This window comes from Streptomyces virginiae (genome assembly GCF_040638905.1).
Taxonomy (GTDB): domain Bacteria; phylum Actinomycetota; class Actinomycetes; order Streptomycetales; family Streptomycetaceae; genus Streptomyces; species Streptomyces virginiae_B.
The window spans coordinates 1-107,924 of sequence record NZ_JBEZYV010000025.1 but is presented as its reverse complement, the minus strand read 5'-3'; the positions used below and the strand labels follow the sequence as shown (position 1 = coordinate 107,924).

At 71.8% G+C, this 107,924-nt stretch carries 104 protein-coding genes and 6 pseudogenes; 46 read left to right on the top strand and 64 right to left on the bottom strand.

All coding sequences use genetic code 11. The features are described 5' to 3' along the window. Both AB0F82_RS28010 and AB0F82_RS28005 read left to right on the top strand, forming a co-directional pair. A pseudogene (locus AB0F82_RS28010) lies at positions 1-107 on the top strand (ABC transporter permease); the annotation flags it as partial. A 341-nt stretch (positions 108-448) separates the two neighbouring features. Further along, positions 449-1,306, top strand: coding sequence for a glutathione S-transferase C-terminal domain-containing protein (locus AB0F82_RS28005; RefSeq protein ID WP_362632309.1), 858 nt, complete (start codon positions 449-451; stop codon positions 1,304-1,306). Positions 1,307-1,734: 428 nt separating this feature from the next. On the opposite strand, the gene AB0F82_RS28000 is transcribed toward AB0F82_RS28005, so the two are convergent. The 3 genes and pseudogenes from AB0F82_RS28000 to AB0F82_RS27990 all read right to left on the bottom strand — a co-directional run bounded on the left by AB0F82_RS28000 (position 1,735) and on the right by AB0F82_RS27990 (position 3,036). Continuing rightward, positions 1,735-1,968 carry a hypothetical protein gene (locus tag AB0F82_RS28000; RefSeq protein WP_362632315.1) on the bottom strand — a complete coding sequence of 78 codons (234 nt, stop codon included), beginning with the start codon at positions 1,966-1,968 and terminating at the stop codon, positions 1,735-1,737. 61 nt (positions 1,969-2,029) lie between these two features. Further along, a pseudogene (locus AB0F82_RS27995) lies at positions 2,030-2,719 on the bottom strand (aryl-sulfate sulfotransferase); the annotation flags it as partial. Next, complete coding sequence (locus tag AB0F82_RS27990) at positions 2,602-3,036, bottom strand: VOC family protein (protein ID WP_362632307.1); 435 nt, start codon at positions 3,034-3,036, stop codon at positions 2,602-2,604. The gene AB0F82_RS27990 and the pseudogene AB0F82_RS27995, both read right to left, overlap by 118 nt. Before the next feature lie 114 nt (positions 3,037-3,150). Here AB0F82_RS27990 and AB0F82_RS27985 point away from each other — a divergent pair, with 114 nt between their 5' ends. Together AB0F82_RS27985 and AB0F82_RS27980 are read left to right on the top strand one after the other, a co-directional pair. Next, positions 3,151-3,630: a DUF2809 domain-containing protein gene (locus tag AB0F82_RS27985; RefSeq protein ID WP_362632305.1), complete on the top strand. Its 480-nt coding sequence runs from the start codon at positions 3,151-3,153 to the stop codon at positions 3,628-3,630. Between the two features lie 53 nt (positions 3,631-3,683). Further along, complete coding sequence (locus AB0F82_RS27980; protein ID WP_362632303.1) at positions 3,684-4,496, top strand: polysaccharide deacetylase family protein; 813 nt, start codon at positions 3,684-3,686, stop codon at positions 4,494-4,496. Positions 4,497-4,574: 78 nt separating this feature from the next. On the opposite strand, the pseudogene AB0F82_RS27975 reads toward AB0F82_RS27980, so the two are convergent. Further along, positions 4,575-4,952, bottom strand: a pseudogene (locus tag AB0F82_RS27975) (maleylpyruvate isomerase N-terminal domain-containing protein); the annotation flags it as partial. Positions 4,953-5,053: 101 nt separating this feature from the next. Continuing rightward, complete coding sequence (locus AB0F82_RS27970; protein WP_362632301.1) at positions 5,054-5,638, bottom strand: TetR/AcrR family transcriptional regulator; 585 nt, start codon at positions 5,636-5,638, stop codon at positions 5,054-5,056. 72 nt (positions 5,639-5,710) lie between these two features. On the opposite strand from AB0F82_RS27970, the gene AB0F82_RS27965 reads away from it, so the two are divergent. After that, a complete protein-coding gene (locus AB0F82_RS27965; RefSeq protein WP_362632299.1) occupies positions 5,711-7,660 on the top strand; it encodes an ABC transporter ATP-binding protein in 1,950 nt (649 codons plus the stop codon). On the opposite strand, the gene AB0F82_RS27960 is transcribed toward AB0F82_RS27965, so the two are convergent. The 5 genes from AB0F82_RS27960 to AB0F82_RS27940 all read right to left on the bottom strand — a co-directional run bounded on the left by AB0F82_RS27960 (position 7,562) and on the right by AB0F82_RS27940 (position 13,443). Further along, entirely contained in the window at positions 7,562-9,073 is a 1,512-nt protein-coding gene (locus tag AB0F82_RS27960) for a SpoIIE family protein phosphatase (RefSeq protein ID WP_362632297.1), read from the bottom strand. The genes AB0F82_RS27965 and AB0F82_RS27960 overlap by 99 nt on opposite strands. Positions 9,074-9,472: 399 nt before the next feature. Next, the gene (locus AB0F82_RS27955; protein WP_362632295.1) at positions 9,473-10,705 is read right to left on the bottom strand and encodes an FAD-dependent oxidoreductase; all 1,233 of its coding nucleotides are present in this window, start codon (positions 10,703-10,705) and stop codon (positions 9,473-9,475) included. A 44-nt stretch (positions 10,706-10,749) separates the two neighbouring features. Further along, complete coding sequence (locus tag AB0F82_RS27950; protein ID WP_362632293.1) at positions 10,750-10,959, bottom strand: hypothetical protein; 210 nt, start codon at positions 10,957-10,959, stop codon at positions 10,750-10,752. Positions 10,960-11,295: 336 nt separating this feature from the next. Continuing rightward, positions 11,296-12,525: a cytochrome P450 family protein gene (locus AB0F82_RS27945; RefSeq protein ID WP_362632291.1), complete on the bottom strand. Its 1,230-nt coding sequence runs from the start codon at positions 12,523-12,525 to the stop codon at positions 11,296-11,298. Between the two features lie 15 nt (positions 12,526-12,540). After that, entirely contained in the window at positions 12,541-13,443 is a 903-nt protein-coding gene (locus tag AB0F82_RS27940; protein ID WP_362632289.1) for a LysR family transcriptional regulator, read from the bottom strand. A 79-nt stretch (positions 13,444-13,522) separates the two neighbouring features. On the opposite strand from AB0F82_RS27940, the gene AB0F82_RS27935 reads away from it, so the two are divergent. Next, positions 13,523-14,326, top strand: a complete 804-nt coding sequence (locus tag AB0F82_RS27935; protein ID WP_362632287.1) for an SCO6745 family protein — start codon at positions 13,523-13,525, stop codon at positions 14,324-14,326. 361 nt (positions 14,327-14,687) lie between these two features. On the opposite strand, the gene AB0F82_RS27925 is transcribed toward AB0F82_RS27935, so the two are convergent. Continuing rightward, the gene (locus AB0F82_RS27925) at positions 14,688-15,221 is read right to left on the bottom strand and encodes a DUF7822 domain-containing protein (protein ID WP_362632285.1); all 534 of its coding nucleotides are present in this window, start codon (positions 15,219-15,221) and stop codon (positions 14,688-14,690) included. A 472-nt stretch (positions 15,222-15,693) separates the two neighbouring features. Between AB0F82_RS27925 and AB0F82_RS27920 the strand changes: the two genes are divergently transcribed. Continuing rightward, positions 15,694-15,978, top strand: a complete 285-nt coding sequence (locus AB0F82_RS27920; RefSeq protein ID WP_362632283.1) for a hypothetical protein — start codon at positions 15,694-15,696, stop codon at positions 15,976-15,978. Between the two features lie 52 nt (positions 15,979-16,030). Here the strand turns inward: AB0F82_RS27920 and AB0F82_RS27915 are convergent, their stop codons facing one another. The 4 genes from AB0F82_RS27915 to AB0F82_RS27900 all read right to left on the bottom strand — a co-directional run bounded on the left by AB0F82_RS27915 (position 16,031) and on the right by AB0F82_RS27900 (position 19,499). After that, positions 16,031-16,288 carry a hypothetical protein gene (locus AB0F82_RS27915; protein WP_362632281.1) on the bottom strand — a complete coding sequence of 86 codons (258 nt, stop codon included), beginning with the start codon at positions 16,286-16,288 and terminating at the stop codon, positions 16,031-16,033. Positions 16,289-16,779: 491 nt separating this feature from the next. Next, positions 16,780-17,292 carry an EF-hand domain-containing protein gene (locus AB0F82_RS27910; protein WP_362632280.1) on the bottom strand — a complete coding sequence of 171 codons (513 nt, stop codon included), beginning with the start codon at positions 17,290-17,292 and terminating at the stop codon, positions 16,780-16,782. A gap of 171 nt (positions 17,293-17,463) precedes the next feature. Continuing rightward, positions 17,464-18,753, bottom strand: coding sequence for a YhgE/Pip domain-containing protein (locus AB0F82_RS27905; protein ID WP_362632278.1), 1,290 nt, complete (start codon positions 18,751-18,753; stop codon positions 17,464-17,466). 605 nt (positions 18,754-19,358) lie between these two features. Next, entirely contained in the window at positions 19,359-19,499 is a 141-nt protein-coding gene (locus tag AB0F82_RS27900; RefSeq protein ID WP_362632276.1) for a hypothetical protein, read from the bottom strand. Positions 19,500-19,693: 194 nt separating this feature from the next. Between AB0F82_RS27900 and AB0F82_RS27895 the strand changes: the two genes are divergently transcribed. Continuing rightward, positions 19,694-20,239 carry a GNAT family N-acetyltransferase gene (locus tag AB0F82_RS27895; RefSeq protein WP_362632275.1) on the top strand — a complete coding sequence of 182 codons (546 nt, stop codon included), beginning with the start codon at positions 19,694-19,696 and terminating at the stop codon, positions 20,237-20,239. A 249-nt stretch (positions 20,240-20,488) separates the two neighbouring features. Here the strand turns inward: AB0F82_RS27895 and AB0F82_RS27890 are convergent, their stop codons facing one another. Then, positions 20,489-21,028 (bottom strand): hypothetical protein, encoded by a 540-nt coding sequence (locus tag AB0F82_RS27890; RefSeq protein ID WP_362632274.1) that lies wholly within the window; start codon positions 21,026-21,028, stop codon positions 20,489-20,491. A gap of 254 nt (positions 21,029-21,282) precedes the next feature. Between AB0F82_RS27890 and AB0F82_RS27885 the strand changes: the two genes are divergently transcribed. Beyond that, complete coding sequence (locus tag AB0F82_RS27885) at positions 21,283-23,355, top strand: SpoIIE family protein phosphatase (protein WP_362632273.1); 2,073 nt, start codon at positions 21,283-21,285, stop codon at positions 23,353-23,355. Positions 23,356-23,538: 183 nt separating this feature from the next. Here AB0F82_RS27885 and AB0F82_RS27880 read toward each other — a convergent pair whose 3' ends face one another. From AB0F82_RS27880 to AB0F82_RS27840, 9 genes and pseudogenes are all read right to left on the bottom strand, one after another. Then, a complete protein-coding gene (locus AB0F82_RS27880; protein WP_362632271.1) occupies positions 23,539-24,294 on the bottom strand; it encodes a sortase domain-containing protein in 756 nt (251 codons plus the stop codon). Positions 24,295-24,431: 137 nt separating this feature from the next. Continuing rightward, positions 24,432-24,630 (bottom strand): annotated as a pseudogene (locus AB0F82_RS27875) (ABC transporter ATP-binding protein); the annotation flags it as partial. A 66-nt stretch (positions 24,631-24,696) separates the two neighbouring features. Then, positions 24,697-26,214 carry a glycerol kinase GlpK gene (gene glpK, locus AB0F82_RS27870; protein WP_362632269.1) on the bottom strand — a complete coding sequence of 506 codons (1,518 nt, stop codon included), beginning with the start codon at positions 26,212-26,214 and terminating at the stop codon, positions 24,697-24,699. 132 nt (positions 26,215-26,346) lie between these two features. Then, positions 26,347-27,195: an MIP/aquaporin family protein gene (locus AB0F82_RS27865; protein WP_362632267.1), complete on the bottom strand. Its 849-nt coding sequence runs from the start codon at positions 27,193-27,195 to the stop codon at positions 26,347-26,349. A 326-nt stretch (positions 27,196-27,521) separates the two neighbouring features. After that, the gene (locus AB0F82_RS27860) at positions 27,522-27,755 is read right to left on the bottom strand and encodes a DUF6479 family protein (RefSeq protein WP_362632265.1); all 234 of its coding nucleotides are present in this window, start codon (positions 27,753-27,755) and stop codon (positions 27,522-27,524) included. 49 nt (positions 27,756-27,804) lie between these two features. Next, positions 27,805-28,173 carry a DUF3618 domain-containing protein gene (locus AB0F82_RS27855; RefSeq protein ID WP_362632263.1) on the bottom strand — a complete coding sequence of 123 codons (369 nt, stop codon included), beginning with the start codon at positions 28,171-28,173 and terminating at the stop codon, positions 27,805-27,807. Next, positions 28,170-28,583: a phage holin family protein gene (locus tag AB0F82_RS27850; protein WP_362632261.1), complete on the bottom strand. Its 414-nt coding sequence runs from the start codon at positions 28,581-28,583 to the stop codon at positions 28,170-28,172. Before AB0F82_RS27850 ends, AB0F82_RS27855 begins: the two co-directional genes overlap by 4 nt. An 84-nt stretch (positions 28,584-28,667) precedes the next feature. Beyond that, complete coding sequence (locus AB0F82_RS27845; RefSeq protein ID WP_362632259.1) at positions 28,668-29,735, bottom strand: YihY/virulence factor BrkB family protein; 1,068 nt, start codon at positions 29,733-29,735, stop codon at positions 28,668-28,670. 84 nt (positions 29,736-29,819) lie between these two features. After that, positions 29,820-30,818 (bottom strand): magnesium and cobalt transport protein CorA, encoded by a 999-nt coding sequence (locus tag AB0F82_RS27840; protein ID WP_362632257.1) that lies wholly within the window; start codon positions 30,816-30,818, stop codon positions 29,820-29,822. 135 nt (positions 30,819-30,953) lie between these two features. Between AB0F82_RS27840 and AB0F82_RS27835 the strand changes: the two genes are divergently transcribed. The 3 genes from AB0F82_RS27835 to AB0F82_RS27820 all read left to right on the top strand — a co-directional run bounded on the left by AB0F82_RS27835 (position 30,954) and on the right by AB0F82_RS27820 (position 35,026). Further along, positions 30,954-31,577 carry a flavodoxin family protein gene (locus tag AB0F82_RS27835; protein ID WP_362632255.1) on the top strand — a complete coding sequence of 208 codons (624 nt, stop codon included), beginning with the start codon at positions 30,954-30,956 and terminating at the stop codon, positions 31,575-31,577. 50 nt (positions 31,578-31,627) lie between these two features. Beyond that, positions 31,628-33,889 (top strand): catalase, encoded by a 2,262-nt coding sequence (locus AB0F82_RS27830; RefSeq protein ID WP_362632253.1) that lies wholly within the window; start codon positions 31,628-31,630, stop codon positions 33,887-33,889. A 771-nt stretch (positions 33,890-34,660) separates the two neighbouring features. Further along, a complete protein-coding gene (locus AB0F82_RS27820; protein WP_362632251.1) occupies positions 34,661-35,026 on the top strand; it encodes a PRC-barrel domain containing protein in 366 nt (121 codons plus the stop codon). A gap of 43 nt (positions 35,027-35,069) precedes the next feature. On the opposite strand, the gene AB0F82_RS27815 is transcribed toward AB0F82_RS27820, so the two are convergent. Beyond that, positions 35,070-35,504: a CBS domain-containing protein gene (locus AB0F82_RS27815; RefSeq protein ID WP_362632249.1), complete on the bottom strand. Its 435-nt coding sequence runs from the start codon at positions 35,502-35,504 to the stop codon at positions 35,070-35,072. A 158-nt stretch (positions 35,505-35,662) separates the two neighbouring features. Here AB0F82_RS27815 and AB0F82_RS27810 point away from each other — a divergent pair, with 158 nt between their 5' ends. Further along, on the top strand, positions 35,663-36,913 hold the full coding sequence (locus AB0F82_RS27810; protein ID WP_362632247.1) for a cytochrome P450: 1,251 nt from the start codon (positions 35,663-35,665) through the stop codon (positions 36,911-36,913). A 313-nt stretch (positions 36,914-37,226) separates the two neighbouring features. Then, the gene (locus AB0F82_RS27805; RefSeq protein WP_362632245.1) at positions 37,227-37,613 is read left to right on the top strand and encodes a VOC family protein; all 387 of its coding nucleotides are present in this window, start codon (positions 37,227-37,229) and stop codon (positions 37,611-37,613) included. A 64-nt stretch (positions 37,614-37,677) separates the two neighbouring features. On the opposite strand, the gene AB0F82_RS27800 is transcribed toward AB0F82_RS27805, so the two are convergent. Then, the gene (locus AB0F82_RS27800; RefSeq protein ID WP_362632243.1) at positions 37,678-37,863 is read right to left on the bottom strand and encodes a DUF6381 family protein; all 186 of its coding nucleotides are present in this window, start codon (positions 37,861-37,863) and stop codon (positions 37,678-37,680) included. A 175-nt stretch (positions 37,864-38,038) separates the two neighbouring features. Here AB0F82_RS27800 and ppk2 point away from each other — a divergent pair, with 175 nt between their 5' ends. Both ppk2 and AB0F82_RS27790 read left to right on the top strand, forming a co-directional pair. Continuing rightward, positions 38,039-39,007, top strand: coding sequence for a polyphosphate kinase 2 (gene ppk2 / locus AB0F82_RS27795; RefSeq protein ID WP_362632241.1), 969 nt, complete (start codon positions 38,039-38,041; stop codon positions 39,005-39,007). Positions 39,008-39,140: 133 nt separating this feature from the next. Further along, positions 39,141-39,560 (top strand): hypothetical protein, encoded by a 420-nt coding sequence (locus tag AB0F82_RS27790; protein ID WP_362632239.1) that lies wholly within the window; start codon positions 39,141-39,143, stop codon positions 39,558-39,560. On the opposite strand, the gene AB0F82_RS27785 is transcribed toward AB0F82_RS27790, so the two are convergent. Next, positions 39,521-40,498 carry a helix-turn-helix transcriptional regulator gene (locus AB0F82_RS27785; protein ID WP_362632237.1) on the bottom strand — a complete coding sequence of 326 codons (978 nt, stop codon included), beginning with the start codon at positions 40,496-40,498 and terminating at the stop codon, positions 39,521-39,523. The genes AB0F82_RS27790 and AB0F82_RS27785 overlap by 40 nt on opposite strands. Before the next feature lie 244 nt (positions 40,499-40,742). Next, a complete protein-coding gene (locus AB0F82_RS27780; protein WP_362632235.1) occupies positions 40,743-41,192 on the bottom strand; it encodes an SRPBCC family protein in 450 nt (149 codons plus the stop codon). A 207-nt stretch (positions 41,193-41,399) separates the two neighbouring features. Here AB0F82_RS27780 and AB0F82_RS27775 point away from each other — a divergent pair, with 207 nt between their 5' ends. Beyond that, positions 41,400-42,008: a GNAT family N-acetyltransferase gene (locus AB0F82_RS27775; protein ID WP_362632233.1), complete on the top strand. Its 609-nt coding sequence runs from the start codon at positions 41,400-41,402 to the stop codon at positions 42,006-42,008. A gap of 472 nt (positions 42,009-42,480) precedes the next feature. Here the strand turns inward: AB0F82_RS27775 and AB0F82_RS27770 are convergent, their stop codons facing one another. Further along, the gene (locus tag AB0F82_RS27770) at positions 42,481-43,047 is read right to left on the bottom strand and encodes a hypothetical protein (protein WP_362632231.1); all 567 of its coding nucleotides are present in this window, start codon (positions 43,045-43,047) and stop codon (positions 42,481-42,483) included. Positions 43,048-43,730: 683 nt separating this feature from the next. On the opposite strand from AB0F82_RS27770, the gene AB0F82_RS27765 reads away from it, so the two are divergent. Next, complete coding sequence (locus AB0F82_RS27765) at positions 43,731-44,294, top strand: ribosome-inactivating family protein (RefSeq protein WP_362632229.1); 564 nt, start codon at positions 43,731-43,733, stop codon at positions 44,292-44,294. A gap of 164 nt (positions 44,295-44,458) precedes the next feature. On the opposite strand, the gene AB0F82_RS27760 is transcribed toward AB0F82_RS27765, so the two are convergent. From AB0F82_RS27760 to AB0F82_RS27740, 4 genes are all read right to left on the bottom strand, one after another. Next, positions 44,459-45,313 (bottom strand): hypothetical protein, encoded by an 855-nt coding sequence (locus AB0F82_RS27760; protein WP_362632227.1) that lies wholly within the window; start codon positions 45,311-45,313, stop codon positions 44,459-44,461. A gap of 902 nt (positions 45,314-46,215) precedes the next feature. Then, positions 46,216-46,440, bottom strand: coding sequence for a DUF6480 family protein (locus tag AB0F82_RS27750; protein WP_362632225.1), 225 nt, complete (start codon positions 46,438-46,440; stop codon positions 46,216-46,218). A gap of 117 nt (positions 46,441-46,557) precedes the next feature. Next, positions 46,558-46,788, bottom strand: coding sequence for a DUF5133 domain-containing protein (locus tag AB0F82_RS27745; RefSeq protein WP_362632224.1), 231 nt, complete (start codon positions 46,786-46,788; stop codon positions 46,558-46,560). A gap of 97 nt (positions 46,789-46,885) precedes the next feature. Next, a complete protein-coding gene (locus AB0F82_RS27740; protein ID WP_362632222.1) occupies positions 46,886-47,164 on the bottom strand; it encodes a hypothetical protein in 279 nt (92 codons plus the stop codon). Positions 47,165-47,267: 103 nt separating this feature from the next. Between AB0F82_RS27740 and AB0F82_RS27735 the strand changes: the two genes are divergently transcribed. Next, positions 47,268-47,411: a hypothetical protein gene (locus AB0F82_RS27735; protein WP_362632220.1), complete on the top strand. Its 144-nt coding sequence runs from the start codon at positions 47,268-47,270 to the stop codon at positions 47,409-47,411. Positions 47,412-47,991: 580 nt separating this feature from the next. Here AB0F82_RS27735 and AB0F82_RS27730 read toward each other — a convergent pair. After that, complete coding sequence (locus AB0F82_RS27730) at positions 47,992-48,201, bottom strand: hypothetical protein (protein ID WP_362632218.1); 210 nt, start codon at positions 48,199-48,201, stop codon at positions 47,992-47,994. 97 nt (positions 48,202-48,298) lie between these two features. Beyond that, the gene (locus tag AB0F82_RS27725; protein ID WP_362632216.1) at positions 48,299-49,414 is read right to left on the bottom strand and encodes a glutamate--cysteine ligase; all 1,116 of its coding nucleotides are present in this window, start codon (positions 49,412-49,414) and stop codon (positions 48,299-48,301) included. A gap of 166 nt (positions 49,415-49,580) precedes the next feature. Here AB0F82_RS27725 and AB0F82_RS27720 point away from each other — a divergent pair, with 166 nt between their 5' ends. The 3 genes from AB0F82_RS27720 (at position 49,581) to AB0F82_RS27710 (ending at position 53,505) form a co-directional block, all read left to right on the top strand. After that, positions 49,581-49,763: a hypothetical protein gene (locus tag AB0F82_RS27720; RefSeq protein WP_030660954.1), complete on the top strand. Its 183-nt coding sequence runs from the start codon at positions 49,581-49,583 to the stop codon at positions 49,761-49,763. Positions 49,764-50,660: 897 nt separating this feature from the next. Then, complete coding sequence (locus AB0F82_RS27715) at positions 50,661-51,140, top strand: hypothetical protein (RefSeq protein WP_362632214.1); 480 nt, start codon at positions 50,661-50,663, stop codon at positions 51,138-51,140. 85 nt (positions 51,141-51,225) lie between these two features. Continuing rightward, a complete protein-coding gene (locus AB0F82_RS27710) occupies positions 51,226-53,505 on the top strand; it encodes a catalase (protein ID WP_362632213.1) in 2,280 nt (759 codons plus the stop codon). 680 nt (positions 53,506-54,185) lie between these two features. Here AB0F82_RS27710 and AB0F82_RS27705 read toward each other — a convergent pair. The 4 genes from AB0F82_RS27705 to AB0F82_RS27690 all read right to left on the bottom strand — a co-directional run bounded on the left by AB0F82_RS27705 (position 54,186) and on the right by AB0F82_RS27690 (position 60,336). Next, positions 54,186-56,324: a S9 family peptidase gene (locus AB0F82_RS27705; RefSeq protein WP_436842169.1), complete on the bottom strand. Its 2,139-nt coding sequence runs from the start codon at positions 56,322-56,324 to the stop codon at positions 54,186-54,188. 111 nt (positions 56,325-56,435) lie between these two features. Continuing rightward, on the bottom strand, positions 56,436-58,217 hold the full coding sequence (locus AB0F82_RS27700; protein ID WP_362632211.1) for an N-acetylglutaminylglutamine amidotransferase: 1,782 nt from the start codon (positions 58,215-58,217) through the stop codon (positions 56,436-56,438). Positions 58,218-58,389: 172 nt separating this feature from the next. Beyond that, positions 58,390-59,436, bottom strand: a complete 1,047-nt coding sequence (locus AB0F82_RS27695) for a M20/M25/M40 family metallo-hydrolase (protein ID WP_362632209.1) — start codon at positions 59,434-59,436, stop codon at positions 58,390-58,392. Positions 59,437-59,793: 357 nt separating this feature from the next. Beyond that, entirely contained in the window at positions 59,794-60,336 is a 543-nt protein-coding gene (locus tag AB0F82_RS27690; RefSeq protein ID WP_362632207.1) for a cysteine hydrolase family protein, read from the bottom strand. 234 nt (positions 60,337-60,570) lie between these two features. On the opposite strand from AB0F82_RS27690, the gene AB0F82_RS27685 reads away from it, so the two are divergent. Further along, positions 60,571-60,759: a hypothetical protein gene (locus tag AB0F82_RS27685; protein ID WP_362632205.1), complete on the top strand. Its 189-nt coding sequence runs from the start codon at positions 60,571-60,573 to the stop codon at positions 60,757-60,759. Positions 60,760-60,794: 35 nt separating this feature from the next. Here the strand turns inward: AB0F82_RS27685 and AB0F82_RS27680 are convergent, their stop codons facing one another. Both AB0F82_RS27680 and ctaD read right to left on the bottom strand, forming a co-directional pair. Next, positions 60,795-61,133 carry a hypothetical protein gene (locus tag AB0F82_RS27680; protein ID WP_362632203.1) on the bottom strand — a complete coding sequence of 113 codons (339 nt, stop codon included), beginning with the start codon at positions 61,131-61,133 and terminating at the stop codon, positions 60,795-60,797. Between the two features lie 13 nt (positions 61,134-61,146). Continuing rightward, positions 61,147-62,886 (bottom strand): aa3-type cytochrome oxidase subunit I, encoded by a 1,740-nt coding sequence (ctaD, locus tag AB0F82_RS27675; RefSeq protein WP_362632201.1) that lies wholly within the window; start codon positions 62,884-62,886, stop codon positions 61,147-61,149. Positions 62,887-63,138: 252 nt separating this feature from the next. Here ctaD and AB0F82_RS27670 point away from each other — a divergent pair, with 252 nt between their 5' ends. After that, positions 63,139-63,573 carry an SPW repeat domain-containing protein gene (locus tag AB0F82_RS27670; RefSeq protein ID WP_362632199.1) on the top strand — a complete coding sequence of 145 codons (435 nt, stop codon included), beginning with the start codon at positions 63,139-63,141 and terminating at the stop codon, positions 63,571-63,573. Between the two features lie 12 nt (positions 63,574-63,585). Here the strand turns inward: AB0F82_RS27670 and AB0F82_RS27665 are convergent, their stop codons facing one another. Next, positions 63,586-63,990 (bottom strand): hypothetical protein, encoded by a 405-nt coding sequence (locus AB0F82_RS27665; protein ID WP_362632197.1) that lies wholly within the window; start codon positions 63,988-63,990, stop codon positions 63,586-63,588. A gap of 214 nt (positions 63,991-64,204) precedes the next feature. On the opposite strand from AB0F82_RS27665, the gene AB0F82_RS27660 reads away from it, so the two are divergent. The 3 genes from AB0F82_RS27660 to AB0F82_RS27650 all read left to right on the top strand — a co-directional run bounded on the left by AB0F82_RS27660 (position 64,205) and on the right by AB0F82_RS27650 (position 66,612). Further along, complete coding sequence (locus AB0F82_RS27660; protein ID WP_362632195.1) at positions 64,205-64,636, top strand: NfeD family protein; 432 nt, start codon at positions 64,205-64,207, stop codon at positions 64,634-64,636. 2 nt (positions 64,637-64,638) lie between these two features. Then, positions 64,639-65,658, top strand: coding sequence for an SPFH domain-containing protein (locus tag AB0F82_RS27655; protein ID WP_436842168.1), 1,020 nt, complete (start codon positions 64,639-64,641; stop codon positions 65,656-65,658). 480 nt (positions 65,659-66,138) lie between these two features. After that, on the top strand, positions 66,139-66,612 hold the full coding sequence (locus tag AB0F82_RS27650) for a DUF1360 domain-containing protein (protein ID WP_362632192.1): 474 nt from the start codon (positions 66,139-66,141) through the stop codon (positions 66,610-66,612). A 259-nt stretch (positions 66,613-66,871) separates the two neighbouring features. Here AB0F82_RS27650 and AB0F82_RS27645 read toward each other — a convergent pair whose 3' ends face one another. From AB0F82_RS27645 to AB0F82_RS27630, 4 genes are all read right to left on the bottom strand, one after another. Continuing rightward, positions 66,872-67,540 carry a DUF3618 domain-containing protein gene (locus AB0F82_RS27645; RefSeq protein ID WP_362632190.1) on the bottom strand — a complete coding sequence of 223 codons (669 nt, stop codon included), beginning with the start codon at positions 67,538-67,540 and terminating at the stop codon, positions 66,872-66,874. Further along, positions 67,516-67,968, bottom strand: a complete 453-nt coding sequence (locus tag AB0F82_RS27640; protein ID WP_362632188.1) for a phage holin family protein — start codon at positions 67,966-67,968, stop codon at positions 67,516-67,518. Before AB0F82_RS27640 ends, AB0F82_RS27645 begins: the two co-directional genes overlap by 25 nt. Position 67,969: 1 nt before the next feature. Next, positions 67,970-68,656 (bottom strand): hypothetical protein, encoded by a 687-nt coding sequence (locus AB0F82_RS27635; RefSeq protein WP_362632186.1) that lies wholly within the window; start codon positions 68,654-68,656, stop codon positions 67,970-67,972. Between the two features lie 103 nt (positions 68,657-68,759). After that, a complete protein-coding gene (locus AB0F82_RS27630; RefSeq protein ID WP_362632184.1) occupies positions 68,760-68,882 on the bottom strand; it encodes a hypothetical protein in 123 nt (40 codons plus the stop codon). 417 nt (positions 68,883-69,299) lie between these two features. Between AB0F82_RS27630 and AB0F82_RS27625 the strand changes: the two genes are divergently transcribed. Together AB0F82_RS27625 and dhaK are read left to right on the top strand one after the other, a co-directional pair. After that, the gene (locus tag AB0F82_RS27625; RefSeq protein ID WP_362632182.1) at positions 69,300-69,548 is read left to right on the top strand and encodes a type II toxin-antitoxin system RelE family toxin; all 249 of its coding nucleotides are present in this window, start codon (positions 69,300-69,302) and stop codon (positions 69,546-69,548) included. A 637-nt stretch (positions 69,549-70,185) separates the two neighbouring features. Next, a complete protein-coding gene (gene dhaK, locus AB0F82_RS27620; RefSeq protein ID WP_362632180.1) occupies positions 70,186-71,190 on the top strand; it encodes a dihydroxyacetone kinase subunit DhaK in 1,005 nt (334 codons plus the stop codon). A 22-nt stretch (positions 71,191-71,212) separates the two neighbouring features. Here the strand turns inward: dhaK and AB0F82_RS27615 are convergent, their stop codons facing one another. The 4 genes from AB0F82_RS27615 to AB0F82_RS27600 all read right to left on the bottom strand — a co-directional run bounded on the left by AB0F82_RS27615 (position 71,213) and on the right by AB0F82_RS27600 (position 75,491). Beyond that, on the bottom strand, positions 71,213-71,785 hold the full coding sequence (locus tag AB0F82_RS27615) for a DUF2231 domain-containing protein (protein WP_362632178.1): 573 nt from the start codon (positions 71,783-71,785) through the stop codon (positions 71,213-71,215). An 87-nt stretch (positions 71,786-71,872) separates the two neighbouring features. Then, a complete protein-coding gene (locus AB0F82_RS27610; RefSeq protein ID WP_362632176.1) occupies positions 71,873-74,218 on the bottom strand; it encodes an ABC transporter permease in 2,346 nt (781 codons plus the stop codon). A 2-nt stretch (positions 74,219-74,220) separates the two neighbouring features. Next, positions 74,221-74,988, bottom strand: coding sequence for an ABC transporter ATP-binding protein (locus AB0F82_RS27605; RefSeq protein WP_362632174.1), 768 nt, complete (start codon positions 74,986-74,988; stop codon positions 74,221-74,223). After that, on the bottom strand, positions 74,985-75,491 hold the full coding sequence (locus tag AB0F82_RS27600) for a PadR family transcriptional regulator (protein ID WP_030660918.1): 507 nt from the start codon (positions 75,489-75,491) through the stop codon (positions 74,985-74,987). Before AB0F82_RS27600 ends, AB0F82_RS27605 begins: the two co-directional genes overlap by 4 nt. A 168-nt stretch (positions 75,492-75,659) precedes the next feature. Between AB0F82_RS27600 and AB0F82_RS27595 the strand changes: the two genes are divergently transcribed. From AB0F82_RS27595 to AB0F82_RS27575, 5 genes are all read left to right on the top strand, one after another. Further along, positions 75,660-76,934 carry an ABC transporter substrate-binding protein gene (locus tag AB0F82_RS27595; protein WP_362632172.1) on the top strand — a complete coding sequence of 425 codons (1,275 nt, stop codon included), beginning with the start codon at positions 75,660-75,662 and terminating at the stop codon, positions 76,932-76,934. Positions 76,935-77,181: 247 nt separating this feature from the next. Next, a complete protein-coding gene (locus AB0F82_RS27590) occupies positions 77,182-78,897 on the top strand; it encodes a glycoside hydrolase family 13 protein (protein ID WP_362632171.1) in 1,716 nt (571 codons plus the stop codon). Positions 78,898-78,941: 44 nt separating this feature from the next. Further along, positions 78,942-80,273 carry an ABC transporter substrate-binding protein gene (locus AB0F82_RS27585; RefSeq protein WP_362632169.1) on the top strand — a complete coding sequence of 444 codons (1,332 nt, stop codon included), beginning with the start codon at positions 78,942-78,944 and terminating at the stop codon, positions 80,271-80,273. A gap of 10 nt (positions 80,274-80,283) precedes the next feature. Then, entirely contained in the window at positions 80,284-81,627 is a 1,344-nt protein-coding gene (locus AB0F82_RS27580) for an ABC transporter permease (protein WP_362632167.1), read from the top strand. Continuing rightward, entirely contained in the window at positions 81,624-82,589 is a 966-nt protein-coding gene (locus AB0F82_RS27575; protein ID WP_362632165.1) for a carbohydrate ABC transporter permease, read from the top strand. Before AB0F82_RS27580 ends, AB0F82_RS27575 begins: the two co-directional genes overlap by 4 nt. 78 nt (positions 82,590-82,667) lie before the next feature. Here the strand turns inward: AB0F82_RS27575 and AB0F82_RS27570 are convergent, their stop codons facing one another. Then, positions 82,668-84,083, bottom strand: a complete 1,416-nt coding sequence (locus AB0F82_RS27570) for an amidase (RefSeq protein WP_362632163.1) — start codon at positions 84,081-84,083, stop codon at positions 82,668-82,670. A gap of 261 nt (positions 84,084-84,344) precedes the next feature. Here AB0F82_RS27570 and AB0F82_RS27565 point away from each other — a divergent pair, with 261 nt between their 5' ends. Together AB0F82_RS27565 and AB0F82_RS27560 are read left to right on the top strand one after the other, a co-directional pair. Then, positions 84,345-84,968, top strand: a complete 624-nt coding sequence (locus AB0F82_RS27565) for a histidine phosphatase family protein (RefSeq protein WP_362632161.1) — start codon at positions 84,345-84,347, stop codon at positions 84,966-84,968. Positions 84,969-85,275: 307 nt separating this feature from the next. Then, positions 85,276-85,701 (top strand): subtilase-type protease inhibitor, encoded by a 426-nt coding sequence (locus AB0F82_RS27560; protein ID WP_362632160.1) that lies wholly within the window; start codon positions 85,276-85,278, stop codon positions 85,699-85,701. A 219-nt stretch (positions 85,702-85,920) separates the two neighbouring features. Here AB0F82_RS27560 and AB0F82_RS27555 read toward each other — a convergent pair whose 3' ends face one another. From AB0F82_RS27555 to AB0F82_RS27535, 5 genes and pseudogenes are all read right to left on the bottom strand, one after another. Further along, positions 85,921-86,658 (bottom strand): SAM-dependent methyltransferase, encoded by a 738-nt coding sequence (locus AB0F82_RS27555; protein ID WP_362632311.1) that lies wholly within the window; start codon positions 86,656-86,658, stop codon positions 85,921-85,923. Positions 86,659-86,730: 72 nt separating this feature from the next. Beyond that, positions 86,731-87,921: pseudogene (locus tag AB0F82_RS27550) on the bottom strand (glycosyltransferase); the annotation flags it as partial. A gap of 56 nt (positions 87,922-87,977) precedes the next feature. After that, positions 87,978-88,979 (bottom strand): GNAT family N-acetyltransferase, encoded by a 1,002-nt coding sequence (locus AB0F82_RS27545; RefSeq protein WP_362632158.1) that lies wholly within the window; start codon positions 88,977-88,979, stop codon positions 87,978-87,980. Between the two features lie 67 nt (positions 88,980-89,046). Beyond that, a complete protein-coding gene (locus AB0F82_RS27540; RefSeq protein ID WP_362632156.1) occupies positions 89,047-89,688 on the bottom strand; it encodes a hemerythrin domain-containing protein in 642 nt (213 codons plus the stop codon). A 123-nt stretch (positions 89,689-89,811) separates the two neighbouring features. Continuing rightward, the gene (locus AB0F82_RS27535; protein WP_362632154.1) at positions 89,812-90,705 is read right to left on the bottom strand and encodes a LysR family transcriptional regulator; all 894 of its coding nucleotides are present in this window, start codon (positions 90,703-90,705) and stop codon (positions 89,812-89,814) included. 145 nt (positions 90,706-90,850) lie between these two features. Here AB0F82_RS27535 and AB0F82_RS27530 point away from each other — a divergent pair, with 145 nt between their 5' ends. After that, positions 90,851-92,065 carry a glycosyltransferase gene (locus AB0F82_RS27530; RefSeq protein WP_362632153.1) on the top strand — a complete coding sequence of 405 codons (1,215 nt, stop codon included), beginning with the start codon at positions 90,851-90,853 and terminating at the stop codon, positions 92,063-92,065. Positions 92,066-92,187: 122 nt separating this feature from the next. Here AB0F82_RS27530 and AB0F82_RS27525 read toward each other — a convergent pair whose 3' ends face one another. From AB0F82_RS27525 to AB0F82_RS27510, 4 genes are all read right to left on the bottom strand, one after another. Continuing rightward, a complete protein-coding gene (locus tag AB0F82_RS27525) occupies positions 92,188-92,784 on the bottom strand; it encodes a hypothetical protein (protein WP_362632152.1) in 597 nt (198 codons plus the stop codon). Further along, complete coding sequence (locus AB0F82_RS27520; protein WP_362632151.1) at positions 92,781-94,589, bottom strand: alpha/beta hydrolase; 1,809 nt, start codon at positions 94,587-94,589, stop codon at positions 92,781-92,783. Before AB0F82_RS27520 ends, AB0F82_RS27525 begins: the two co-directional genes overlap by 4 nt. After that, positions 94,586-95,026 carry a hypothetical protein gene (locus AB0F82_RS27515; protein ID WP_362632150.1) on the bottom strand — a complete coding sequence of 147 codons (441 nt, stop codon included), beginning with the start codon at positions 95,024-95,026 and terminating at the stop codon, positions 94,586-94,588. The genes AB0F82_RS27520 and AB0F82_RS27515 overlap by 4 nt, the downstream gene beginning before the upstream one ends. Before the next feature lie 186 nt (positions 95,027-95,212). Next, on the bottom strand, positions 95,213-95,485 hold the full coding sequence (locus AB0F82_RS27510) for an SH3 domain-containing protein (RefSeq protein ID WP_362632148.1): 273 nt from the start codon (positions 95,483-95,485) through the stop codon (positions 95,213-95,215). Between the two features lie 409 nt (positions 95,486-95,894). Here AB0F82_RS27510 and AB0F82_RS27505 point away from each other — a divergent pair, with 409 nt between their 5' ends. After that, positions 95,895-97,598, top strand: coding sequence for a M4 family metallopeptidase (locus AB0F82_RS27505; protein WP_362632146.1), 1,704 nt, complete (start codon positions 95,895-95,897; stop codon positions 97,596-97,598). A gap of 16 nt (positions 97,599-97,614) precedes the next feature. Further along, complete coding sequence (locus AB0F82_RS27500; RefSeq protein ID WP_362632144.1) at positions 97,615-99,573, top strand: M28 family metallopeptidase; 1,959 nt, start codon at positions 97,615-97,617, stop codon at positions 99,571-99,573. A gap of 27 nt (positions 99,574-99,600) precedes the next feature. On the opposite strand, the gene AB0F82_RS27495 is transcribed toward AB0F82_RS27500, so the two are convergent. Together AB0F82_RS27495 and AB0F82_RS27490 are read right to left on the bottom strand one after the other, a co-directional pair. After that, positions 99,601-100,131, bottom strand: a complete 531-nt coding sequence (locus AB0F82_RS27495) for a hypothetical protein (protein WP_362632142.1) — start codon at positions 100,129-100,131, stop codon at positions 99,601-99,603. Between the two features lie 74 nt (positions 100,132-100,205). Then, positions 100,206-100,493: a hypothetical protein gene (locus AB0F82_RS27490; RefSeq protein ID WP_362632141.1), complete on the bottom strand. Its 288-nt coding sequence runs from the start codon at positions 100,491-100,493 to the stop codon at positions 100,206-100,208. A 428-nt stretch (positions 100,494-100,921) separates the two neighbouring features. Here AB0F82_RS27490 and AB0F82_RS27485 point away from each other — a divergent pair, with 428 nt between their 5' ends. After that, complete coding sequence (locus tag AB0F82_RS27485; protein ID WP_362632139.1) at positions 100,922-101,434, top strand: NUDIX hydrolase; 513 nt, start codon at positions 100,922-100,924, stop codon at positions 101,432-101,434. Positions 101,435-101,842: 408 nt separating this feature from the next. Here the strand turns inward: AB0F82_RS27485 and AB0F82_RS27480 are convergent, their stop codons facing one another. Next, positions 101,843-102,046: a hypothetical protein gene (locus AB0F82_RS27480; protein WP_362632137.1), complete on the bottom strand. Its 204-nt coding sequence runs from the start codon at positions 102,044-102,046 to the stop codon at positions 101,843-101,845. 327 nt (positions 102,047-102,373) lie between these two features. Here AB0F82_RS27480 and AB0F82_RS27475 point away from each other — a divergent pair, with 327 nt between their 5' ends. The 6 genes and pseudogenes from AB0F82_RS27475 (at position 102,374) to AB0F82_RS27450 (ending at position 107,787) form a co-directional block, all read left to right on the top strand. Further along, the gene (locus tag AB0F82_RS27475; RefSeq protein ID WP_362632135.1) at positions 102,374-103,183 is read left to right on the top strand and encodes an SGNH/GDSL hydrolase family protein; all 810 of its coding nucleotides are present in this window, start codon (positions 102,374-102,376) and stop codon (positions 103,181-103,183) included. A 110-nt stretch (positions 103,184-103,293) separates the two neighbouring features. After that, a complete protein-coding gene (locus tag AB0F82_RS27470) occupies positions 103,294-103,869 on the top strand; it encodes a hypothetical protein (protein WP_362632134.1) in 576 nt (191 codons plus the stop codon). Positions 103,870-104,512: 643 nt separating this feature from the next. Beyond that, entirely contained in the window at positions 104,513-105,142 is a 630-nt protein-coding gene (locus AB0F82_RS27465; RefSeq protein ID WP_362632132.1) for a flavodoxin family protein, read from the top strand. Positions 105,143-105,177: 35 nt separating this feature from the next. Then, positions 105,178-106,071: an SDR family oxidoreductase gene (locus AB0F82_RS27460; protein WP_362632131.1), complete on the top strand. Its 894-nt coding sequence runs from the start codon at positions 105,178-105,180 to the stop codon at positions 106,069-106,071. Further along, positions 106,068-107,069, top strand: coding sequence for a PHP domain-containing protein (locus AB0F82_RS27455; protein ID WP_362632129.1), 1,002 nt, complete (start codon positions 106,068-106,070; stop codon positions 107,067-107,069). The genes AB0F82_RS27460 and AB0F82_RS27455 overlap by 4 nt, the downstream gene beginning before the upstream one ends. 158 nt (positions 107,070-107,227) lie before the next feature. Then, positions 107,228-107,787: pseudogene (locus AB0F82_RS27450) on the top strand (hemerythrin domain-containing protein). The last annotated feature ends 137 nt before the right edge of the window (positions 107,788-107,924 follow it).

The following is a 107,924-nucleotide window of genomic DNA, read 5'->3' as shown; positions in this document are numbered from 1 at the left end:
TCGCCATCATCCTGATCCTCGTCGTCGGCATCGCCATCGACCTGCTCATCTTCAGCCCCCTCGAACGCCACGTACTGCGCAGCCGCGGCCTGCTGCTCAACAGCTGAACGACCGCCCAGTTCGCCGCCTACGTCGACACCACCGGCCGTGTCACGGAGGCCGAGGAGTTCGGCTCCTCCTTCGTCTTCGGCGGCTTCCTTTCCGACGAGGTCCGGAACCCGCCTGCCCAGCGAGGCCGAAAGCCTCCCCAACGTCGTCGGCACGGCGGCTCATCCCTAGCCCGACAGCTCCACCGGCAACATCGACTTCCGCGGGGCCGCGGGCGGCGCCACGCCCTCTTGACAGCGTCCGGACGCGAATCGACACTCCAATCGGCGAATCCTAGTGAACTGGTAGGAAATTACGGTCGCCCGCGCCAAGGCGGCACCGCGCAAACCCAGGGAGACGCATGTCCGCCACGTACCCGAAAGCCGTGCCGTCGCCGTCCTTCCAGAGCAGGATCGGCCGCGACGCGCGCAGCGGCTTCCCGGCCGTTCCGCACCGCTACCGCCTCCACCTGACACCGTCCTGTCCGAGCTGTCTGCGGATCGCCGTCACGCACAGCCTGCTGGGCCTGCAGGACGTCCTCCCGATGACATCGCTGCCCGCCGTCCCGGACGCGTCCGACGGCGGGTACGCGTCGTTGCGTCCGCTGTACGAGGCCAGTTCGCACCTGTACCCGGGACCTGCGCTGGCACCGGTCCTCAGCGACGGCTGGACCGGACGGATCGTCAGCACGCACGCCCCGGACATCGTCCAGGACCTCACCCGGCGGTTCGGGGTCTCCGGACCGTGCCTGTACCCGGGAGGCGCCGAGGCGCGCATCGAGGAGGTCGGCCGGCTCTGCGAGCACGGCATCAACACGGCGGCGCAACGAGCCGGCCGGTCCGGTGCCGACGCGGCGGAGCGGGACGTCGCGCTCACCACCCTGCTGCGCGGGCTGGGCGCCCTGGAGCGGCAGCTGGCCGCCGCCGACTACCTGCTGGGCAATCAGCTCAGCGCCGCGGACGTGGAGTTGTGGGTGACGCTGGTGCAGCTGGACACGGTGCACCGCTGGCACCTGGACGCGGCGGCGGTGTACCGCATCACCGACCACCCCCGTCTGTGGTCGTACGCGCGGCGACTGGCGGCTCGTCCCGCCTTCGGGTCGCATCTCGACCTGGACGGCATCGCCCGCAGGCACCACGCGCACTGCCGGGGCAGGGAGGCGGCCGGTGCGGCCGTACGGATCGTGGACTGGGCGCAGTACGCACCGGCCCGGTCGTGAAGGCGACGACCGGGATCCCCTCCGGTGCGGCGGAGAGCGGGGCGAGGCCGATGGCGGCCGCGGAGCCGGCGAGGAAGTGGCGGCGGATGGGCATGAGGTGGGCTTCTCGGGAGGTGTCTTGTCGATCAGGCCGGATCAGGGAGCGGGGTCCGGCGTCATGGGGGCGGCCTCCCCAGGCCGCAGGGCCGGGGGAAGGATTGCAAGGCGGACGAGGGAGGCGACGCGGAACGTCGTCGAGCGAGGACCACGCGGCGAGGCGCTGTACCGGCGCCGCGAGCCCGGCCCGACCGGGCAAGAGGCAAGATACCGCCGAGTTCGTGTACGGAGTCCGATCACGCGGGGGCACCGGCCCGGCGGCCGTGCACACGATATGCACCGTGTGTGACGGCCCTCGTCCGTGATGTCGGCGGAGGATGCCCGCGCGGGTGTCAGGCCGTCGTACCCAGCCAGGGGATCTGGTCGGCGGAGTAGCGGTGTGCGCGGAAGACGGAGTTCTGGGCGCCGGCCGAGGACTCCAGGCCCACGCCGTCGCCGAACGACCGGAACTGCGGGACCACGAACTCCCACACCACGTGCCCGTCGGGGGTGACCTCGAAGAGCCGGCCGAAGGAGCCCTCGGCGATGAAGGTGTTGCCGCCCGGCAGGCGTTGGGCGCTGGACATGTACGGGGCTGTATAAGTTCTGCGGCGGGTTGTCCTGGTAGGACCACACCTCCTTGCCGGTGCGCGGATCCAGCTCCAGCACCCGCGAGTAGGGCACGGAGGTGGTGTCGCGGTAGGTGCCGTTGTCGAAGACGAGGATGTTGCCGCTCGCCAGCTCGTGCGGATGGTGCTGCTGTGCCAGGACGTCGGGGCCGATGTGCCACAGCACGGACCCGTCGGCGCGGTCGACGGCCACGGCGGAGGACGCGCTGCGGAAGCCCAGGACGATGGAACCGTCGGCGGTTTCGTTGACGGTGTTGGCCATGGGCCAGTGCTCCCGGGCGAAGTGCGGGTTGAGCGGGAAGTCTTCGGGGTCGAGGTGCTCGATGGCGGCCCAGCGCCACACCTCCCGCCCGTCCCAAGTCAGTTCGTACACGATGTCGCCGTAGATCACGCCGCCCGGGGCCTCCGAGCCGGGGATGCCGACCCGGATGCGGGCGGCATCGGCGGGGGCGAGGGGTTCGACCACTGTGATGACGAGGCAGGGGCCTCGGGCTGCGGCAGGCCGAGCCGGCTGTGGAGGAGCGTGGCACTGGTCGGCACGCCGTGGCACTGCCGACTCCGGTCCGCAGCAGCACGGTTGGCGGGCGCTTCTCAGTCGAGGCAGAACTCGTTGCCCTCGACGTCCTGCATCACGAGGCACGACTCGTTGTGCTCGTCCGCGGTGAGCAGCCGCACGCGTACCGCGCCGAGTGCGACCAGTCGTGCGCATTCGGCCTCGAGGGCGGCCACACGCTCCTCGCCCACGAGCCCGGTCGCGACGCGCACGTCGATGTGCAGGCGGTTCTTGACGGTCTTGCCCTCGGGAACGCGCTGGAAGAACAGCCGCGGGCCCACACCGGTGGGGTCGACGCACGCGAACGCCGAGCCCTGGCGCTCGGGCGGCAGGGCTCGGTCGAAGTCGTCCCAGCCGGCGAACCCCTCCGGTGGCGGCGGTACGACGTATCCCAGTACCTCGCACCAGAAGCGGGCGACGCGCTCGGGCTGTGCGCAGTCGAAGGTGACCTGGAACTTCTTGATCGACGACATCGGGCCATCGTAGGGACGGCCCGGGCCGGTTGTCGGAGAATTTCCCGGTGACTCCCATATGGCGAAGCGGCGGCGGCTCCGCCCCGCGACCCGGCCGCCGTACGGATCCGTCCGGTGGCGGCCGCGGCCGCCGTGGTGACGGTCGGGCGCGGCGCTCGGGCTGCGGGCCGTGGCGGCGGGCGCCGTGGCCACGTACGGCGGGGACGCGCTCGCGCCGTCCTGCCGCCGGCCCTCGTGGTGCTGGTCGCGCCGCGGTGGACGCACCTGCGGGCTGCCGGGACGGCGCCGGCCGTCAGCTGGGCCGTCGAGCTGTTCCGGCTCAGCTCCGTGCCGGCGGAGCTGTCCTGGGACAGCGTGGCCGCCCGCCTGGTGCTCGGTTCCACCTTCAACGCACCGGACCCGTTCCGGTCCGCGGTCGGCGCGGCGGCCGGCGGACTCCCGCACATCGCGATGAGCCGGCGGCGCCGGACCCCCGTGGTCGGTGACACTCCTCACACGTGTCGGGGCACGATGCGCCGCCGGGCCCGTATCGGCGGGGTACGGGCCGCCGGACCGGCCGATCGACCGACGGGGCATCCCGGACATATGACCTAGCCTGGATCGGAAATGGGAGATCGGGGGGCCGAGCGCAAAGGAAGAGCGCCTTCATGGGCATCACCAGCATCTCCGCCCGCCGCCTGCGGCGGACGGGATCCGCCGCCACGGCGGCCGTCCTGGGCATCCTGGCCGTGTCCGGTACCCCGGCCCTCGCCGCCACGGACGGCTCGGCGGACAAGGCTGCGGAAACGAAGCCCTCGGGTTCCGCCGCGTCGGCCGGAAACCCGGGAGCCGCCCGGAGCGCCTCGGGCATCCCGCTGGGGATCTCCCGGCTGGCGCAGGGCCCGGGCCGGGACGTCGCGATCACCATCGACGACGGGCCGGACCCCCGCTGGACGCCCCAAGTCCTCCAGGTGCTGCGGAAGAACCACGTCAAGGCCACCTTCTGCATGATCGGGACCAAGGCACAGAAGCACCCGGAGCTCGTGCGCGCGGTCGCCGCCGACGGTCACCGCCTGTGCAACCACTCCGTCGACCACGACGTGACCATGGACCACAAGCCCGTCGCCTTCCAGAAGCAGCAGATCCTCGAGGGCAAGGCCATGATCGAGAAAGCCGCGCCCGGGGTGCCGGTCGGCTACTACCGCGCACCGGGCGGCGCCTTCACCCCCGACAGCCGGGCGATAGCGGCGGCGAGCGGGATGCGGCCGCTGGGCTGGAGCGTGGACCCCAAGGACTGGAGCCGCCCCGGTCTGCCGGCGATCATCTCGGCCGTCGAGGAGAAGCTTCCCCAGCAGCCGACCGTCCTCTTCCACGACGGGGGCGGCGACCGCAGCGAGACCGTCGCGGCCCTCAAGGAGTACCTGCCCTGGCTGACCTCGCAGGGTTACCGCTTCACCTTCCCCGTGCGCACCGCCCCGTAGCGGTCTCACAACGGCGGACGCAGGCCGCCCGTGCGGTGCGCGCCGACGGGTCCCGCGCCTCCTCCGGGCGTGGTCGGGTCAGCCCAGGGCGAGCGGGAACCTCACCGCGGCGTCGCGCAGTTCGGCCCGCTGGCGCGTCGGTGGGCGCGCAGCGGCCGGTGCCGATCAGGAGTGGGTCCCGGTCGGTGAACGACGCGGGGAACGCCGCCCCGGCGATCCGCTCCAGCAGGGCGCGGGAGCGGGCCAGTCCCTCCTCGGGCGGCCGGGTCCGCGCGTCCGGGAGGTGGCGATCAGGTCGAGGTGGTGGAGCGTCCACTCCAGGACGTAGGCGCCGAGGTGGTCGCCCGCGGTGAGGACCTCGTCGCGGGTGCCCACGCGGGCCTGCGGATCGGCGAGTTCGCTGACGCCCTCGGCACCGCCGTACGCAACGCCGTCCAGCAACGGTTGAAGAGGTCCACGCGGGCACCGTAGTGCGGCCCGCAACGGCGGACAAGCGCGGCGACCCGGTCGGACGGGACCGCCATCACGGGCCGGACACGGCCCCGGTGATCACTTGATCAGGAGGCCGCCGTGGCCTTGCGCAAGGTGTGGAGGCACGAGGAGATCGCGGTGTGGCGCGGCGTGCCGTAGTCCCGGGCCTGCATCCAGGCCGCGTACAGCAGGGACCACAGCACGTTCTGCAGCCACTCGGCGTCCGCCTCGGCGTCGACCGTGCCCTCTGCCTGGCCGCGTTCGATGAGGCGGACCAGGACCCGGTCGGAGTCGGTCTCCTCCTCGAAGCCCGCCCAGCTCAGGAACTGCGGCACGTCGAAGAGCAGCATCAGCCGGTCCCCGAGCTCGAAGTACTCCAGGCAGAGCCGCTCCAGCGCCTTCGGGGCCGGGCCCTCGTCCACCCGTGCGCGTACGGTCGCCTCCTGCAGCCGCTCCCGTACGTCCGCCCCGATCGCCGCCACCAGGTCGGAGCGTTCGGCGAAGTAGCGGTGGACGGTCGTACGTCCGACACCGGCGGCCTCGGCGACGTCCGCGAGCGATGCCGCGTGGTTGGCCGACAGGACGGTGACGGCGGCGTCGAGGATCGCGCGCCGCGTACGGGCGCGGGTGGCCGTCTCGGTGGCCGCCGTCGCGATGCGGTCTTGCTCCATGGGCGTACGGTAGCGCGCCGCCCGCATGAAACTCACTTGACCGCATTGGAACATGCATGTTCCATTTTTGGCATGGCAGCCGACTCGACACCCCCGACCCGTGCCGCATTCGACGCGCCCCGCCTGCGCACCCTCTGGTCGTTCGCCCGCCCGCACCGCGGCACGCTGGCCGTCGGACTGCTCCTCGCCCTGGCAGGCTCCGCCCTCGGCCTTGCCACTCCCATGATCACCAAGTGGGTGCTGGACGCCCTGAACGACTCCGCCTCCCTCACCGGGCCCGTGACCGCGCTGTTCGTACTCCTCGTCGTCGGCGCCGCCGTGTCGTACCGGCAGTGGTGCATGCTCGGCGCGGTGGGCGAGCGCGTCGTGCTGGAGGCGCGCGAGTCGATGGTGCGGCGGTTCCTGCGGGCCACCGTGCCCGCCCTGACCCGCCGCCCGACCGGCGAGCTCGTCACCCGCGTGACCTCGGACACCGTCCTGCTCCGCGAGGCCGCCGCCCAGTCGTTCGTCGGGCTGGTCAACGGCGCCGTCATGCTGGTGGGAAGCCTGGTCCTGATGGGTGTGCTCGACCTGGTGCTGCTCGGCACGACCATGGCCGCCGTGGCCGTGACCGCCGCGCTCTTCGCGCTCCTCATGCCGGGCATCGGCGAGGCGCAGCAGCGCTCCCAGGAGCACATCGGCCGGCTGGGCGGCCTCCTGGAGGGCACGCTGCGCGCGATCCGCACCGTGAAGGTGAGCCGTGCCGAGGAGCGGGCCGCCGAGCGGATCATGGCCGACGCGCGGTCCGCGGCGGAATACGGCATCCGGGCCGTCCGACAGGAGGCGCTGGCCTGGACGGTCGCCGGGTCCGGCATCCAACTGGCCATCATCGCGATCCTGGGCGTCGGGGCCTGGCGGGTCGGGGAGGGGAAGCTGGAGGTCTCCAGCCTGATCGCCTTCCTGCTGTACGCGTTCACGCTGATGGAGCCGGTCACCACGCTCAGCCAGAACCTGACCTCCCTCCAGGCCGGGATGGCCGCCGCCGAACGCATCCGGCAGACCTCGGACTTGACGGCCGAGGGCGAGGGCGAGGGCGAGGGCGAGGGCGAGGACACCACGGGCGCGCCGGGCCGTGGAGCTCCGACCGGCCGCCCGGCGGACTGCGACACCGGCACGCAGGTGCCCGTACTCGAACTGCGCGGCGTCAGCGCCGCGTACGGTCCCGACGCCGCGCACGCGGTCACCGACGTACGGCTGGCCGTCCCCCGGCGCGGACACACCGCGATCGTCGGGCCGTCGGGCGCCGGCAAGACCACCCTGTTCTCGCTCGTACTGCGGTTCCTGGAGCCGGTGGACGGCGAACTGTTCCTGAACGGACGGCCGTACCGCGACTACAGCCACTCCGAGCTACGGGCGCGGCTTGCGTACGTCGAACAGGACACCCCCGTCGTACCCGGCACCCTCCGCGACAACCTGCTGCTCGCCCGGCCGGATGCCACCGAGGAGGAACTCCGCCGGGTGCTGTGCGACGTACGCCTGACGGAGAAGGTCGAGGCGCTCGACGAAGGGCTGGACAGCCCGCTGTCGTCGGCGCACGTGTCGGGTGGCGAGCGCCAGCGCATCGCACTCGCGCGCGCCCTGCTGCGCACCCCCGAGGTCCTGCTGCTGGACGAGGCGACCGCACAGCTGGACGGCTTGACGGAGGCGGCGGTGCAGGACTGCATCCGCAGCCGCGCGGCGACGGGCGCGGTGGTGACGGTCGCACACCGCCTCTCGACGGTGGTCGACGCCGACCTGATCGTGGTCATGGAGGCGGGCCGGATCCGCGCCCGCGGCACCCACGAGGAGCTGCTGGAGACGGACGCGCTCTACCGCGAACTGGTGGCAGCCCTCCGCCTGGCCACCACCACCGGTGCGGAGGGGGCACAGGGGCCGGGGCCGGGCTCAGGCGGGCTGGTCGGGAGTGGGAGAGGGGGTGGCGCGGGCGATCAGGAGGGCCACGTCGTCGTGGACGCCCGGGTGGCGCATGGTGTCCAGCAGTAGGTCGCAGGTCTCGTCCAGGGGGCGGCCGGGGTCGTCGAGGGCGTGGAGGAGGACGTCGAGACGCTCGTCGATGGGATCGTCGCGGGTCTCGACCAGGCCGTCGGTGTAGAGGACGAGCTGGTCGCCCGCCCCGACGGGGAGGCTGACGGTGGTGAAGGCGACGCCGACGCCGCCCAGGGGCGCGCCGGTGGGCAGGTCGAGGAGTTCGCGGGTGCCGTCGTGTCGGAGGAGGACGGGCGGCAGGTGCCCGGCAAGGGAGAGGTGCCACCGCGCCGCGCGCGGGTCGTAGACGACGTAGACGCAGGTCGCGATGGTTTCGAGGCCCTCGGTGACGTGGTCGAGGTGGTGCAGGACCTGCGCGGGGTCGAGGTCGAGGTCGGCCAGGGTCCGGGTGGCGGTGCGCAGCTGGCCCATGCTCGCCGCAGCCCCGACTCCGCTGCCCATGACGTCGCCCACGACGAGGGCGGTCTTGTCTCCGCTCAGCGGGATCACGTCGAACCAGTCGCCGCCGATCTCCATGGTGGCCTGGGCGGGCCGGTAGCGGGTGGCGACCTCCAGCCCCGGCCGGCGCGGCGGTGTGTGCGGCAGCAGGTTGCGCTGGAGGGTCAGGGCGGTGTGGCGTTGCTCTTCGACCGCCCGGTGCCGCTCGGTGACGTCGACGCTGGCGGTGGCCACGCCCAGCACGGTCCCGTTGGGGGCCTCGAGCCGGTAGAACGAGATCGACCAGGCATGGTCGTGGTCCGGATCGGCCGGGGTACGGCCGACGGTGTACTGGTCCACGATGGGCACGCCGGTGGCCAGCACCTCACGCATCGCCGCCTCGAAGGACGCGTCCACGGCGGGCAGCACCTCGTGGACGTGCCGGCCGATGTGCTCGGCGGCGGGCACCCCGTTGAGGCGTTCCTCCGCCGGGTTGACCGAGACGTAGCGCAGGTCCGTGTCGAGCACGCCCAGGCCGACCGGGGACTGGGCCACGAGCCGGGCCGACAGTGCGAGGTCCCGCTCGACCTGCCGTACCGTCGCCTGGTCCGCGGCGAGGCCCAGAGCGTAGTACTCCTGCTGGGAGTCCAGCAGCCGCATGTTGCGGAACTCGACCATGCGCGTGCTGCCGTCCTTGTGCCGGACGGGGAAGACACCGACCCAGCTGACCCCCGCCTCCATGACCTCGGTGAACATGTCCAGCACGACCGGGAGGTGCTCCTCGTGCAGCAGCAGGCGGCCCGCGTACTCCCCGAGGGCCTCCTCGGCGGTGTAACCGAACAGTTCCTCCGCCTGCGGGCTCCACAGGTCGATCCGGCCGTCGGCGTCGAGGAGGATGGCGGCCACGCGCAGCACGTCGAGCAGGCCGCCCGGCCCGGACGCGGCGGGCCACGCCCCTTCCGGATCGCCGTGCGAGGGCTCGATCGCTGCCATCTGCGGGCTCTCCTTCCGGCCGCCGCCGCCGGCTGCGGCCTACGCTCCCAGCCCATCTCATCGTCCCCCTCCACGGGACACGCGTGCACGCCACGCGTCGGGGGACGGCGCTCACCACTACGGCGCACCCGATTCGCACACGCGCTCGACCATCTCGGCCTTCTCGACCATCCGCCCTGCCGCTCGCGCGCGTCAGCCGCGCATCCGGCTCGTGGTGCCATCCTGGACGCCCTCGACGACTGCCTGCGCGGCGGCTTCGCCACACCGGGCCCGGGACGCTGCTCTGGCACACCTCCGCCGTCACGCGCGAGCACCTGTCCCACGCCCCGGCCCCGGACGGCCGGCCCTTCGACCTGTTCGGCGCCGTACTCGACGTCCCGGCCGAGCGTGGGGGTTCGGTCACCCGGGCGTGACCCGCCTTTCCCGTCGCGAGCCGTTCGTACGGTCGGGCAGGCGGAAGCCGTTGAAGAGGTCGTCCATGCCGCGCAGGGCCAGGTGGTTCGGCGTGGCGCGGACCGCCAGGTCGCGGGCAGCCGCCGCGAGGGGATTGCGGAGGGCTCCCAGGCGGCCGACGCGGCGGGCGCGGCGCCGGACGGCGTCGGTGCGGGCGCGGCGGGCCGCGGTGTACGCGGCGAGGGCGGCCGGGACGGCCTCGCCGTCGTGTCCGGTGCCTGCGGTGTCTCCGGCCGGGAGCAGGTGCGCGAGGACCACCGCGTCCTCGATGGCCTGACAGCCCCCCTGCCCGAGGTTGGGGGCCATGGCGTGGGCGGCGTCGCCGATCCAGGCGATACGCCCGTGGTGGAGGCGGGGAAGCGGGGCCGCCAAGTCGTACAGGTCGTTCTGGAGGACATCGGCGGGGTCGAAGCGCCCGACGCGGTCCAGCAGGGCCGGGATCGGGTCGTGCCACGAGCCGAAGCGGTGGCGCAGTTCGGCGCGAGGGTCGGCGGACCGGGTGCCGGCCGGGGCGAGCGCGGTGGCGTAGAGGTAGAACCGGCCGTCGGCGAGCGGTGTCACGCCGAAGCGTTCGCCCCTGCCCCACGTCTCGCTCATGGACGGTATCAGCAGGTCCGGGGCGTGGACGAGGGTCCGCCAGGCCGTCTCGCCGATGTAGTGGAGACCGGGGTGTGCGGGAAAGTGGGCGCGGCGCAGGGGGCTGTGGATCCCGTCCGCGGCAACGACCAGATCGGCGCGCAGGTCCGGGCCTTCGGCCGTACGGACGGTGGGGCGGCCGGCGGCGTCGTCCACGCCGGTCACGGTGGTGCCGTAGCGGAGGGCCTGCGGTGGCAGGGCGGCGGCCAGGGCGGCGGTGAAGGCCGGACGCGGTACGGCGATCGGGGGCATGCCGTAGCGGGCCGCCATGTACGAGGTCTCAACGCGGGTGAGCCACCGGCCGTCGGAGCGGCGTACGCCCATGGTCGCGGGCACGGCGCTGCCCGCGGCCCGGGCCGCGTCGACACCGATGGCGTCGAGTGCGCGCAGAGCGTTGGGGGCGAGTCCGATACCGGCGCCGGTGGTGGGCGGTTCGGGGGCGCGTTCGCAGACGGTGACGCGCCAGCCGCGGCGGTGCAGTGCGATGGCGGCCGTGAGGCCGCCGATTCCGGCTCCGGCCACCACCGCGTGCGGTCTCGTCATGGAACACCCCTCCGCTCGTGCCCCTCGGGGCCCTCTCGTACGTGCTAGTACGTGTCCTGGTCCTGGACCTGTTCCGACACTTCGAGGACTCCCTCACAGTCGGGGCAGGCGGCCCGGCCGAAGAGGTACGTCAGTCCGCGCGCCACCTTCTCGTGCCCCGCCTCGGTCGCCGTGCGGTGCAGGCGGCCGGGCAGCGGGTCGAGGGCGGCCGGGTCCGCGGGCAGCAGCGGCGTCTTCACCGGGTCGGAGGTCACGTGGATCGTCCTTGAGCGCGGGCGGCACCTTCTTCAGCCCGCGCCCGGCCGCCGTACGGCAGCGGAGCACGGGCTTCGGGCCGCTCCGGGCATCGAGCGTCAGCTCGTGGTCCCCGGCAGCCCTCCATGCAGTGGTCGGACCCATCGCGTGTACCCCCGTGGTGCGTCGGTGCCCGCCCCTCACCGAACAGGCCCTGACAACGTACCGGGAGCCACTGACAACGCCCGGGCCGCCGGCGGCACGGTCACCGTCTGGGGCCGGCCACCGCGTAGGCGGCGGTGCCGACCGCCGTGACGGTCACGGCGGTCCAGGGATGTCCGGCCGGCCGGCGGGGTTCAGTGCGGGAGACGGGCCGTGTCGTAGCGGACCGGGAGTTCCGTCAGACCGCGGGCGCGCAGGGAAGGCCTCCAACGGGGCACGGAACTCGCGGCTTCGAGGGTGGGATAGCGCTCCAGGAGTGCGGCCAGGGCGATCTCGGTCTCGGCGCGGGCCAGGGGTGCGCCGAGGCAGTAGTGGATGCCGTGGCCGAGTGCGAGGTGGCCCGAGGTGTCGCGGTCCAGGTCGAGGTGGTCGGGCCGGGGGAAGCGGGCCGGGTCGCGGTTGGCCGCGGAGAGCGAGAGCAGGACCGTCTCCCCCGCCGGGACGGTGACCCCGGCGATGGTGATGTCCTCGGTCGGGAAGCGGCGGATGGCGAGGGGCGCGGGGCCCTCGTAGCGTGCGAGTTCCTCGACGGCGGCCGGGAGCCCGGACGGGTCCTTGCGCAGGCGCGCCTGTTCTTCCGGGTGCTCCAGGAGCGTGTGGATCGCGTTGCCGATGAGCTGGACGGTGTTCTCGTAGCCGGCGAAGAGGATGAGGAAGGCGAGCGACATCAACTCGTCCTCGCTCAGGCGGTCGTCGCCGCCCTCGCTCCCGCCTTCGCTCCCGCCTTCGCCTTCGGTGCCGTCCCGGACGGCGATCAGGTCGGACAGCAGGTCGTCGGCGGGGTGGCTGCGCTTGTGCGCCATGAGCTCGGTGAAGAAGCCCAGCATCGCCACCACCGCCTCCTTCGCGGCACGGGGCCGGCCGGGGTCCGGGGTGACGAGCGCGTCGGTCCACGTGCGGAAGTCGAGGCGGCGGTCCTCCGGAATGCCCAGCAGGTCGCAGATGACGATGATCGGCAGCGGGGCGGCGTAGGCGGACACCAGGTCGGCGGTGCCGGACGGCCCGAGGGCGTCGAGGAGGCGGTCCGCCGTCGCGCGGATGGGTGCGCGCAACTGCTCGGTGCGACGCGGGGTGAAGGCGCGGCTCACGAGCCTGCGGATGCGGGTGTGGTCCGGGGGATCCATGTTGAGCAGGTTGGCGTCCAGGGCCGGCGGCAGGGACATGCCCCGGTAACCGCCTTCGGTGGCGTGGGACTTGTCCAGGGACAGTCTGGGATCGGCGAGGGCGGCGCGTACGTCGCCGTACCGCGTGACCAGCCATGCCGGGGTTCCGTCGGTGCCCGTGATGCGGCACACGGGCGCGGTGTTGCGCAGCCGGTCGTACACGGAGTGGGGGTGCGCGAGCAGTTCGCCCTGAAGATCCATGAGGCCACTCTAGGGTCACGCGGTGTGCCCCTCCCGGGCGGCTGTGCGCAGTGCCGAAATGACGGCGGTGGTCGTCGGGTTCGCGTTCTCGGTGCGCCGGGTCGCGGCGAACAGCAGGCGTCGGACCGGGTGGTCCGCGATGGGGACCGCACGGATTCCGGGGGCGCTCGGGTCGAGGGCCGTGCGGGGGACGAGCGCGGTGGCGAGGCCAGCTCGGGCGAGGGTGATCTGGGCGGCGATGTCGGCGGTGATGTAGCGGGGTGCGGGGGTGAAGCCGGCGCGTCGGCAGCCATGCAGGACGGCCTCTCCGCAGTCCGTGGTCGGCGGCGGTACGGCGAGATGGTGCGTGGCCAGTTCCCGCAGGGCGACGGGACGGTCGTCGCCCCGGTCGGCCGCGGTGACGACGAGCAGTGGATCGTCGAGCAGGGGTGAGACGTCGATGCCACCGGGCGTCGCGTCGGGCATGTGGGGATAGCGCTGTCCCAGCACCACGTCGACGGCGCCGAGTGCGAGTTCGCGTAGTTGCGCCTGGTCGGTGATGGAGCAGGTCACGGTGAGCTGGGGGTGGCATGAACCGAGTGCGGTGAGTGCGGGGGCCACGATCCTGGTGACGGTGGACGGCAGCGCGGCGAGCGCGGCGGTGGCGCCGACAGTGCCTTTGACCGCCGCCATGGCGCTTTCGGCCTCCTGCATGGCGGAGAGGATCCGGTCGGCGTGTTCGAGGAGGACACGGCCCGCCTCCGTCAGCGCGACGGTTCGCCCGTCGGGGCGCAGCAGGTCGACTCCCACCTCGCTTCTCAGGGCGGCCAGTTGCTGGGACACGGCGCCGGCGGTGAGCGCCAGGGAGTGGGCGGCCGCGGTGATGGAGCCCCGGGCGGCGACCGTCTTGAGCATGTACAAGCGGCGGACATCGAGCATGACTCGATAGCCTAGCTAAAGGGTCACCTCAGGAAACCTCCCCTTGACCTGCAGAGTCGGGGTGCCGGATCTTCAGGCCATGGAAATCTCTCAGTGCATGGCCGCCGTGGCGCGACCCATCCACGATTTCGGTGACGAGTTCATGTCCGACGGGGCGACCGCCGAGATCGGTGTGCGTGCCGGGTTCGCCCCGGGTCGCGGCTTCTACTGTCGCGGGCGGTTCGGAGTGCTCGGCGAGGCACCGGTGCCGGTGGTCCAAGCGGTACAGGGCTTCCTGGGCCCGGAGCTCGTGGCGACGGGCTGGCTGGCGGGACGGCCCGTGATGTCGGCGGAAGACGCTGCCGCCTGTTACGCGCAGGCCGTCCGAGCGTGGGGGCGCGCGCACATCTCCCCCGACATCGACGTGGAGCACTTCAACCATCTGGCGCAGCGGCTGATCGATGCCGCCGACCCCGACGCGCTGCCCCTGTTCGCCGGCTGGCGCGCGCAGCCGTACCCCGCCGACGACCCGGTCGGCGCGGCCATGCAGCGCGTCCACGTACTACGGGAACACCGTGGCGCCTGCCACCTGACGGCGGTGCGCAGGTGCGGGCTGAGCGCCCGGGCGGCCATGGTCATCAACCTCGGTGCCGAGCAGGCGGCCCGCTACGGCTGGCGCGATCCCCAGCCCGTCGACGCGGCCCAAATCCCGTGGTTGCAGCGCGCCGAGCGGATCACCGACAAGATGCAGATGCCGCTCTACGCCTGCCTGACCTACCGGCAGCGCACGGAGTTCGCCCGGCTCGTCGACGCGCTGACCGCCCCGGTCCGTGCCTCTCTCGTCGCGGGGGCCCACAACCCGGCTCACTCCGCACGCCGGTGCGTGACGACGGCTACCGGCTGACGGATCGGCGCATTTCGGAGTCGACTCTCGGGTGAGCCTGCGCTCATCACGTCGATCACCGCGAGGCGGATGATCGCTTCGGAGTGGTGCGGGTGGGTTCCGCAATCGCGGGCGAGGCGGCGCTGGTTCATGGGCCGGCCGAAGGCCCTTTCAACGACCCAGCGCCGCAGGATGGCTTTGAAGCCCTTCGGGCCCGCGTCCGGGCGGGTGCCTCCACGTCGATGCCGAGGGTCGCGTGCGGGCCCGGGGTGCGGGCCCGGGGTGCGGGCCCGGGGCTACGCCGACGTCCCGCGCCCGGAGCGGGAGTGCCCTTGGGTCTGCCGTTCGCACCAGGCCGGGCCCGGCACCGCGCCGCGGGCCGTCAGGCGGGGAAGGAGAAGTAGAGCGCCTCGCTGTAGAAGGACGCGAAGTGCCTCTGCCAGTCGGCACGGACCGAGGCCAGCCAGTCGTCGTTCTGGCCGGCGATCGCCGCCTCTGCCTTGGCAACGGCGTCGGGGATGTCATGGGACGCGAGACGCCGCACGCTCGCTGCCGGATCGTCGCCCGACATCGAGATGATCTCCCCGGTCTCGAGGAGGAAGTGCTTCGCCTGCTGCTTCTCAAGGTGGGCCGTGGTCCTGGCCACGCATTGGGCGAACTCGGCGTCGTCCTCCAAACCCTTGCCGACCGCGCGCAGGAGGTCGCGGAGCAGTGCCGTCCCGTCGGCGTAGTCCGCGGCGATGCCGATCGGAGGGTTCCAGATCATGGATGGGACGATCGTCGTTCCGCGCCCCACCATGAGCTTGTGCGCGAGCGGGATGTCCCAGTTGTGCTCGGATATGCATCGGATCCGCTTGGGGAGCTCTGCCTCGTTCGGCATCGAGTCCGCGGAGTAGAGGTATGAACGGTTCGCCATGGTGGCGACGTTAACACCGGGGGCCGACAACGCCGGCGCCGTCGGAATCCTGCCGTGCGGTCAGAACGCGCGGAGGGCCTCGGGCAGGGCCGGGCGGGCGCCGGCCCACTGCCGGTTCTGCAACTGGGGGGCGAGCGGTGTCGCGTTCCTGCCGCGCGCGGTAGCCGCGGGCTGGGGTGCCGTCCCGTGGGCCACAGGCATGAATTCGGCAAGTGCCGCCACCGCGCGTCTTCCCCGCATGTCCCACCGTTCATCCAGTCACCCGCACCGCGCGGCGCGTCGCATCCCAGGGCATAACGTACGTGAACGGCACCTACGACAAGTCTCCGATCACCACCTTCGGGGCCCCTGGCTGAGCATCCCGCCACAGAAACAGTCACTTGAGGCAAACGTGCAGTGACGTGGTGTCAGGCCCAGGTGCTTTCATGGACCCGCTGTGCGGGGAGCGCAGCCTGACTGGAAGGAGACCGGGATGCCGTCTGTCCGGGAGCACTTACGGAACGGGTCGATCGTGCGGGCGCACTGGCGGAACCCCGCCGGTTCCAGCAAGCAGGTCGGTCTGCTCGTCATGTTCGTGCTGGCGATGTTCGTCCTTGGCAGCAAACCGATGGGCGGCGCTGCCCCGGTGGAACAGCGACCGGGGCCGCAGTCGACGGTGTACCCCATCAAGTGGCCCGGTTGGGACACACCGGTCGTGGTTCCGACGCCGACGGTCTCGTATCCGATCATCTTCCCCAGCCCGGTGAGCACCCCCTGAACCGGCGTCCACCCGTACGGTGTTCGAGCCGGAGCCGGCGTTCCCGCAGACGTCAGAACGCGGACCTGGAGAGGCTCGGACTGGTGCTGCGGTGGCCGGCCGTGCATCCGTGGGTGTGGTGGCGCTTGTGTGTGGCGGCGGAGGGAGTCAGCGCAGTGGGCGGGTGCGCTCCCAGGGCCTGCGCTACGCGATCGAGCAGCTCGACCGGCTGCGCCATCGGCAGTTCGAGTTCACCGTGCGGGACCTGAACCACCGCGACGGCTGCACAGACGCTCTCCGGGTCGGCGGCCGGGGCGACAACGGTGCGCACGCCAAGCCACCGACCCGTACGGCCGGCGCTGGTCCGCCAACTGCACCTCGGTTGGGTCGTTGAGCGGGACTTGCACAGGGGCCTGCATCACGAGCTGGTCGAGGGACGTACCTACGCCGTGGCCGACGCTGCCGGCACCCTGGTCGCCCCAGTCGAGTTCTTCCTCAAGGACCTCGCCATCGGCGCCGGTAGGCAGGCCCCGTCACTTCCCGTCGCAGCTCAGGGCGGTGCAGAGGCGTACCTCGGTGACGCTGGATCCTCCACTTGAGCCAGGATGTGCTCGCGGCGGCGCGCTAGTCGACCGTGAGGTAGGAGGGACCGCGCCAGTTCATGGTGTCGGTGTAGGTGTAGGTGGCCCCGTCCTCCTTCAGCTTCTGCACCCCGCGGTGAACTTCGCATCGCTGAACCTGTCGGGGGAATCGACCGTGGCCCGGTAGAACGTGCTCGGAGGCGGGAGCGTGTCGCCGCCGCCACTACCACCGTCGGACGTGTCAGCGACCGGCCTCCGCGTGGAGAGCCCGCGCCATGGGAGAGACTCCGTCAGTAACGAAGGAACGGATCTGTGCCAGGTAGGCGTCCCGATCGATACGGCCGTCACCGTCCTCGTCCAGCGCGTCGAAGGCCGAACGGGCATTGGCCGCGGGGTTGCCCAGGGCTTGGCGCAACCGGGTGAACTCCGCCCGGTCCAGGTGGCCGTCGCCGTCGCCGTCGGCCAGGTCGAACAGTGATCCCAGGGCCGGCCTGCACACCTCGTCGAAGGCCTCCCCGCCCGCCCACGCCTCGTACTCGGTGAAGGTCACCCGGCCGTCGAGGTTCGCGTCCATCGAAGAGAACACCCTCTCGTGCGCGGTGCGTGCCAAGGACACGAGCGGATCGTCGTCGGCCCGGCCCAGGGCCGCTGCCGCGCGTTCGGGCCGGGCAAGGTACTCCTGGCGGGAGATGACCCCGTCGCCGTCGACGTCCAGCATGGAGAAGATGTGCCGCTTGGCCGTGATGGTGTCCACCCGAACCCTCTTTCCTGCGCGAAGCCGGAGAACCAGCGGGCGCCGCTCTCACCCCGGAAACGATCGACCCGGCACCAGGTCACCGGGTCACCGCAGTCAGCACGGGCGAGGCCGACGGCGAGGTCGGCGGCAAGCATGGGCCGTTCGCCCGCCCCCGGCTCGGCAAGCCGGTCAGTCCTGGACCGGCTGGGGCCGGGGCGGCTGTGGGGTGAGCCGCTTGAGGCCCTTGCGGTCGTAGTAGAGGGTCATCGCGAAACCGAAGAGGAGCGCCAGCACCGTACCGAGCGCGATCATGATCCAGGAGCGGGTGAGGCCGGCGTCGCCGCGCGCGTCGAAGTAGAGGATCGCCCGTACGCCGTCGCTGAGCTGACGCATCGGTTCGAAGTGTGAGAGGAAGCGGTAGAAGTCGGGGACGGCCTGCAGCGGGACGGTCGCGCCCGACGAGGGCAGCCCCAGCACGATGAACACGAACATCGACACGAGCTGCCCGATGCCGCCGAACGCGGCGTTGATGGCCTGCACGCCCAGACCGACGGCGAGGGCCGCACAGTACGAGTACACCCACAGCAGCGGCAGGTGGGAGGCGTCCATCCCCAGGATGCCGACGCACGCCACCATCACCAGCGTGGTGCTGACGAGCGTGATGCCGGCCGTCATCAGCATCTTCAGGAGCAGCGTCTGCGTCCGGTCGATGGGCACCGTCGGGCGGCGCGTGTGCCAGGGGCCGATCTCGTTGTCGGCGTAGCCGAGGGCGGTGTCCACGCCGTTGCTGATGACGTTGCCGCCCATGAATCCGGCCAGCACCAGCAGCAGGGTGTAGTAGAAGGCCGTCAGGCCCAGCCCGCTGCGGGTGCCGATCGGGTGCCCGACCTGTGTGACCACGTCCACCGGATCGGCGAGCAGCAACTTCGTGGCGGGAGCGGCGGAGGCGCCGGCGGCCGCCGTGAGCTGTTCGCCGACAGAGAGGGAGGCGCGGTGGGCGGCCTGCGTCGTGATCTGACCGGCCAGCGAGGATCCGAGGCTGCCCTTGCCGGGGTTGGTGAGCACGGTCAGCGTCGGCAGGCGGGTGGCCGCGGCCGTGGGCAGCGCCGTGACGGCGTCGGTGAATCCGGCGGGGACCACCAGCGCGCCGTAGACCTTGCCGGAGTCCAGCTGGTCCCGCGCCTGCGCGAGGCTCAGCTCGCGCCAGTCCGCCTTGCCGCCCGCCGGGTCGGCGGCGATGGAGGCGGCGATCTGCGCGCCCAGGTTCTGCCGCTGCCCCGGTGGCGGCTTGCCCGTGTCCTCGTTGACCAGGGCGATGGGGAGGTCCCGCAGCTCCGCGCCGGGATTGACGATGCCGCCCATGTAGAGCAGGGACAGCAGCAGGGCCAGCAGCCCCGTGAGGATCGTGGGCACCAGCCACAGCTGGGGGCGGCGCACGAGGGCCGCGGCGGTGGCTTCGGGGGCGACGGTCGGGGACATCGGTCTCCGTAGCTTCCCGGCGGGCCGGGCTCGAATGACGGTGGAGGCGGCGGCCGCGCCGCACGGGATCCCAGGATCTCCCCGTACCTGTGAAGGCCGCCGCACACCTCGCGCAGCGTCCCCGAACCCGCCCGACGGACCACCGGAACAGCCCACCCCCGATCCCGCGGTGGCCGACGCCCCGGGGTGCTAACCGGCGCAAGCCCGCCGCCGCGTGTTGCAGTGCCGGGACGAAGCGGTGGACCGAGCCTTCCGGGGACAGGACGACCGGCGTTTCGCCCAGGACCGCGCCGGCCCGGTGGTACCGGACTGCCGCCGCGGCCGACTCCTTCGACGTCGCACCGCTGTCCCACCTCACCTCCCGGGCCGACCGGGTCGCCGCCCTCGCCCGGGCCGTCCGCGCGGGCCCGGGGCTCGTCATCGCCGGAATCAGCCGGTGCAGCCTCCTCCAGGACGGCACCGTGCACGTCGGCCTCACGTCGGCCTCACCCCTGAGCTGCGCCCACGGCGCATTCGCCGGCGCGTCGGCGCGCATCCTCGTCAGGGGCCGGGCGCGGAGCGCCGGCCAGCCGGTGGAGGGGTACGGTCGGGGCCGCGGCGGGCGGTCAGTAGCCGTCCGCCCCCGAGCGGCTCGCATCCTGCCAGGACTGCCAGGACTGCCCGGACATGAGGTCCCGTACGCCGGTGAAGCAGCGGGCCGCTTCGGCGGGCTCCAGCACCGCTTCGAGCGTGAGGCTGCCGGGCACGCGGGCAGCAACCGTCCGGCCCGGTACTGGTGCCGGAAGACCGGCGGATCGAGGACGAGGCGGCGCACCCTCTCGACCACGGGCATCCGGTCTCGGGTCGTGACACTCCACACCCAACGACCGGAGGGCTCCCTGAAGTTGCGTCAGTGTCGGAGCCCGTCCCCTTGTCCGTGCCGCCTGGCATGCTCCTCCTCATGACGGATGAGAGCCTGCCCCAACTCGCCCAGATCACCGACGTCCAAGAGGTCGCTCCGGCACTGCGCCACCAGCTGATCGACTGTTGGATCGAGGTCACCAACTCGGGGGGCGCCGCCGGATTCCCCTTCCCTCCGGTCGACCGCGGCCACGTGGTGCCGGTCGCGGACGAACTCCTGCGCCGTCTGCACCCGCAGCGGAGCCGGCTCGTCACCGCCGGGTTCGACGGCGTCCTCGCCGGTTGGGTCGTCCTCCGGCGTGCTCCCGACCGGCTCGTCGGGCACTGGGGTACGGTCCACCACCTCCAGACCCGTCCCGGGTTCCGTCGCCGCGGAGTCGCGTCCGCCCTCATGCGGGAACTGCGGAAGATCGCCCGCGACGAACTGGGGCTCGAACAACTCCACCTCGCGGCCCGTGGAGGAGAGGACCTGGAGGACTTCTACGCCGGGCTCGGCTGGCGTGAGGTCGGCCGCTGGCCCGGAGCACTGCGCCTCGCTCCCGACGACACCCGGGACGAGGTCCTGATGCTCCTCGACACCCTCTGACCCGGCCCGGCCGACGGGACACCCCTCCAGCTTCGCGATGTCCTTCCGCTTCCCGTCCGCGCTGTCGTAGTCGTACGCGGCCGGGCGCACCTTGAGCGGAGGGCCGGCTCGGCCCTGACGACGACGTCGGACGACTCCCCCACGGTGGCGCCGTACACGCGGGCTCGGAGACGAGGCCGCCTGCCGCCTCCCGGTGCGGGACCGGGAGGCGGCCGGGCGTGGGGCGGTGGCTCAGCGGAACGGCACGGATCAGCGGAACAGCATGGACGCGTCCCCGGCCGGTGTGGTCACGGAGCCCGGGCACAGGAAGCTGCCCGATGCCTTGGTGGCGGTGAAGGCCCGGTTGACGTACTTGCGGCTCGTACCGTCGCGGTCCCACACGATGTTCGTCGCCTTGTAGCGGCAGGAGATGAAGCTCTGCCTGCCGGTGATGTCGATCAGATCGGTCCGGGCCGTGCCGGCCGTGTCGTCGAACGTGAAGGCCGGGTTGTTGTTGAGGGAGGCGGCGATGCCGCCGCCGCAGGCGAGATTGCCTCCGGGCGTGTTGATCGTCGTGCGGTCGACGGTGAGGGCGTTCGGGGCTGCGGCGCTGGTGCTCCCGTTCGTCCAGCTACAGCTGTTGCCGGCGACCACCATCACGCCGTCGACCTTCTGGTCGGCGGCCGGGGCGGCGGAGCCTTGTGCGAGGGCGGTGCCGGTGCCGGCCAGACCCGCCGCGACGACGAGTGTCGCGATCCCGGCGGCGCGTGCGAGTCGGGTGGTGCGAGAGATGGGCGTGGTGTGCCTCATGGGTCGCTCCTCCATGCCACGTACAGGTGGGGGTGGGCGAGGCGCTGGGCCTCTCAGGGGGTGCGGAGTGCGTGCCGGGAGCGTCCCACAGCCACCTCGAAGTGTCAGGAGCCTGTCAGGTGCATGGGAAGAATTGGCTGGAATTACCGGTCGGTACGACACACGGGCGGGACACCCGCGGCGAGACAGCCGTGAGGTCCCCCTCCCCGATGACGGGCACAATGAGGGGAGACCTCGACGAAGGGGGACCTCTGATGCCAGCGGACCGGCCCCGGGGTGCGGACGACGACGCCCTCGGTCCGATCCGGTCCGAGCCGGGGTCCCTGCTGGAACACGTGCCCGTGGCCGTGTTCGGGCTGGACGAAGAGGAGCGGGTCCGCTATTGGGGCCCGGGTGCGCGCAACCTCTTCGGCTACGCTCCCGAAGAGGTCCTGTCCCGGCCCGCCTCGATGCTCTTCCCCGACCCCGCCCCCGGAACCCCCGGCGGGGCCGCCCAGCTGGTGGAACGCGGGCTGAGCCTCGGCTACTGGCGGGTGCGGATGCCCGCCCGGCACCGCGACACCGGGGTCTTCGACTGCGGATTCCGCGTGTTCCCGGTGACCGGGACCGCGGGCGACTCCGTGATCATGGGCCTGGCCAGCAGGGGCGACGAGCTCAACCGGGTCAAGACGAACCTCGCCTTCCTCGACGCGCTCTTCGAGACCTGCCCGATCGGCCTCGTCATGCTCGACGAGGAGCTGCGCTACGTCCACCTCAACCAGGTGCTGGCCGACATGGACGGTCTCCCGGTGCTGGAGCACCTGGGGCGGCGCATGTCCGACATCATGATCACGTCCGACGGGGGCGAGTACGAGCGGATGCTCCGGGCCGTGGCCGACCAGGGGCGTCCCCTCGTCGGCGCACTGGTGGGGCTGCGCACCGCGGGCCGGCCCGACCGCGACCAGGTCCGCTCCGTGAGCTTCTTCCCGCTGAGCGGGGCTGGAGACACCCGGGCCGGGGTGGGCGGGCTGCTCGTCGACGTCACCGACCGCGAGCAGGCCCTGCTCGAAGCGACGGCCGCCCGACAGCGGCTGGACCTCCTGGACCGCGCGTCGGCCCAGGTCGGCACGACCCTGGACCTGGAGGTCACCGCCCGCGAGCTGGTCGACGCCGTCATGCCCGGCTTCTGCGACGCCGCCGTAGTGGAAATGGTCGAGTGGATGTACGAGGACGAGCGGTTCGACCCCGAGCTGCCCCTGACCGCGCGCCGGATCGCCACCGGCACCGTCCTGCCGCCGCCCGCGCCCGAGCTGGTGGGCGGCCTGGAGCGGGTCACGTACCCGCCCGGCTCCGGCATCCACGAGATGCTGAGCAGCGGCCGCCCGCTCCACGTCGTCGTCGACGAGGACTTCGCCACCCGCACCGCCGCCCACGCGGACCGTGCCCGCCTGCTGCTCGACAGCGGGCTGGGCGGCATCGTCATCGCCCCGCTCATCGCACGGGGCACGGTGCTGGGCATCGCGATGTTCGGCCGGTCCGCCACCCGCACACCCTTCATCGAACAGGACGTCACCCTCGCGGGCGAACTGGCCTCCCGCGCCGCGCTGTGCCTGGACAACGCACGCCTGTACGGGCGGGTCCACGACATCGCGCTGACCCTCCAGCGCGCCCTCCTGCCCAGCGCCGTGGCATCGGGCGCCCACGTCAGCATCGCCCACCGCTACCTCCCGGGGAGCCGGATCACCGAGGTCGGCGGGGACTGGTACGACGTGATCAACCTGCCCGGCGACCGGGTCGCCCTGGTCGTCGGGGACGTCATGGGGCACGGCGTACCGGCCGCCGCGTCGATGGGTCGGCTGCGCATCACGGCCAAGGCCCTCGCCGCCCACACCCGCACCCCCGAGGCGCTGCTCGCCGAACTCGACAAGTGCGCCCAGGAGGCCGGCATCCAGCTCGCCACCTGTCTCTACCTCGTCTACGACCCGCACACCGGGCGAGCCCGCATCGCGAACGCCGGCCATCCGCCGCCCCTGCTGCGCCACCCGGACGGGACCGTCCAGACCATCGGCGAGGGCCTGGGGATCCCGCTGGGCGTGGGCGGCGTCCCCTTCCGGTCGTCGGCGATCGACCTGCCCGAGGGCGCGGTGCTCGCCCTCTACACCGACGGCCTCATCGAGGCACGCGGCCAGGACATCGGAGCCGGCCTGGACGCACTGCGGGAACAGCTCCGTACCGTGACGGGCCCGCTGGAGGAGGCCGCGGACCGCATCATCGGGAACCTGCTGCCCGACGAGGCCACCGACGACACGGTCCTCGTCCTGGCCCGCATCCGCCGCGCCGCCGTGTAGCGCTCCGGGCCGTAGATCGTGGCTACGGCCCGGAGGTGAGATCCGTGCCCCCGCCGGCCTCGATCAGCCACGACAGGGAACCGCTTCCGAAGGACCGGCCGGTGGTGACCACCTGCGCCCAGCCACCCGCCTCGTCGGTTCCTGCGTGCCACCACCACAGCTCATCGGGCTCGCGGCAGCGGCTCAGGGGGTCTTGGTCCCGCGCAGGACGCCGATCTTGTCGATGCGGTGTTCGGGGTTTCCCTGGGCGTCGCTCCAGAAGTTGCCCTCGGCGTGGTCCTCCGGGGTGGCGCAGGTCGAGATCGTGATCATGGCCTGGGTGGGGGTGGCGCCGGGCGAGCCGGGCACCGCCGCGCGCTGTTCCTGCAGGGAGCGCGCCGAGCGGAAGGAGGTCTTGCGGGTCGCGACGATCTCGTAGGTGTACTCCACCCCGCCCACTGTGACGCGGACCGTGTCGCCCGTGCCGACGGCGGGCAGGTTCCGCAGCGGACCGCCGGCCGACAGACGGTGCGCGGTGACCAGGAAGTTCCCGACCTGGCCGGGGCCGACCCCGCCCCCCTTCCCGTACGGGCTGGCTGCGAGCCCGCGGTCCTGGATCCGGGTGCCGGGTACGTCGTCGGTGGTGCCCTCGTACGGGACCACGCGCAGCCCGGATATGCCCGCGGAGGGTATCGACAGCGTCGACTCCTGGGTGCGGTCGTCGACGGGGGCGGACCAGACGGGCGCGGACGAGACGGGCGCGGACGAGACGGCGGCGGAAGCGGTGGTGGCCGCGGTAGCAGTGGCAGCGGCCGAAGCGGAAGCGGTGGTGGCCGCCGCCGCCGGCTGCGGCGGGGCCGCGGGGCCGGCGGCGGCCGAGGGCCCGCAGGCCGCCAACAGGGCGGTCACGGCTCCGGCCAGCACGACGGGGAAGGCTCGGGACGGGTACGGCAGGGACATGGGCGCATCCGTGGGGGTCGGTCGCCCGGGTCGAGCGGCAGGTGGGTGACCCGGTAGACGGTCAGGGTGACATACGGAGCAAGAAGTCCATAAGGGTCCAGGTCTGTGACCTCCCTCCCCGGGGCCCGGGAGGGAGGTCAGGGCATGTGGCCGGCTCGCAGCTCCAGGCGCTCCCCCCGGGAACCGGTGGCGGAAGCCGCGGTCGTGCGGGACCGCGACCACCGCTCCCCCCGGATACGCGGCGAGGGCCGCCTCCAGGTCCTCGACCAGGTCGAGGGCGATGTGCTTCGTCGGCTCGTCCGGTACGAGGAGCTTGGCCGGCCGGGTCACCAGGTCACGCACGGCCGCGCCCCGCCCCCGGGGAGCGGGGAGGGGCGCGGCGCGGGACGACACGGGAACGGGCTATTCGACCTTGGCCCAGTCGAGCGTGCGCTCCACCGCCCGCTTCCAGCCCTCGTACCCTTCGGTGCGCCGCTCCTCGGACCACTGGGGGCTCCAGCGCTTGGACTCCTGCCAGTGGGTGCGCAGTTCGTCCGTGTCCCGCCAGAAGCCGGTGGCGAGGCCGGCCGCGTAGGCGGCGCCGAGCGCCGTGGTCTCGGCGACGACCGGACGGCTGACCGGTACGCCCAGGACGTCGGACTGCGTCTGCATGCACAGGTCGTTGGCGGTGACGCCGCCGTCGACCTTGAGCACGTCGAGGTGCACGCCCGAGTCCTGCTCCATGGCTTCGACGACGTCGCGGCTCTGGTAGCAGATGGCCTCCAGGGTGGCCCGAGCCAGGTGGCCGTTGTCGTGGTAGCGGGCGAGTCCGACGATCGCGCCGCGGGCGTCGGAGCGCCAGTACGGGGCGAACAGGCCGGAGAAGGCGGGCACGAAGTAGATGCCTCCGCTGTCCTCGACCGTCCTGGCCAGGCGCTCGCTCTCGCCGGCGTCGGTGATGATCTTCAGCTGGTCGCGCAGCCACTGCACGGCGGATCCGGTGACCGCGATCGAGCCCTCGAGGGCGTAGATCGCGGGGCTGTCGCCGAACTGGTACGCCACGGTGGTCAGCAGGCCGTGCTGCGAGCGGACCAGTTCGGTCCCGGTGTTGAGGACCAGGAAGTTGCCGGTGCCGTAGGTGTTCTTCGCCTCGCCGGGAGCGAAGCAGACCTGGCCGACGGTGGCCGCCTGCTGGTCGCCGAGGACGCCCGTGATGGGAATGGCCTCCCGCAAAGGCCGGGAGGTGCGCGTCCGTCCGTACGCCTCCGGGTGGGAGGACGGGTTGATGGTGGGCAGCATCGCCCGGGGGATGTTGAAGAAGCCGAGGAGCTCGTCGTCCCAGTCGAGGGTTTCCAGGTCCATGAGCATGGTGCGGCTGGCGTTGGTGACGTCGGTGGCGTGGACGCCTCCGTCGGGGCCTCCGGTGAGGTTCCACAGCACCCAGCAGTCGGTGTTGCCGAAAAGGGCGTGCCCCTGCTCGGCCGCCTCGCGCACCCCGTCGACGTTCTCCAGGATCCACTGGATCTTGCCGGCGGAGAAGTAGGTGGCCGGGGGCAGGCCCGCCTTGCGGCGGATGACGTCGCCCTGGCCGCCGCGCTCCAGTGCCGCGGCGATGGAGTCGGTACGGGTGTCCTGCCAGACGATCGCGTTGTAGTACGGGCGCCCGTTGCGGGGGTCCCAGACGACTGTCGTCTCGCGCTGGTTGGTGATGCCGACGGCCGCCAGGTCGGAGGCGTCGAGGTTGCCGTGCCGGAGGGCGTTCTGGATCACCGAGTTGGTGCGTTCCCAGATCTCCACCGGGTCGTGTTCGACCCATCCCGAGCGAGGGAGGATCTGGGAGTGCTCCAGCTGGTGCCGCGCCACCTCGTTGCCGGCATGGTCGAAGATCATGAAACGGGTGCTCGTGGTCCCCTGGTCCACTGCGCCGACGAAGTCAGCCATGGGGTGCCGCCTTCTCTTGAGGATGCCGTGTGTGCGGGCCGAGGCCCGGACGGGCCCGTGGAGCCGGTACGGATCCACGGACCCGGGACCGGCCGGGACGGACGGGCCGTGGCGCGTCCGTCCCGGGTGCGGTCAGCTCTCATCCGGTGCCGGTACCCGTCCGGGAGGCTCCGGTTCGGCGGTCGGCAGGAACCGGCCGATGAGGAACTTGTAGGCGGCTGCTCCGAGCACGCCACCGATGAGGGGGCCGACGATCGGGACCCAGAAGTAGAGGTGCCCGTACTGATCTCGCCATGCCCCGCCGTATCCGGTGAAGAAGCTCGCCAGGCGGGGGCCGAGGTCACGGGCCGGGTTGATCGCGTAACCGGCGTTGGTGCCCCACGCCATGCCGATCGCCACGACGATCAGGCCGACGATGAACGGTGCCAGGTTGGCGCCGGGCGGCGTGCTCAGCAGGTCGGTCACGGCGAAGATCAGGAACAGCAGGAGGGCGGTGCCGATGATCTGGTCGCGCAGTGCGCCCCACTCGGTCACCGGCAGGTTCGTGTTCCCGTTGGCCGGGAGCGTGGAGAAGACGCCCTGCGTCTTGATGGTGTGACCGGGGTCGGCCTTGGCCAGCGCCTCGGTGTAGTTCCAACGGACGAGCAGGGCGGCCACGAAGGCTCCGGCCAACTGGGCCAAGGCGTAGGGGGCCACGTTTTTCCACGGGAAGCCTTTGAACGCGGCCAGCGCGACGGTCACCGCGGGGTTGAGGTGAGCACCGCTCAACCTCGCCGCGACGTACACGCCCAGGGTCACGCCGAGACCCCAGGCCCAGGCGATGCTGTCGTGGTTCCCGAGACCGCCCGCGGGGTCCGTCAGGGCCCCGCCGGCGACCACTTGGGCCACCACACCACAACCGAAGAGGATAAGGATCATGGTGCCGGCGAATTCGGCGAAGAGTTCGCCGACCAGACCCGATCTATGGAGGCGCTCCGTCATGGGTGCCCTTTTCCGCCGGGCCGAAGGCCGGCTTCGACTGCCCCGAGTCCTCTGTTTGACCGCACCACGAAATTTCCCCGCGCGCCGGAAGCCTGTCCGGCCTCGCGCAGCGCACATCCCCGTGTGCGGGTACATCCATATTCCTCTTCCCTCCGCCTCCGCGCTCCTCAACCGGAGCCGTATGGGGCGTGACAGGGCCCGGCCGGGGTGACTACAGGCGCCGGCCGGGCCCTGCGTGCGTGGGATTTTCGAGGTCCTGTCCCCACGCTGACATATGCGGCTACTTTCTGCACTATTTCGACTACTGCGCGCAATGCGCGGCCGGTTCACACCCGGGGTCCGCGGCCCCCGGCGTCATCGCCCTCCGGCGTCTGCCAGGAGTCCTCGCGGCCCCGCGCCACGGGATTCTGATCGGCCGGCCGGGCGGGGGGCCGGCGCCGGGCGGCACGCCGGCTGCCGTACCAGAAGGCGCCGATCAGAAGAACGGCCACCACCACTCCGGCGAAAATGAGAAACAGGGCTCCTTGGCCTTCGGCCGCAAGAATCTCGGTGGGAATCATGGCCCGCGCTTACCCGCATTCGCCGGGCTTACAAGCTCGCCACGGGCTTTCACCGGCAGCCGCGGCTGCGCCAGACCAGCAGGACGATCAGCAGGGCCGCGCCGGCCACGAGCAACGGCTTGTGGTTGGCGCGGGCCGTCGACGCGACCCGGCCCGCCGCGTCCAGGACCGGATCGGGCGTCGCGTCGTGCACGCGCTGCGCCGTGTGCGCGGCCTTGTCGTGGATCCGGTCGGAGACCTGTGCGGCCTTCTCCTTGGCCTGCGCCTTGACGTCGGCCTTGCCCGCCAGCGCCTCGATGGTCTGCCCGAGTTCGTCACGCGTGTGTTCGACTTGTTCGCGCAGCTCGTCGGGGGTGGGTGCGCCGATGTCGGCTCGACGCTCGTCGGGTGTGTCAGGTGTGTGGGATGCGTCGGTCATCGGTGCGCCTTCTCCCTCATCTCGGCCAGATCGGCCTTCACGCTGTCGATCGTCTGTGCGGGCACCGGGGAACCTGCCCTGGCCACCTGCTTCTTCCCTGCGGTCGCCATCACCGCGGCCACGATCGCCAGCGCCACCGCGATGATCAGGGCCGACGCCCACAACGGCAGTACCAGTGCCAGAGCCGCGATACAGGTCGCCGTCAGGGCCTGCGCCGCCAGGAATCCCAGCACGCCCGCCGCGCCGAAGAGGCCGCCGCCTTTCCCGAAGCGCTTCCCCTTCTGGGTCATTTCCGCCCGCGCCAGCTGCATCTCCTCGCGGACCAGTTCCGAGATCTGCCGGGAAGCCCGCGAGACGAGGACGCTCACGGATTCATCGGTGATGTGGGTCTGCCGTTCTATCGTGCTCATACGGAGCCTCCCCTTTCACGAGTACACGCACTGTCGAGGCGCGCCTACCCGATATACGCACCGGCACCCGTTCCACCCGTCGGATCAGTGGTTCATACGGCGGCGGTCCTCGGCGGTCCACGCGCGGGTGTCGCGCGGACGGACATAGGGTTCCTCGCCCTTGGGCAGCCCTCCGGCCACCGCGCGCTGGCGGGACAGTTCCGCGTCGAACTCCAGCCCGAGGAGGACGGCGAGGTTGGTGATCCACAGCCAGATCAGGAAGACGACGACACCCGCGACGGTTCCGTACGTCTTGTTGTACGAGCCGAAGTTCGCCACGTAGAACGCGAAGCCGGCCGAAGCCGCCATCCAGATCAGCAGGGCCAGGAGGCTGCCCGGAGTCACCCACTTGAATCCGCGGCCCTTCGCGTTCGGCGCCGCCCAGTACAGGAGCGCGATCATGATGGTGACGAGGAGGACCAGGGCGGGCCATTTCGCGATCGACCACACCGTCAGTCCGATGTCGCCGATCCCGAGGGCGTCGCCCGCCTGCCGGGCCAGGCGACCGGTGAAGACCACGATCAGCGCGCCGGCGCACGCGAGAACCATCAGCGTGACGGTGAGCGCGAGGCGCAGCGGCAGGACCTTCCACACCGGGCGGCCCTCGGGCACGTCGTACACGGCGTTCGCGGACCGGATGAACGCGGCCACGTAGCCGGAGGCGGACCACAGCGCCACGACGAGACCGACGACGGCCATCAGCGATCCGACGCCGCTGCGGCCCTGCAGTTGCTCGACCGCGTCCGTGATCACGTCCCGGGCGGAGCCGGGAGCCAGTCGCTGCAGGTTGTCCAGCACCCGCACGGCCGTCGATGCGCCGGCCAGACCCAGCAGCGACACCAGGACCAAGAGGGCGGGGAAGATCGCCAGCACTCCGTAGTAGGTCAGCGCCGCGGCCCGGTCGGCCAGCTCGTCGTTGCCGAATTCCCTGGCCGTGCCGCGGAACACCGCTTTCCAGGAGCGTGCGGGCAACTCGGTGGGCTCGTCCGGGGCACGTTCCTCGACCAGCGCGCTCGGCCCGACGCCGGGCTCCCGCAAGGTGTCGGCACGCTCTCGGTCGCGTTCGCGCTCGCCGTCGTGGTCCTGGCTCGGTGGGCTCGGTGGAGTTCTCATACCGCTCGGCTGTCCAGCGCGGCCCCGGTCATGTCAGTCCGGCCCGGGCAAAACCGGGCCCGGCGCTGTGGGCAACGGCCGCCCTCAGAGCCAGCCGTTGCGTCGGAAGGCGCGGTAGAGGAAGCCCGACGCCGTCGCCATGAGGCCGACGGCGAGTGGGTAGCCGTAGCTCCAGCCCAGTTCCGGCATGTGCTCGAAGTTCATTCCGTACACGCCGGCGACCATGGTGGGAACGGCGAAGATCGCGGCCCAGGCGGAGATGCGCCTCATGTCGTCGTTCTGCCAGGTGCCGACCCGCGCCTGCTGGGCACCGAGAACCGCGTTGAGCAGTTCGTCGAGGGTCCGCACCTCGGTTTCGGTGCGGTGCAGGTGGTCGGCGACGTCACGGAAGTACGGCAGGACCTTAGACGGGCAGTGGTCCTCGCCGCTCAGGCTGCTCAACAGGCCGGTCAGGACCGGGACCAGCGGCTGGACCGCGTCCCGGAACTCGCGTACCTCCCGTTTCAGGGAGTAGATGTCCTCGGTGTGGTCGACCCGGGAAGGGGAGAAGACGCGGTCCTCCAGCCGTTGGAGTTCGCCGCGCACCGTCTCGGCGGCCTCGCTGTAGGCGTCGACGACGACGTCGAGTACGGCGTGCAGGACCGAGAGGGGGCCGGACCGCAGCATGGCCGGGTCGGCGGCCAGCCGGCCAGCCGCCTCGGCCGTCGGGTCCACTTCGCCGTGCCGGACGGTGAGGACGTAGCGGGGCCCGACGAAGAGCATCAACTCGCCCGTCTCCACGGCCGCTTCCTCCTCCACGTACCAGAGGGTCTTGAGCGCGACGGCCAGTACGTCGCCGAAGCGCTCCCGCTTGGGGCGCTGGCGTGCCTGGACGGCGTCCTCGACCGCCAGGCGGTGCAGGCCGAGTTCCTCGGCCAGCTGCAAGAGTTCTCCTTCCGCCGGGTCCACCAGCCGCACCCAGCCGAATTCGCCGCCTTCCAGTCCCCTCAACCGTTTCAACACCAGCCGGCATGCCTCGTCGTCAAGGCCGCACTCGACGGTTTCCGACCGCCCGGACAGTTCGTCGTACACCACGCATTCCATGGGTCGCACCTGCCCGCATTTCCCAGCGGTGTGCAGTGACGCCCGTCGCGTGGACCCGGGCGCACCGGTCGAGCCAGAGGAACGAGTCCCGTGACGTGCGACATCAATGCCGGGTGCGGGGGTAGCCGGGACACCATGGACCCCAACAGGAGCACTCCGCTGCGCGCTGTCGCGCTCGTCTGCACCCTTACCCCTTCCCCCGCTCCGTCCAGCTCCCAGCTGCTGGCGGAGCAGACGATGGCGGCGCTCGCCGAGCACGGCGTCACGGGCAAGACCATCCGTATCGCCGACCACGACGTGAAACCCGGCGTGCGGACCGACATGGGCGACGGCGACGCCTGGCCGGAGATCCGCGACACCATCCTCGGCACCGACATCCTGGTCCTGTCGACGCCGATCTGGCTCGGGCACCCGTCCAGCATCGCCCAGCGGGTCCTGGAGCGCCTCGACGCGGAGATCTCCGAGAGCGACGACGCGGGCCGCATGCTGACCTACGGCAAGGTCGCCGCGGTCTGCGTCGTCGGCAACGAGGACGGCGCGCACAAGGTCAGCGCCGACCTCTTCCAGGGGCTGAACGACGTCGGTTTCTCCCTCGCCCCGAACGCCGTCACCTACTGGGTCGGCGAGGCCATGCAGGGAACCGACTATAAGGACCTCGACAAGACACCCGAGAAGACCGCCGCCACGACGGCCACGCTCGCCGCGAACACCGCCCACCTGGCCCGACGGCTCAAGGGCGCCCATTACCCGGCGAGCTGACCGGCGGTTGGGCCCCGTGCACGGCCCCGGCGGCCGCAAGGAGAAGGATCATGACGAAGAAGCAGGCAGCGAAGGTATCGAAGACACCGGAGGCCCCGCAGGCAGCCGCCACGGACGACTTGCCGGGCAAGCCGGGCCCCGTGCCGCCGCCCCTGTCCGAGCCGACGGAACCCACCGAGCCACTCCCCCCGAAGGCCGACCAGGACGGCCCGGCCACGGTGAGCCCGACCGGGCAGGTCACGGGGGTGGAGCAGCGGAGTGTGGCGCAGGGCGGGGCGTTCCTGACCACGGCCCAGGGGACGCGCCTGCCCGACACCGATCACTCGCTGAAGGCGGGGGCGCGCGGTCCGGTCCTGCTTCAGGACCACCATCTGCGTGAGAAGATCACGCACTTCGACCACGAGCGGATCCCGGAGCGGGTCGTGCACGCGCGGGGCGCCGCCGCGCACGGCGTGTTCCTCGGCTACGGGACGGCCGGCGAGGTGTCGAAGGCCGCGTTCCTCGCCAAGGACGTGGAGACACCCGTCTTCGTACGGTTCTCCACCGTCCTCGGCTCGCGGGGTTCGGCCGACACCGTGCGCGACACGCGCGGCTTCGCGACGAAGTTCTACACCGACGAGGGCACCTTCGACCTGGTCGGCAACAACATTCCGGTGTTCTTCATCCAGGACGCGGTCAAGTTCCCCGACATCATCCACGCGGGCAAGCCGCATCCGGACCGTGAGATCCCGCAGGCGCAGAGCGCGCACGACACGTTCTGGGACTTCGTGTCCCTGCACACCGAGGCCACCCACCACACCCTCTGGAACATGTCCGACCGCGGGATCCCGAGGTCGTACCGGATGATGGAGGGGTTCGGCGTACACACCTTCCGCCTGGTCAACGCGGCCGACGAGACCGCCCTGGTGAAGTTCCACTGGAAGCCGAAGCTCGGCGTGCACTCCCTGGTCTGGGAGGAAGCGCAGATGATCTCCGGGATGGATCCGGACTTCCACCGCCGCGACCTTTTCGACGCCATCGAGGCGGGCGCCTTCCCCCAGTGGGAACTGGGCATCCAGGTCTTCCCCGACACCCCGGAGCAGACCTTCGAGGGCATCGACCTCCTCGACCCCACCAAGATGGTCCCCGAGGAGCTCTCCCCCGTTCAGCCGATCGGGCTGATGACCCTGAACGCGAACACCAAGAACTACTTCGCCGAAACCGAGCAGGTCGCCTTCCACCCCGGCCACCTGGTGCCGGGCATCGACGTCACGGACGATCCGCTGCTCGCCGGCCGGCTGTTCTCCTATCTCGACACCCAGATCAGCCGGCTCGGCGGCCCCAACTTCGCCCAGATTCCGATCAACAGGCCGCACGCCCCCGTCAACGACATGCTCCGCGACGGCATGCACCAGAGCGCCGTGCACACGGGAACCGCCCCCTACCGGCCCAACAGCCTCGACGGCGGCTGCCCGTTCCTCGCCGGCTCCGACACCGCCGCGTACATCGAGGCGCCCGTACGGATTCCCCAGGCGGCCAAGGTCCGTGAGGCACCGGCGTCCTTCTCGGACCACTTCACGCAGCCGCGCCTGTTCTGGCTCAGCATGACGCCGCCCGAGCGCGAACACATCGTCGCCGCCTACACCTTCGAGCTGAGCAAGTGCTACGAACAGGCCATCAAGGAACGCCAACTGAAGGTCCTGGCGAACATCGATCCGCAGCTCTGCGAGCAGGTCGCCAAGGGCCTGGGGCTTCCGGCCCCCGCAGCCGAAGCACCGCTGGTCGAGACCGAAGCCAGTCCCGCCCTCTCCCAACTGGGCGGTACATGGCCGACGGACGGGCGCGTGATCGGCATCGTCGCCGACGCCGCGGCCGACCTGGACGGCGTACGGTCGGCACGGCAAGCCTGCCTGGACGCCGGCATGGTGCCGCTCATCGTGGCCCCGACCGGTGGCACGCTGGACCCCGACGGCAGCCCGGTGACGGTTCAGCGGACCTTCGCCACCGCCCGTTCCGTCGAGTTCGACGCCCTCCTGCTGGCCGGCGTACCCGAGGCCGGGGCGGACGCCTACGGTGCCCGCGACGCCAAGGCCGCAACGGCCCTGCCCCCTGAGGCACCCGATCCGCGCGTGCTGCTGCTCGTCACCGAGGCGTACCGGCACGGGAAGGCCATCGGCGGTTGGAACGGCGTGGAGGAACTCCTGGTGTCCGCCGGCATCACGGCGGACGAGCCGGGCATCGCGGTCGCCGACAGCAGCACGGCCGCCCTGGACGCGCTCAAGGCGGCGCTGGGCGAACACCGGGCCTGGGACCGGTTCCCCACCGCCCTGTGAGGCACACCCGTACGACCCTGATCGCGCGGGTGCGGTCAGGGTCGTGCCGTGCGGTCAGGCGCGTGACGCGCGGCCCCCACTCAGCGAGCCGAGGGCGGCACGGAGAGGGCCGGCTAGCACTGGTGGCAGAAGGAGCGCAGCGACCGTTGCGGGCTGACGGACGGCGCAACAGGGAGGAGATCCTCGCCGCCGCCGCACGCGTGTTCACGGCGCAGGGGCTGGACACGCAGATGGACCGCATCGCAAGGAGGCGGGCGGGGGCGCGCGACGCTGTACCGGAACTTCGGGGTCTACCGCAACGAGCTGCCGCACCTCTGCCAAAGCGGCCCCCGCTCTGCTGGCGCAGAACCCGCAAAGGAGGCCCTGCGCGCGATCGCCGCGACCGGGGGCAACCCGTACGGCCGAAGCCGGGAAACTGATCGGCTGGTGTGGAGCACCGCGGCCAGGCGGAGCGCCGGCTCGGACCTCACGCTGGACGGCCTCACGATCCGCCCGTGAGGTGACATGGCGGTGCCCCGGCCGCGTGATGGCGGGGGGAAGGCCATCACACGGCTCGGGTCCGCTCGGGAGGTCCGCGCCGCTCACCGCCGCGGACCCCCGTGAAGGCGCTTATGGCCGCTTTCCCCGGACGCAAACTCTCGGAACGCGCATTATTTTCTCCGCGTGGAGCCGGGCCTCCGCGGGCAGGCGCGCCGCCGAGGGGGATTCCTCGAACGCCTGGAGCCCGGAGGGATCCCTATGCACCGTTTCCGAACGAAGGAGTTGTTTCGCATGGCGGAGAACGTGTGGGCCTACCGCGCCGGCATCGACTACCTGGCGGCCGACCTCACCGGCTACGGGGTGGAGGCGCTCGACGGCGCCGTCGGCAAGGTCGACAAGCACTCCGACGAGGTCACCGACGCCTATCTCGTCGTCGACACCGGCGTGTGGATCCTCGGCAAGGAGGTACTGCTGCCGGCCGGCCTGGTGACCCGCATCGACCACACGGCGGAGAAGGTCTATGTGGACCGGACGAAGGACCAGATCAAGGCCGCCCCGGAGTTCCACCGGGACGAGCACCTCGGGAACGCCGAACATCGCGAGACCCTGAGTTCGCACTACCTCTCCGGCATGCCCTTCGGCGTCCCGCCGGCGTGACCGGCGGGCTGACGTCGGCCTGACGGGCGCCGCGCGGCACCCGTCACCGTCCGCGCGCCTCCCCCTCGGCGGCTGCCGCGATGGAGGCGAGCGGCGAGCCCGGGTCCCGTTCGACTTCCAGGTCGCCCAGGGTGACGATGCCGACGAGCTCGCCGCTCCCGGTCTGCACGGGCAGGCGCCGCAGTGCGTGCCGGCGCATGAGGTCGACGGCCTCGTCCACGTGGTCGTCGGGCCCGACCGTGAGCGGTTCGGTGCTGCATATCGCCTGCACGGTGGTCACGGCCGGGTCGCGGTCCTCCGCGAGCGCGCGGACGACGAGGTCCCGGTCCGTGAGGATGCCGCAGAGCCGGCCCTCTTCGACGACCAGTACGTCCCCGATGCCGGCGTCCCGCATCACCCGCGCCGCTTCCGCCAGTGAGGTCAGGCGCTCCACGGTCACCGGGTTGCGCGTCATCACCTCGTGCACTCGTCGGGTCATCGGTCCTCCGATGGTCGAAGCGGCAATGCGGCACGGCACCTGCCGCGCTGCGTCTCCCCCTCCTACGGCGAGGTAGGCCCTACGGTGTGCTTCCAGTATCCGGGTGAAAACGACAGAGCGCGTCGTGTGCGGGCGGCGGCCCCGGGTAACCGCATCCCATGCCGACACTCAAGAACCCTCCGTCCGTATGGACCGACGGCACTCTCCCGCTGCTGGCGCAGGGCTACGCCTGGCTTCCCGACCGCATGCGCGCTTCGCCGGACGGTACGGTCCGTACCCGCCTCCTCGGCCGCCGGACGGTCGCGCTGCGCGGCCCGGAAGCCGTCGCCTTCTTCTACGACGAGCAGCACGTCCAGCGGCGGGCCGCACTCCCGGACCCGGTGCTCGACACGCTGTTCGGGCAGGGCGCCGTGCACACTCTCGACGGGCTCGCCCACCGGGTCCGCAAGTCGATGTTCTTGTCCCTGCTGAAGGACGAGAAGGGCATCGAGTCGCTGCGGGAACACGTTCTCCTGCGTTGGCGAGAGGCCGTGGGCCGGTGGCGGGAGGAGCCGGAGGCGTCGGTGGTCCTCTTCGACGAGGCGGCCAGGGTCCTCGCCCTGGCGGTGTGCGACTGGACCGGCGTACCCGTCACCGGGGCGGCCGGCGCGCAGTTGGCACGGGACTGCGTGGCGATGGTCGACGGATTCGCGACGGCCGGGCCGCGCCATCTGCGCGCCCGGCACGCCCGCAAGCGGCAGGAGGAAGCGCTGGGGCACCTGATCGTCCGTGTGCGCGAGCAGCGGGAGACGGCTCCCGACGGCAGTGCGTTGGACGTGGTCGCCCGGCACCACGACGCCGACGGCGCCCTCCTGGACGCGCATGCGGCGGCCGTGGAGCTGCTGAACATCATCCGGCCGACCGTCGCGATCGCGTGGTTCGTCACGTTCGCCGCGCACGCCCTGCACCGGTGGCCCGAGCACCGCGGCCCGCTCCGCGGCGACGCGTCCGGGCACCTCGCCACCGTTTTCGCCCACGAGGTCCGCCGCTTCTACCCCTTCGCGCCGTTCGTCGGCGGGCTCGCCGCCCGCGATGTGCAGTGGCGCGGCGAAAAGGTTCCGGCGGGCACGCTGCTCCTGCTCGACCTGTACGGGCAGCATCACGACCCGCAGCTGTGGGCCCACCCGTACCGGTTCGATCCCCACCGCTACGGAACCGGGGAGAGCCTGCGCAATCTCATCCCCCAGGGCGGCGGCGAGACGGCGGAGGGGCACCGATGCCCGGGCGAGGACGTCACGGTGACGCTGCTGGCGGCCCTCGTCACGGAGCTGGCCGGGCTCGATGTCAACGTGCCCGACCAGGATCTGACCATCCCGCTGTCCCGGATGCCCACGCTCCCCCGCAGCGGCTTCCGCATCCGCCTCGCGTGAGCGGGGACACGAAGGCGTACAGGGGAGGCGTACGGCCAGACCGAACGGCAGAGGCGGAGCAGGCGTAGGGGCCCCGACCGGCCGGGGGGGATGACCGATCGGGGCGGCCCCAGCCGGCCGGGGGGGAAGGCGGGCCAGGGCGTTCACAGGCGGGGAACGGGAGGGGCGTCGCCTCGCGGCCGAGGGCACTGCACCGGATCGGGCCGGGGGCACCGCCCCTCCCCGCACCCCACACAGGATGAACGGTCAAAGACCTCCGATTTGTTCCCGCAAAGGGTGGCGCTCGGCGTGAAGATCAGAGAGGCTCGCACACATGGTTTCGATAGTGCAGAACGTGGCCGTCGACTGTGCGGATGCCTACGAGCTGGCCCGGTTCTGGAGCAGTGTGACGGACCGGCCGCTGCACCCGGACGTCAAACCAGGTGACCGGGAGACCCTGGTGCTGCTGGCGGAGGGCCCGGTGCTGTACTTCAACCAGGTGCCCGAGCCCAAGACGATCAAAAACCGGATCCATCTCTGCCTGCGGCCCAGGACCACGCGCGACCATGAAGTGGAGCGGCTGCTGGACCTCGGCGCCACCTTCGTCGCCGACCACCGGGAGGCCGACGGCTCGGGCTGGGCGATCCTGGCTGATCCCGAGGGCAACGAATTCTGCGTCCTGCGCGGCGATTGCGACCTGGCTGCCACAGACACCCCCTGAGGGTGGGTGGTGTGTGTCCGGGTCCGGCGGACCCGGGGTCGTCCGACCAGGGTCCGCCGGACACCTACATCGGGTCCATCGTGGCGCTTTCCGGGCCACCCAGCTCCTGGCACTTCGCGCGCAGGCTCACAGCCTTCTCCATCAGCCGCTCCCGCTCCGCGGGATCACCGGCCCGCTGTGCTTCCAGTTCCAGTTCCTCCGCCTGCTGCCGCAGCTTCCCGACCTCACTCGCCTGCTTGTCACCGCTCACGTTCAGTCCTCCTCCAGCACGTGTGGTGGGATCCGCCGGTCCTGCGCGTCGATCCCGGTGTAGCGGACGCGTTCTTGCTCCTGTTGTGCCCCTGCCCTGCCCCTGCCGGGCCAACCGCCGACAACGGAGGCACCAGCTGCGCCATACGTGTCCGCGGTCCGGGTAGACGCGTGGCGTGAATGATCCTCATCCCCACCGGCAGGCGTCCGACGACCTGCTCTCCGGCCTGAGCGTGGACGACCGCCGGCCGGAGCAGCCCGTCCTGCTGGACGCGTCCGGCGCGCCCATCCGTACCTGGCAGGAGAACTATCCGTACGACCGCAAGGTCAGACGACGGGAGTACGAGCGGACGAAACGGATCCTGCAGATCGAACTGCTGAAGATGCAGCGCTGGGTCCGGGAGACCGGTGCCCGGCTGGTGGTGATCTGCGAGGGCCGGGACGCGGCAGGCAAGGGCGGCACGATCCAGCGCTTCACCGAGCGGCTGAACCCGCGCGGGGCGCGCATCGTCGCCCTGGCCAAGCCGACCGAGCGGGAAGCGGGCCAGTGGTACTTCCAGCGGTACGTCGACCATCTGCCGGCCGCCGGTGAGATCGTCTTCTTCGACCGCTCCTGGTACAACCGCGCCGGCGTCGAGAAGGTCATGGGGTTCTGCACGCCGGAACAGTACGAGCTGTTCCTGCGGCAGTGCCCGGCCTTCGAGGCCATGCTCGTGGAGGACGGAGTGCTGTTGGTCAAGTTCTGGTTCTCGGTGTCGCGCGCCGAGCAGCGCACCCGCTTCGCGATCCGCCAGGTCGATCCGGTGCGGCAGTGGAAGCTGTCGCCCACGGACCTGGCCTCCCTGGACCTGTGGGACGCCTACACCGCTGCCAAGGTGGCCATGTTCCGTGCGACCGACACCGCTCACGCGCCGTGGACGGTGGTCAAGAGCAACGACAAGCGGCGAGGCCGTCTGGAGGCCATGCGCAGCCTGCTGCGGCGCATCGACTACGACCGCAAGGACGCGGATGCGGTAGGCCGTCCCGACAGCCTCATCGTCGGCGCCGCCGACACGCTCCTGGAGCCCGGCGAGGAACCCGCCGACCTCTCCCCCACCCCTCTGGCAGGCCCGACCCTCGGGCCCGGCCTGCATCCCGACTCCTGACTGCTCGGGCCGCGGTCGGATCGGCGCACCGGGCGCGACCGGGTCGGGAGACCGCGTCGTTTTCCGGATGCCGCCCCGGGATCCCTTCGCAAAGTGGCTTTTGCCGCGGGCGCCGGCTCGCTGAAGTGGATGCATGCAACCCACACAGGCCGTAACGGACGCCGATCTCCCGAAGGAAGGAGGCGACGACGAGTGCGAGCGGGTCAGGCGGGTCCTGTGCCGCGCCGGGTTCGACACCACGACGCCTACGGAGGACGGCCTGCGGGTGTGGACGGCCCCCGAGGGGGTGATGGTGGGGTGGGTAGCCCGTGAGGTGCTGCGGCCCACCGTCCAGATACACGGACATGAGGAGGATATCGGCCGGCTCACCGCCCTGGCCGGTCTGCACAAGGCGCTCCGGACGGCCCTCGCCGTGATCCTGCGCGAGGCGGGCCTCGACGCCTCCGTGCACGGGGAACACCTCGTCGTCGTCCGGCCCGCGGACGCCCGACCCCGGTACGCCGGCCGGACCGGTCAGGATCCGGCGAGCGCGTCCCGGGGAGGGAGTCCGTAGGCCTCGCGGTAGGCGGCGGCGAAGCGCCCCTGGTGGTGGAAGCCCCACCGGTGGGCGATGGCCGTGACCGTGTCCCGTGTGGGGTCCGCCGCGACGAGATCCGCGTGCGCGTGCGCCAGGCGTACGCGGCGCAGGTGGGCCATGGGGGTCGAGCCGAGGTGGCGTCGGAAGGCGTACTGGAGAGCCCGTGGGGTGACGCTGGCGGCGGCAGCCACATCGGCCAGGCCGATTTCGGCCGCGGGGTTCGACTCGATGAACGCGACGGCGCGACGGGCGGTCTCGGACGTCGCGTCGCGGGTGTCCGCGAGGACGGGCTCGGGGTCGGCGTCGGTGGAGAAGGCGGCCAGGACGGTGGCGGCGAGCAGCCTGACGGCGGCGTCGACCACCAGGGGTGCGCTGCCCGTCGGCAGGGCCAGGACGCTCGCTTCGACGTAGTCGACGGTCCGCTTCCACTGGTCGGCCATGGCGCGGGAGACGGGGGTGAAGCGGGTGAAGCGCAGCGGGCGGGCCTTCTGTCCGGTCGGGTGGCCCGCGGCCTCCCGTACCTGTGCGAGCGGCACCGTCACGGCCCGCAGGTCGGCGTGGTAAACGCGGCCCGTGTAGGGGAGGTGGGGCTGCGAGATCGCCAGGACGTCGCCCGGGCCGGCCTGGGTGACGTCGTCCTCGCACTCCCGGACCATGCGGCCGCCGACGACGTGCGTGATGGCCACGGCGCCGAGGGGGTCGGTGGCGTAGGAGTACTCCGTCGGCAGTGCCAGCGTACTGAGCGACAGCGGGCCGACGCTGGTGCGGGAGTACTGGAACGGGCGGTGGGGTGCGGGCGTGCGCATGCGCAGGCTCGTGCCGTATGCCGTCTTCAACCAGTCGCAGGCGACGTCGACTTCGGTGGTCCGGAAGCTCTGCTCACCCGGCGACCTCCCCTGCAGTTGCTGTGGCATGGCAACGGACATCCTATGGCGCGGCGGAGCGCGGCACGGATGAGCAGCGCGATATCAGGGTAGATCGGCCGGCGGACACGGCGTGCGGGTTCGAATCAACGGGGATGTCCTGCTCCGGGTCGCACGGAAGGCCAAGACGCACGCGCGACCGAGCCGTGCGGCGCGCCGAGTCGGGCGGAGCCGTGCGCGCCGGCGGCTTCCCGCGTGCACAGCCCCGATACGGCCCGGCGTCCTGGGCGTGGTGTCAGACCTGGCCGCGCCACGCGCCGGAGGCGGAGCCGCGGTCCTCGATGAAGTGCTTGAAGCGCTGCAGGTCGCCCTTGACCTGCCGGTCGACGAAGCCGAGCTTGTCCCCGATGTTCTCCGCCATCCCCTCAGGGTCGAAGTCCATCATCAACGTGACCTGCGTACGGGACGGATCGAGGGGCTGGAAGGTGACCAGGCCCGACTGCTCGCTCTGCCCGCCCACGGTCACCCAGGCGACTTTGGTGTCGGGGATCTGCTCGGTGATCTCCGCGTCGAACTCCCGTTCCACACCGGCGATCTTCGTCACCCAGTGCGTGAGCGTGTCACTGCGCTGCTCGATCCGCTGCACGCCGTCCATGAACTGCGGGAAGGACTCGAACTGCGTCCACTGGTCGTACGCGGTGCGGATCGGCACGTTGACCTCGACGGATTCCTTGACCTGCGACATTCTCCACCTCCTGGGTGTCTGCTGCGGCCCCGGACCCGGTGCCGGGCCACCGCCGGTTGCACGGCCGGGCACTCCCTCCATCCGTGCCCTGCCACGCCGCGCCTGCCCCACCCCGCGAACGGCACACACCGAACGTGCCGCTCCTATTGGGCCACACGGCCCGAGACCAGGAGGCCGGCGGTCGCTCCGCGACGGCATCATGTCCGCATGGACGCCACCCCGAGCACCGCCGCCGTGACCGTGACCGTAACCGAACTCCTCACCGAGCGGGTGCGGTTGCGCGCGGCGCACGACGGGGACGTCCCGGACCTGATCACCCTCCGGACCGACCCACGGATCCGCGCGCACCTCGGCGGCCCCCGCCCGCGCGCCGCCGTGGAGGCGTACTTCTCGGAACACGGCGTCGCGCCGCTAGCGAACACCCCCGGCGCCTACGTCATCGCCGACCGCCGGACGGACCGGCTTCTCGGCACCCTCACCCTCGACCGCCGCTCCGCGGACCGCCCCGGCCACGTGGAAGCGAACGGCTCGGAACTGGAGCTCAGCTACGTGCTCCGCCCCGACGCCTGGGGTGCCGGGCTAGCGGAGGAGGCCGCCCGGGCCCTGCTGCGGGCAGCCGCGGGCGAACTGCCGGACCAGCCCGTCCTGGTCGTCTCCCAGACGGCCAACGAACGTTCCCTGCGGCTTGCCGCCCGGCTCGGGTTCCGGCCCGTCGGCGGCCTGGAGGAGTTCGGGGCCGCCCAGACCCTCGCCACGGCGCCCCTGAGCGCGTTCGCCGGCCGTCTGGAGGACGGGGATCCGACCGAGGTGGCTTGAAGCACGTTCAAGGCATCGGATCCCGGGGGAGGCGCGATCCCCCTCGTGGTCGCGGCCACGGCAGTTGCTCGCGGTACTCGTCAAAGTAGCGTCGGCCGCCCGAAGGGCGGGGCCGGCGGGGCCTGGAGCGTGCGTGCCAGGCCCCACCGGCCAGGCGGGACTTTGACGACACGGCCCAGGGCCAGCGGCTTCGACACATTCGCACGCAGGCTGACCCACCGTCCGGTCAGCTCAAGCGCCGACGCTGACGGACCTTTTCAGGGCGGCCATGAACGGGCTCGACCGGTGTGCCGCCGAGGGCCCCGGCGGTCCTCGGGCTACCTGCGCGGTGAAGGTCCGGCGCCCGCGGATGGCGGAGCCGACCCAGCGATGCCGTACCGCGGTCACGCTCTCCTCGGTGGGATCCGGCACCAGGAGTTCGGCGCCGTCGGCGGGAGTTGAGCCTGCCGTCTTCCGGTTCAGGACGAACGGGTCACGGAGCCGTGGGCCGTTCCCCGTCCGCTCGGTTCGCGATGGCTGTCGCCCAGGCGCGGAAGGCGTCCCGCTCCCGCTGCGGGATCCGCAGTTCTTCGGGGACCGAGGTGCCGAAGGCCGCGTCCAGCAGGTCGGCCAGGCCGAGGTGGCTCCAGTCCCAGCGCACGGCGTTGTAGGCCGCCATGAGCGGCCCGACGCGTTCCCGGATCCGGGCCGTCTCGTCGGCGTCCAGGCCGGCCGCGGCCAGACGCTCCAGGGTCGCCACCCTCCCGCCGTGGGTGGACTCGGTGTCGAGGAACGGTTCGAGCAGGTCACCCCAAACGTCGGGCCGGGCCCGCGGCGGGATGCCGTTGGCCGCGCAGAACCGCCGCAACCCGGCCCGGTGGGCGGCCGACACGAAGAGGATCTCCCCGGCGAGCGTCCGGATCTCCGGCGGCGCGGCGTCCGGGTCGGCCTCCCGTACGGCGGCGGCGCTCAGGACCCCGGCGGGGGCGTCCGCGCCCGGCAGCCCCGCCAGCCCCGCCAGCAGGACGCGGTCGCCGTCGAAGAGGGGGTCGTGGCTCACCGAGCCATCCTCGCCCACGGCGCCCCGGGCCGGAAGAGCGTGAGCAGGCGGGGCCCTCCGCATAGGGACGGCCGGCCGGCGCTGTCGACGTGCTCACGAGAACGGGCGCTCCATGGCCAAGTACCCTTCCCCGGAGTGGCGTTCATGGAATCACTCGGGACGTTGTTCATGGCCGCGGCCGTGGGGGTCCGCTGGCAGGCATGCTGGGCGGTGTGATCGCCGTTGCGGCCGCCACACGCCGGCGCCGCCGGGTGAGGAGAGCACTGATCACGAGAGAGGCGTCTGATCGATCGCCGACTGCGGGCGGAGGCACTGCCCGTCGCCTCGTCGCCTCGTCGCCCGTCGGCGGCCAGGTCCGCGGGGCTGCCGGTGACTGTATCCCTGTCCCGCCACCCTTCTGGCGCGAGCGGCCGCAATAGGGGCGAAATGCCCGCAGTAAGGGCTCCGGGATCAGGCTGATTTCTTAGCATCAGAGGTCAACAATTCTCCCGGCCACCACCCGGGCGACTACAAAGGAGCCCATCGAACCGGACCCGACACCGACGGGGTGATAAACCCGTGGGCGGTCGGAATGATGGCGAAGGTGGTGGTGTGCATGCGCGAGTGCAGCACGATCGAAGCGATTGCGGTCAGATTACTCACTGAAAGCCCGAGTCCGGGACCTCTCCCCTGAGGGGCCGGACATGCTGATGCCGATCCTGTTCTCCCCGGCACAAGCCTCGGCCGACGAGTACCGCTCCCTGACGTCGACCATCCGGTCGAAAGCGGAAGATGCGCAGGGATTCTTCGGCGGAGACGGGCGCAAGGAGGGCGAAATGCCTCACCTTCCCCTCCATATCCAATTGCGGGGGCTGTTCATCGAGCTCTTCATCGAGCTCCGCCCGCGCAATACGAGCCTCCGTATCTCCGGGTTCCGGAAACTCTTCGAGAGCGGCCAGGCACCGCCTGAGGCGTCCGTCCATCACGTGCGGGACTCGACTGCGCCGCAGGAACTCCCCCGTACGGAAACCCTGCCGTTCGGCGGAAGCCGTGCCGACCTGGAGACGGCCGCCGCCGTCCGGCGTGCCGGGATCCTGATCGGGCGCCGGCCCCTGAGCCTCGCGGTGATCCGGTTGCACCAGAACTGCGATCCGCGGAGCACCGCTTACGGGATGCTCGTGCTCTCGGAGATGCTCTGTGAGGCCGCCCGATACCCCGCCCTGGCCGATGCGATGTCACGCCTCTGGGTCACCGGAGGACGACTGTAGTCCGCCACGGCCACTGCGTTCCCCCTGCACCCACTGACCGGAGGCGTTGGGGCGCCGAAGGAGAAAGAACGCCGCTGCTCGGCAGGCCGGGGCGGAAAGCGCCGCCCCGGCCTTCGCCGTCCGCACCTCGTTGCGCGAACAAACGGGCCGCGGTGTCTGCCGGCTCAGGTCGACGGCACGCTGTCGTCTGCGTCATGCCGGTGAGCATGGCCGGATGCAGGGGGCTCGGGAACTTCCACGACTTCCACGACCTCCGCGTCCACAACCCGGTGCGTCGGTTTCGCCAGGTCCAGGCCGGACAGGTGCCGCTTGAGTCTTTTGGCCATGGGCAGGTAGGTCGCCAGAGTCAGCCCGCCGGAAACGACGGCCCCGACGACGGGGATGGCCTTCGAGACGGTCCTCGCGAAGGTTTGCTTCGTCATCTGGACGCCGAGATAGCCGGCGACCTTCTTCACGATGGGATAGATGACGCCCTGGGTGAGTGCCTTCTGCGGCAGCTTCTTCGCGACCTCCTTCGACATCATTCCCGCGACCTTCCCCACGGCGGCGTTCGCCGATTGGGTGCCGAACATCACGCCGATGAAGAGCGTGAGCACTCCCTTGGTCGCGTCATCGAGGTCGTCGTTCTCGCCGGAGAACAGATCGGGCCAGCTGTAGAGGTAGGCGAGCTTCTGCGCGATGCGCAGCATGTGGCCGAAGTACTGGGCCACGTCGGCAGGCACAGTGGCGGGAAGGAAGAGCAGGCCAGGTATGCCTGCAGCCGCGGAAAGGGCGCTGGCCTTGGTGGTTTCGTAGCTGATCGAGTCGTTGGCCGCTTTGTCCAGGACCTCGACAGGGATACCCGCCGCTGCGGGGGTCTCCTCGATTGCTCGACGGATTTGTTCCTCGGAGCATTGGCGGCCCAGTGCCTGCCGGAGGTACACCTCCCTGCTGATACGCACGCCGGGTAGGTTCGCTGCCCGCACCAGGGCTGCGGAAAAGCGCAGCTCCGGGTTTTCGATGCCTTTGCTCGTGGCCATGGCAGGAACCTACAGCAGCCGGGGGACGCGGCGCGGCCTTTCCAATCACCCCGCCGTGTGCGGCAGTTGTGTCCCCTACGGTCAGGGCGGCTGATGCGGGAGTGCGTCAGGTGGAGGGAGCGCACGCAGGCGGCCAGCGCCCGGCCGGCTTCCGCCCGGGCCTCGTCGCTGCGGCCGAGACCGTGCAGGGAGATAACCCTGCGGAGCCCCAGGTGCCCGGCGGCGTACGGCGGCGGCTCGGGAAGGGCCTGCGCCCCCAACGACTCCGCGGTCCGGAGTGAGCGTACGAGGTGGTCCTCATCGGCTCGCGGCGGGCCCCGGCTCAAGCCCCGGCCTCGGCCCCGGCCTCCGCCTCGTGCAGTTCCCGGCCCTCATCCCGACCATCAAGGAGCCCGGCCATGTCCGGCATCCTTCTCGGGGCCCTCGACCTCGCCCGGTCCCGTCCGGTTCCGGCGCCGCCGAGGCCTTCCACTACAGGCATCCACCCTCGCGCGGAAGACGGAGGCCTTCGGCTACGCCCGCTACTGGTTCGCCGAGCACCACCTGAACCGGGGTCGCCGGAACCTCGCCCGCCGTGGTGCTGACCCTGACCGCCGCGGCAATGACCCACCCGGCTCGGCTCCCGGCGCCGTCCAGCTCGGCCACCGCACCGCGCTGTAGACGGTCGAGGAGCGCCCCCGGCGCCAGGACCACGCCGAGCAGATCGGCGACGTCCTCGCCCTGCTGCGCGGTGGCTACCGCACCCGGAGGGCATGGAGGCGCACGCCGTTTCCGGCGAGGGGGCCGACGTACCGGTGTGGATCCTCGGCAGCGGCGGCGGGGTCAGGGGTGGCCGTGGCCGTACGGCTGCGCACCGACCTCCGCCCCGGGACGGCGGGGCGGCGGCTCAGCCCCGCCCCCACTCATACGTTCAGCATGATGGCGTAGGCGAGGAAGAAGAGGGCGCAGGCCAAGGCCACCAGGCAGATCAGTACGAGGGGGCCCTTGCCCCAGCCGCGCGTCAGGGGGCGGTACGGCCCCGCGCCGGAGCCGGTGCTCGACTCGCCGGCCGGTGTCTCGCCGGGCGGCACCCCGCCGGAGGGCCGGGTGGTGTTGCGCGGGTCTGGGTCCGGAACAGGTGCGGACATGTCTGCCTCCCTCACCTCGGAGGCCGCGCCCGCCCTGTCGGCAGGGCGGCTGGGGTATCCGGCGCCTACCCACAGCATGTCGCCCCATCCCTCGGCCGGCCGTCGGCGGTGGGCCCGTCAGCCGGAGGCGAGCACGGAGTCGTCGAGGGCGCCCGCGCCGGGCAGGTGATGGCGGGCTGCGATCAGGGCGGCGTGCACGTCCGTCGTGCCGGTGGCCACGCACAGGGCTCGCTCGACGGCCTCGATCTCCCCGCGCACGGGAGAGTCGCCTTCTGCCGCATCGAGTACGGACAGCGCCCAGTAACGGTCGACGAGGCCGGGCAGCACGGCCGGGTGAGCCATCAGCATGGGTGTTCGCCTTTCGCCAGCGGATCGGTCACTCACGTGGCCCTCGCTTACCCTGTCGATCACCGTTGAACCCTGCCGGAGACAGTCGTCTCGCAGGTCACGACGGCTCGGCGGCGCTGTCGACGTCCTGCGCCACCGGCAGCGGCCGCATCCCGAGCCCGTCCGTGCGGACGAGGGGCAGCGCCGCGAGGCGAGGGAACCGAGGACGTACGTACGGCTGCGCTGTACGACTGCGCAGTCGCTGCTCTGCACCTGGTTCGGCGTCGGCCGCCGGCTGCGCGACCGCCACGGGGCCACCGCCGCGCAGGCCCTGCTGCACACCCACCGCCGCCCCGCTGCGGACGACCTCACCGAGGCGCTCGTCAGCGCCGCGCACCCCCGCGGCAGGGCCGTGAGGCCGCTGGACTCGCAAAAGTCCAGCTGGCGAGGTCCACGACGAGGCGCTGATCCGGCTGGAGGGCGAGGGTGGTGACACGGTCGTGCAGTTCGCCGGCGGTGGCGCGGCCGAGGACTCCGACGACCTGCAGAGCCCGGCAGGTCGGGGCGCCGAGTGCGAGGAGTCCGGCGTCGTCGTCGAGGCCGTCGCCGAAACCGCCCGGCAGGCCCGGTCAGGGCGTGAATGAGGGCGTGCGACGGTTCGGCGGCGTGGCCGGAGGTGCAGTCGCGTAGGGCCTCGTCCCCGTACAGGGTGGTGCGGTCCCGGCCGGCGCGGGCTGCGGTGAGGCCGTCGGTGTAGGGCAGGAGGGTGTCGTCGGGGCGAGGAGGGCCGTGGCGGCGGTGGATCGCGCGGCGCGCAGGACGCCGATGAGGAGGCCGCCCAGGCGGGCGGGAAGTCGGCCGTACCGTCGGCCTGCAAGGACCAGGGCCGGGGGCCGCCGGCGGCGGGCCGGCCGGTGGCGGGATCGGGTTCGAGCAGGCCGAGGACGGCGGTGCAGTGGAGGGGCTCGCCGCCCGTGCACTACTGGTGGAGGACCGGTTGAGCTGACCGCTGACCCATAGGGTCGCGACGCCCCGCGAAGAAGCGCGGCAGCGAGGTCGAACGGCTCTACCTCGCCTCCGCGGCCGCCCACCCTGGCGACGGGGTCGACGGCGCGCCGGGCGCGAACGCCGTCCGGGCCGCCTTACGGCTCCGGGGGTTGCGAACCATCCTCCACCGGGCGCCACGCGTCTGACGGCGTTCGGGGAGCCCCCTACGGGGGTCCGCTACTCGGGCATGCCGGCGTCTCCGGTCTTCTCGGCGGCCCGGCGCTGCGCACCGCTGTTCGGGGTCAGGGCGTCTCCGGCCTCGCCCTCGTTCGTTTCGGCGAGCGCCGCTTCGTCCGCTTCCTTGCGGGCCTCTGCGTCCCCGCTTTCGCCGGGTGCCTGCGAGGGCGGGGTGGGGGTCCGGCCGTGCTGCCGCCTCTGCTCACTCATCACGCGCTCCGATCCTCTGTGTCGACATCACCGTTGTGTCGACATCACCGTCGACATCACCATGGCTCGCGTCTGCCCCGGCGCCGCCCCCGCACTCTCACGGCCTGATCGTCAGCTCCGCGCACCGGGTGACGACGGACCCGAGGCTCTGCCCGTCGGCGTGCAGCCGTCGCTGCGTGCGGGCGCCGTTGCCCCGTTCGTGCAGCTGCGCGATCGCTTCGCGGACCCGTTCGTCGTCGTCGTGGTCCTTCAGCGCCTCGCGCACGTGCTGGTACAGGGCGTCGACGGCCTGCTCGGCGGACGTCTCCCGCATGGTTTCGGGGTGCAGCAGTGGCCCGTCCAGGCCCGAGCGACCGGCCCGCCAGGAGGCCAGCCGCAGCAGACCCGTACCGATCCGGGGCGGGGGCTGCCCGTCCTGCCAGGCGCGGGACGCCGTCTCGACCAGGCCGCGGATGAGCGCCGCGAGCAGTACGGGCGTGGACGCGTCCAGGCAGACGTCGGCGACCCGGACCTCCACGGTGGGGAAGGTGGCGGACAGGCGGGCGTCGAAGTAGATCATGCCCTCGTCGCGCAGCACCCCGGTGTCGATCATGGCGCGGACCTGTTCGTGGTAGCGGTCGGCGGAGCCGAAGACATCGACCGGGCCGGCGGAGGGCCACCGGTTCCACACCCGGCTGCGGTAGCTTCCGTACCCGCTGTCCTCGCCCTGCCAGAAGGGGGAGTTGGCGCTCATCGCCATCAGCACGGCCAGCCAGGGCCTGATGCGGTCCAGGACCGCGACACCCTCCTCGTCCGAGGCGACCGATACGTGGACGTGGCATCCGCAGGTCAGCTGTTCCTGCGCCGTCAGTCCGAACTGCTCGCCGATCCACCGGTAGCGGCGGCCGGCGTTGAGCGACGGCTGCACGGGCAGGGGCGATGTCGCGACCGCCGCGATCACGGCGCCGGCACTCGCGGCGTGGCGGGCCGCCTCGCCGCGGATTCGGACGATCTCTTCGTGGAGCTCGCCCATCTCCGTGATCGGCTTGGTGGCGAACTCCAGCTGTTCCTTGTGCAGTTCCTTCTCGAATTCGTGGTCCGGCCCGCCGCCGGTGCCGGGCTGCTGCCACGCCTGCCGGTCCGCGGCCGCCAGGACCGCCCCCGAGACGGCCCGTGGGGCACCGCTGTCCGCGTCCACGAGCAGCAGCTCTTCTTCCACGCCTACGCTTCGCATATCGCCACCTGTGGATCTAGTCGTCATCTGCCCCGCACCTGCCCCGACCCCCCGCGACCATGCCGCCGCGCCCGAACGGGGCGGCCCGTTGGCGCCGGCCCGGGCGCGGCTCATGATCCGGCCCGCACGGGGAACACGGCCGTCACCTACCGAAAGGGGCATGGACATGCTCGGCATCACCGCCGCAGTGCTGTTCTTCATCGCGTTCCTGATCAACGCGGCCGGCATCGCCACCAACGACGTGCTGAGTTCCACCAACTTCATGCTGATCGGTCTCGCCGCGCTCGCGCTGCACGTCGCCGGCATCGGCCACGGCTGGGCGGCCCGCGGACGCGGCCGCAGGCGCTGACCGGGCCCGCCCCCCGAAGGACGCTCCCCCGACGTTTCCTCCTGACCGTTACGGGTGCACTCGGCGCCACGGGCCGGGCCGCTCCCCCGGAAGGCGGACAGGCTGCCCCCGCCCCGTCCCTCCACGCTCGCGCACGAGGAGCGAGGGCTTGCACTTCGGGGGCACGGAGTCCGGCGGACTCGCGCGGGCGTGATCCAGCCGCCGTACATCAGTGATCACATGCGCCGGCTCCTCCACCTCGGAGTCGGAACGGTCCCGCTCCTCCTGTGGTGGCACGCTCCGTCCGCCTCGGGTGTCGTGGGGCTGGTCCTGGCGCCACGGATCCTCGGACGGGTCTGCCTCTACGACCTGCGGCTGCGCGCATTCGTCCGGCTCTTACGGGGGCGCGAGCGCCTGAAGCGGGTGCTGATCCTCCTGTCGGTGGCCGGAGCGTCGGCCCTGTTGCCCGGGGCCCGGCTCGGCGGCGCCGGGCCGGAAGGGGAGGCGGGATCCTGGTGTAACCGCGGCTGCACCCCTTGCATGTGGGGCGGCGGACTGGTCGCGTGGGCGTCCTCCCCACCACGTCGCCACCCCCGATCACCCCGCGCCCGCCCCCGCCCCGGAACCCCAGGAGGCCCATCCCGGCTTCGCCCCGTCGCTCTCACACCTGGCGGCGGCCGTGTTCGCGACCGCGGGGATCGCAGGGCGTTCACCGGCGGCGGATGAAGCGTTCCCCTCCGTTGCGCACTGCTCGGCACCCGCCGGCAGAGGTCGGCTGCCGCAGGCGCAGCGCGCGCGGTGCGCTGGTCGCACGGGCGTCTGCCGGACCAAGGGGGACGGTCGGACACGAGTGGTACCTTCGGGCGACCCTGGGGCCGAAAGGCTTATGCGGGCGGTCGGGCGGGGCACTGCCGAAGTATGACGCGACGCGATGACGGCGGCCCCGACCACGCACACCAACGCCCCGACGGAGTCAGCGACCTCACGGTGGAGGCCCTCGGGTCCTTGTCGAAGGCACTGGAGACGGTGGAACGCGCCCGCGGCCACCTCTACGGATTCCACCAGCTGACGGGCACGGCGGATCTGGAACTGGACCGCACGGTCAGGCTGCTGAGGGCGGCCGGACACGACGGGTGGGCCGAACGCGTGGAGGAGGACATCCTGGGACGCAACGTCATCCCCGGCCACTGGACGTTCCAGATCGTGGAAGCGTACGACCGCACGTACTACGAGCCGTTCAGGAGTCTCGAACGGCAGGCGATCGGGGCACTGGCGGCGGGCAGGCAGCATCTCTACGAAGCGGAGATGAAGGAGGCCCGCCGGACGGCCGGCCACCTCGACCACGTCGCCCGCCCCGACGATCTGCGGTCCGGCGCCGACGCCCCGGACCGGCAGTGACAGCCCGCACAGAGCAGTGCTCGTTTTCGAATGCACGGCTGAGGGTCACACCTGTAGGGCACCGTCCCCCGTGTCTGGAGATGTGATGTCAGAGAAGAATCCTGTGAAAGCGGTCGCAGACAAGATCGCGGATGCCCTGCACGGCGACCCGGCAGCGGCCCAGGGTCCCGAGGATGGGGTCCCCGGCAAGCCCGGACCCGTCTCGCCGCAGCTGAGCGAACCCGTCGAGCCGGTGGAGCCGCTGCCACCGAAGGCGGACCAGAGCGGTCCCGAGACGGTCGGCCCGACCGGTCAGCCCACCGGGGCGGACCATGCCCGAGTCGCGCAGAGCGGCGCGTACCTCACCACCGCCCTGGGAACGCGGCTGTACGACAGCGACCACTCCCTGAAGGCGGGGCCCCGCGGGCCGGTGCTGCTGCAGGACCACCACCTGCGCGAGAAGCTCATGCACTTCGACCACGAGCGGATCCCCGAGCGCGTGGTCCACGCGCGCGGCTCGGCCGCGCACGGCGTCTTCCAGTCCTACGGCACGGCGCAGGCGGTCACCAAGGCGGCGTTCCTCGCCCGGGACACCGAGACACCGATCTTCGTGCGCTTCTCGACCGTGCTCGGATCGCGCGGCTCGGCCGACACGGTGCGCGACACGCGTGGCTTCGCCACGAAGTTCTACACCGAGGAGGGGGTCTTCGACCTGGTGGGGAACAACATCCCGGTGTTCTTCATCCAGGACGGGATCAAGTTCCCCGACATCATCCACGCCGGCAAGCCACACCCGGACCGCGAGATCCCGCAGGCCCAGAGCGCGCACGACACGTTCTGGGACTTCGTCTCCCTGCACACCGAAGCCACCCACCACACCCTCTGGAACATGTCCGACCGTGGTATCCCCCGCTCCTACCGGATGATGGAGGGCTTCGGAGTCCACACCTTCCGTCTCGTCAACGCCCAGGGCGTCACCACGCTGGTGAAGTTCCACTGGAAGCCCAAGCTGGGCGTGCACTCACTGGTGTGGGAGGAGGCGCAGATCCTCGCGGGGGTGGATCCCGACTTCCACCGCCGCGACCTCTTCGACGCCATCGAGTCCGGCGCGTATCCGCAGTGGGAGCTGGGCATCCAGACCTTTCCCGACACAGCGGACCAGACGTTCGAGGGCATCGACCTCCTCGACCCGACGAAGATCGTTCCGGAGGAGCTCGCACCGGTGAAGCCGGTCGGGCTGCTGACGCTGAACGCCAACCCGTCGAACTTCTTCGCCGAGGTGGAACAGGTCGCCTTCCACACCGGCCACTTGGTGCCCGGCATCGACGCGACCGACGACCCGCTCCTGGCCGGCCGGATGTTCTCCTACCTGGACACCCAGCTGACCCGGCTCGGCGGGCCCAACTTTCCGCAGCTGCCGATCAACCGCACCCACGCGCCCGTCAACGACATGCTGCGGGACGGCATGCACCAGACGGCCGTGCACCGCGGCGTGGCCCCCTACAAGCCGAACAGCCTCGACGGCGGCTGCCCCTTCTTCGCCGGCGCCGACACCGGGGCGTTCATCGAAGTGCCGGTGGAAGTCCCGGCCGGACGCAAGGTCCGCGAGGCGCCCGCGTCCTTCGGCGACCACTTCTCCCAGCCCCGCCTGTTCTGGCTCAGCATGAGCGCCGTCGAGCGCGAACACATCATCGCCGCCTACACCTTCGAGCTGGCCAAGTGCTACGAGCAGGCCGTCAAGGAACGCACGCTGGCCGTGCTGGCCAACGTCGACGGTGAGCTGTGCGCCCAGGTGGCGGCCGGACTCGGGCTGCCGGTTCCGGCCCCCACCGAACCCCTCGTGGACGTCCGCCCCAGTCCCGCTCTGTCCCAGATCGGCCGCACCTGGCCCGTGGACGGTCGCACCGTCGGCATCGTCGCCGGCCAGGCCGTCGACATGGCCCACATCCACGAGGTCCGCCGGGCGGTCCTCGACGCCGGCATGGTGCCCCTGGTCATCGCCTCTGCCGGTGGAGTCCTGGGCGCCGACGGCGACCCGGTCACCGTCCAGCGCACCTTCGCCACGGCCCGTTCGGTCGAATTCGACGCGCTGGTGTTCGCGGGTGCACCCGCAGCGGGCGCCGACGCCTACGGTGCCCGCGATGCCAAGGCGGCGGATCCCGGCCCCGCCGTCGGCGACCCGCGCGTCCTGGCACTGCTCACCGAGGCGTACCGGCACGGCAAAGTTCTCGCCGGCTGGGATGGGGCCGAAGCCCTCTTCGAGGCCGCCGGCATCTCCGTCGGCGAACCGGGCGTCATCGTCACGGACGCTGCCCAAGGACTGCCCCGGCTCATGGAACTGCTCGCGGCGCACCGCGTCTGGGAACGCTTCCCCGCCGCGATGTGACACTTCGGGCCCCGCCCGGGCGCGCCGTCACGGAACCGGGCCGCCCGGCGGCCGGCCCGATCGGCCGCCCGGGACGGCCGGGTGCCAGGTGCCGGGTGCCCGGCGACCCGCCGGGCACTTCTGAGCGCGGCCGGTCGGGAGGCCTCCGCCCGGGCCACTGCCCCGTACACCCGCACCTCGGACGGACGCGCCCCGGTGGGGCCGGACCGGTCGGCCGCACGCCAGGACAGGACACCGGCAACGGGCCCCCGCGCCCGCGCCGGGTCCCCCGCCGGGTGGTCGCCGCCGGGGTTTCGGCCGGTCCGGCCGCCGCGCTCCTGACGGGCTGCGGAGCGTCCGCCGTGCGGGTGGACGGCGCCCGGGACGCTGTGCGCCTCTGCGAGGGGGCCCTCCCGCGACTCCGCCGCAGCCCGAGAGGTACAGCCCGGCTCGCGGAGACGGCAAGCGGCGCGGGGCGGCCACTCGGCCACGGCGGGTGCACCACCGGATCGGACGGTGCTCGGCGCGGTGGGACGTCCCCCGGCCGGATCATCGTGGCAGGCACCCGCACGACCGCGGCCTGCTCCGGGCGCCGCGCCCGGCGCAGGCGGTGCGCGAGCCTGTGATCAGGCTTGACGCAGCGCCGGTGGGGGCCGCAGAAACCGCCGGGCGGAGGGCACAAGGCCGCTGCACCCGGGCCGTCAGGGGGCCGGGCCGCCTCCGAGGTACCGCTCGAGCCAGTCCGCGGCGGCCCGCCGGTAGAGCCGCCTGTTGTCCGCCCGCAGGAACTCATGGCCCTCGTCGCGCAGCGTCAGCTGTCGGGCCGGCACCCCGCGGCCGCGTGCCGCACGGATGAACTGCTCCGACTCCGTCGGCGGCACGTTGGTGTCGTGTTCGCCGTGGACGGCCAGCACGGGAGCGCGCAGTTGATCGATGCGGCTCATCGGGGACAGGGCGCGCAGCAGGTCCCGGTCGTGTTCGGGGTGGCCGTACTTGGCGGTGGCGGACTGGGCGATCCACGGTTCCGTGCCGGCGAAGAACGTGGCGAAGTCCGACATACCGCAGACGGCGACGCCGGCGCGGAAGAGGTCCGGATGCCACACGAGGGAGGCCATGGTGAGGTAGCCGCCGTACGAGCGGCCCATCACCCCGAGCCGCACGGGGTCGGCGTAGCCGAGCGCGACCACGTGCGCTGCGCAGTCGGCGACGTCGTCGATCGCCGCGAAACGGCCGGAGCCGAGGTCGGCGTCCACGAAGGACCGCCCCCAGCCGGAGGAGCCGCGGACGTCGGGGGCGAACACGTCCAGGCCCCTGCCGAGGAGCTCGTGGTAGAGCGGGCTGAACACCGGCCGCTCCTGTTCCTCCGGGCCGCCGTGGAGGTGGATGACGCACGGGGCGGGCCGGCCCGGTTCCCGGCCGGGTGCCCGGTAGTACCAGCCTCCCAGCGTCAGCCCGTCCCGGGCGCGGCAGCGCAGGGGCACCGGGCGTACGGGGGGCCGCCCGGGCGGCACCGCGTCCTCGTCCCGGGCCGACCAGCCGGCGCGCGCGGGCACGAGGCCCTGGTCGAGTTCCCAGATGCCGGGCCGGCGCCCGGAGCCCGCGAGCGCGGCGAACAGGCCGCCGCGTTCCAGGGGTGCGATGCGGGTCACGACTTCGTGCGGCAGGACCGGCCGGTGTCGCGGTCCGATGCCGCCTTCCTCGTCGACCAGAGGGAGGCCCACGCTCTCCAGCTCGGTCGCCCCGTGCACGTTCCAGGCGAGGAGGGCCCACCGTCCGTGGTCGGGCACGCTCAGCAGGTCGAGGGCGGACCGCTCGCGTTCGGCCGCCACGGACACGGCCGGGCCCGCTCCCTGCTCGTCCAGCCGTACCTTCAGGAGCGCCGCGAACTCGCGGTCGGTGTCGCTGCGCAGCCACACGGTGCGCGCGTCGGCGGAGAACCGCCCGATCCAGGGGTCTCCGTCGGCGACGTGCAGGGAGAAGGTGGTGCGGCCGGAGGCGGTGTCGAGGACGAGTGCCTCGCGCCGGCCCCGCGGACCGCGGCGGACGAGCGCGAAGCGGCCGTCCGGGCTCGTGTCGCACACGCGCAGCGACGCCGCTCCCTCTTCGCCGTACAGCAGGACGGGTGCGTTCGCGCCGTCCGGGTCGACCAGGTAGGCGGCCAGCCCGCCACCGCGGACCTGGCCGAGGTCCGGGACCGGGCCGCCCATCGCGTGCACGGACGGCGCCCGGCCGCGGGGCGGGGAGGCCGGATGCGACGCCACGCCTCCGAGGAGGGTCGCGGTCGCGCCGCGTTCGGACCAGGCCCCGCCGGGGCCCCGCGCGCCGGCCGCCGGCACACCGTCGACGTCCGACGGGAGGTGTCCCGCCCCGGCGTGCTCCACGCCCGACACGGAGGGCTGGGCGACGGTGACGGCCAGGGCGGTGCCGTCGCGGGTCCAGCATCCGAGGTGTGCGGAGCTCCCGGGCTCGGCTCCGGCGAGCACCTGCCGGCCGGTTCCGTCCGGGCGCACCACCAACACGCGGGTGTGCTCGCCGCCGCCGGGCGCCGAGGTGTACGCGATCCAGCGCCCGTCGGGCGACCAGGAGACCTCGGTCACCGGATCGGGGTCGCCGTCCAGGACATGGGCATCGGTCCCCCGGGCGGGCCCGCTCCACAGCTGGGGGACGCCGGCCCGGTCGCAGATGAAGGCCACGTGCTCACCGGTGGGGTCGGCCGAGGGGTACCAGCATCCGTGGGCGGTGAGCAGGGTGGGCGGGTCGGCGCTGAGGTGGTCGGGCATCCGCACGGGTACGGGTGCCGGGGCGGCCTCGGGCCCCCCTGTGCCCGGGGCCGCCACCATCCCGCCCGCTGTACCGAGTGCCTCATCCACCAAGTTCGTCCGCTCCAGGGGCATGGCCACCTCTCCCAGGCTTCCGCTTCCTCAGTGTTCCCACCACTCGGTCCCGTCACTTCACCGGATGCCGTGCGCCTGGAGCCAGATCTCCAGCGTCGCCACCTGCCACAAGGTGTTGGCTCCGCGCCTGGCGCGGTGGCGGTTGGGCGCCGCGAGCAGCTCGTCCACGAGGCGCTCGTCGAAGATCCCGCGCCGGCGCGCTTCGGGGGCCGCCAGGGCGTCCCGTACCCGGGCCAGTACGGGCCGGGCCATGTGGCGCACCGCCGGAACGGGGAAGTAGCCCTTGGGGCGGTCGACGACCTCGCGGGGCAGTATCGCGCGTCCCACGTCCTTGAGCACGGCCTTGCCGCCCTGCGCGAGCTTCAGCTCCGGCGGGCAGGCCGCCGCCAGCTCGACGAGGTCCTGGTCCAGGAACGGCACCCTGGCCTCCAGCCCCCAGGCCATCGTCATGTTGTCGACCCGTTTGACCGGGTCGTCCGGCATGAGCGCGTGGACGTCCATGCGCAGGGCGGCGTCGAGAGCGGTCTCGGCTCCGGGGGTGGCCATGTGGCGCCGGACGAAGTCCGCGGACGCGTCGCGGCCGAGTGCGAAATCCGGGTGGATCATGGCGGTGAGGTCGGCGTGGGTCCGGTCGAAGTACGCGCGGGCGTAGGCGTCGTCCGCTCCCGCCCGTGGGGCCGAGGCGATCTGCGGGTACCAGTGGTAGCCGGCGAACACCTCGTCCGCGCCCTGGCCGCACAGGACGACCTTGACCTCCTTCGAGACCTGTTCGGACAGCATGTGGAAGGCCACGGCGTCGTGGCTGACCATGGGCTCGCTCATGGCGCCGATCGCGGCCTCCAAGGCCGTGGGGAGCCGGTCGGACGGGATCAGGAACTGGTGGTGGTCGGTCGAGAACCGGCGGGCGACGAGGTCCGAGTACCGGAACTCGTCGCCGTCCTCGCCGTTCTCCTCCTCGAAGCCCATGGCGAAGGTCGGGACGTCGTCGTGTCCCTCCTCGGCCAGCATGGCGACCATCAGGCTGGAGTCCAGACCGCCGGACAGCAGCACACCCACGGGAACGTCGGCGACCGTGCGCCGCCGTACCGCCGTACGCAGCGCCTCGTGCACGGCTTCCCGCCAGAGCACGGGGTCGTCCCCGAGTTCTGAACGCCTGGTGTACGACGGCTGCCAGTAGCAGTGGTCGTGGCTGGTGCCGTCGGGCTCGACGACCCGGACGGTGGCCGGCGGAACCTTCCGTACGCCCGCCAGCACCGTGCGGGGTGCGACCACCGTGCCGTGCCAGCTCAGGTACTGGTGGAGGGCCACGGGGTCGATGGACGTGTCCACTCCCCCGCCCGCCAGCAGGGCCGGCAGCGAGGAGGCGAAGCGGAGGCGGTCGCAGTCCTCGGTGAGGTAGAGGGGCTTGATGCCCAACCGGTCACGGCCCAGAACGACACGGCCCGTGTGGTGCTCGGCGACGGCGAAGGCGAACATGCCGACGAAGAACTCGACGCACTCCCGGCCCCATTCCGCGTACGCCTTGACGACGACCTCGGTGTCGGAGTCCGAGAAGAAGCGGTACCCGAGCTTTTCGAGGCGGGCGCGCAACTGGCGGTGGTTGTAGATGCAGCCGTTGAAGACCACCGTGAGGCCCAGCTGTGCGTCGACCATGGGCTGGGCGCCGCGCTCCGACAGGTCGATGATCTGCAACCGCCGGTGCCCCATGGCCACCGCCCCCTGCGACCAGATCCCTCTGCCGTCGGGTCCCCGCGGCTCCATCGCATCGGTCATGCGTTCGACGGCTGCGAGATCGGGGCGCCCGCCGTCGAACCGCACCTCTCCGCTCAGGCCGCACACGGGGCACCTCCCCATGCGTCGGCACCTCGGGGCGCCCGGGTGACCCCGCTCTTCTCAGAGGACCAGGTCGCGTACTTCATGCTTCTACACTCCTGTGCCGGTTCAGCCGACACGTGCGAGCCGGTCCGAACGGGCGATCGACATACCCCGCGCCTGCCCGCACCTGGGGCTTTCAAGCGGACGTCTCGCTCACCGCAGGCGGGTGCGGCGCGGCCCGGCCCTGCCGGGCCCGGCGTCCAGTTCGCCGAGGAACCGGGTCAGCGCACGTGTTCCGAGGCTGAGCGCGCGCATCTCCACGCGCTCTTCGGGGCCGTGCCAGCGGTCCCCCGGCAGGCCCGTTCCGAAGAAGAGCACGGGCGCGTCGCAGGCCCTGGCGAGCTGCGCGGCAGGGGTCGCCCCTCCGTTGCCGATGGGCCGGGGCGGGCTCGGTCACGGCGTCGTAGAACCCGGGCAGGGTGATCCGCTGCGATTCGTCGGTGAGCAGGTCCAGCACCCTGCACAGCTCGAAGGCCGCGTTGGAGGCGGCGCCTGACACGGCCCCGCTGTGGATGTCACGCCGGGCGCCGCGGACGGTGAGGGTCGCGGTGACGGATCCGCGGACCACGCCGCAGACGGCCGGTTCGTCCAACGACCAGAGCATGGAGTCGGAGACCATGACCACGTCCGCCCCCAGGTCGTCCGCATGCTGTGACAGCAGGTCGGCGAGATGCACCGAGCCGACCTCCTCCTCGCCTTCGACCAGGTACTTCACGGTCACGGCGGGAGCGGGGGCGTCGCGCTCGGCCGTGTGCGCGCCCAGAGCCCACAGGTGGCACATGACCTGCCCCTTGGCATCGGAGGCGCCCCGCCCGTACAGGCGGTCCCCGTCACGCAACGGGGAGAAGGGCGGCGTGATCCGCCACTCGGAGGGGTCGACGGCGTGTACGTCGTGGTGGCTGTAGACGAGCAGGACCGGCGCGTCGGAATCGGCCGCCGGCCGGCAGCCGTACACAGCCGGGAGGCCGTCCGTCTCCCATACTTCCGCCCGGAGGAAGGCGGCGCGGCGCAGGGTGCCGACCAGCCACCGGGCGGACTCGCGTACGTCGTCGGCCCGGTCCGGGTCGGAGGAGACCGACGCGATGCCCACCCAATCCGCCAGGTCCGCCACCTCTTCCCGGCCGGGCAGCGCCTGGCCGTGCGCGGCGTCTGCAGTGTGCTCGGCGTCGTGCCCGGCGTTCATCGTCGCCGCGGCCGCGTCTTCACCGCTTGCCGCCGCCTGTACCGCGCGTGCGGCGGGGTGTCCTCGTCGGCACGGGGGCTGCGTCGCCCTGGCGGGCGCCTTCCAGGAGATCGAACATCTGGGCCAGGACCCTTTGGAAGTCGGTCCACGGAGTCGCCCGGTCCTGGCCGTCGCCACAGGTGTCCGCAGGGCCTGCGCCCGCTCGGTTCGAGGTCATGTTCCACCTCTCGGGGTCATCGGCCGGCTCGTACCGGTTTTCGTCTCGCGCGCGCTACGCGTGCCCGGGGCACCTGCCCCGGTGCCGGGGGTTCATGCGCGGCCGGCGGCCTCACCCCGCTGGGGACCGTCGGCATCCGGTCAGCTGTCGAACTCGACGTCCTTCACCGTGCAGACGTCGGCGGACATGTTGCGGCTCATCATCTGCAGGGCCGCGTCGGCCAGATCCGCATCGATGTGGGCCACCGCGTCGTCCGGCACGACGACGTCGAAGTGCCGGATGTGGGCGTCCAGCGCCGAATAGAGAACGCACTGCTCGGTCACCTGACCGCACAGGACCAGACGCTCCGCCTTCAGCTGGCCGAGCAGGTAGGCCAGCGGGGTTTCGAAGAAGATCGAGTGCCGGGCCTTGACCACGAAGAGCGAGTTCTCGTCCGGGGCGACCGGCTCCACCAGGCTCCGGTGGCGGCCCGCGAGGGCCGCATCGAGGATTTCGCCGTGGTGGGAGCGCCATTCGCCGAAATTGTCGTTCACGTAGACGACCGGCGAAGCGCTGGCGCGGGCGTGCTCGATCAGGGTCGCGATGCCGGGCAGCGCCTCTCGGACGGAGGCCACCAGAACCTCCGCGTCCTCGTGCTCGTAGGTGTTGAGCATGTCGATCACGATGAGTGCCGTAGAGGGCATGGGGCCACCGCCTTTCGTCTCGATCTCCGCGCGGTCTCTTCCCAGTCTGTGGCAGCCCGGGCCCCCAGGTTGCTTGCTCCCGCGGCGCGGGAATCGATGACTCGCGGCAGGTGTGGGATGTCCGGTCCCGGGCAGACGGATCTCGCAGCCCCGCTCTCGGCGGGGCTGACCAGCTTCGCAGGACGCACCGGTCGGGGGCGGCGACCGGCCGACCCCGTTTCCGAGGAGGAGATCATGGTTCCCGCCGAGAACGACCGGGTGACCGACCGCGACGGCCGTGAGGACCTGCACCGGGGTCGGATCGAAGAAGTGCGCGATCCCGGCCCGCACGCGGTCTACCGGATCCGCAACGAGCGCACCAACGAGCTGCAGATCATCACCCGGGAGCAGATCGAAGGAGAGCCGGGCGCGCCCGACGCTTGAGCGCGAGGACGACATTCCTCCGGCCTCGCGGCCCCTCAAAGACGGGACAGGAGCAGCAGCGCGGAGGTGCAGAGCGCGAAGGCGGCCAAGGCCAGGCCGGTGACCCTTCGGCGCAGGCAGGCGTAGCGGTGCGTGTACTCCGCTTTGAGTTCCTCAGCACGCGCCACGGTCGCCGCGAGCATCTCCTTGCGCAGGTCCAGATGGTGCTCGGCGAACCGGCGGCTGATCTCCTCCTGTTCGCCGGCGCCGAGCCAGGTGAGTGCGCGGGCGAACGCCTCGCCCTGCTCCCGGGCCTGCCTCAGCGCCGCCTGGCTCATCAGGTACCCCTCGATCCGGGCGAGCCCGGCCGCCGTCTCGTTCGGGCGGTCGCTCATCGCGGACCCCCGCCTATCGGGGCTGCTCCGGGTCCTTGCCGCGCAGGGACCCTCGGGGAGCGGAGGCCTTGTCCTGGTCGACGACGTCGCGTTTGTGGTCACCGGCGTAGTCGAAGGCGGCGATCTCCGGGTGGTGGAGGTCGAAGGCCGGGGACTCGGACCGTACGCGGGGCAGGGTGACGAAGTTGTGGCGGGGCGGGGGGCAGGAGGTGGCCCATTCCAGGGAGCGGCCGTAGCCCCACGGGTCGTCCACCTGCACGCGGGGCGCGAACTTGGCCGTCTTCCACACGTTGTAGAAGAACGGCAGTGTGGAGAGGCCGAGCACGAAGGCGCCGATCGAGGAGAGGGTGTTGAGGGCGGTGAATCCGTCCGCGGCGAGGTAGTCGGCGTAGCGGCGGGGCATGCCCTCGGCACCGAGCCAGTGCTGGACGAGGAAGGTCATGTGGAAGCCGAAGAAGAGGGTCCAGAAGTGGATCTTCCCGAGGCGCTCGTCGAGCATGGTGCCGGTCATCTTCGGCCACCAGAAATAGAACCCGGCGAACATGGCGAAGACGACCGTTCCGAAGACCACGTAGTGGAAGTGCGCCACCACGAAGTAGGAGTCGGTGACGTGGAAGTCCATGGGCGGGGAGGCCAGGATGATGCCGGTCAGGCCACCGAAAAGGAACGTCACGAGGAACCCGATCGACCAGAGCATCGGCGTCTCGAACGAGATGGACCCCTTCCACATCGTGCCGATCCAGTTGAAGAACTTCACCCCGGTCGGCACGGCGATCAGGAACGTCATGAAGGAGAAGAACGGCAGCAGCACGGCCCCGGTGGCGAACATGTGGTGCGCCCACACGGTCAGTGAGAGCCCGGAGATCGCGACCGTCGCGCCGATCAGACCGAGGTAGCCGAAGAGCGGCTTGCGGGAGAAGACGGGGAAGATCTCGGTGACGATCCCGAAGAACGGCAGAGCGATGATGTAGACCTCCGGGTGTCCGAAGAACCAGAACAGGTGCTGCCACAGCAGCGCGCCGCCGTTCTCCGGGTTGAACACCTGCGCGCCGAAACGCCGGTCGGCCTCCAGGACCAGCAGTGCCGCGGCGAGGACGGGGAAGGCGAAGAGCACCAGCACCGAGGTCAGGAGGATGTTCCAGGTGAAGATCGGCATCCGGAACATGGTCATGCCGGGCATGCGCATGCAGATGATGGTCGTGGCGAAGTTGACCGAGCCGAGGATCGTACCGAAGCCGGACAGCGCCAAGCCCATGATCCACATGTCGCCGCCCACGTAAGGGGTGCGCTCGCCCCCGCTGAGCGGTGTGTAGGCGGTCCAGCCGAAGTCGGCCGTTCCCTGCGTGGTGAACAGGCTGGACACCACGATGATCCCACCGAACAGGAACAGCCAGAACGACAGCATGTTCAGACGCGGGAAGGCCACGTCGGGCGCCCCGATCTGCAACGGCATGATGGCGTTGGCGAACCCGGCGAAGGTCGGCGTGGCGAAGAACAGCAGCATGATCGTGCCGTGCAGCGTGAAGACCTGGTTGTACTGCTCGTTGGAGATGATCTGCATGCCCGGCCGGGCCAGCTCCGCGCGCAGCAGCAGGGCGAGCACGCCGCCGATGACGAAGAAGCCGAACGAGGCGATCAGGTACAGGTGGCCGATCTTCTTGTGGTCGGTGGTCGTCAGCCAGGTGACGACCACGCTCCCCCATGAACGGCCCCGCACCGGGATCGGCGTTACGGGCTCGGTGGATGTCGCCATGGACGATTCCTTTGCGTCAAGACACGGGTCACATCACGCGCCGACCGGAAAGTCTCTTACGCGCGGCTCACAGATGTACTACGGAAAGTGACGATGAGCCATTGAGGCAGCCGTCAGTGACCCGGTTGGCTCACACGATGTAACCGGTGCGCGCGAACGAGCGCGGGGCGGGGACGGGCGGCGGCGCCGTCTCACGTGCCATGAGGGGCGTTACGGCCGGTGATAGGGGTAGGCGACGGTCAGGAGGATGCCATGGCTACCTACCACTCCCACCACGCTCCGGTCCCGGCGCGCCAGGCCCATGCCTACCGTCAGGGCATGCACGACCAGGTGATCGGACTGGTCATGTTCGCCGCCTCTGCCGCCCTCTGGATCTTTCCGATGGCGACCCACGACGGGGCGAAGGACGCTCAGGTCAACGAGGCGGTGATCGGGGCGATCCTGATGTTCGTCGTCGGCCTTCGGATCTACCGGGGCAGCACCTGGCGCTCCGATGCGATCGTCGGCCTGGCAGGCTTGTGGATGATCGCCTCTCCGTACGTACTGGGGCTGCAGAACGCCGCCGTCGACAACGGCAGCCGGGTCCTCGACATCGCCGTCGGGGCCGTCCTCGTCGTGACCTCGCTGATCTCCCTGCTGATCATGCGTGCCGACCGGCGGGCGCGAGGCGCCGACGCCGCTCCCTGATCGGCAGGATCGTCAAGACGCGGCCAAGGCGGCGGTTCCCCACAGGCCGGCGCCCTGCCGCAGCAGAGCAAGGACCTGCTCGTCGTCGGGCGGGTCCGCTCCGGGGAGCCAGACCACGACGACGCGACCGGTGGCGACCACCATCTCCGTCCAGGCCTCCGGTACGAGCCCGGGCGGAGGACGGTAGAACTCGACTCCGCCGTGGGCGACGATCACGGCGCCGTCCTGCAGGACCGCCGTCCAAGCCGTCACGGGTCGCAGCAGCTCTGCGGCATCGGCGGGGAAGGGCCCCAGTCCCTTCTTCGTGAGCTGCTCGTGCACCGACTGCTCGTCGCCGTCGTCACCTGTGAACACCAGGAGCGGCAGATCGCCCACCGGTGTCCCCCGGAACCCGACCGTCTTGAACGCCCACGGCATGCGCTGCCCTCCGCTGCTCGTCGCCAACCCTCCCAGCCGGTCCGCTTCGGGGGGCCGAGGACCGGCCTCCGCCACAGTGCTGCTACCCGTGCCAGGTCCGCCCATGGCCGCTCGAAGGGGGTTCCTATGGGCCGAAATGGGTAAATTCCATGCGAAACGGAACGGAGCGGAGCGTGCCCGCACGTCTCCGTTCGCTCACGTGAGGAGGGCCTTCGTGGAGCCCTGGTTGATGTGGTTGATCGCCGCGGCGGTGCTGGCCGTCGCGGAGGTGTTCACCCTCACCGCCGCACTGGGGCTGCTCGCCGCGGCCGCGTCGGTCACCGCCGCGGCCGCCGCGCTGGGTCTTCCCGTGCCGTGGCAGTTCCTGGTGTTCGCCGGCGTCGCGACGCTCAGCGTGGTCTTCGTGCGCCCCCTCGCGCTGCGCCGCCTCTCGCCCCGCCCAGAGGCGCGGTTCGGCGTGGAGGCACTGGTGGGGAAGCCGGCCTATGTGGTCAGTGAGGTGTCCGCGCAGGGCGGCAGGGTCCGCATCGGGGGCGAGGAGTGGACCGCTCGGGCCTACGACGAGACGCTGGTGATCCCTCCGGGAACGACCGCCGACGTGGTGGAAATCAGCGGCAGCACAGCATTCGTCTATCCCCGGGAGTGACCATGGAAGCCTGGGTCGTCGCCGGCGTCATCCTCGCGGTCTTCGCCGTCTTCACCGTGGTGCGGGCCGTGCGCATCGTGCCTCAGGCTCGCGCCCGCAACGTGGAACGGCTGGGCCGCTACCACCGCACCCTGAGACCCGGCCTGAACGTCGTCATCCCCTACATCGACCGCGTGTATCCCGTGATCGACCTGCGGGAGCAGGTCGTCTCCTTCAAACCCCAGCCCGTCATCACCGAGGACAACCTCGTCGTCGAGATCGACACCGTGCTGTACTTCCAGGTCACCGACCCGCGGGCCGCGGCGTACGAGATCGCCAACTACCTCCAGGCGGTCGAACAGCTCACCGTCACCACCCTGCGCAACGTCGTGGGATCGATGGACCTGGAGAAGACCCTGACCTCTCGCGACACCATCAACAGCCAACTGCGAGGCGTGCTGGACGAAGCGACGGGCAAGTGGGGCCTGAGGGTCAATCGCGTGGAGATCAAAGCCGTGGATCCGCCACAGTCGATCAAGGACGCGATGGAGAAGCAGATGCGGGCGGAGCGGGACAAACGCGCCGCCATCTTGGGAGCCGAGGGGCAACGGCAGTCTCTGATCCTCACCGCCGAAGGAGACAAGCAGTCTGCTGTCCTGCGTGCGGAGGGTGAGCGAACGGCGGAGATCCTCCGGGCCGAGGGTCAGTCCCGTGCCATCGACGAGGTGTTCCAGGCGGTGCACCGCAACGACCCCGACCCCAAGTTGCTGGCCTACCAGTACCTTCAGGCGCTGCCCCAGCTCGCCCAAGGACCGGGCAGCACCTTCTGGATCATCCCCGGCGAGGTCACCTCCGCGCTCCAGACCGTCAGCCGCGCCTTCAAGGAAGTGCTGCCTCCGTCGCAGGCCACCCAGGACGGGCCCGCGGAGGACAGGGCGAACCAGGCCGCCGACGACGCCGCACAAGCCGCCGCAGCCGCCGCACAAGCCCTCGCGGACGCGGCCGAAGCCGAAGCCGACCCAACTTCCCGACCGCCGGCGTGATCCCCGCCGACCTCGCCCCACAACCGGACCTCGATCACTACCCTGGCCGTTCCCGGCGGGCCGCCGGCGACTTCCAGTGCCAGTTCGTCCGGGGCCTTCACCCTCGTACGACGGTGGTGCCGTAGGCCGACCAGGGTCCCATCCTGCGGTGCACTCCAGGGCCGACCCGAGTGGGGGCAACAGGCCGCCCTCGGTGCGCGATTCGCTGGTGCCCACCACCCAGTCCGCGGAACGCGGGGCGTCGGCGAGCACGGCCCACACCTCATGGGGGTGCGGCGTGGATGAGCACGGAGGTATGGGGAACGGCCGGGACCGCCCCTCGTGCCCGGCGCCTGCACGACCGGCGCGCCGCCACACCACCGCACCGCCTCGGCGTCCGACGCGTGTCCCGCCGGGAGCCGGGTAAGCGCCTGAGCAACAGCGGTGCCGCCGATCCACACGAGTGCACGAATGCCCGAGCGGGCGGAGCGAGGCGATGAGATGCGGTCGATGCAAGGTCTGCGCACCCATTGCGGCCACGGGGCGGCGATGCTCGGGTTCGCCGCGTACACGGGCGGCTGGATCGTGCTGCGGCAGCGGCTCGGGCGCCCCCGTCCGGCCCCGCCCCGTCCTTGGGACCTACTGCTCACCGCAACGGCCGCGTTCCGCCTCAGTCGCCTGATCGGGAAGGCGACCGTCACGCGTCCTCTGCGCGCCCCGTTCACGCGCGTGGATTGCGCGGGGGCTCCGGCGGAACTCAACGAGTCCCCGCGCGAGGAGCCCGGTCGCAAGACCGCGGGTGAGCTGATCAGCTGCCCCTTCTGTCTGAGCGTGTGGTTGGTGACCACCCTCACCGGTGCCCGGGCCGTCTGGCCCGAGGCGACGAGCACGGTGACCGGAGCACTGACCGCCCTGACCGTCTCGGACGCGCTGCAGTACGGGCACTCGATGCTGTCCGAACGCGCCGGCCACTGAGCCTGGTTCCGTGGCGCGGGTCAGGCCCAGGTGACGGTTAGGCGCCCTCACGTACGGATGGTCCTCACCGCCGGGACTGAACCGACCGCTTTCCTCCACCTCTTGTGCATGCTGTGCGGAGCGGGCGCGATCACCGGCCCGACCACGCTGGGGGTTCCCGCCTGCATGCTGCGCCGCCGGCCAAGCGAAGAGCGGACACGACGCGGCCCGGCCTCCGGTGTTCTCGGAGGCCGGGCCCGCGTCGTCCCGGCAGCGTCTCCTACCCGGGCGGGCGCTGCGCGCCGGGGTCCGTGCGTATCTCGGCTGCGGTCTCGCGTCCGACCTCGCGCAGTTCGTCGGCGGTTTCCCGGCCGGCGCTCTGTGCGTGCCCGGCCGTCGTGGCCGCTGCCTCCTGGGCCGTGTCCTTGACGGAGCCCACGGCTCCCTCGACCGGCTCCTTCAGCTCGTCCCGGACTTCCTGGGCGGCATGGAGCGCGGTCTCCTTGACCGGTTCCAGCAGCTCGTCCGAGTGCTCGCGCAGCTGTCGGCCTGCCTGTTCCTCGACCTCGGTGGTCGGCAGGAGCGCGGCCGCGAGCATACCGGCGCCGAAGGCCATCAGGCCGGCCGCGAGCGGACTGCCCTGTGTCTGCCTCTTCATCCGGACCGGGGCCTGCTGGACGGCTTGCTGCACGTCGCCACCGATCTCCTTGGCCGTCCCCGTCACGCTGTCCGCGGCCTGGTGCAGGCTGGCGGAGGTGCCGTGCGCGGCATCCTGTGCAGTGCCCATTACCCGCTCCCTCACTCCGCTCACGTGGTCGCGCATGGAATCGACCTTGCGGCGGGCCATCCTGCGCGGGGTCATCCTGTCCGCCAAGCGGTCGACATTGCGCGAGAGGTGTGCTCGCCGGTACTCCATGTCGCGCCTCAGCTCGTCAGGTGTCGTGCCCATCGGGCGTCCTCCTTCAAGGTGTCCACCGTCTGCTCCGGCTTGAGGTTGACCGTGCGCAGCCGCTCGCGGCCCTTCGCGTACAACACAGCGCCGACGACGGCCCAGACGGCGGTGACGATGAGAGCGGCCCAGGCCGGATCCATCACGTTGGCCAGGGCGAAGACCACGGTCAGGCTGGCGAACAGCAGGAACGCGTGCCCGGCGTATCCCGCTCCGCCCAGCATGCCGACTGCCTTGCCGGCCTTGGCGGACTCCTGCTTCATCTCGGCCTTGGCCAACTCGATCTCGTCCCGGACCAGCTGCGAAAGGTCCTGGCCGATCTCACCGACGAGCTCCCCGAGCGACGGCTCTGCTGCCGTCGTCGCGGGCGGGGGCGGGACGGAAGGCCGGGCGATGGCCACGGGCCGTTCGTGGGAGGAGATGGCCATGTCAGACCCCTTCCCCGGGCCCCACCGAGCTGCCATGGGCCGGCGATCCGTTCGGAGGGTAGGCCGGCGGCGCCGGCATGGCGTGCGGAGGTTCGCCCAGTCCCGTGGAGGGCCTGGCGGCCACGGCGGGGGTGTCCGCGCCGCGATCGGCGGCGGCGCCGGCGGCGTCGCGGTTCTGAGTCGAGGCGGCCGCACTCACGCCCTTGCCGGCTCGCGCGACGACGAATCCGGCCAGCGCCGCACCGGCGAGGAAGACCCCCGGGCGGCGGCGGGCGAAGTTCTGCAGGTCGGCGACCAGCCCGTCGGGGCCCCGCTTCTCAACGTGATCGGCCATCTGACGGCCGCCGTCGGCGATCTTACGGGCCACTCCCGCCATGGTGGATTCCGGCTGGCCGTTCTCGCCCAGCTCCCGGAGCTCCTCCGAAAGCCGGCGCACGTTCTGCGCCAGCCGCTGCGTCTGCGTCTCGGCCTGACCGGTCAGCTGGGTACGAAGCTCCCCGACCAGGTCACGGGCCTGCGTGGTGGCCTCGCCCACGACGCGGGACGCTTGTTCCCTGGCCGTTCCGCCTACCTCGGCGGCTTTGTCACCGACCAGCGCCGCTCCCTCACCGGCCTTGTTCTGAACTGTCTGGGCTGCGGCCGCCGTCCTGCTCTCGTCCGGGCGGCTCGCGTTCTGGAAGTCACTCAAGGCTCCTCCTGGTGCATCGCGTTCGGACGTTGCACGAAAGCGCCTGCCCTGCTTCCAACACCTCACCCACCCCGAATCGCCAGAAATGCCTCGGATGCGACATCTACAGGGGCTCGTTGTCCGGGCCCCGCCCGTCCGGCATCATCGACCAGCCCCTGTACAGGCCCGTCCGGCAGGCGACGAGGTCCGTCAGCTCGTCGAGCGTCCTGATGGCCGGCCTGCGCACGGCATGGTTTTCCCCTGCGCGCGTCGCCGGGGTGCGCTCGTCCGTGTCTGCTGCGCCGCGTCATCCGTCCGCTTCTTCCCCGTACCCCTGCGGGTCCTGCACCCGGGCTCTGCCCCCGTTCTCGTGACCCCCTCGCTTGCCCTCGTCCCGCCGGAGGCGAAGCCGTTCCGGGCGGGGACATTTCAGCGACCGGACCGACGTCAGCAGCAGCGGACGCCGATCGGCGGTGACGTGCCCCGACCTCGACGGCCCGTCGATACGGTCGTCGCCCCTTCACTCGGCTGCGCATACGCGTGCGGCGACGCGGCTCGACGGCCGCAGGCGTACCGGGCGGCGCCCCGGGCAGGCGCCGGGTGAGGTCCGCCCGGCTCGCGTACCCGCCGGCCGGGCTTCGTCCCGGTGGAGGGAGGGGCGCAGATGACGTACGGCATCGTGTGGGAGGAGACTGCCGTGTACGCGGCGGCCCGACACCTCGCGGACGATCCGGCCGGGCTGCAGCAGTTGCTGTCCGCCGTCGAACTGTTGTCCGGCGAGCCCTGCCCGCAGGGCGCTGCCGTCTTCGGCACCGGGCTGTGCCGGATCCACGTCGGCCGCTATCGCGTCCTTTACACCCTCACCCGCGATCCGGGAGCGGTCGTGATCCTGCACGTCGGCCGCCTGGGATGAGCGACTCGCCCGGTGCCCCCACCGTCGATGTGCGCGATCAATGTGCCCAGGTCTGGCGCGGCCGCAGGTCAGGACCGGCCTGCGGGCATCCAGGTCGGCGAACTCCGAGTTGTCCTGCTCGCTGTAGCGCACCCTTCACCGTGGGCGAGCTCGCCCACGGTGAAGAGGGCGAGCGCGCCGCCTTCGTCTGCCGCACGGACCGGCGTGGCGCAGATGCGGGGCGGCGAGGCCGCGTCGCGGCACGCGCTGGGGCGGTCGCCGCAGGCGCGGCCCGGTGCCGCCTCGGCCGTTTCTTTCGGTCGCCATCGGACACTCCTTGAAGCGGCCCGTCGTGAGATCGGCGAGGAAGCCCGGATCCCGCCCAGCGGCCTGTGCGACTCCCCCGCGCCGTCGGCAGTACGACCCCGGCCCGGCGCCACGCCCGAGACCCCGTCTGCCTGTCGCTGCGGGGCGGGCTGCCCTACCGTCGAAGCGAGCGGTGCGCAGTCGCCACGGCATCTGACGAGTCATCACAGAAGTCACCAGAACCTGCTTCGAGAGTCCAGGGAGCGGCAAGGTCAATATCGCGAACCAATTGCCTTGACCTGCCAAAGCACTGCTCAGAGAGTCACCTGTCGTCCTCACCCGGAGATGCGCCATGAAGATGCTGATCAACAGTCCTGAGACCGTGGTCGCCGACGCCCTGCGCGGGCTGGCCGCCGCCCACCCGGACCTGGACGTGGACCCCGAGGCCCGGGTCATCGTACGGAAGGGCGCGAACGAGGGCGGTCGGGTCGGCCTGGTCTCCGGCGGCGGCTCCGGGCACGAGCCCCTGCACGGAGGCTTCGTCGGCCCCGGAATGCTGTCGGCCGCCTGCCCGGGCGAGGTGTTCACCTCCCCCGTGCCCGACCAGGTCCTGCGGGCCGCCAAGGCGGTGGACTCCGGCCAGGGGGTCCTGTTCATCGTCAAGAACTACACCGGGGACGTGCTCAACTTCGACATGGCCGCCGAACTCGCCGAGGAGGACGGCATCCGCGTCCAGCGCGTGCTGGTCGACGACGACGTGGCCGTCACCGACAGCCTCTATACAGCGGGCCGGCGCGGCACCGGGGCCACCCTGTTCGTCGAGAAGATCGCCGGGGCCGCAGCAGAGGAGGGCGCTGCGCTGGAGCAGGTCGCCGCTGTGGCCGAGCGGGTCAACAAGGCCTCCCGCAGCTTCGGCGTGGCGCTGAGCGCCTGCACCACCCCCGCCAAGGGCAGCCCCACGTTCGACCTGCCGGACGGCGAGCTCGAACTGGGCATCGGGATCCACGGCGAGCCCGGCCGGGAGCGCCGCCCGATGATGTCGGCCCGGGAGATCGCGGAGTTCGCGGTGGGCGCCGTACTGGACGACCTGGCGAACGTGGCCCCGGCCGACGGACCGGTCCTGGCCCTGGTGAACGGCATGGGCGCGACGCCGCTGCTGGAGCTGTACGGGTTCCACTCGGAGGTGGCGCGGGTGCTCGCGGACCGCGGCGTACCGGTGGCGCGGACCCTCGTCGGGAACTACGTCACGTCGCTGGACATGGCGGGATGCTCGGTGACGCTGTGCCGGGCCGACGACGAACTGCTGCGGCTGTGGGACGCGCCGGTGCAGACCCCGGCACTGCGCTGGGGCCGCTGACCGGCGGAAGAGGTGGCTGCCGCTACGAGGCTGGATGGGCTCCGACGGCCTGTCGGTACGCGATGTGGCCGCCCAGCGCTCCGGTGACGGCCACCGCCGCCAGACCGGCGCACGACCACAGCCTGCCCTTCGCGGGGCGGCCGCCCAGGCGCGCCGCCAGGGAGACGGCGTAGCAGCCGACGGCAGCGGCGTTGGAGACGGCGTGGGCCAGGCCGACCCGTGCCTGTTCGGGCGGCAGGTCGGCCCAGTCCGCCCAGCCGGCGATCGCGGCCGGGGCCACACCCGCGAGGCCGACGGCCGTCAGGGTCGTGGCGGCGCGCCGCTCACCGGGTACGACGTCGAGTACCGCGGCGGAGAGCCAGCATCCGATGGGTACCTGGACGAGGACGGGATGGAGGGGATGGCCCAGTGGCCTTCCCCTGAGCAGGTCCCTCACCTCGCCCAGGGGGAGCGAGCGGATCCCCCGCTGGAGTACGCGGATCGCCGGGTCGGCCAGGGTGGTCCGTTCGAGGCGGTCCAGGGTCGTCAGCCACCACCCGGACGCGGCGTTCAGGGCGGGGGCGACCTTCGAGGGGCGGAGGGTTTCGGTGTTCATGCATGGCGCCTACCCGGCTTCGGGCCCCCGCCCCACGTTGGTGTCGCCCGAATGGGGCGCCGTCACGGCCGCCGGCGCCGGGGGGCGTCAGAGGGTTTCGCCGAGCGAGTCCGCCAGCCGTCGTCGTGCCGTCCGGGTCGCCGGCAGCGCCGCGGCCGCGACCGCACCCAGCACCGCGCCCACGATCACCGTCAACAGCACCGGCAGCGGGGGCAGCTGGGCAATGCCCGCGCCGATTCCGCTCGACGCGCCCTGGGTGTCCACCAGCCAGGTGCCGGACAGGACGCCCACCGTCGTCCCCACCAGAGCTGACACGAGCGCGGTCAGGCCGGCGGCCGTCACGATCATCGCCCCGATCTGGCGGGGCGTCAGCCCGATGGCCTTCAGCGCGAGCAGGTCCCGGCCCCGGTCGCGTACGCCCGTGCCGATGAGCGTCAGCAGTTCGATCAGCCCGATGAGCGCCAGCACGGCGATCAGGGCGCCGATCACCCCGCGTGCCGGTTCCAGCCGGTCGGCCGGGTTGGGCGTCTCGCGGACCTCCAGTGGTGCGCCGGCCGCCGCGGCGAGGGCGCCGCTCACGGCCCGGGGATCGGCCCCCTCGCGCAGCTCCAGGGCGTGGAAGGCGGGCCGCAGCCGGGGGTCGCGCTCGCGCAGTGCGTCCAGGGTCGTGGTGATCACCCGGCCGCCGGAATCGGGCTCGATGGTGCGCCCGACGAGGTGCAGGATCTGCGGCCGTCCGCCGACGGTCATCCGTACCCAGTCGCCGACCCGTACGCCGAGGAGGTCCAGCAGCCCCTGGCCGGCCACGGCCTCGTCGGGGCCGGCGACCGCGCGCCCCTCCACCACCGCGGAGGGGTACGGCCGGCGGGCCGTGCCCAGGCCGCGCAGGGTGATGGTGCCGGTCTGCCCGGGGACGAGCGCCGCCATCTCCGCACCCGGATGGACGGCGGCGATGTCCGGGACCGTCGCGAGGGTCTCCTCCAGCTCCGCGTCCGAAGGCCCCGCGGGCTGCTCGGACCGCACGGTCAGCGCCGCGGCCAGCCCCACCTGGGCGGGGCGGCTGCGGAACTGGTCCAGCGTCGACCAGGCCACGAGGGCGACCGTGATGAGCACCAGCGGCAGCGCGAGCCTGGCCACCGCCACGAGCGTCCGCCCGCGCCGGGGGAACGCCGCACGCCATCCCAGGACCAGGGCGGGCGGCACCCGTACGCCGAGCGCCCGCTTGCCGAGGGCGGTCATCGGCGCGGCGGACGGCAGCGCCGCCCGCGCCACCGGCACCGGCGGCACCCGGCCGGCCCGCCAGGCCGACAGCCCGGTGGAGGCGGCGATCAACAGCACCGCGCCGCCGGGAATGCCGATCATCAGGGCGGTGTGTCCGGGCAGGTCCTGCCAGACGGCGGCGGCCTCCCCGATCCGCCCCGGTATCCGGGCGCCGAGCAGGGCGATCGCCGTGGTGCCGAGGGCCACGCCGAGGAGCGCGAAGGCCAGGTGCTGTACGAGGAAGCCGCGGGTGACCTGGCCGGGGGTGAAGCCGATCGCCTTCAGGACGGCGATGTCGCGCAGCTGGCCCCGGACGCGGGCCCCGACCGCCCCGGACGCGGCCAGGGCCGCGGCGAGCAGTGCGCCGAGGCCGAAGACGGCGAAGACCGTGCCCAGGAGCCGGTCGTCGCCGCCCGCCTCGGCGCGGGCCTGCTGCCACTTGGTGACCTCGGCGACCCGGTCGGCGCCGAGTACGGTGACCGCGCGCTGGACGATGAAGTCGGTGTCGTCGGGGTCCTCCAGACGCAGCCCGACGCTCTGCCCGGTGTCTGCGTGGGCGATCTCTTCGAGCGTGCCGGGGAGCACCCAGCCGATGCCGGCCGCGCCGCCCGGCTGGTAGCGGGGCTCAGCCGCGTCGGCCGTCCCGCTCACCCGCAGCAGGTGCGGGGCGCCGTCCGGTCCGGTGACGCGTACGGTGTCGCCCGGCTCCGCCCAGAGGGCCCGCGCGACGGAGGTCTCCAGCACGACGGAGCCGGTCCCCGAGCCGGTGCCGGTGTCGCCGGCGTCCGGCCGGGCGAGCCAGCTGCCCGCGGCGACGAGCGGCCGTCCGGTCTGCGGGGGCTCCGCTTCTGCGGCGCGGAGCGTCACCCCGGCCCTGGCGCCGCGGGACTCGACCGTGGTCGCGGCCGTGCGGTAGGGCCCGGACAGCGCCGCGACGCCGTCCACCGCGGCCAGGGCGTCCGCGTCGGTGCCCGCCCCGGCGCGGGTGTGCAGCCAGATGTGCGCGCCCTGGGACTGGTTGAAGACCCGCTGCCAGGGGTTCGCGGCGTAGCCGAACAGCGCGCCGGCCAGCAGGAGCGAGGCGATCACGCCGGCGCTGGCGAGGACGACGAAGAGGGCTTCGCCGCGGTGTGCGCGGAAGTCGGCCTGCGCCCAGCGCAGAGTGGCCCGCACGGTCACTCCTTCAGTTCGAGTACGCCGGAGACGCCGCCGGCCGGGCCCGGGCGGCCGCCGCCGAGTTGTGCGTCGTCGGCTATTCGGCCGTCGAAGAAGCTGATGACGCGGTCGGCGGCGCTGGCCATCCGTGCGTCGTGGGTGACCATGATGATCGTCTGGCCGCGCTGGTGGAACCGCGTGAGCAGCCTGAGCACCTCACGGGTGCCCTTGCTGTCGAGGCTGCCGGCCGGTTCGTCGGCGAGCAGCAGTGCGGGGTGGTTGACCAGGGCGCGGGCGAGCGCGACCCGCTGCTGTTCGCCGCCGGACAGCTCTCCGGGCATGGAGCGTTCGCGGCCTTCGAGGCCGAGTTCGGCGAGCAGTTCGGCGCGGGAGTCGCGGGCGGCCTTCGGGGAGGCGCCGGCGAGCAGGGCGGGCAGTTCGACGTTGTCGGCGACGGTGAGGTTGGAGACGAGGTTGAAGAACTGGAAGACGACGCCGATGCTGCGGCGCCTGAGGACGGCCCAGCGGGCCTCGCGGTAGGCGTCGACGCGCTCGCCGTCGAGCCAGAGCCTGCCTCCGTCGGGCCGCTGGAGGCCGCCGATGAGGTGCAGCAGGGTGGACTTGCCGGCGCCCGACGGCCCGGTGACCGCGACGAACTCGCCCGGCTGGACGGAGAGGTCCACGCCGCGGACCGCCGGCACCGGGGTGCCCTCGCCGTGGTGCGTCTTGGTCAGGCCCTCGGCGCGGACGATGGGCACGACGGGAGCGGCGGTGGCGTCGTCGCTCATTCCAGCTCCTCCTGACAGCGTTCCAGCCAGTCGAGGTCGGCCTGCAGGTGCAGCATGGCGCCCTCGATCAGCAGTTGGGAGATCTTGTTGTCGCGGTCCTCGGCCGCGGCCAGCTTCGACAGGTCCCGCATGGTGTTGAGGTACTGGCGCCGCTGCTTGTTGATCAGGGCGATCGGATCGGCCAGACCCGACTGCGGTGCGAGTGCCAGCTTCATGAAGAACTCGTCCCGTACCCGGGGTTCCTCGGCGGTGTCCTCGAACCAGGCCAGTACGGCCTCGCGCCCGGCGTCCGTCAGCTTGTATGTGCGCTTGTTGGGCCGGCCCGACTGTTCGACGTCCTCGCCCTCGATCAGGCCGCTCTTCTCCAGCCGGCCGAGGGTGACGTAGATCTGGCCGACGTTCGGCTGAGGGTACGCGGCGCCCAGGAGCTTCTCAAGGTCCTGCTTGAGCTCGTAACCGTGCGCAGGGCTACGGGTGAGGAGCGCAAGGAGCGCGAGCCGCACTCGCCCCCCTCCTTCCCGCTGCGTAGTCAACCGTTCACTGGCACCCGGCCGGATGTCTCCTGTGTCCGGTCCGGCTGCCTGGACGTCTAGTATCGCCCATGCCTAACGGGTATATATAGGCCCACGATGGGTCGGCGACGCAGCCGGATCGTGCACTGGGAGGAATCTATGCGGTGGATGCGTGCCGCGGGTAGAGCTCTCCTGGTGGTGGCGGTCGTCCTGGCGGGGTACACCGGTGTTGGGGTGCGCCCCGACGCGGGTACGGCCTCCGACGCCCGCGGCCCCCTGACGCTCGTCACGGCGGGCGATCTGACCGACTACCTCGGCCCCCTGCTCGACGACTGGAACGAGAGCCGCCCCGACGAGCGGGTCACTCTCGTCGAGCTGCCGGACTCGGCCGACGAGACCCGCGCCCAGATGATCAGCGAGCTGAGATCGGGCCGCGACCGGTTCGACGTGCTGAACATCGACGTCGCGTGGACGTCCGAGTTCGCGGCCGCCGGGTGGATCTCCCCGCTCGAACGCGGCCGGTTCCCCCTGGAGGCCTTCCTGCGGCCGGTCGTGGACACCGCGACCTTCGACGGCCGGCTGTACGCGGTCCCGTACGTCACGAACGCGGGCCTGCTCTACTACCGCAAGGACGTCCTGGACCTGGCGGGCGAGCAGCCGCCGCGGACCTGGTCCGAACTGGTCCGCCAGGCACGCACGATCGCCCCGCGGTACGGGCTCGACGGCTACGCCGGCCAGTTCCTCCCGTACGAGGGGCTCACCGTCAACGTCACCGAGGCCGTGCACTCCGCGGGCGGTTCGATCCTGCGCGACGACGGCGCCCGCGTCACCGTGGACTCCGACGGGGCGCGCGCGGGGCTGCGGTTCCTCGCGGACGGGGTGCGGGAGGGCTGGATCTCCCGTGACGCGCTCGGCTACAAGGAGGAGGAGTCCCGGAAGGCGTTCCAGGACGGCCGGCTGCTCTTCCTGCGGAACTGGCCCTACGTGTACGCGGACGCCGGCGCACCGGGGTCGAAGGTCGCGGGCAGGTTCGGCGCGGTGCCGCTGCCCGGCGCCGACGGGCCCGGCACCAGTGTGCTGGGCGGCTCCAACCTCGCCGTCAGCAGCCGCGCGAGGCACCCGGCGTCGGCGGCCGATCTGATCTCCTACCTCACCAGTGAACGGGTGCAGAGGCGCGTCCTCACCGAGGGCTCGCTGCCACCGGTGCGCGCCGCGCTGTACGAGGATCCCGAGCTGGTCCGCGCGTACCCGTACCTGCCGACCCTGCGCGAGAGCGTGCTGTCGGCGGTGCCGCGGCCCAAGAGTCCGCGCTACGACCAGGTGAGTCTCGCCGTGCAGGCCGTGGGGCAGGACGTGATGGCGTTGCGCCAGACGCCGGACGAGGCTGTGGCGCGGCTGGCGCGCGAGCTCGGGGCCATTTCCCGCACGCGCTGATCCAGCGGAACGCACACATCGCACGGATCGCATGGATCGCACTTCTGCACCTCTCCGAGGGCTTCTACTTACATGTTAAGTAGAAGCCCTCTTGTATTTATGGGGGCATCGATGGACAAACCACCCCAGCTTCTGCCTGATTCTGGACACATCGTTGACACCTTCCAGTCGCTGCTACTTAACATGCATGCATAACAGCGCACCTGATCCAGGGCGCTCTCGCATTCAGCAGACAGGTCGACGCGAGATGCTCAGCACCCTTCCGGCCGGTACCGGTCACCCCTCCCGCAGCGCCGCCCCCTCCCTCCCCTGGTGGCGCGACGCGGTGATCTACCAGGTCTACGTCCGCAGCTTCCTCGACAGCACCGGGGACGGCGTCGGCGACCTCGCCGGCGTCCGCGCAGGTCTCCCCTACCTGCGCAAGCTCGGCGTCGACGGCATCTGGCTCAGCCCCTTCTACCCCTCGCCGCAGCACGACCACGGCTACGACGTCGCCGACTACTGCGGCGTCGACCCGGTCTACGGCGACCTCGCCGAATTCGACCGGCTGGTGTCCGACGCCCATCGGCTCGGGCTCAAGCTGCTGCTCGACATCGTCCCCAACCACTGCTCCAGCGAGCACCCGTGGTTCCGCGAGGCGCTCGCCGCGGCCCCGGGCAGCGCGGCGCGCTCCCGGTTCCACTTCGCACCGGGCCGCGGCCCGGACGGCGCGGAGCCGCCCAACAACTGGCACGCCATGTTCGGCGGCCCGGCCTGGAGCCGCACCACCGGGCCCGACGGCACCCCCGGTGACTGGTACCTGCACCTGTTCACCCCCGAACAGCCCGACCTGAACTGGCGCGAGCCCGTCGTCGGCGACGACTTCGAGCGGGTGCTGCGCTTCTGGCTGGACCGGGGCGTCGACGGTTTCCGCATCGACGTGGCCGCCGGGCTGTTCAAGCACCCCGACCTGCCCGACTCGGACGACCCCGGAGCGGACGAGCGGGCCCGCGACGCCGTCAACCAGCTGGCCTGGAACCAGCCCGAGGTGCACGGCGTGTGGCGCCGCTGGCGGGCGGTCTGCGAGGAGTACACCGCACGGGACGGTCACGAGCGGCTGCTGGTCGGCGAGGTGTCCGTGCCCACCGCACGCGAGCACGCCGAGTACGTCCGCCCCGACGAACTGCACCAGGCGTTCTTCTTCGACCTGCTCAGCGCGCCCTGGGACGCCGACGCCTTCCGCGCGACGATCACAGAGGCGATGCGCGACATCGCCGGCACCGGCTCCACCGTCACCTGGGTCCTCAACAACCACGACCAGGTCCGCACGGTCACCCGGTACGCGGGCGAACCGGGGGTCGAGGGCAGCGGACTGGGAGCGGCCCGCGCCCGCGCCGCGGCCCTCCTGATGCTCGCCCTGCCCGGCGCCGCCTACGTGTACCAGGGCGAAGAACTCGGCCTCCCGGAAGTCCTCGACCTGCCCGACGAGGTCCTCACCGACCCGATCTTCCGCCGTACCGGCAGCCGCAAGCACGTGCGGGACGGCTGCCGCGTGCCCCTGCCCTGGTCCGGGCACGCCTCCCCGTTCGGCTTCAGCCAGGAGACGGCCGGCGTGAAGCCGTGGCTTCCGCAGCCCGAGTGGTTCGCCGAGCACGCCACCGACCGCGCCCTGGCCGACACCCGTTCCTTCTGGCACCTCTACCGCGACGGCCTCCAGCTGCGGCGCACCCTGCCACAGCTCGGCGACGGCACCCTGCGCTGGCTGGACGCGCCCGCGCAGGTACTGGCCATCGCCCGCGGCGAGGGCCTGATCTGCGCGGTGAACTTCGGCACGGAGCCGGTGCCGGCCCCTGTACCCGGTACTCCGCTGCTCGCCAGCGGGCCCTGTCCCGACGGAGTGCTGCCCGCGGCGACCGCGGCCTGGTGGGCGGGCGAGGACCCGGCCCCCGGCGGCGCGGCAGCCCCGCAGCCCGTGACCCCGTAGCAGCCCCTTCTCCCCAGCCCCGGACTTCCCCGAGAGGACTCATCATGCGACGACAGAGCAAGACGACCCGCCGGAGCGCCGCCACCGCGACGGCCGCCCTCGCCCTCGCCCTCGGCACCACCGCCTGCGGCGGCGCCACCGGACCCGCGAGCGGCGGCGAACTCAGCGGCCAGACCGTCACCGTCGCCGGCGTCTGGACCGGCGCCGAACAGCAGAGCTTCAAGAAGGTCCTCGACGCCTTCGCGCAGAAGACCGGCGCCCAGACGGTCTTCGTCCCCTCCGGCGACAACGTCTCCACCTTCGTCGGAAGCAAGATCGAAGGCGGCAACGCACCCGACGTGGTGATGGTGCCCCAGGTGGGCGTGCTCCAGCAGTTCGCCAAGAAGGGCTGGCTCCAGCCCTTGTCCGACCAGACCGCCCAGACGGCCGGGTCCACCCTCGCCCCGGTGTGGAAGAACTACGGCACCGTCGACGGCCAGTACTTCGGCCTCTACTTCAAGGCCGCCCACAAGTCGACCGTCTGGTACGCCCCCGAGGCCTTCTCCCAGGCCGGCGTCGGCGAGCCCAAGAGCTACAGCGACATGCTGAAGGCCGGCCGCACCCTCGCGGACTCCGGCCGCCCGGCCTTCGCCATAGCCGGCGAGGACGGCTGGACCCTGACCGACTGGTTCGAGAACATCTACCTCTCCCAGGCCGGCCCGGAGAAGTACGACCAGCTCGCCCAGCACCAGCTGAAGTGGACCGACGAGAGCGTCGTCAGGGCCCTGACCACCCTCGGGGAGCTGTTCAAGGACAAGCAGCTCGTCGCCGGCGGAGCCCAGGCCGCACTGGGGACCGACTTCCCCTCCTCGGTCGCACAGGTCTTCGGCCCCGAGCCCAAGGCGGGCATGGTCTACGAGGGCGACTTCGTCGGCGGCATCGCCAAGGGCCAGTTCGGCAAGAAGCTCGGGCAGGACGCCAAGTTCTTCCCCTTCCCCTCGGTCGACGGCGGCAGGGCGCCGGTGGTCAGCGGCGGTGACGCGGCGGTCGTCCTGAAGGACGGCAAGAACGGCAAGGCCGGCATGAAGCTGGTCGAGTTCCTGGCGAGCGCCGAGGCGGCCGAGGTCTGGGCCGGCGCGGGCGGCTTCCTGTCCCCGAACAACGAGGTCGACTTCGCCAAGTACAGCGACGACACCACGCGCAGCACCGCCAACTCCCTGATCGCGGCCGGTAATTCGATCCGCTTCGACATGTCGGACCAGGCCCCCGCCGCGTTCGGCGGCACCAAGGGCGCGGGCGAGTGGAAGCTCCTCCAGGACTTCCTGCGCGACCCCTCGGACCCGCAGGGCACCGCCGCGAAGCTCGAGGCCGAGGCCGCCAAGGCCTACGGGAACTGAGGCGACCGACATGGCTGACACCGTGACCGCCCGCCCCCCGGCCGACGGGCGGCGACGGGCCCAGCGCAGGAAGCGCCGCCTCGCGGTCGTCTTCGTCCTGCCGGCCCTGCTGCTCCTCGGCGCGCTGGTCGTCTACCCCGTCCTCTTCTCCTTCGGCCGCAGCCTCTTCGACGCGGACGGCGAGCGGTTCGTCGGAGTCGCGAACTACACGGCGATCGTGCAGGACCCGGCCACCCTCAAGGCGATCCGCAACAGCGCCATCTGGGTCGTCGTCGCCCCCACCCTGCTCACCGGGCTCGGGCTGATGCTCGCCGTGCTCACCGAGAAGGTGCGCTGGGCGACCGCGTTCAAGCTGGTCCTCTTCCTGCCGATGGCCGTGTCCTTCCTCGCCGCGGGCATCATCTTCCGGCTCGCCTACGAACAGGACCCGGACCGGGGCGTGCTCAACGCCGCCGTCGTCGGTGTCCACGACGGCTTCGACGACGCCGCCGCGTATCCGACGGCACGCGCCCGGGAGGGCCACGGCCTGACGGGCGGGGCGGGCGGCCCGTACAGCAGCGCGTCGACCGTACGGCCCGGGGGCTCGCTCGGCCTCGGGTTCATCGGGGTCGCCCCCGATGCGATGCCGGCCGGCGCGAAGGCCGCCGCCGCGGACGCGGCTGCCGACGCTGCCGGCACGGACGCGATCGGGGGCGTCGTCTACCTCGACTTCGCCCCCGGTGGCGCGGGCACGCCGGGCCGGGTCGACCCCGGCGAGAAGGGGCTGCCCGGCATGACGGTCGAGGCCGTACGGGACGGCCGGGTCGCCGCGACCGCCACCACGGCCGACGACGGCACCTTCCGCCTCACCGGCCTCGCCGACGGTGAATACACCGTCCGGCTGCCGGCGTCCAACTTCGAAGCCCCCTACCAGGGCGTGGACTGGCTCGGTCCGGCGCTGGTGACGCCGGCCATCATCGGCGCCTACCTGTGGGTCTGGACCGGCTTCTCGATGGTCCTGATCGGCGCCGGCCTCGCGGCCATCCCGCGCGACGCGCTGGAGGCGGCGCGCATGGACGGCGCCACCGAGGGCCAGATCTTCCGCAAGATCACCGTGCCGCTGCTCGCACCGGTGCTCACCGTCGTCTTCGTGACCCTCGTGATCAACGTGATGAAGGTCTTCGACCTCGTCTGGATCATCGCGCCCGGACCCGTCCAGGAAGAGGCGAACGTACTGGCCACCCGCATGTGGCTGGTGTCCTTCGGCGGCGGCGACGACCAGGGGCTCGGCAGCGCGCTCAGCATGGTGCTCCTGCTGCTCGTCGTCCCGGCGATGATCTTCAACGTCCGGCGTTTCCGAAGGAGTGGAGCATGAGCGGCCACAGCACCGTCGAGCGGCGCGGCCCGTCGCCGTCACCGGCGTCGTCCTCACCGGCGCTCTCCGCAACACCTCCCCCGGCGCCGTCCGCGTCCTCCTCCGCGCCCGGACGGCGTCGCGGCGGGCGGCTCTCACGCCTGCTGGCCAGCTCTGCCGTCCAGGGCGTCCTGATCCTGGTCGCCCTCGTGTGGATCACGCCGCTGGCGGGCCTGCTGCTGTCCTCCCTGCGCTCCGAGCAGGACAACGCCACCGACGGCTGGTGGACCGCGCTCACCGACCCGGCGCAGCTGTCCCTGGACAACTACAGTGCCCTGCTGCGGGATTCCGGCATCGGGGCGGCCTTCTGGAACACCGTCCTGATCTCCGTGCCGACCACCGTCCTGGTGGTCGTCATCGCGGCGCTCGCCGGATACGCCTTCGCGTGGCTGGAGTTCCCCGGCAGGGACGGCGTGTTCCTGGTGGTCGTCGGGCTCCTCGTGGTGCCCGTACAGATCGGGCTGCTCCCCGTGGCGAAACTCTTCGGCGCGGTGGGCCTGTTCGGGACGGTCGCGGGCGTCGTCCTCTTCCACGTCGCCTACGGCCTGCCGTTCGCGATCTTCCTCCTGCGCAACTACTTCGCAGAGATCCCGCGCGAGATGCTGGAGGCCGCCCGGATGGACGGCGGCAGCGAATGGCGGATCTTCTCCCGGCTCGTGCTGCCGCTCGGCCGCCCGGCCATCGCGAGCCTGGCCATCTTCCAGTTCCTCTGGGTGTGGAACGACATGCTCGTGGCACTGCTGTTCGCGGACAACGGCTCGCAGCCGCTCACGGTCGCCCTGCAGTCCCAGATGCGGCAGTTCGGCAGCAACATCGGCGTCCTCGCACCCGGGGCGTTCCTGTCGCTGGTGGTTCCGCTGGTCGTCTTCTTCGCCTTCCAACGGCACTTCGTCCAGGGCGTGATGGCGGGCTCGGTGAAGTAGCCGCCGGGACGGGCCCCGTACACCGCCTCCGCACGAGTGCCGTACTCGTGCGGAGGCGTCCGCGCGCCCGCCCCGTCGTCAGGTGGCCGGCAGCGGCGGGCGGCGCTCCGCCCACGGCCGGGCCTCCTCCAGCTGCGCCGCCACCCGCAGCAGCGACACCTCGTCGTCGCGGCGGCCCACCAGCTGCACGGCGAGCGGCAGCCCGTCGGTGCCGAAGCCTGCGGGCACGGACGCCGCCGGGTGGCCGGTGACGTTCCACAGGGCGGTGTAGGCGACCATCGGGCGCGAGCGCGCCAGCGCCGTCAGCAGGCCGGCGCCGTCCAGCGCGCCCACCGGGCGCGGGCGGGCGGCGATGACCGGGGTCAGCAGCAGGTCCATGGACGTGAACATCCGGTCGGCGCGGTCCGCCAGCCGCTCCCCTGCCCGGATCCCGCGTTCCACGGCGGATTCGGGGACGAGGCGGGCGAGCGCGAGAGTGCTCCGGGTGCGCGGCTCCAGCAGGTCGGGACGTTCGACGGCGGCGGCCTCGGCGCGTACCCCGCCGCAGAACTGCGCCGCGAACGGGGCCGTCGCGTCCGGGTAGCGGGGGTTGACCTCGCGTACGTCGTGGCCGAGTTCGCGCAGCGCCCGTACGGTCTCCAGCAGGGCTCCGACGTGCTCGGGATGCGGGCGGACCCCGGGCACGGCGGGCTTGGCGGAGTACCCGATGCGCAGTCGGCCGGGCGGGGTCTGCAGGGCCCGCATCCAGCCGGTGGTGACGGGGCGGGCGCTCCAGCGGTCGGCGGGGGTGGCCCCGGCGAGGACGTCGTAGAGCAGGGCGGCATCGCGGACGGTGCGGGTCAGCGGTCCCACGGTGCCGAGGGCGTACCAGAGGTGGGGGTTCGGGGCGGTGGAGACGCGGCCGCGTTGGGGCTTGAGGCCGAACAGCCCGCAGCAGGCGGCCGGGATGCGGATGGATCCGCCGCCGTCGCCGCCGAGCGCCGCCCCGATCAGGCCGGCCGCGACGGCGGCGGCGCTGCCGCCGCTGGAGCCGCCCGGGGTGCGGGTGGTGTCCCACGGGTTGCGGGTGCTGCCGTGGGTGGCGGACTCGGTGAAGGGCCACTGGCCGAACTCGGGCATCGTGGTCTTGCCGATGACGACGGCTCCGGCGGCGCGCAGGCGGCGTACGGCCTCGGAATCGGCGGCGACGGGGGTGCGGTTGGCGGCGCCGCCGAAGGTGGTGACCTGCCCGGCGACGTCGAGCTCGTCCTTCACCGCGATGGGCACGCCGTGGAGCGGGCCGTGCGTCTGCTCCTCTTCCGCGTCGCGGGCGTCGGCCTCGGCGAGCGCCTCCTCGGCGAGGACGACCCGGAAGGCACCGAGCGCGGGGTCGAGCCGGATGATGCGGCGCAGCGAGGCCTCGACGAGGGCGCGGGAGGTCACCTTGCCGGTGCGCACCAGCTCGGCCTGCCGCTCGACTCCCTGGAACAGCAACTCCGCGTCGTCCCTGTCCATGCCCACCCCTTCACCCCTACCTATCGGTAACCCCGGGCAAGGCTGTCGCCCCACTGCCCCTGCGTCAAGCGCGCGCCGGCACTTTCGGCCTCCGTGCCGGCGCTCGCAAGATCACGACCGGAAGCGGCCAGGGACGCCGGCGTCCCCACTCGGCGGGGGGCGGGCCGTCGTCGCGGCGGTTCGGGCCCGTCGCGGAACCGGCCCGCGCACGTCGGCGTCTCTTCACGGGTCCACAAGATCGACTTCGCTGGAGGATGTCCCATGCCCGGTACGGCCGCCCGCTACCTGTATCTCACCCGCCACGGCGAAGCCTCCTCGGACGAGAGCGAACTGACGGATGCGGGCCGCCGCCAGGCCGCCCTGCTCGGGCAGCGGCTCCGGGGCGTCCCGCTGCAGGCGATCCACCACGGGCCGCTCGCCCGGGCCGAACAGACCGCCCGGCTGGTCGGGGAAGAGCTGGACGGCGTCCCCCGCCATCGCTGCGAGGCCGCCGGCGACTACGTCCCCTACCTGCCGTCACGTGAGGAACTGCCGCCGGAGGCAGCCGACGCCTGGACCGAGTTCCTCGGCCGGTTCACGGCCGAGGAGCGGGAGCAGGGCCCCGGGCTCGCGGCGGCGGCGCTGGCGGCTTTCACCGGGCCCGTCGTCGGCGACGCACCGCGCCACGAGCTCGTCGTCACCCACAACTTCCTCGTGGGGTGGCTCGTCCGCGCCGCACTCGCCGCGCCGGAGTGGCGATGGCTGGGCATCAACCATGCCAACGCGGCCCTTACCGTCATCCGCTACGCCCCCGACCGCCCGCCGGCCGTCCTCCTTTTCAACGACACCGGCCACCTCCCGGCCGACCTCCGCTGGACCGGCTTCCCCCAGGAGCTCCACGTCTGAGACCCCGGCGTGACCGCCTTCATCGCGTCACCCTGCAAGGGAACCCGGCGGACCGCGCACCGGCGCCACCAGGGAGGGAGGGATCGTGCCACGTGGCGAACCCGGCCCGGTGAGCCGCGCGGGGGGCCCGGGACGTGCCCCGCGAGCTGCGCGAACACCCACCGGGCATCCGGTATTCGAATGATCTGTCCGTAAATCGACCACCCATTGGCGACCCTCCTTCGCACCTGCCAGGCTCGTCTTCAGTTGAGCGTCAGATCACAGGCATCGAACCGCAGTCAACCTTGAATCGAAGGCGAAACCTGTCATGCGTCACCACATCATCGCCGTATCCGCCGCCAGTCTTCTGTGTCTTGCAGGCAGCACCGGTCTCGCGGAGGCTCAACCCGCCAGTGCGCACGGTCCGTCCGCGATGGTCTTCACCGTCGTCCAGGGGTCCGGCGCGCCCACGGACACCGTCCTGCGCGCGTCCACCCTCAGCTGCGCCTACACCGCCGAGGGCACCCACCCCGACCCGAGGGCCGCGTGCGACGCCCTCAACGCCACCGACGGCGAACTCAACCGCCTGCTGGCGGCGCCGAACCCGTCGCGGGCCTGCCCGATGCACTTCGACCCCGTCACGGTCACGGCGGACGGTGTCCTGCAGGGCAGGCGCGTCGCCTGGAAGCACACCTTCTCCAACGCGTGCGTGATGTCCACGACCCTGAACGAGAACCCGGTGTACGCGTTCTGACGCCGCGCGGCCGACCGACCGAACCGCAGGGCGCCCCGCCCTGGAAGGGCTCGGCGGCCCGCAGCAGGCGGGCGCGAGGGCGTCGGCCGGGGCGCCGCCACTGCTGGGCACGCCGGTCGGCTCCTTCCCGGAGCGGAGCGGCACGCGGATTCGCCCTCCGCGTGCCCTCCCTCCACCATGACCCGTTTCCCACCCGTTCAGCGGGGGTGGGGCGGTCGGTCAGTCCGACGTTCGGCGCAGGACCAGGCAGAGGAACCCGAAGCTGTCCCGGTAGCCGTGCAGCCACTGCGCACGTTGGGCATCGGCCGTCTCCAGCACGTGCGCGGCGGCCGGATCGGCGGGGTGGTCGAGCGCCCATGCGGCCAGTGAGCCCCAGCAGGCCCACTCGTAGTCGTCCAGCTCACGGCGGGTGCTGACATGGCCGTGGACGGGGGTCCAGCCGTCGGCGACCACACGGTCCACGGTGGTCGCCAGGTCGTCGAGGTCACCGAACATCTCGACGGCCTCCGGTGAGGGGGTGCGGTCCCAGAAAGACTCGCCGATCAGGACGCGGCCGCCAGGAGCCAGGTGCCTGCGGGCCGCGGCCAGGGTGGGGAGGAGGCCGCCGAAGGCGTGGGTGGCACCGACACTGATCACCAGGTCGAACGGCTGCGCGGAGACGAAGTCCGCGGCCTCCTGGTGGTGGAGGACCAGCCGGTCGTCCACCCCCAGGCCGCTCGCCGCCCGGCGGGCCTGCGTCAGGGCGACCTCGGACACGTCGACGCCTTCGGCGTGCAGGTGCGGGCGCGTCGCCAGGGCGCGCAGCAGCCATTCCGCGGTGCCGCAACCGAGGTCGAGCACTCGCTCGTCGCCCCGCGGGAGGCCTCGTTCGAGGAGCCCTCTGACCGAGTCGTCGTCGAGCGGGGACTTGATCGGGTGGTCGGCGTGGGCGATGCCGGAGATCTGTTCGCGGCTCACGGGCGGCACGGCGTCGGCGTGCTCCGTGGGCTCGGCGTGCTCCGTGTGCTCCGTGTGTCCCGTGTGCTCCGTGTCCAGGAGCAGCTTCGCGGCCACGGCCGCCCCGTCGGTGCGGACCGTGTCGGCGACGGCCTTCGCCCGCGCTCGCGTCTCGGGGGCCAGGGCCGTCCTGAGTGCGGCCGACAGCGACTCGAAGGTCGGGGTCGGGCCGTCGTGTGCGGCGCCGATGCCCAGGTCGGCCACGCGGGCGGCCCAGTGCGGCTGGTCCACGAACTGGGGTACCACCACCTGGGGTGCGCCGGCGCGGGCGGCGGTGGTCGTGGTTCCGGCGCCCCCGTGGTGCACGACGGCGGCGACCCGGGGGAAGAGGGCCTGGTGGTTGACGTCGCCGACGGCGAAGCAGTCGTCCGCGTCGTCGATCAGTCCCAGGTCGGCCCAGCCCCGGGAGACGAGTACGCGGCAGCCCTGCGCGCGGGCCGCCTCGACGGTCGTCCGGGCGACGTCGGCCGCCCCGCTCAGGGGCATGCTGCCGAAGCCGACGTACACGGGCGGGGTGCCGGCGTCCAGGAAGCTCTCCAGGTCGGCGGGCAAGGGGCGTTCGTCGGGCAGGATCCACGCACCGGTCTGTAGGAGGTCCAGGTTCGTCAGGTCCTGCCACGGGCCCAGGACCGGGTCCGCCGCCAGCCACGGCCGTTCGGTGAAGACGTGGTCGCGGACGTTGTCCACGGGCGCGAGGCCGATCGCCTCGCGGTGGGCGTTGAGGGGCGCGAGGTAGAGGGCGTTGACCTTCTGGACGTCCAGGTCCCACAGCTCCTGCCTGTCCGTCATGTCGGGCGGGGCCGCCGGGCCCGGGCGCGGCGCCGGCCCGTAGTGCGCCGAGGGCATCTCGAACGGATGGAAGGCCGCGTACACGTAGCGGATGCCCAGCTTCTCGGCCACGGAGCGGGCGCCGGCCGGCATCAGGCCGCTCGCCACGAGCACGTCACAGCCCTCGGCCGCCTTGCCGACCGTGTCGAAGTGCGCGGCGACCAGCTCGGCCGCGAACCCGGCGGCGTCCGACGGCGGCGCCACCGTCCGCAGCGCGCGTACGTCGCGCCCGAAGGGCACCACCTCGGCGCCGACGCCGGTCAGCAGTTCCGCGAATTCCTCGTCCGGCGGTGCGCACACGCGTACCTCCGCTCCGAGTCCGCGCAGCTGCGCCGCCAGTCCCGCCAGCGGCGCGATGTCGCCGCGCGATCCGTACGCCATCAAGAGCACTCGCATGCTGTTTCTCGTTTCTGTGGAAGGTCCGTGGAAGGTCCGCGGAAGGATCTGGAAGGTCAGATGGCGGGCACGTCGAGCTGGAACTCGCCGGTGCGCCGGTAGGAGCGGAAGCCCAGTGCGGTGTTGACCGCCAGCATGTGGGCGTTGTCCTCGGCGTTGTCCGTCTCGATCTCGACGACGCCCGGGTGCTCGGCGCGCAGACGGCACACCATGGCGGCCTTGACCCACAGCCCCAGCCCGTTGCCCCGGTGCGCGGGCACGACGGCGGTGTCGTACTGCTGGGCCCGCGTGGGCGCTCCCTGGGGAAGCAGGATCTCCGTGTAGCCGGCCATGGTGCCGTCGTCGTGGACGGCCGCGATGGTCAGCAGTGTGTCTCCGCGGTCGACGATCACCTGGGCCATGGCCCGGACGCGGTCGGCGTCCCAGGTCACGCGGCCGTAGTCCAGATCGCCGACGGGCATGTCGTTCATCGCGTCCTTGGCGGCGGCGAAGGCGTCGGCGAGGTCGTCGGGAACCGTTCCGGTCCAGCCGGCCAGCCGGTAGCCGGGGTGCTCGGCATCGGCGAGCCTGCGCGGTCCGGCCTCGTCCTGTTCTTCGAGGTGCAGCATGAGGTGGTCCAAGGTCAGTACGCGGCGGAAGCCCCGCCGTTCGCTGAAGAACTCGCCCGGACCGCCTGCCGCGGCTGTGGCGACCAGGCTGCGCCGGTTCTCGGTGCGGCAGGCCGCCACGACGGCCGACAGGAGGAGGGAGCCGGTCCCCGCGCGCCGGTGTGCGGGGGCGACGTGGAGTTCCAGTTCGGCGAGGTGCTCCTGGCCCGGGGAGGTGAAGAGCCGCAGGCCGGCGACCCCGACCGGGACGCCGTCCGCCCCGGTGGCCAGCCAGGTCAGCCGGTGGCTGCCCAGTGCGGGCTTGGTGAGCTGGGCGCGCACCTGTCCGGGGGCGGGGGGCGGTACGCCCGGCAGGTCGTGGGCCATCGAGGCCGCGACGACCTGGTGCCACGCTGCGGCCTCGGCGGCCGAGACGTGCCGGAGCGGAGTGATGTGTACGGATGGGGACATGGTGACGGCTCTCTCGGTCGAGTCGGTCGAGGTGCTTCCGGGGCGGGGCGGGGCGGTTGCGTGTACGTCAGGCGGCGGTGCCCGGACTCCAGCGGTCAAGAGCGGCGTACTCGGGGATCCACCGGGTGGTGCAGGCGGCGTACGCGGATGCGGGCAGGCGGGCGAGGAGCCGCGCCGCGGTGCGTTCGTCGGCGCCGTCCAGCAGCCACGGCAGCAGCAGCGGGTCTCCCCGGCCGATGTGGCGTGCGTGGGCCCGGCACAGCCGGCCCGACTGCTCGGCCGTGAGCACCTGCCGGACCAGCGGGAGGGCGGCGCGCTCCTCGTGTTCGAGGTGCCCGGCCAGCCCGCGGGTCAGTGCGTCGATCAGTTGGCCCGGCAGCAGCGGGTCGACACAGGGGTCGGTCAGTGCGTCGTCGACGGCCTGGACGACCGGTTCGATGGCGGCGTGTTCGACCTCCATCACCTCCACGAGGGCCAGGTCCTTCGGCCTGCCGGCCAGCCCCTGTCGCAGCGACGGCCACAGCGCCTCGTCCTCGGCCGCGTGGTGCGCGCGCAGGGCCGCCTTGAAGAGCTTCCATCCGGCGGCGGTGGGCAGGACGTGCCGGGGGTCGCGGTCCACGGCGGTGGTGATCCGGTCCAGGTGGACCAGTTCCCGGCGCAGGGCGCCGTGCATCGCGTACATCATGGTCAGGTCGATGGCGTCGCTCACGGGGGTGGGGTTCTCACGCGTGTGTGCATGCCCCCAACGATCTTGCGACCGGCACGGCTGATCAATGGGATTTTCCGCGCGGTTCGATAACCGCTGGGTTATCGACGTACACCTCGCGCAAGGTCAGAACCGGTAGGCGCCGAGGTCTCGTACCGTGTCGGCCAGGGCGCGGACGAGCTCGTTCTCGGCTTCGGTGCGCCAGACGAGGGCGAAGGTCATGCGGCCCATCTCGGGGACGGGAAGCCATCGGATGTTCGACAGGCCCCAGTACCTGGTGACATGGCCCGGGAAGGTGTGGATGATCTCGCCCATGCCGACGTGGCTGATCAGCTCGTCGGCGTTGTCCGAGGCCGCAGCTGTGATGCGCCGGATCGGCCGGCCTCGTGGGGTGTGGAAGGGCAGGTAGCTGTCCTCCCAGTAGTCGGGCAGGCCGAGGGCGGTGCCGTGCGGGAAGTCGGCGAGCAGCTCCAGCGGCACGGAGTCCCGCCCGGCGAGCCGGTGGTCGGCGGCCACGGCAAGGATCCGGGAGTCGGTGCACAGGGTCGGCCCGACGGTGAAGTCCGGCTCCTCGACGGGCAGCCAGACGACCAGGACGTCCATGGCGCCGTTTCGGAGCTGGCCGAAGACATCGGTGAAGGTGGCCTGACGGACCTGCAGTCCCCACTGCGGGTGGCGGGCGCGGAACGCCTTCCAGTAGGGGTACAGATCGGCCACGTTGAAGGGCATGAGGCTGACGCGGAGCTGTGCGGTGATGCCTCGCGCGGCCAGCCGAGCGCGTTCCAGTGACTCGTGCAGGCCCGCGTAGACCGGTTGCAGGTCGTCGCGGAACTGCCGGCCGACCTCGGTCAGGTGAACCGAGCGGCTGGTACGGGTGAACAGCTCGGCGCCGATGCGCCGTTCCTGCTTCTTGATGGCCTGGCTGACGCGCGCCTGGGAGACGTGGAGTCGCTGTGCGGCCCGGCCGAAATGCAGTTCCTCGGCCAGTACGAGGAAGATCTCGATGTCCCGCAGCTCCACCGGCTCCCAGCCCCCGTAGCCTCCGCCGATAACCCAGCGGTTATCGAACCGCGCGGAAGTCTACCTTGATCATTTCGATGGCCGGCGGGATGGTGGGGCACGACCGGGAGCCGAGGCCGGACCACGAAACGAGAACGGAAAACGCATGAACGTCTTGCTGATGGCGTACGGATCGCGCGGGGACATCGAACCACTGGCCGGACTCGCGGTGGAGTTGCGTGCGCTCGGCGCGAAGGTGCGGGTGTGCGCACCCCCGGACGAGGACTTCGCGCAGCGGTTGGCAGGGATCGGTGTGCCGATGGTGCCCGTCGGCCCGTCGGCCCGCGCGCTGATGAAGGCGGCCCCGCAGCCGTCGTCCCTTCCCCAGCGCGCCGCCGAGATCATCGCGAGCCAGTTCGAAGCGGGGCTTCCGGTGGCTGAGGGCTGCGACGTGGTGCTCGCGACCGGCGCGATGCCCGCCGCGGCCGGAGCCCGGTCGGTGGCTGAGAAGCTCGGCATTCCGTCGGTGTCCGTCACCTTCCAGCAGCTCACCCTGCCGTCACCGCGGCGCGCGCCGCTGGCGTACCCGGGCCGGCCGTTCCCCCCGGAGGTGACCGACAACCGGGCGTTGTGGGACCTGGACGCCCAGAACATCAACGCGCTGTTCGGCGAGGCGCTGAACACGAACCGGGCGTCGTTCGGTCTGCCGCCGGTGGAGAACGTCCGCGACTACGTCTTCGGCGAGCGGCCGTGGCTGGCGACGGACCCGGCGCTCGACCCGGCGCAGGAGGGGCTCGGCTTCGACATCGTCCAGACCGGCGCGTGGATCCTGCCCGACCGCAACCCGCTCCCGCCCGAGCTCGTGGCGTTCCTGGACGCCGGTGCGCCGCCCGTGTACGTGGGCTTCGGCAGCATGCCCCTCCACGCGTCGAAGGACGCCGCCCGGGTGGCGATCGAGTCGGTCCGGGCCCAGGGCCGGCGCATCATCGTGTCCAGCGGCTGGGCCGACCTGACCCTGATCGACGACCGGGCCGACTGCTTCGTGGTCGGCGAGGTCAACCACCAGGCGCTGTTCGGCCGGGTGGCCGCCGTCGTCCACCACGGCGGCGCGGGCACCACGACGACGGCCACCCGGGCGGGCGCACCTCAGGTCGTGGTCCCGCAGATGGCCGACCAGCCCTACTGGGCGGGCCGGGTGGCCGAGTTGGGCATCGGCGTGGCGCACGACGGTCCGGCGGTCACGTTCGAGTCCCTGGCGGCCGCGCTCCGGACGGCTCTGGCCCCCGAAACCCGCGCCCGGGCAACGGCCGTGGCCGGCGCGGTCCGCACCGACGGAGCAGCTGTGGCGGCCGAACTCCTCCTCGCCACGGCCGCCCGGTAAACGGCCGGACACGACCTGAGCGGTGTCGCCGGAGGCAGGTTGCCCTGGTTCTCCGGGCGGAAGACCAGGGCCTCCCCGGCGTCGTAGCTCCACGCCCCGCCGACGCCGACGGGCAGAGTCGCTCAGGGCGCGGGGGTGGAGCCCGGCACCGGGGTTTCGGCGGACCAGAAGTCGGAGCGGACGTTGGGGGCGGGGATGGCGGTTTCGCCTTCGTACGTGGCGCCGTTCGCCACCTTGGTCGGTGCTGCCACCTTGGAATTCTTCACACAGGGGCTGGTGACTTCGAAGAAGGCCTGCCCCTGGTGGCCGAAGAGGACCATGATGCCGAAGCCGTCCGGGGACGTGGCGACGATCTCGGGCATGTCCTTGTCCGGATTCACCGTCTTGATCTGGTACCCGCTCGCCTTCCAGAAGTTCTCGACCACACCGAGGAAGTTGCCGCGGCGCTGCTCGGAGACGACCGTCATCACCGTCCAGTAGCGCGTCACGTCGCAGCTGCCGGCCGTCGTGGTGTCGTGGACCCATTCGATGTCCGGCTTGATCGCCCCGACCGTCGCGTAGAACATCGCGTCGGCACGCTCCGCCGCTCCCTGCATGTCCATGCCTGCCACTGCTCCTCGCCCGTCCTTGGTGCCGTCCGTCGGTCCGCATCCGGCCAGCAGCGCGCCGGCCACGGCCAGCGCGCAGGTCAGGCGAATGGTCCGGGTGATGCGCTTCATCGGTATTCTTCCCTCACGATTTTCTCAGGCTGTCCGGCGACGATCCTGGCGATGTTGTTCGCCGACGTCTGGTCCTTCTCCGGAGTGAAGTACTGGGAGTGGGCGTCGAAGCCTCCGCCGTCGAAGACCATCCTCGGCCCGTCGTCGACCAGGAAGCGCTGTGCCCCGAAGGCCTTGCTCGCCGGGTCCTTGCCGAAGTACACGTCGTCGTTGCCGATGTCGAAGAGGTCACGTCCGACCCCCACGCCCACCGGGCCTCCCAGCAACCAGCCGAGCGCCGCCTCGTCCTTCGAGGGCAGGTGGGTGACCGGGTCGTTGTCGGCGGCGCCGACGAACACGTGGTCCTTGCCCACGCCGAGCTCCGTCGCCTTCTGCGCGTCCACGCCGGGGCTGCCGAGCAGGATCACGTCGTCGACGCCCGGGATGCCGCCGGACTGCTTGGCGGCCGTGCCCACGGTGAGGGAGCCGTAGGAATGCCCGATCGCCGTCACGTGCGGGTCCGGGTTCTGGTTCGTCGCCGAGAGGCCCGCCATGAACTGGTTGTACGCCGGGGCGCCCCGCTGCGCGTCGCCCCTCGTCATCACGTCCACGTTCTGCGGGGCGTCGTAGCCCAGCCAGACGATCGAGGCACTGGACGGGTCCAGGCGCTGGGCGCCCTTGGCCGTGTCCTGGGCCCGCTTCATCGTGTCGGTGACGAACTCGTCGTTGAGCCTGGTACTGAGGCCGGGGACGTACGCCGACACGTTCTTGGAGGTGTCGGGGTTGCCGTACGAGACGATCGCGCGCCCGTTGCCCTCGTCTCCGATGCCCAGGAGGAACATGGGCGGGCGGCTGGGCTCGTTCAGCTTGTCCTGGATCCCGCGGAGGGCGCTGAGCTTGGTCTCCGCGTCGTCGCCGCCGTGCCGCGCCAGGTCGTCGATGAGCACGGGCAGGTAGTTGCGGTTCGCCTCGTCACGGGCGACCGCCGGAATGCCGTCCAGGCTGCCGACCAGGTCCGGGGCGATCTCCAGGTACTCCTGGCGCTGTTCCTCGGTCAGGCCGTCCCACCACTTCTTGCGCTCCGCGGGGCTCTTGTCCTCGGGGACGCTCTCGCCGAGGTACGTGCCGGCGGCGGAGCGGACGTCGGAGGTGTCGCGGAAGACGTCCTTCAGCGTGGCCTCGGTGACGTCGAGGCCCTTCTCCGCCTTCAGGCCGTTGAGGGTCTTCGCGTACCGGGCGTCTATCTCCTGTGCGGACCGTACGGCCCGGGCCACGCGGTCGGCCACGTCCTGCGCCTTCGCCGCGTTCGGGTTCAGCGGCTTGAAGCCCGAGTAGCCGGGGTACAGCGGCGACTGGCCCTGCTGGCCGAAGCCGGGCGGTTCCAGCGGGAGGCGGGAGCTGCCCTGGACCTTGCTGCCCGGGGCCTCCTTCTTCGCCCCGGTCAGGTCCTCGACCTCGACGGCCGGGTAGCTGACGGAACCGTCGTCGTGGACGGTGAAGTTCAGGGCGGCGGCGTCCGCGAGCGCCTGCTTCAACTGGGTCTGGGGCTCGGCGAGATCGCTGGCGAGCCCGTTGAGCGCCGTACGGACGAGCCCGCACTCGCTGTGCAGGTATTGGAAGTTGCGGCTGAGGCGTTGGAGCCTGCCGAGGGCCGCCTCCGCCGACTCGCTCTTCTGGGTCTCGCGGAGCTTCGCGGACATCGCGCGGTCGACCCGTACGCGGTCGGAGTCCGAGCGGTCAGAGACCTCGTGCCACTTGTCGCCCGCGTCCGTGAACTCGGAGGTCTTGAGGTCGCGCAGTTGCTTCCAGGTGAGGGTTCCGGTCATCGCTTCTCGTCCGCCTTGGAGCCGCCGTCGACGCCCTTGAAGGACGTCTCGATCGCGGCGTCCGTCTCGCCCATCTCCTTGGCGACCTTCAGCAGGGTCCCCTTGAGCTGCTCGCACTCGTCCCGCACGGACTGAAGGCGTTCCTCCCAGGACGTCAGCACGCTCTTGAGCGCGGCGACGGAGCTGAGGCCGGCGGCCCCCGTGTCGACGCCCTCGTGGCCGGGCCCGAGCGCCGCGCGGCTCGTCTCCGTGCTGGTGCGCAGGTCGCCGGCGGTGCTGGAGGCGCTGGTCCAGGGACCCTTGCTGTGCTTGAGGTCCGGGGCCCCGCCCCCACCGCCCCCGCCGCCCCCGGAGTCGGGGGCCGTCGAGGCGAGCTTCATCGCGGGCCCGCCGTCCATCGGTCCGAACAGCTCCTGCCAGCGCTCCGAATAGGACACGGCTCCCCCGTCTACGTCTGCGTTCCGCTCCTGCGCCCCGAGAGACTAACGCAGGTCACGCACGTGTGTGCGATCGGGAACGGGTTACGCGGACGGGTCTCCCGTACCGCCCCCGATCCGTCCCGGGGGGAGCCGCGGCGGGCTGCCCCCGGGACGGCGTCGGTCGGGTCGCGGGCCGACCCGCCGTCAGCCCTGGGGGGCGGCCGGCTGGGCGTCCTTGGAGAGCGGCACCTCTCCGGTGTTGTCGACGTGGCGGGCGGAGACCCACACGGCCTGGTCGCGCAGCAAGTACCAGATGCTGTTTCCGTCGATGGTCTGCGCGTGCACCTTGCTGTGGAGGCCGACTTCGGCGCCGTGGTTCAGGTTGCCGACGAGGGACGAGTCGGTACTGGGATACCTCCGCAGGTTGACGCCGCTGCTGCTGACGACCTTGCCGAACGGCTGAGCTGGACTGGGCATCTTGACCTCCACGGGAACGCCTGTGCGGCGGGACGTAGTCCGGTGTGCGGACGGGTTGTCTGCACGGTAGAGCCAATGCCCGTCGGGGAGCCGGAGGCGTGCGGGGCACCAGGACGACCGGCGACCGGGCATCATCCCGTTGGTCCGTCGTCGCCCCTGCTTCAACGATCCAGCAGGACAATGATGACAGTTCAATTACTCGGCGTAATGGACTGCGCCGGCTCCGACCACTGTCGCGAAGAGCGCGGCAGGCCGACATGCGACGCGTGGCAGGGCTCGATGGCCCGCAGGCCGGATCGTGACCCGGTGGCCGCCTCCGCCTTCCGGTTGCCCCGTTCATCACGTTGCGTGACGATCGAAGAAGGGGTAAGGCGTCAAGGCGGGCGGGGCGGCGAAAGGGGTTGCGGCGATGTCAGACTTGGAACGGTATCGCTATCACGTTGCCGACGACCCGGAGGTGCGCGGCACGCATCTGGGCCGCGAGAGGGTGCGCGGCATGTCGGCGACCGACGGCGAAGAGGGCCCGCAGGCGTTCAACTCGGCCGAGTCCGCTGCGCGGTTCTACCTGGCCGAGAAACTCGCCCGGGAGGAGTCACCGGGGCTGCGTCACGCGGTCCGGGAGGACCGGCCCGAGCGGGTTCCCGATCTGGCCCTGCTCGAGGCGCCGCGCCGTCAGGCCGGTATGGGCACCACTTTGGTCCGCTTCGAGCAGACGCAGCAGGAGATCCCCATCTTCGGCACCGAGGCGCTGGTCGAGATAGACGAGGACCAGCGGTTGGTTTCGATGGACTGCCGTCTCGGTGAGGTGAGCGGTGTCGGCTCCGTGCCGGAGCTGTCCGGGACGGACGCGCTGGAACGCGTCAAACAGGCGACGGGGAGCACGGTCGCCGCCGAGGACCTGCCGCCCGCGACGCTGGCCTACGTCGAACAGGACGACGGCTGGCACCTGGCCTGGCACCTGCGTGAGGTGCCGGCGCAACTGCCGGCCATGCGCCGTGAGCCGGGCGGCCGCGGCCACGGACTCGGCCGGTCCCCGCGTGAGGACTCCCCGCTCACCGGTTACCTCGTCGACGCGTTCTCCGGCGAGATCCTCCGGTCCTACGGGATGACGCCGACGGTGATGGTGCCGACGCGGCTGGAGGGCGAGGACGAGGCCAGCGTCCACCACAGGTTCCACGGCAGCCGGCAGAACGGCTCGTACCTTCTGGATGACCGGTGGCGGCAGATCACCACCTATGACCTGGCCTTCGCCGACCTCGCACAGGCCGCCGCGCTCCCGGCCTCGGCGATCGGTTCTTCGCAGGCCGACTTCGGCACCGACCACCGGGCCGGTGTCTCGGCCCACGTCAACGCCGAGCGGGTGGCCAGGTTCTACCGCGACCAGCTGTACCGCAACGGCATCGACGACGCCGAGATGGACCTGACCTCGGCGGTCAACTGCACCTACAGCGAGGACGGGCCGGGGCCCGAGTGGGTCAACGCCGTCTGGTGGAAGGGGCGGATGTGGTACGGCCAGGTCTCCGTGGACGCCCGCCTGGTCAGTCTGGCCCGCCATCTGGACGTCATCGCGCACGAGCTGACCCACGGCGTCATCGAGACCTCCAGCAACCTCGTCTACCAGGACCAGTCCGGCGCCCTGAACGAGTCGCTGGCCGACACGATGGGCATCATCATCGCCAACTGGTACCAGGCGCCCGACCGCGACGACGTGCTCACCTGGACCTGGGAACTCGGCGTCGGGCTGGGCGGCAACGGGCTGCCGCTGCGCGACATGAGCGACCCCGCCCGCACCGGCGACCCCAGCCATATGAGCGAATACCTGCGCACCACGGGCGACAACGGCGGTGTCCACACCAACAGCAACATCCACAACAAGGCGATGCACCACCTGCTCACCTCCGTGGACGCCGCGGGCACGCCGGTCCTCACCGTCGAGGAGTGGGCCCTGCTGGTCTATCTCGCCTTCGTACGCCTGCTGAGGCTGTCGAGCTTCGCGGACATGCGCCAGGCCCTGCGGGACGTCACCAACACGTATCTCGCCGGCAACACCGCCGCACGGACGGGCGCTCTGAAGGCGGTCGACGACGCCTACCAGAGTGTCGGCATCACATAGAAGCGGATGAGTCGAGATGACCACAATCTTCTTCGACATCGGGGCGACCTTGGCGGACGGCCGTCTCGAAGCGGACGGATCCTGGCTGTTGCGTCCCCGCCCCCGCATCACGCAGGTTCTCGACGCTTTCCCGGAAGTGCCCAAGGGCATCATCTCCGACCCGGGCACCGAGCCGGATGCGGCCTCGCAGATCGCGGAAGCCCTCCATGAGGCGTTCCCCGGCCGGTTCCCGGACGACCACCTCATCCACTTCGGCCCCAAGACCAGCCGCACGATCTTCGACGACGCGGTCGGGAGCACGGGCGGCGCGGCCGACGACTGCGTCTTCGTGGGCGAGGACCCTGACGAGCGCGCCTTCGCCCGCACGGCGGGCATGCGCACCGCACCCCACCCCGTCTTCACCCGGGCCGCCATCGAGAACCGCCCCGTCTTCTGGACGAGGATCGACGTGCCCGAAGCCGGGGCCCTGGGCGTGCTGGAGTCGGTGGCGAACGGCACGGAGGCCGTTGCCGTGCACGTCGCCTCCCCGCGGCTCGTGCTCGCGATGGCGAGCGCACTCGGGATCGAGGCGCTGCAACAGGCCGGGTTCACCACCGACGTCCGGGGACAGGTGGAGGACACTGCGGCGTTCCTGATCAGGGACGACCGCTCGGTCCCCGTGCCGGAGGCCTTCGCGGGCGCCTCGGACGAGTCCCGGACGACGACCGAAGGGGCCATGCGCGCCACGGCCGCGTTCTGCTTCGTCGCCGGCGAGCTCACCGGGTACCCGGGGCAGATCACGTCGCTCGGGCCGGCACCCGGCGGGGTGTACGTCGCCGCGCCCGCCGGTGTCCCGATCGAGGAGGTGCACACGCCGGGAGCCAAGCCCGGACACACCGAGCGCCTGCTGCCGGACCCGGCGCTCCTGTCACGCCCCGGTGAGACGCAGGCCGAGGAGTTCACCGCGGCCCTGCCCGCCGGGTTCGACGAGGAGGCGGGCAACGGTCTCCCCTCCCCCGAAACGCTCGCGGCCGTACACGCGTCCGTGACGCCCGAGGTGCTGCGTGCTCACGTGGCACGCATCTCCGGCGTCGAACCGCTGGTCCCGGGCGAGCCGCTGAAGGTCCGCAGCCGTGACGCGGCACACGCCGACAACGGGCTCGTCGTGGACGCGCTGGTCCGGCACTTCCAGGATCTGGGGCTGGTGGTCCGACGGCACTCGTTCAAGTGGCGGGGACACCGGTTGTTCAATGTCGAGGCGGAGCACCGCGTCGAGGGGGCCGACTCCGCCGTTCTCATCACGGGACATCTGGATTCGACGGCGGAGAGCGGTGATTTCGTCGACGCGAACGGCGATCCCCGCCGCTACGACCCCAGGGTGGACCCGGCGCCCGGCGCGGACGACGACGGGAGCGGCACGGCGGCGGTCATGGCCGCGGCGGAGTGTCTGCACGCGCTCGTCGAGGAGGGCAGGGAGCCGACGCGTCACGTTCGTTTCGTCCTCTTCAACGCCGAGGAACAGGGGCTCTTCGGAAGCAAACGCTACGCGCGCGCCGCGGCTGCGGCGGACGACCGCATCGCGGGCGTCTTCCAGATGGACATGATCGCCGGCCTGCAGGACGGCAGCCCGCCCGCGGTGGAGATCCACGCGGGATCCTCCGTACCGGGGCCGGTCGTGGCCGCCTCCGACGCGCTCGGTGACCTGGTCGCGCAGACCGTCCCTGCCATCGCCTCCGGCTTCGCGGTCCAGCAGCTCACCGGACCCGGGGACCCCGCTTTGGGGCGGAGCGACCACGCGAGTTTCCACGAGCGGGGATGGGCGGCGATCGCCGTCTCCGAAGACCTCTTCCGTCCCGACGGCAGCCAGGGCGCAACCGGCACCCGGAAGTACCACACGCCCGGCGACACCCTCCTCGACGAGGACCACGACACGCAGTACGCGACCGCGATCGCCCGCTCCGTCACCGCCACCGCCCTGACCTTCGCGGGCCTGTAACGGCGAGGGCGGCAGGCTGCCGCCGCGTCACGGCCGGACCGCTCGGACGTGGGCCGCCGAGAGGTGGAGTTCGTACGGCATGGAGCAGTCGGAGGAGAGGGTCGCGACGAGGGTTCCGCAGGCGCACACCTGGTTCATTCCGCCGTCCGGACTGGCTCCGCAGCAGGCTGGGGCCGCGTGCTCCAGTTCCAGGCCGTGGGCGTCGTCCGGGTTGACGACGATGTTGCCCCGCGGCCCCCGCGACACCAGCAACTTCCCGTCCGCGTTCCAGTGCTGCCCCTGACGCGGCATCACCGGTCCTGGTACCTCGGCGACGACCAAGGGCGCACCGTACGGTTCCGTCTCGATCGCGTAGCGGCCGGACGGCACGGTCGCCGGCAATGGACGGGGCTCGTCGGCCTCCGACCAGGCGTGGTACGGGGCTTCGGGGACCGCGGGCAGCCGGGTCAGCGGTCCGGTCAGCGCAACGCCGCACTTCGCGCACACGAACGCCACGGCCCCGGCTTCCGGGGCCGTGCCCGCCATGTCCTGCCCCTGGTCAGTCACCTGGTCCGTCACCTGGTCCGTCTCCTTCCGCACAGGCCGACCCTACGCGGCCGCCGCAACCCGCACCCGCCCAGGGCGTGCCCGCTTCAGGGCAGGTCTCGGAGCCGCTCGTGCTGCAGCTGCATGAGGGCGGCCGGAATCGGGTCCGTCTCCAACGAGGTGAGGTGGACCGCCAGTGACCCGGCGGTGCGCACTATCGTCATGGCCTGTCCCTTGCCGGGGTCTTCGGTGCTGACGGTGGAGAAGGCGAGGGATTCGTCCCCGATCCCGTCCGACGGCAACGCCGTGAGAATGCCCCGCTCCTTCCAGCCCCGCTGGGAGGAACCGCGAAGTCCTTGCACGTGGAGACGGCCGCCCTCAGCTCGCTCATCCACGCCTTCGCCTCACCCTCCGGGTGGCTGGTGAGTACGACGCTCCCACCCCCGGCGGCCCCGTCCCGGGCGTCGAGGGATGCCCAGGCGGTACCGGTGGCCTCGTGCTCGGGCGTGACGCTCCGCAGGTCCGCCAGCGGCTGGCAGGCGGGATCGGCCGCCGTGACCACGTCCACGTCCTCCAGCAGGGGCTCACTCTGGGGCAACGCCTCGAATCCGGAGTGCTTCCCGCTCAGTACGGCGTCAGAAAGCTCCGCGGAAGTGAGCGGCGTGCCCCCTTTCCCGCCCGTCTCCCCGCCGGTACAACCGGCCGCCGCGGAAGACAGGGCGAGGAGCGCGCCGCTCCCCGTATGAAGCCGCGCACGCCGATCTCCCCCACCCGTCGAACCATGAAGATCGCAGTCTGCCAGGGCGGGCCTACGCTGTCGGGCATGGCTACCCGTGACCCGTCATTCATCGTCGCCGACGACATCGAGGTGCCCGTTCCCGCGGCGGGCGAGGTGTGGACCGTCGGCGCCGTCATCCTCAACCGGGACGGCGCGGCCTTCGCCCAGAAGCGGAGCCCGGACCGGCGGCTCTTCCCCGACACCTGGGACATCGTGGGCGGCCACGTCGAGGCCGGCGAAACGGTCTTGGAAGCCCTCGCGCGCGAGGTCGAGGAGGAGACCGGCTGGCGCCTGAGCCGCGTTCGGCGGTTCCTCGGCACCACGACCTGGACGGGGGACGACGGCGGCGGCCTCCGTCACGAGGCCGACTACCTCGTCGAGGTCGACGGCGACCTGGACGCCCCCGCGCTGGAATGGTCCAAGCACTCCGCCTACGGCTGGTTCGGCTGCGACGACCTCGACCGCCTCAAGGAGAACCGCGGGCCCGGGGAGTTCCTGATCCACGACCTCGTCGCACGAGCCCTTGAGGGGCGCCCGGGCCATTGCCAACGCCCTTAGCGGCTGTCCGGGGCCCGTTCCTCGTACTGGCGCACCTCGTCGATCACGCGGTGCAGGAGGCTGCGGGCGGCGGAGATGTCGGCCGTGGCGATGTCTGCGGTCAGCACCTCGTGGACGTCGAGACGTCAAGGCCAAAGGGTGCCCGCGTCGAGCCTCGGGCCCCAGGAGCCCGCGGCCCCTCCTCCATCAAGGCGCCGCGCACTCAACCGCTACGGCTGACCGTGCTTCCCCCACGCAGCGACGGAAGGCCGGCCTGAGCCCCCGTCGTGCCCCACGGCTGCTCGGCTGCTCCGCGTTTCGCACAAGGCATGGTCGCCGGACGCGAACGGCACGGTCTACAGCGCGTCAGCGGGGAGGGAAAGCGGTGGGCGCGGGTCCGGGCACTCGTCGGCGGGCCGAGGGAGGTCTTCAGATCTCGTCGCCTTCCGTGGCCGGTTCGGCCGGCGGTCCGGCGGCCAGCAGTCGTTCGACGGCGGCAGTTACGTGGGCGGCGAGGTCGGCCGCGTCCGGCTCCGCTTCCGCAGCGCCGCCCAGGTAGTTCACGATCGCGGCTTCGATGACCGTGCGCAGGGCTTCGCTGTCGGTACCGGTGGCGTGCACGGGACGGCTCATGGGCTGCTCCTCCAAGGCGACGGGGCCGGGCGGCGGCATCGGACCGGCCAACCCACCCATCATCGCGCCACCGACCACGTCCATCCCTGGTCGAGCGCGCACGCCGGGCCGCCTGCGGCTCTGTGATGCGGACGAAGTCGGCCACCCCGGCCGCGGCGGCGGCTTCCCGGGCAGGACGGGCCGTAGCGCGCAGGGCGCAGGGCGCAGCCAAGCTCGCGGAAACAAACAAACCATTGCCCACACCTATCGCCAGGGGCTCCTGCGCTGCTAGAAGAGTGACGCTTCAACAACTCCTGTTCCCCACAACACATCGAGGAGTTACTTGTCATGTTCGCGACACGCGCAAGACGGGTTCTGCCCGCTCTGCTGGCCCTTGTGGCCGCGACGACTCTCGGTCTGGCACAGCAGGCCTCCGCAGCCCCGGCGGCGGGAGGGCGCTTCGTCGCTCTCGGCGACTCGTACTCCTCAGGGGTGGGCGCCGGAAGCTACCTGTCCGACAGCGGCAGCTGCCAGCGCAGCAGCAAGGCCTACCCGTCCCTGTGGGCGGCGGCCAATGCCCCGGCCTCGTTCTCGTTCACCGCCTGTTCGGGAGCCACGACCGGTACGGTCAAGAGCAACCAGCTGAGCCCGCTCAACAGTTCGACCACGCTCGTCAGCGTCACCGCCGGCGGTAACGACGTGGGGTTCGCGAACGTCATGCAGACCTGTGTCCTGCAGAGCGAGGCGACCTGCCTGAGCGCCGTGGACAACGCCATCGGGCAGATCAACGGCACCCTGCCCGGGAGCCTTTCGTCCCTGTACGGCGCCATCCGCGGCAAGGCCCCCCAAGCTCACGTCGTCGTCCTGGGCTATCCCCGCTTCTACCAGCTCAACGGCAATTGCATCGCCGGCCTGAGCGAAGGCGAACGGGCTGCGATCAACCGGGGCAGCGACGCTCTCAACGGGATGCTCGCGAAGCAGGCCGCCAACGCGGGATTCACCTACTCCAGCGTCGTGGACGAGTTCACCGGCCACGAGATCTGCTCGGGCGCAGCATGGCTGCACAGCGTCTCGGTGCCCGTCTCCAACAGCTATCACCCCACGGCCGCCGGCCACTCCGGCGGATACCTGCCGGCCTTCCGGTCCGCCGCCATGTGACCGTTCCCGCCAACCCACCCGGGGTCTGCCACGCTCACAGGTCCACGCGGGTAGACCGCCGTCAAGCACCGCTCCCCACTTCCGCGATCCGCACCCGGAGGAAAAGCTTCATGAAGACCACCAACCCTCCCGCCGGCCCCCGGGCCGGCGACTCGGCCCAACTCCGCACACGCAGAGGGACGCTCCGCTCCGTCCTCACCGCCCTCGCCCTCGTCCTCGGGGCGCTCTTCGCTCCCGGCGCCGGGGTCATCGGCGGGGCCGGCGAAGCCCAGGCGGCCACCAAGATCAGCCACGCCACCGCGACCTCCATGTTCCGCAGCTCCGCCATCACCTGGTCATCCTCCGGCGGCTGCTCGGACCGCAACAACCCGACCTGCACGTCCTTCGAGCAGCTCAACCTCGCCACGGCGAAGGGCGCCCAGACCCTCAAGAGCGCCAGCGGCTGCTCCCTGAACATCACCGGCGGCACCGAGACGGGCCACGCCGGCGGCACCTACTCGCACTGGAACGGCTACAAGCTCGACTTCAGCAAGTACACGTGCGTCGGGAACTACATCAAGAACACGTTCACCTACATCGGCGTGCGCGGTGACGGCGCCCCGCAGTGGAAGTCCGGAGCGGGCAACATCTACGCCGACGAGGGCAACCACTGGGACGTGACGTTCTACAACTGCGGCGGCTGCTGAGCCGCAGCGCTCTGCGCAGCGTCTGGCGGTGTCGCGTTCCCCCAACCCGGCGCCGGTCCCGACACCCCTCGGGGGTCGGAACCGGCGCCGTGTCAGCGTCCCCGGCAAGCATCCCTGGCAACCGCCGCGTACCGCCGGGGAACGGCCATCGGCGACGCGTCCACGTAGGAAGGGCAGTTCAAGCAGCCGGCCGGCTCGGCGAAGTCGGCCACGACGTGGCAACCCCCCGGCGGCAGCGCCGCCGGGGGGCGCGAGACAGCCGTGACCTCTTGGCCCGATGCTCGCCCAGACCCTGCGCACGCGGTCCGGATAGTACGTGGCGGCGTCCTCGGCGAAGGTGTGAGCGGCGAGCGGCCGTGGCGGGAACGGCGTCGGGCAGCGCCCAGCGGTTCACCGGGCCGACGAGCCGGCCGAGTCGTCACCGCTGTCAGCGGCCACCGTGCTCCCGACCCGCCTGTGCAGGACCGGGCGCAGGCAGCAGAGGCCGTGGGACGGGTTGCCGACCTGCAAGGCAGGAGGACACCGCCGGATGGCGGACCCCGGATCCTCGGACCAGTAGGCGCCGCGGGCGGACCGACGCTCCATCGGGCGGGTGTCACCATGAGGGCGGTATACGGCATGACCGTCGGGGTAGCCGGATCACATGGACACCACGACCGCTACCACCTCCCTGCGCGCCGTTGCACTGGTCTGCACGCTTTCGCCGTCGCCGAAGCGGTCCAGCTCGCAGTTGCTGGCCGAGCAGGCCATGGCCGCCTTGGCTGATCACGGCGTCACCGGAAAGGTCATCCGGATCGCCGACCACGACGTCAAACCGGGTGTGGAGGTCGACATGGGAGACGGAGATGCCTGGCCGGAGATCCGCGACACGATCCTGGGCTGCGACATCCTGATCCTGTCCACACCGATCTGGCTGGGGCATCCCTCCAGCCTCGCCCAGCGCGTCCTGGAACGCCTCGACGCCGAACTCGGCGAAAGCGACGACGAAGGCCGCATGCTCACCTACGGCAAGGCCGCAGCCGTGTGCGTCGTCGGCAACGAGGACGGCGCCCACCACGTCAGCGCCGAACTCTTCCAGGGCCTGAGCGACGTCGGCTTCTCCCTCGCCCCGAACGCGGTCACCTACTGGGTCGGCGAGGCAATGCGGGGCACCGACTACCAGGACCTGGACAAGACCCCCGAGAAGACCGCGGCCACGACCAGGACCCTCGCCGCGAACACGGCGCACCTCGCGCGCCGTCTCAAGGCCGCCCCCTACCCGCCCTCTTCATGACCGTCGCCCACCCGACGAGCCGAAAGGAGTCCTCGATGACTTCCCACGAGCAGGCCCGCCTCACCGATCCGGTGGAGCTGTACCCCCGTCCGCCGTTTCCCGAGCAGGACCAGGACCACCCCGGCTCCACCGAGGCGATGGACCCCCGCCCCGACCACGGTGAGGACACCTACCAGGGCCACGACCTGCTCCAAGGGCGCAAGGCACTGGTCACCGGAGGGGACTCCGGAATCGGCCGGGCCGTCTGCCTGGCCTTCGCACGGGAGGGAGCCGATGTCGTCTTCACCCACCTGCCCGAGGAAGCCCAGGAGGCGGAGGCGACCGCCGGCCTGATCCGCCGGGCCGGCCGCACAGCGGTGGCCGTCGCCTGCGACATCCGGCACGAATCCGAGTGCACCGCCCTCGTCGACAAGGCAGTGGGCGAGCTGGGCGGCATCGACCTGCTCGTCAACAACGCCGCCTACCAGATGGCCCAGCCGGACGGGATCGAGGCGATCACCACCGAGCAGTTCGACCGGGTGATGAAGACCAACCTGTACGGGATGTTCTGGCTCACCAAGGCTGCCCTGGCCCACATGCCGCGGGGCGCCTCAGTGATCAATTCCGCTTCCGTGCAGGGCTACCAGCCCAGCCCGCACCTCCTCGACTACGCCATGACCAAGTCCGCGATCATCTCCTTCACCCACAGCCTGGCCCAGATGCTGGCAGAGCGCGGTATCCGGGCCAACGCCGTGGCGCCGGGGCCGGTCTGGACCCCTCTGATCCCGGCGACGATGCCCGACCCGACGAAGTTCGGCGAGCAGTCGCCGTTGGGCCGGCCGGCCCAGCCGGCGGAGATGGCACCCGCGTACGTCTTCCTCGCTTCCGACCAGGCCTCCTACATCACCGGCGAGATCGTCAACGCCACCGGCGGAACGCCCCTGCCATGACCCCGGACGAAGCTCTGCGCCGGATCGCCTTCCTCCTCGAATGGCGCGGAGCATCGCCGTACCGGGTGCGGGCCTTCCACACAGCGGCCGACGCCGTCCACGACCTGCCACCGGGCCCGGTGGACGCCGAACAGGCCGGACGACTGCGCGGGGTGGGCCCGGTCACCGCCGAGGTGATCGCCCAGGCATCGGTCGGCGCGGTACCGGACTACCTCGCCCGCCTGCAGTCCGAAGCCGAACCGGAGGCCCGCGCCGGCTGGGACCTCGCGGCCGCGAGCACCGGGGACTGCCACCTGCACTCCGACTGGTCGGACGGCGGCAGCCCGCTCGAGGCCATGGCCGACGCGGCCCGCGCCCTGGGCCACCAGTGGGCCGTCTTGACCGATCACTCGCCGCGGCTGACGATCGCCCACGGCCTGAGTCCCGAGCGGCTCGAAAGCCAGCTGGAGGCCGTGGCCGCCGTGAATGCCAGGACGGGCCCGGATTTTCGGCTGCTCACCGGCATCGAGTGCGACATCCTCGAGGACGGCTCACTCGACCAGGAGGAAGAGCTGCTCGGCAGGCTCGACATCGTAGTGGCATCCGTGCACTCCAAGCTCCGCTCGGAACCCGAGCCGATGACCGCCCGCCTGCTGGCCGCGGTGAGCGACCCGCACGTCGACGTCCTGGGGCACTGCACGGGACGGATCATCACCGGCCGGGGGCGCCCGCAGTCCCGCTTCGACGCCGAAGCCGTGTTCGCCGCGTGCGCGCGGGCCGGTACCGCTGTGGAGATCAACTGCCGGCCCGAGCGCCGCGACCCGCCGGACGGCCTGCTCGAGCAGGCCGCCGCCGCAGGCTGCCGGTTCGCCGTGGACACCGACGCCCACGCGCCAGAACAGCTGCACTGGCAGAGCACGGGTTACGCGCGCGCGGCCCGGAACGGCCTGGGACCGGACCGGCTGATCACGACCTGGCCACTCGGTCGGCTGCTGACCAGCAGAAGCGGCCGACCATGAGCCCCGCCTCTTCCGCCGGGCCACATCGGCCCCCTGACCAGGTGGCTGCCCCCTCCATGCGGGTGAGACGTTCCGAGCAGCCGGGCGCCCGCACGTCCGGCGGGGAAGCGATCGGGTCGGGCCGGAGCGACCCATCCACGAACACGCATGGAGACGACATGGGACACGGCGGAAACGTGATCGACGAGCTGATGGCCGACCACCGCGAGGTGGAGGAGATGTTCAGCCGCATCCAGGCCATGACCGGCACCGGTCAGGAACTCCGCGACCCATCGACGAGATCACCATCGAGCTGGTGCGGCACTCGGTCGCCGAGGAGCAGTACCTCTACCCGGCGGTGCGCGAGCACGTCGAGGGCGGCGACCGGATGGCGGACAAGGAGATCGAGGACCACAGCCGCGTCGAGAAGATCCTCAAGCAGCTGGAGAAGATGAACACCGACGACGCACAGATCAGCCCGCTCCTGCACCAGCTCATGGACGAGGTCGCCACCCACGTCCAGGACGAGGAGAGCAACCTCTTCCCCATGCTGCAGCGAGCCTGCACCCCGCAGCAGCTGGACGCTCTCGGTGACAAGATTCGCCGCGCCAAGGCCATGGCGCCCACCCGCCCGCACCCCGCCACCCCGAGCAGCCCCACCGCCAGCAAACTCCTCGCACCGGGCGCCGGCCTGGTGGACCGGGCTCGCGACTTCGTGACCGGCCGCGGCAAGTCCTGAACCCCGGCCTGGGGGGGGGGGGCCCGCGGGGGGGGGCCCCCCCCCCCCGGGGGGGGGGGGGGGGGGGGGGGGCGGGCCCCCCCCCGGGGGGGGGGGCGGGCCCCCACCCCCCGGGGGGCGGCGGGGGACACCCCCCG

Bases quoted from the DNA above. Each gene is read 5' to 3' on its own strand.
- AB0F82_RS28005 (WP_362632309.1), top strand. From the start codon at position 449: ATGTCCGCCACGTACCCGAAAGCCGTGCCGTCGCCGTCCTTCCAGAGC.
- AB0F82_RS28000 (WP_362632315.1), bottom strand. From the start codon at position 1,968: ATGTCCAGCGCCCAACGCCTGCCGGGCGGCAACACCTTCATCGCCGAG.
- AB0F82_RS27990 (WP_362632307.1), bottom strand. From the start codon at position 3,036: ATGTCGTCGATCAAGAAGTTCCAGGTCACCTTCGACTGCGCACAGCCC.
- AB0F82_RS27980 (WP_362632303.1), top strand. From the start codon at position 3,684: ATGGGCATCACCAGCATCTCCGCCCGCCGCCTGCGGCGGACGGGATCC.
- AB0F82_RS27970 (WP_362632301.1), bottom strand. From the start codon at position 5,638: ATGGAGCAAGACCGCATCGCGACGGCGGCCACCGAGACGGCCACCCGC.
- AB0F82_RS27965 (WP_362632299.1), top strand. From the start codon at position 5,711: ATGGCAGCCGACTCGACACCCCCGACCCGTGCCGCATTCGACGCGCCC.
- AB0F82_RS27960 (WP_362632297.1), bottom strand. From the start codon at position 9,073: ATGGCAGCGATCGAGCCCTCGCACGGCGATCCGGAAGGGGCGTGGCCC.
- AB0F82_RS27955 (WP_362632295.1), bottom strand. From the start codon at position 10,705: ATGACGAGACCGCACGCGGTGGTGGCCGGAGCCGGAATCGGCGGCCTC.
- AB0F82_RS27945 (WP_362632291.1), bottom strand. From the start codon at position 12,525: ATGGATCTTCAGGGCGAACTGCTCGCGCACCCCCACTCCGTGTACGAC.
- AB0F82_RS27940 (WP_362632289.1), bottom strand. From the start codon at position 13,443: ATGCTCGATGTCCGCCGCTTGTACATGCTCAAGACGGTCGCCGCCCGG.
- AB0F82_RS27935 (WP_362632287.1), top strand. From the start codon at position 13,523: ATGGAAATCTCTCAGTGCATGGCCGCCGTGGCGCGACCCATCCACGAT.
- AB0F82_RS27925 (WP_362632285.1), bottom strand. From the start codon at position 15,221: ATGGCGAACCGTTCATACCTCTACTCCGCGGACTCGATGCCGAACGAG.
- AB0F82_RS27920 (WP_362632283.1), top strand. From the start codon at position 15,694: ATGCCGTCTGTCCGGGAGCACTTACGGAACGGGTCGATCGTGCGGGCG.
- AB0F82_RS27905 (WP_362632278.1), bottom strand. From the start codon at position 18,753: ATGTCCCCGACCGTCGCCCCCGAAGCCACCGCCGCGGCCCTCGTGCGC.
- AB0F82_RS27895 (WP_362632275.1), top strand. From the start codon at position 19,694: ATGACGGATGAGAGCCTGCCCCAACTCGCCCAGATCACCGACGTCCAA.
- AB0F82_RS27890 (WP_362632274.1), bottom strand. From the start codon at position 21,028: ATGAGGCACACCACGCCCATCTCTCGCACCACCCGACTCGCACGCGCC.
- AB0F82_RS27885 (WP_362632273.1), top strand. From the start codon at position 21,283: ATGCCAGCGGACCGGCCCCGGGGTGCGGACGACGACGCCCTCGGTCCG.
- AB0F82_RS27880 (WP_362632271.1), bottom strand. From the start codon at position 24,294: ATGTCCCTGCCGTACCCGTCCCGAGCCTTCCCCGTCGTGCTGGCCGGA.
- glpK (WP_362632269.1), bottom strand. From the start codon at position 26,214: ATGGCTGACTTCGTCGGCGCAGTGGACCAGGGGACCACGAGCACCCGT.
- AB0F82_RS27865 (WP_362632267.1), bottom strand. From the start codon at position 27,195: ATGACGGAGCGCCTCCATAGATCGGGTCTGGTCGGCGAACTCTTCGCC.
- AB0F82_RS27860 (WP_362632265.1), bottom strand. From the start codon at position 27,755: ATGATTCCCACCGAGATTCTTGCGGCCGAAGGCCAAGGAGCCCTGTTT.
- AB0F82_RS27855 (WP_362632263.1), bottom strand. From the start codon at position 28,173: ATGACCGACGCATCCCACACACCTGACACACCCGACGAGCGTCGAGCC.
- AB0F82_RS27850 (WP_362632261.1), bottom strand. From the start codon at position 28,583: ATGAGCACGATAGAACGGCAGACCCACATCACCGATGAATCCGTGAGC.
- AB0F82_RS27845 (WP_362632259.1), bottom strand. From the start codon at position 29,735: ATGAGAACTCCACCGAGCCCACCGAGCCAGGACCACGACGGCGAGCGC.
- AB0F82_RS27840 (WP_362632257.1), bottom strand. From the start codon at position 30,818: ATGGAATGCGTGGTGTACGACGAACTGTCCGGGCGGTCGGAAACCGTC.
- AB0F82_RS27835 (WP_362632255.1), top strand. From the start codon at position 30,954: ATGGACCCCAACAGGAGCACTCCGCTGCGCGCTGTCGCGCTCGTCTGC.
- AB0F82_RS27830 (WP_362632253.1), top strand. From the start codon at position 31,628: ATGACGAAGAAGCAGGCAGCGAAGGTATCGAAGACACCGGAGGCCCCG.
- AB0F82_RS27820 (WP_362632251.1), top strand. From the start codon at position 34,661: ATGGCGGAGAACGTGTGGGCCTACCGCGCCGGCATCGACTACCTGGCG.
- AB0F82_RS27815 (WP_362632249.1), bottom strand. From the start codon at position 35,504: ATGACCCGACGAGTGCACGAGGTGATGACGCGCAACCCGGTGACCGTG.
- AB0F82_RS27810 (WP_362632247.1), top strand. From the start codon at position 35,663: ATGCCGACACTCAAGAACCCTCCGTCCGTATGGACCGACGGCACTCTC.
- AB0F82_RS27805 (WP_362632245.1), top strand. From the start codon at position 37,227: ATGGTTTCGATAGTGCAGAACGTGGCCGTCGACTGTGCGGATGCCTAC.
- AB0F82_RS27790 (WP_362632239.1), top strand. From the start codon at position 39,141: ATGCAACCCACACAGGCCGTAACGGACGCCGATCTCCCGAAGGAAGGA.
- AB0F82_RS27785 (WP_362632237.1), bottom strand. From the start codon at position 40,498: ATGCCACAGCAACTGCAGGGGAGGTCGCCGGGTGAGCAGAGCTTCCGG.
- AB0F82_RS27780 (WP_362632235.1), bottom strand. From the start codon at position 41,192: ATGTCGCAGGTCAAGGAATCCGTCGAGGTCAACGTGCCGATCCGCACC.
- AB0F82_RS27775 (WP_362632233.1), top strand. From the start codon at position 41,400: ATGGACGCCACCCCGAGCACCGCCGCCGTGACCGTGACCGTAACCGAA.
- AB0F82_RS27765 (WP_362632229.1), top strand. From the start codon at position 43,731: ATGCTGATGCCGATCCTGTTCTCCCCGGCACAAGCCTCGGCCGACGAG.
- AB0F82_RS27760 (WP_362632227.1), bottom strand. From the start codon at position 45,313: ATGGCCACGAGCAAAGGCATCGAAAACCCGGAGCTGCGCTTTTCCGCA.
- AB0F82_RS27750 (WP_362632225.1), bottom strand. From the start codon at position 46,440: ATGTCCGCACCTGTTCCGGACCCAGACCCGCGCAACACCACCCGGCCC.
- AB0F82_RS27745 (WP_362632224.1), bottom strand. From the start codon at position 46,788: ATGCTGATGGCTCACCCGGCCGTGCTGCCCGGCCTCGTCGACCGTTAC.
- AB0F82_RS27730 (WP_362632218.1), bottom strand. From the start codon at position 48,201: ATGAGTGAGCAGAGGCGGCAGCACGGCCGGACCCCCACCCCGCCCTCG.
- AB0F82_RS27725 (WP_362632216.1), bottom strand. From the start codon at position 49,414: ATGCGAAGCGTAGGCGTGGAAGAAGAGCTGCTGCTCGTGGACGCGGAC.
- AB0F82_RS27720 (WP_030660954.1), top strand. From the start codon at position 49,581: ATGCTCGGCATCACCGCCGCAGTGCTGTTCTTCATCGCGTTCCTGATC.
- AB0F82_RS27715 (WP_362632214.1), top strand. From the start codon at position 50,661: ATGACGCGACGCGATGACGGCGGCCCCGACCACGCACACCAACGCCCC.
- AB0F82_RS27710 (WP_362632213.1), top strand. From the start codon at position 51,226: ATGTCAGAGAAGAATCCTGTGAAAGCGGTCGCAGACAAGATCGCGGAT.
- AB0F82_RS27705 (WP_436842169.1), bottom strand. From the start codon at position 56,324: ATGGTGGCGGCCCCGGGCACAGGGGGGCCCGAGGCCGCCCCGGCACCC.
- AB0F82_RS27695 (WP_362632209.1), bottom strand. From the start codon at position 59,436: ATGAACGCCGGGCACGACGCCGAGCACACTGCAGACGCCGCGCACGGC.
- AB0F82_RS27690 (WP_362632207.1), bottom strand. From the start codon at position 60,336: ATGCCCTCTACGGCACTCATCGTGATCGACATGCTCAACACCTACGAG.
- AB0F82_RS27685 (WP_362632205.1), top strand. From the start codon at position 60,571: ATGGTTCCCGCCGAGAACGACCGGGTGACCGACCGCGACGGCCGTGAG.
- AB0F82_RS27680 (WP_362632203.1), bottom strand. From the start codon at position 61,133: ATGAGCGACCGCCCGAACGAGACGGCGGCCGGGCTCGCCCGGATCGAG.
- ctaD (WP_362632201.1), bottom strand. From the start codon at position 62,886: ATGGCGACATCCACCGAGCCCGTAACGCCGATCCCGGTGCGGGGCCGT.
- AB0F82_RS27670 (WP_362632199.1), top strand. From the start codon at position 63,139: ATGGCTACCTACCACTCCCACCACGCTCCGGTCCCGGCGCGCCAGGCC.
- AB0F82_RS27665 (WP_362632197.1), bottom strand. From the start codon at position 63,990: ATGCCGTGGGCGTTCAAGACGGTCGGGTTCCGGGGGACACCGGTGGGC.
- AB0F82_RS27655 (WP_436842168.1), top strand. From the start codon at position 64,639: ATGGAAGCCTGGGTCGTCGCCGGCGTCATCCTCGCGGTCTTCGCCGTC.
- AB0F82_RS27650 (WP_362632192.1), top strand. From the start codon at position 66,139: ATGCGGTCGATGCAAGGTCTGCGCACCCATTGCGGCCACGGGGCGGCG.
- AB0F82_RS27645 (WP_362632190.1), bottom strand. From the start codon at position 67,540: ATGGGCACGACACCTGACGAGCTGAGGCGCGACATGGAGTACCGGCGA.
- AB0F82_RS27640 (WP_362632188.1), bottom strand. From the start codon at position 67,968: ATGGCCATCTCCTCCCACGAACGGCCCGTGGCCATCGCCCGGCCTTCC.
- AB0F82_RS27625 (WP_362632182.1), top strand. From the start codon at position 69,300: ATGACGTACGGCATCGTGTGGGAGGAGACTGCCGTGTACGCGGCGGCC.
- dhaK (WP_362632180.1), top strand. From the start codon at position 70,186: ATGAAGATGCTGATCAACAGTCCTGAGACCGTGGTCGCCGACGCCCTG.
- AB0F82_RS27615 (WP_362632178.1), bottom strand. From the start codon at position 71,785: ATGAACACCGAAACCCTCCGCCCCTCGAAGGTCGCCCCCGCCCTGAAC.
- AB0F82_RS27605 (WP_362632174.1), bottom strand. From the start codon at position 74,988: ATGAGCGACGACGCCACCGCCGCTCCCGTCGTGCCCATCGTCCGCGCC.
- AB0F82_RS27595 (WP_362632172.1), top strand. From the start codon at position 75,660: ATGCGGTGGATGCGTGCCGCGGGTAGAGCTCTCCTGGTGGTGGCGGTC.
- AB0F82_RS27590 (WP_362632171.1), top strand. From the start codon at position 77,182: ATGCTCAGCACCCTTCCGGCCGGTACCGGTCACCCCTCCCGCAGCGCC.
- AB0F82_RS27585 (WP_362632169.1), top strand. From the start codon at position 78,942: ATGCGACGACAGAGCAAGACGACCCGCCGGAGCGCCGCCACCGCGACG.
- AB0F82_RS27580 (WP_362632167.1), top strand. From the start codon at position 80,284: ATGGCTGACACCGTGACCGCCCGCCCCCCGGCCGACGGGCGGCGACGG.
- AB0F82_RS27575 (WP_362632165.1), top strand. From the start codon at position 81,624: ATGAGCGGCCACAGCACCGTCGAGCGGCGCGGCCCGTCGCCGTCACCG.
- AB0F82_RS27570 (WP_362632163.1), bottom strand. From the start codon at position 84,083: ATGGACAGGGACGACGCGGAGTTGCTGTTCCAGGGAGTCGAGCGGCAG.
- AB0F82_RS27565 (WP_362632161.1), top strand. From the start codon at position 84,345: ATGCCCGGTACGGCCGCCCGCTACCTGTATCTCACCCGCCACGGCGAA.
- AB0F82_RS27560 (WP_362632160.1), top strand. From the start codon at position 85,276: ATGCGTCACCACATCATCGCCGTATCCGCCGCCAGTCTTCTGTGTCTT.
- AB0F82_RS27545 (WP_362632158.1), bottom strand. From the start codon at position 88,979: ATGTCCCCATCCGTACACATCACTCCGCTCCGGCACGTCTCGGCCGCC.
- AB0F82_RS27530 (WP_362632153.1), top strand. From the start codon at position 90,851: ATGAACGTCTTGCTGATGGCGTACGGATCGCGCGGGGACATCGAACCA.
- AB0F82_RS27525 (WP_362632152.1), bottom strand. From the start codon at position 92,784: ATGAAGCGCATCACCCGGACCATTCGCCTGACCTGCGCGCTGGCCGTG.
- AB0F82_RS27520 (WP_362632151.1), bottom strand. From the start codon at position 94,589: ATGACCGGAACCCTCACCTGGAAGCAACTGCGCGACCTCAAGACCTCC.
- AB0F82_RS27510 (WP_362632148.1), bottom strand. From the start codon at position 95,485: ATGCCCAGTCCAGCTCAGCCGTTCGGCAAGGTCGTCAGCAGCAGCGGC.
- AB0F82_RS27505 (WP_362632146.1), top strand. From the start codon at position 95,895: ATGTCAGACTTGGAACGGTATCGCTATCACGTTGCCGACGACCCGGAG.
- AB0F82_RS27500 (WP_362632144.1), top strand. From the start codon at position 97,615: ATGACCACAATCTTCTTCGACATCGGGGCGACCTTGGCGGACGGCCGT.
- AB0F82_RS27485 (WP_362632139.1), top strand. From the start codon at position 100,922: ATGGCTACCCGTGACCCGTCATTCATCGTCGCCGACGACATCGAGGTG.
- AB0F82_RS27480 (WP_362632137.1), bottom strand. From the start codon at position 102,046: ATGAGCCGTCCCGTGCACGCCACCGGTACCGACAGCGAAGCCCTGCGC.
- AB0F82_RS27475 (WP_362632135.1), top strand. From the start codon at position 102,374: ATGTTCGCGACACGCGCAAGACGGGTTCTGCCCGCTCTGCTGGCCCTT.
- AB0F82_RS27470 (WP_362632134.1), top strand. From the start codon at position 103,294: ATGAAGACCACCAACCCTCCCGCCGGCCCCCGGGCCGGCGACTCGGCC.
- AB0F82_RS27465 (WP_362632132.1), top strand. From the start codon at position 104,513: ATGGACACCACGACCGCTACCACCTCCCTGCGCGCCGTTGCACTGGTC.
- AB0F82_RS27460 (WP_362632131.1), top strand. From the start codon at position 105,178: ATGACTTCCCACGAGCAGGCCCGCCTCACCGATCCGGTGGAGCTGTAC.
- AB0F82_RS27455 (WP_362632129.1), top strand. From the start codon at position 106,068: ATGACCCCGGACGAAGCTCTGCGCCGGATCGCCTTCCTCCTCGAATGG.